This is a genomic window from Streptomyces sp. NPDC001381 (genome assembly GCF_042895685.1).
GTDB lineage: Bacteria > Actinomycetota > Actinomycetes > Streptomycetales > Streptomycetaceae > Streptomyces.
The window spans coordinates 697,128-809,249 of the sequence record NZ_JBIAWO010000004.1; the positions used below are offsets into that span (position 1 = coordinate 697,128).

The 112,122-nt window shown below is 71.4% G+C and carries 104 protein-coding genes, 2 tRNA genes and 1 pseudogene (2 of these 107 running past the window's edge); 67 read left to right on the plus strand and 40 right to left on the minus strand.

All coding sequences use genetic code 11. The features are described from left to right. Window positions 1-364: the 5' portion of an STAS domain-containing protein gene (locus tag ACFY2L_RS21800; protein WP_390659305.1), read on the minus strand. It extends 14 nt beyond the left edge of the window; the window shows 364 of its 378 coding nt (coding positions 1-364); the start codon lies at window positions 362-364; its stop codon lies beyond the left edge, outside the window. A 258-nt stretch (window positions 365-622) separates the two neighbouring features. On the opposite strand from ACFY2L_RS21800, the gene ACFY2L_RS21805 reads away from it, so the two are divergent. From ACFY2L_RS21805 to ACFY2L_RS21815, 3 genes are all read left to right on the plus strand, one after another. Continuing rightward, window positions 623-1,036, plus strand: a complete 414-nt coding sequence (locus ACFY2L_RS21805; protein ID WP_390659306.1) for a peptidase — start codon at window positions 623-625, stop codon at window positions 1,034-1,036. 91 nt (window positions 1,037-1,127) lie between these two features. Continuing rightward, window positions 1,128-1,847 (plus strand): response regulator transcription factor, encoded by a 720-nt coding sequence (locus ACFY2L_RS21810; RefSeq protein ID WP_390659307.1) that lies wholly within the window; start codon window positions 1,128-1,130, stop codon window positions 1,845-1,847. Then, window positions 1,844-3,343: a sensor histidine kinase gene (locus ACFY2L_RS21815; RefSeq protein ID WP_390823105.1), complete on the plus strand. Its 1,500-nt coding sequence runs from the start codon at window positions 1,844-1,846 to the stop codon at window positions 3,341-3,343. Before ACFY2L_RS21810 ends, ACFY2L_RS21815 begins: the two co-directional genes overlap by 4 nt. Window positions 3,344-3,377: 34 nt before the next feature. Here ACFY2L_RS21815 and ACFY2L_RS21820 read toward each other — a convergent pair whose 3' ends face one another. From ACFY2L_RS21820 to ACFY2L_RS21840, 5 genes are all read right to left on the minus strand, one after another. Continuing rightward, entirely contained in the window at window positions 3,378-3,866 is a 489-nt protein-coding gene (locus ACFY2L_RS21820; protein WP_390659309.1) for an inorganic diphosphatase, read from the minus strand. Window positions 3,867-3,933: 67 nt separating this feature from the next. Further along, window positions 3,934-4,431, minus strand: coding sequence for a hypothetical protein (locus tag ACFY2L_RS21825; RefSeq protein WP_390659310.1), 498 nt, complete (start codon window positions 4,429-4,431; stop codon window positions 3,934-3,936). Window positions 4,432-4,627: 196 nt separating this feature from the next. Next, on the minus strand, window positions 4,628-5,389 hold the full coding sequence (locus ACFY2L_RS21830; RefSeq protein WP_390659311.1) for a ZIP family metal transporter: 762 nt from the start codon (window positions 5,387-5,389) through the stop codon (window positions 4,628-4,630). 163 nt (window positions 5,390-5,552) lie between these two features. Then, a complete protein-coding gene (locus ACFY2L_RS21835) occupies window positions 5,553-6,596 on the minus strand; it encodes a fatty acid desaturase family protein (RefSeq protein WP_390823106.1) in 1,044 nt (347 codons plus the stop codon). A 254-nt stretch (window positions 6,597-6,850) separates the two neighbouring features. Continuing rightward, window positions 6,851-7,645, minus strand: a complete 795-nt coding sequence (locus ACFY2L_RS21840) for a hypothetical protein (RefSeq protein ID WP_390823109.1) — start codon at window positions 7,643-7,645, stop codon at window positions 6,851-6,853. A gap of 97 nt (window positions 7,646-7,742) precedes the next feature. Between ACFY2L_RS21840 and ACFY2L_RS21845 the strand changes: the two genes are divergently transcribed. The 6 genes from ACFY2L_RS21845 to ACFY2L_RS21870 all read left to right on the plus strand — a co-directional run bounded on the left by ACFY2L_RS21845 (window position 7,743) and on the right by ACFY2L_RS21870 (window position 10,458). Beyond that, window positions 7,743-8,174 carry an Asp23/Gls24 family envelope stress response protein gene (locus ACFY2L_RS21845; RefSeq protein WP_390659314.1) on the plus strand — a complete coding sequence of 144 codons (432 nt, stop codon included), beginning with the start codon at window positions 7,743-7,745 and terminating at the stop codon, window positions 8,172-8,174. A gap of 37 nt (window positions 8,175-8,211) precedes the next feature. After that, window positions 8,212-8,439, plus strand: a complete 228-nt coding sequence (locus ACFY2L_RS21850; RefSeq protein ID WP_390659315.1) for a hypothetical protein — start codon at window positions 8,212-8,214, stop codon at window positions 8,437-8,439. Then, window positions 8,436-8,882, plus strand: coding sequence for an Asp23/Gls24 family envelope stress response protein (locus tag ACFY2L_RS21855; protein ID WP_390823110.1), 447 nt, complete (start codon window positions 8,436-8,438; stop codon window positions 8,880-8,882). Before ACFY2L_RS21850 ends, ACFY2L_RS21855 begins: the two co-directional genes overlap by 4 nt. Then, the gene (locus tag ACFY2L_RS21860) at window positions 8,879-9,619 is read left to right on the plus strand and encodes a DUF6286 domain-containing protein (protein WP_390823111.1); all 741 of its coding nucleotides are present in this window, start codon (window positions 8,879-8,881) and stop codon (window positions 9,617-9,619) included. The genes ACFY2L_RS21855 and ACFY2L_RS21860 overlap by 4 nt, the downstream gene beginning before the upstream one ends. Window positions 9,620-9,629: 10 nt before the next feature. Beyond that, window positions 9,630-10,223, plus strand: coding sequence for an alkaline shock response membrane anchor protein AmaP (gene amaP, locus ACFY2L_RS21865; protein WP_390659318.1), 594 nt, complete (start codon window positions 9,630-9,632; stop codon window positions 10,221-10,223). Between the two features lie 64 nt (window positions 10,224-10,287). Continuing rightward, complete coding sequence (locus ACFY2L_RS21870) at window positions 10,288-10,458, plus strand: hypothetical protein (RefSeq protein ID WP_390659319.1); 171 nt, start codon at window positions 10,288-10,290, stop codon at window positions 10,456-10,458. A 307-nt stretch (window positions 10,459-10,765) separates the two neighbouring features. Here the strand turns inward: ACFY2L_RS21870 and ACFY2L_RS21875 are convergent, their stop codons facing one another. Continuing rightward, on the minus strand, window positions 10,766-11,038 hold the full coding sequence (locus ACFY2L_RS21875; protein ID WP_390659320.1) for a hypothetical protein: 273 nt from the start codon (window positions 11,036-11,038) through the stop codon (window positions 10,766-10,768). A 12-nt stretch (window positions 11,039-11,050) separates the two neighbouring features. Beyond that, window positions 11,051-11,341, minus strand: coding sequence for a hypothetical protein (locus tag ACFY2L_RS21880; protein WP_390659499.1), 291 nt, complete (start codon window positions 11,339-11,341; stop codon window positions 11,051-11,053). Between the two features lie 578 nt (window positions 11,342-11,919). Between ACFY2L_RS21880 and ACFY2L_RS21885 the strand changes: the two genes are divergently transcribed. The 4 genes from ACFY2L_RS21885 to ACFY2L_RS21900 all read left to right on the plus strand — a co-directional run bounded on the left by ACFY2L_RS21885 (window position 11,920) and on the right by ACFY2L_RS21900 (window position 13,851). Beyond that, window positions 11,920-12,621, plus strand: a complete 702-nt coding sequence (locus ACFY2L_RS21885) for a DUF5994 family protein (RefSeq protein WP_390823112.1) — start codon at window positions 11,920-11,922, stop codon at window positions 12,619-12,621. After that, on the plus strand, window positions 12,606-12,770 hold the full coding sequence (locus ACFY2L_RS21890) for a hypothetical protein (protein ID WP_390659322.1): 165 nt from the start codon (window positions 12,606-12,608) through the stop codon (window positions 12,768-12,770). Before ACFY2L_RS21885 ends, ACFY2L_RS21890 begins: the two co-directional genes overlap by 16 nt. Window positions 12,771-12,776: 6 nt before the next feature. Further along, complete coding sequence (locus ACFY2L_RS21895) at window positions 12,777-13,277, plus strand: DUF5994 family protein (RefSeq protein ID WP_390659323.1); 501 nt, start codon at window positions 12,777-12,779, stop codon at window positions 13,275-13,277. Window positions 13,278-13,416: 139 nt separating this feature from the next. Continuing rightward, a complete protein-coding gene (locus tag ACFY2L_RS21900; RefSeq protein ID WP_390823113.1) occupies window positions 13,417-13,851 on the plus strand; it encodes an STAS domain-containing protein in 435 nt (144 codons plus the stop codon). A gap of 148 nt (window positions 13,852-13,999) precedes the next feature. On the opposite strand, the gene ACFY2L_RS21905 is transcribed toward ACFY2L_RS21900, so the two are convergent. The 3 genes from ACFY2L_RS21905 to ACFY2L_RS21915 all read right to left on the minus strand — a co-directional run bounded on the left by ACFY2L_RS21905 (window position 14,000) and on the right by ACFY2L_RS21915 (window position 15,973). Beyond that, window positions 14,000-14,073 (minus strand) — tRNA-Pro (locus ACFY2L_RS21905). A gap of 42 nt (window positions 14,074-14,115) precedes the next feature. After that, window positions 14,116-14,901 (minus strand): Pr6Pr family membrane protein, encoded by a 786-nt coding sequence (locus ACFY2L_RS21910; RefSeq protein WP_390823114.1) that lies wholly within the window; start codon window positions 14,899-14,901, stop codon window positions 14,116-14,118. Window positions 14,902-15,046: 145 nt separating this feature from the next. Next, a complete protein-coding gene (locus tag ACFY2L_RS21915; protein ID WP_390659333.1) occupies window positions 15,047-15,973 on the minus strand; it encodes a metallophosphoesterase in 927 nt (308 codons plus the stop codon). A gap of 119 nt (window positions 15,974-16,092) precedes the next feature. Here ACFY2L_RS21915 and ACFY2L_RS21920 point away from each other — a divergent pair, with 119 nt between their 5' ends. Beyond that, entirely contained in the window at window positions 16,093-16,557 is a 465-nt protein-coding gene (locus ACFY2L_RS21920) for a GatB/YqeY domain-containing protein (RefSeq protein WP_390823115.1), read from the plus strand. Between the two features lie 141 nt (window positions 16,558-16,698). On the opposite strand, the gene ACFY2L_RS21925 is transcribed toward ACFY2L_RS21920, so the two are convergent. Next, a complete protein-coding gene (locus ACFY2L_RS21925) occupies window positions 16,699-18,981 on the minus strand; it encodes a transglycosylase domain-containing protein (RefSeq protein ID WP_390823116.1) in 2,283 nt (760 codons plus the stop codon). Between the two features lie 407 nt (window positions 18,982-19,388). Between ACFY2L_RS21925 and wblA the strand changes: the two genes are divergently transcribed. Next, window positions 19,389-19,727, plus strand: coding sequence for a transcriptional regulator WblA (wblA, locus tag ACFY2L_RS21930; protein ID WP_390659500.1), 339 nt, complete (start codon window positions 19,389-19,391; stop codon window positions 19,725-19,727). Window positions 19,728-19,741: 14 nt separating this feature from the next. Here the strand turns inward: wblA and ACFY2L_RS21935 are convergent, their stop codons facing one another. After that, window positions 19,742-21,091 carry an ArsA family ATPase gene (locus tag ACFY2L_RS21935; RefSeq protein ID WP_390823117.1) on the minus strand — a complete coding sequence of 450 codons (1,350 nt, stop codon included), beginning with the start codon at window positions 21,089-21,091 and terminating at the stop codon, window positions 19,742-19,744. Between the two features lie 10 nt (window positions 21,092-21,101). Then, window positions 21,102-22,079 carry an ArsA-related P-loop ATPase gene (locus ACFY2L_RS21940; RefSeq protein ID WP_390659337.1) on the minus strand — a complete coding sequence of 326 codons (978 nt, stop codon included), beginning with the start codon at window positions 22,077-22,079 and terminating at the stop codon, window positions 21,102-21,104. A gap of 221 nt (window positions 22,080-22,300) precedes the next feature. Here ACFY2L_RS21940 and ACFY2L_RS21945 point away from each other — a divergent pair, with 221 nt between their 5' ends. The 4 genes from ACFY2L_RS21945 to ACFY2L_RS21960 are packed head-to-tail and all read left to right on the plus strand — an operon-like array spanning window position 22,301 to window position 24,683. Beyond that, complete coding sequence (locus ACFY2L_RS21945; protein WP_003967454.1) at window positions 22,301-22,459, plus strand: DUF4177 domain-containing protein; 159 nt, start codon at window positions 22,301-22,303, stop codon at window positions 22,457-22,459. After that, the gene (locus tag ACFY2L_RS21950) at window positions 22,456-22,920 is read left to right on the plus strand and encodes a RidA family protein (RefSeq protein WP_390659338.1); all 465 of its coding nucleotides are present in this window, start codon (window positions 22,456-22,458) and stop codon (window positions 22,918-22,920) included. Before ACFY2L_RS21945 ends, ACFY2L_RS21950 begins: the two co-directional genes overlap by 4 nt. Window positions 22,921-22,980: 60 nt before the next feature. Beyond that, a complete protein-coding gene (locus ACFY2L_RS21955; RefSeq protein WP_390659339.1) occupies window positions 22,981-23,856 on the plus strand; it encodes an NUDIX hydrolase in 876 nt (291 codons plus the stop codon). Next, window positions 23,853-24,683 (plus strand): MBL fold metallo-hydrolase, encoded by an 831-nt coding sequence (locus ACFY2L_RS21960; RefSeq protein ID WP_390823118.1) that lies wholly within the window; start codon window positions 23,853-23,855, stop codon window positions 24,681-24,683. The genes ACFY2L_RS21955 and ACFY2L_RS21960 overlap by 4 nt, the downstream gene beginning before the upstream one ends. Window positions 24,684-25,284: 601 nt before the next feature. Here the strand turns inward: ACFY2L_RS21960 and ACFY2L_RS21965 are convergent. Next, window positions 25,285-25,959 carry a Crp/Fnr family transcriptional regulator gene (locus tag ACFY2L_RS21965; protein ID WP_029382547.1) on the minus strand — a complete coding sequence of 225 codons (675 nt, stop codon included), beginning with the start codon at window positions 25,957-25,959 and terminating at the stop codon, window positions 25,285-25,287. Window positions 25,960-26,278: 319 nt separating this feature from the next. Between ACFY2L_RS21965 and nth the strand changes: the two genes are divergently transcribed. From nth to ACFY2L_RS21980, 3 genes are all read left to right on the plus strand, one after another. Further along, window positions 26,279-27,238 (plus strand): endonuclease III, encoded by a 960-nt coding sequence (gene nth / locus ACFY2L_RS21970; protein ID WP_390659341.1) that lies wholly within the window; start codon window positions 26,279-26,281, stop codon window positions 27,236-27,238. Between the two features lie 84 nt (window positions 27,239-27,322). Beyond that, entirely contained in the window at window positions 27,323-28,093 is a 771-nt protein-coding gene (locus ACFY2L_RS21975) for an NUDIX hydrolase (RefSeq protein WP_390823119.1), read from the plus strand. A 94-nt stretch (window positions 28,094-28,187) separates the two neighbouring features. Beyond that, complete coding sequence (locus ACFY2L_RS21980) at window positions 28,188-29,387, plus strand: MarP family serine protease (RefSeq protein ID WP_390659343.1); 1,200 nt, start codon at window positions 28,188-28,190, stop codon at window positions 29,385-29,387. A 48-nt stretch (window positions 29,388-29,435) separates the two neighbouring features. On the opposite strand, the gene ACFY2L_RS21985 is transcribed toward ACFY2L_RS21980, so the two are convergent. From ACFY2L_RS21985 to ACFY2L_RS22010, 6 genes are all read right to left on the minus strand, one after another. After that, window positions 29,436-29,618 (minus strand): hypothetical protein, encoded by a 183-nt coding sequence (locus ACFY2L_RS21985; protein ID WP_390659345.1) that lies wholly within the window; start codon window positions 29,616-29,618, stop codon window positions 29,436-29,438. A 127-nt stretch (window positions 29,619-29,745) separates the two neighbouring features. Further along, window positions 29,746-30,696 (minus strand): alpha/beta fold hydrolase, encoded by a 951-nt coding sequence (locus ACFY2L_RS21990; RefSeq protein WP_390823120.1) that lies wholly within the window; start codon window positions 30,694-30,696, stop codon window positions 29,746-29,748. Continuing rightward, a complete protein-coding gene (locus ACFY2L_RS21995) occupies window positions 30,693-31,181 on the minus strand; it encodes a phage holin family protein (RefSeq protein WP_390659348.1) in 489 nt (162 codons plus the stop codon). The genes ACFY2L_RS21990 and ACFY2L_RS21995 overlap by 4 nt, the downstream gene beginning before the upstream one ends. A gap of 70 nt (window positions 31,182-31,251) precedes the next feature. Then, a complete protein-coding gene (gene nhaA, locus ACFY2L_RS22000) occupies window positions 31,252-32,802 on the minus strand; it encodes a Na+/H+ antiporter NhaA (RefSeq protein WP_390659349.1) in 1,551 nt (516 codons plus the stop codon). A gap of 192 nt (window positions 32,803-32,994) precedes the next feature. Next, on the minus strand, window positions 32,995-34,950 hold the full coding sequence (acs, locus tag ACFY2L_RS22005; protein WP_390823121.1) for an acetate--CoA ligase: 1,956 nt from the start codon (window positions 34,948-34,950) through the stop codon (window positions 32,995-32,997). Window positions 34,951-35,233: 283 nt separating this feature from the next. Beyond that, entirely contained in the window at window positions 35,234-37,996 is a 2,763-nt protein-coding gene (locus tag ACFY2L_RS22010) for a SulP family inorganic anion transporter (RefSeq protein WP_390823122.1), read from the minus strand. A 337-nt stretch (window positions 37,997-38,333) separates the two neighbouring features. Between ACFY2L_RS22010 and ACFY2L_RS22015 the strand changes: the two genes are divergently transcribed. Continuing rightward, a complete protein-coding gene (locus ACFY2L_RS22015; protein WP_390823123.1) occupies window positions 38,334-39,599 on the plus strand; it encodes a hypothetical protein in 1,266 nt (421 codons plus the stop codon). Between the two features lie 48 nt (window positions 39,600-39,647). Here the strand turns inward: ACFY2L_RS22015 and ACFY2L_RS22020 are convergent, their stop codons facing one another. Further along, window positions 39,648-40,628, minus strand: a complete 981-nt coding sequence (locus ACFY2L_RS22020) for an ATP-binding protein (RefSeq protein ID WP_390823124.1) — start codon at window positions 40,626-40,628, stop codon at window positions 39,648-39,650. 101 nt (window positions 40,629-40,729) lie between these two features. On the opposite strand from ACFY2L_RS22020, the gene ACFY2L_RS22025 reads away from it, so the two are divergent. Then, entirely contained in the window at window positions 40,730-41,554 is an 825-nt protein-coding gene (locus tag ACFY2L_RS22025; RefSeq protein WP_390823125.1) for an oxidoreductase, read from the plus strand. Window positions 41,555-41,899: 345 nt separating this feature from the next. On the opposite strand, the gene ACFY2L_RS22030 is transcribed toward ACFY2L_RS22025, so the two are convergent. Next, window positions 41,900-42,733: an HAD family hydrolase gene (locus ACFY2L_RS22030; RefSeq protein ID WP_390659355.1), complete on the minus strand. Its 834-nt coding sequence runs from the start codon at window positions 42,731-42,733 to the stop codon at window positions 41,900-41,902. Between the two features lie 581 nt (window positions 42,734-43,314). Between ACFY2L_RS22030 and ssd the strand changes: the two genes are divergently transcribed. From ssd to ACFY2L_RS22065, 7 genes and pseudogenes are all read left to right on the plus strand, one after another. Then, on the plus strand, window positions 43,315-44,418 hold the full coding sequence (gene ssd / locus ACFY2L_RS22035) for a septum site-determining protein Ssd (protein WP_390823126.1): 1,104 nt from the start codon (window positions 43,315-43,317) through the stop codon (window positions 44,416-44,418). Window positions 44,419-44,716: 298 nt separating this feature from the next. Further along, a complete protein-coding gene (locus ACFY2L_RS22040) occupies window positions 44,717-45,928 on the plus strand; it encodes a TadA family conjugal transfer-associated ATPase (RefSeq protein WP_390823127.1) in 1,212 nt (403 codons plus the stop codon). Further along, a complete protein-coding gene (locus ACFY2L_RS22045) occupies window positions 45,921-46,781 on the plus strand; it encodes a type II secretion system F family protein (RefSeq protein WP_390823205.1) in 861 nt (286 codons plus the stop codon). The genes ACFY2L_RS22040 and ACFY2L_RS22045 overlap by 8 nt, the downstream gene beginning before the upstream one ends. 45 nt (window positions 46,782-46,826) lie before the next feature. After that, window positions 46,827-47,618, plus strand: coding sequence for a type II secretion system F family protein (locus ACFY2L_RS22050; RefSeq protein WP_390823128.1), 792 nt, complete (start codon window positions 46,827-46,829; stop codon window positions 47,616-47,618). 90 nt (window positions 47,619-47,708) lie between these two features. Further along, a complete protein-coding gene (locus ACFY2L_RS22055; RefSeq protein WP_390659363.1) occupies window positions 47,709-47,918 on the plus strand; it encodes a DUF4244 domain-containing protein in 210 nt (69 codons plus the stop codon). Window positions 47,919-47,949: 31 nt separating this feature from the next. Next, entirely contained in the window at window positions 47,950-48,369 is a 420-nt protein-coding gene (locus ACFY2L_RS22060) for a TadE family type IV pilus minor pilin (protein WP_390823129.1), read from the plus strand. After that, window positions 48,366-48,752: pseudogene (locus ACFY2L_RS22065) on the plus strand (Rv3654c family TadE-like protein); the annotation flags it as partial. The gene ACFY2L_RS22060 and the pseudogene ACFY2L_RS22065, both read left to right, overlap by 4 nt. Here the strand turns inward: ACFY2L_RS22065 and ACFY2L_RS22070 are convergent. Continuing rightward, entirely contained in the window at window positions 48,703-51,348 is a 2,646-nt protein-coding gene (locus tag ACFY2L_RS22070) for a DEAD/DEAH box helicase (RefSeq protein ID WP_390823130.1), read from the minus strand. The pseudogene ACFY2L_RS22065 and the gene ACFY2L_RS22070 sit on opposite strands and share 50 nt — an antisense overlap. A gap of 80 nt (window positions 51,349-51,428) precedes the next feature. Between ACFY2L_RS22070 and bldG the strand changes: the two genes are divergently transcribed. The 11 genes from bldG (at window position 51,429) to ACFY2L_RS22125 (ending at window position 68,256) form a co-directional block, all read left to right on the plus strand. Beyond that, window positions 51,429-51,770: an anti-sigma factor antagonist BldG gene (gene bldG, locus ACFY2L_RS22075; RefSeq protein WP_352346343.1), complete on the plus strand. Its 342-nt coding sequence runs from the start codon at window positions 51,429-51,431 to the stop codon at window positions 51,768-51,770. Between the two features lie 108 nt (window positions 51,771-51,878). Further along, the gene (locus ACFY2L_RS22080) at window positions 51,879-52,310 is read left to right on the plus strand and encodes an ATP-binding protein (protein ID WP_390659365.1); all 432 of its coding nucleotides are present in this window, start codon (window positions 51,879-51,881) and stop codon (window positions 52,308-52,310) included. 320 nt (window positions 52,311-52,630) lie between these two features. After that, the gene (locus ACFY2L_RS22085) at window positions 52,631-55,036 is read left to right on the plus strand and encodes a sodium-translocating pyrophosphatase (RefSeq protein ID WP_390823131.1); all 2,406 of its coding nucleotides are present in this window, start codon (window positions 52,631-52,633) and stop codon (window positions 55,034-55,036) included. Window positions 55,037-55,229: 193 nt separating this feature from the next. Then, window positions 55,230-55,829 (plus strand): small secreted protein, encoded by a 600-nt coding sequence (locus tag ACFY2L_RS22090; RefSeq protein ID WP_390659367.1) that lies wholly within the window; start codon window positions 55,230-55,232, stop codon window positions 55,827-55,829. A 398-nt stretch (window positions 55,830-56,227) separates the two neighbouring features. Beyond that, entirely contained in the window at window positions 56,228-57,748 is a 1,521-nt protein-coding gene (locus ACFY2L_RS22095) for a methyltransferase (protein WP_390823132.1), read from the plus strand. 441 nt (window positions 57,749-58,189) lie between these two features. Then, window positions 58,190-58,387 (plus strand): hypothetical protein, encoded by a 198-nt coding sequence (locus ACFY2L_RS22100; protein WP_390659369.1) that lies wholly within the window; start codon window positions 58,190-58,192, stop codon window positions 58,385-58,387. A 303-nt stretch (window positions 58,388-58,690) separates the two neighbouring features. After that, entirely contained in the window at window positions 58,691-61,525 is a 2,835-nt protein-coding gene (topA, locus tag ACFY2L_RS22105; RefSeq protein WP_390659370.1) for a type I DNA topoisomerase, read from the plus strand. 130 nt (window positions 61,526-61,655) lie between these two features. Continuing rightward, entirely contained in the window at window positions 61,656-65,027 is a 3,372-nt protein-coding gene (tmk, locus tag ACFY2L_RS22110) for a dTMP kinase (RefSeq protein ID WP_390823133.1), read from the plus strand. 106 nt (window positions 65,028-65,133) lie between these two features. Next, complete coding sequence (locus ACFY2L_RS22115) at window positions 65,134-66,339, plus strand: DNA polymerase III subunit delta' (RefSeq protein WP_390659372.1); 1,206 nt, start codon at window positions 65,134-65,136, stop codon at window positions 66,337-66,339. A gap of 149 nt (window positions 66,340-66,488) precedes the next feature. Further along, complete coding sequence (locus tag ACFY2L_RS22120) at window positions 66,489-68,072, plus strand: alpha/beta hydrolase (protein WP_390823134.1); 1,584 nt, start codon at window positions 66,489-66,491, stop codon at window positions 68,070-68,072. A 107-nt stretch (window positions 68,073-68,179) separates the two neighbouring features. Continuing rightward, window positions 68,180-68,256 (plus strand) — tRNA-Thr (locus tag ACFY2L_RS22125). 148 nt (window positions 68,257-68,404) lie between these two features. Here ACFY2L_RS22125 and ACFY2L_RS22130 read toward each other — a convergent pair. The 4 genes from ACFY2L_RS22130 to ACFY2L_RS22145 form a co-directional block, all read right to left on the minus strand. Further along, window positions 68,405-68,650 (minus strand): hypothetical protein, encoded by a 246-nt coding sequence (locus ACFY2L_RS22130; RefSeq protein ID WP_390823135.1) that lies wholly within the window; start codon window positions 68,648-68,650, stop codon window positions 68,405-68,407. A gap of 7 nt (window positions 68,651-68,657) precedes the next feature. Next, the gene (locus ACFY2L_RS22135) at window positions 68,658-69,116 is read right to left on the minus strand and encodes a hypothetical protein (protein WP_390659375.1); all 459 of its coding nucleotides are present in this window, start codon (window positions 69,114-69,116) and stop codon (window positions 68,658-68,660) included. 335 nt (window positions 69,117-69,451) lie between these two features. Continuing rightward, complete coding sequence (locus ACFY2L_RS22140; RefSeq protein WP_390823136.1) at window positions 69,452-70,138, minus strand: hypothetical protein; 687 nt, start codon at window positions 70,136-70,138, stop codon at window positions 69,452-69,454. Between the two features lie 151 nt (window positions 70,139-70,289). Next, window positions 70,290-73,769 carry a DNRLRE domain-containing protein gene (locus tag ACFY2L_RS22145; protein ID WP_390823137.1) on the minus strand — a complete coding sequence of 1,160 codons (3,480 nt, stop codon included), beginning with the start codon at window positions 73,767-73,769 and terminating at the stop codon, window positions 70,290-70,292. 397 nt (window positions 73,770-74,166) lie between these two features. On the opposite strand from ACFY2L_RS22145, the gene ACFY2L_RS22150 reads away from it, so the two are divergent. The 9 genes from ACFY2L_RS22150 to ACFY2L_RS22190 all read left to right on the plus strand — a co-directional run bounded on the left by ACFY2L_RS22150 (window position 74,167) and on the right by ACFY2L_RS22190 (window position 86,731). Next, on the plus strand, window positions 74,167-82,404 hold the full coding sequence (locus ACFY2L_RS22150; protein ID WP_390823206.1) for a ricin-type beta-trefoil lectin domain protein: 8,238 nt from the start codon (window positions 74,167-74,169) through the stop codon (window positions 82,402-82,404). Between the two features lie 38 nt (window positions 82,405-82,442). Beyond that, the gene (locus ACFY2L_RS22155) at window positions 82,443-82,910 is read left to right on the plus strand and encodes a hypothetical protein (protein ID WP_390823138.1); all 468 of its coding nucleotides are present in this window, start codon (window positions 82,443-82,445) and stop codon (window positions 82,908-82,910) included. A 67-nt stretch (window positions 82,911-82,977) separates the two neighbouring features. Then, window positions 82,978-83,865 carry a Hint domain-containing protein gene (locus ACFY2L_RS22160; protein WP_390823139.1) on the plus strand — a complete coding sequence of 296 codons (888 nt, stop codon included), beginning with the start codon at window positions 82,978-82,980 and terminating at the stop codon, window positions 83,863-83,865. Then, window positions 83,862-84,152: a hypothetical protein gene (locus ACFY2L_RS22165; protein WP_390823140.1), complete on the plus strand. Its 291-nt coding sequence runs from the start codon at window positions 83,862-83,864 to the stop codon at window positions 84,150-84,152. The genes ACFY2L_RS22160 and ACFY2L_RS22165 overlap by 4 nt, the downstream gene beginning before the upstream one ends. A 189-nt stretch (window positions 84,153-84,341) precedes the next feature. Next, complete coding sequence (locus ACFY2L_RS22170; protein WP_390823141.1) at window positions 84,342-84,797, plus strand: hypothetical protein; 456 nt, start codon at window positions 84,342-84,344, stop codon at window positions 84,795-84,797. Between the two features lie 65 nt (window positions 84,798-84,862). Then, window positions 84,863-85,348 (plus strand): SUKH-4 family immunity protein, encoded by a 486-nt coding sequence (locus ACFY2L_RS22175; protein WP_390823142.1) that lies wholly within the window; start codon window positions 84,863-84,865, stop codon window positions 85,346-85,348. A gap of 18 nt (window positions 85,349-85,366) precedes the next feature. Further along, entirely contained in the window at window positions 85,367-85,585 is a 219-nt protein-coding gene (locus tag ACFY2L_RS22180) for a hypothetical protein (RefSeq protein WP_390659381.1), read from the plus strand. Window positions 85,586-85,634: 49 nt separating this feature from the next. Then, a complete protein-coding gene (locus tag ACFY2L_RS22185) occupies window positions 85,635-85,970 on the plus strand; it encodes a DddA-like double-stranded DNA deaminase toxin (RefSeq protein WP_390823143.1) in 336 nt (111 codons plus the stop codon). 77 nt (window positions 85,971-86,047) lie between these two features. Beyond that, window positions 86,048-86,731 (plus strand): hypothetical protein, encoded by a 684-nt coding sequence (locus ACFY2L_RS22190; protein WP_390823144.1) that lies wholly within the window; start codon window positions 86,048-86,050, stop codon window positions 86,729-86,731. Window positions 86,732-87,072: 341 nt separating this feature from the next. Here ACFY2L_RS22190 and ACFY2L_RS22195 read toward each other — a convergent pair whose 3' ends face one another. Next, window positions 87,073-87,306, minus strand: a complete 234-nt coding sequence (locus ACFY2L_RS22195) for a DUF397 domain-containing protein (protein ID WP_390823145.1) — start codon at window positions 87,304-87,306, stop codon at window positions 87,073-87,075. Window positions 87,307-87,314: 8 nt separating this feature from the next. Next, window positions 87,315-88,166, minus strand: coding sequence for a helix-turn-helix domain-containing protein (locus ACFY2L_RS22200; RefSeq protein WP_390823146.1), 852 nt, complete (start codon window positions 88,164-88,166; stop codon window positions 87,315-87,317). Window positions 88,167-88,363: 197 nt separating this feature from the next. Between ACFY2L_RS22200 and ACFY2L_RS22205 the strand changes: the two genes are divergently transcribed. Next, window positions 88,364-88,783, plus strand: a complete 420-nt coding sequence (locus tag ACFY2L_RS22205; protein WP_390823147.1) for an ATP-binding protein — start codon at window positions 88,364-88,366, stop codon at window positions 88,781-88,783. Next, entirely contained in the window at window positions 88,784-89,704 is a 921-nt protein-coding gene (locus ACFY2L_RS22210; RefSeq protein ID WP_390823148.1) for a hypothetical protein, read from the plus strand. It abuts the gene before it with no gap. Window positions 89,705-89,766: 62 nt separating this feature from the next. On the opposite strand, the gene ACFY2L_RS22215 is transcribed toward ACFY2L_RS22210, so the two are convergent. Beyond that, window positions 89,767-90,552 carry a hypothetical protein gene (locus ACFY2L_RS22215; protein WP_390823149.1) on the minus strand — a complete coding sequence of 262 codons (786 nt, stop codon included), beginning with the start codon at window positions 90,550-90,552 and terminating at the stop codon, window positions 89,767-89,769. 111 nt (window positions 90,553-90,663) lie between these two features. Here ACFY2L_RS22215 and ACFY2L_RS22220 point away from each other — a divergent pair, with 111 nt between their 5' ends. The 3 genes from ACFY2L_RS22220 to ACFY2L_RS22230 all read left to right on the plus strand — a co-directional run bounded on the left by ACFY2L_RS22220 (window position 90,664) and on the right by ACFY2L_RS22230 (window position 95,667). Next, window positions 90,664-91,080, plus strand: a complete 417-nt coding sequence (locus tag ACFY2L_RS22220) for a DUF3052 domain-containing protein (RefSeq protein WP_390823150.1) — start codon at window positions 90,664-90,666, stop codon at window positions 91,078-91,080. Window positions 91,081-91,199: 119 nt separating this feature from the next. Further along, the gene (locus ACFY2L_RS22225) at window positions 91,200-92,093 is read left to right on the plus strand and encodes a glycosyltransferase family 2 protein (protein ID WP_390659503.1); all 894 of its coding nucleotides are present in this window, start codon (window positions 91,200-91,202) and stop codon (window positions 92,091-92,093) included. A 439-nt stretch (window positions 92,094-92,532) separates the two neighbouring features. Continuing rightward, window positions 92,533-95,667: a BTAD domain-containing putative transcriptional regulator gene (locus ACFY2L_RS22230; RefSeq protein WP_390823207.1), complete on the plus strand. Its 3,135-nt coding sequence runs from the start codon at window positions 92,533-92,535 to the stop codon at window positions 95,665-95,667. On the opposite strand, the gene ACFY2L_RS22235 is transcribed toward ACFY2L_RS22230, so the two are convergent. After that, window positions 95,668-97,383 (minus strand): bifunctional 3'-5' exonuclease/DNA polymerase, encoded by a 1,716-nt coding sequence (locus tag ACFY2L_RS22235; protein WP_390823151.1) that lies wholly within the window; start codon window positions 97,381-97,383, stop codon window positions 95,668-95,670. 36 nt (window positions 97,384-97,419) lie between these two features. Then, the gene (locus ACFY2L_RS22240) at window positions 97,420-98,154 is read right to left on the minus strand and encodes a Clp protease N-terminal domain-containing protein (protein ID WP_390823152.1); all 735 of its coding nucleotides are present in this window, start codon (window positions 98,152-98,154) and stop codon (window positions 97,420-97,422) included. 79 nt (window positions 98,155-98,233) lie between these two features. On the opposite strand from ACFY2L_RS22240, the gene ACFY2L_RS22245 reads away from it, so the two are divergent. Beyond that, window positions 98,234-99,364, plus strand: a complete 1,131-nt coding sequence (locus ACFY2L_RS22245) for a DUF2786 domain-containing protein (protein WP_390823153.1) — start codon at window positions 98,234-98,236, stop codon at window positions 99,362-99,364. A 31-nt stretch (window positions 99,365-99,395) separates the two neighbouring features. On the opposite strand, the gene ACFY2L_RS22250 is transcribed toward ACFY2L_RS22245, so the two are convergent. From ACFY2L_RS22250 to rpmB, 4 genes are all read right to left on the minus strand, one after another. After that, complete coding sequence (locus tag ACFY2L_RS22250) at window positions 99,396-99,932, minus strand: DUF4232 domain-containing protein (protein WP_390659393.1); 537 nt, start codon at window positions 99,930-99,932, stop codon at window positions 99,396-99,398. A 750-nt stretch (window positions 99,933-100,682) separates the two neighbouring features. Continuing rightward, complete coding sequence (locus ACFY2L_RS22255) at window positions 100,683-101,207, minus strand: hypothetical protein (RefSeq protein WP_390823154.1); 525 nt, start codon at window positions 101,205-101,207, stop codon at window positions 100,683-100,685. Between the two features lie 108 nt (window positions 101,208-101,315). Then, on the minus strand, window positions 101,316-101,621 hold the full coding sequence (rpsN, locus tag ACFY2L_RS22260; protein ID WP_390659395.1) for a 30S ribosomal protein S14: 306 nt from the start codon (window positions 101,619-101,621) through the stop codon (window positions 101,316-101,318). Beyond that, complete coding sequence (rpmB, locus tag ACFY2L_RS22265; protein WP_390659396.1) at window positions 101,621-101,857, minus strand: 50S ribosomal protein L28; 237 nt, start codon at window positions 101,855-101,857, stop codon at window positions 101,621-101,623. Before rpmB ends, rpsN begins: the two co-directional genes overlap by 1 nt. Window positions 101,858-101,919: 62 nt before the next feature. Here rpmB and rpmG point away from each other — a divergent pair, with 62 nt between their 5' ends. The 5 genes from rpmG to ACFY2L_RS22290 all read left to right on the plus strand — a co-directional run bounded on the left by rpmG (window position 101,920) and on the right by ACFY2L_RS22290 (window position 104,610). Continuing rightward, the gene (gene rpmG / locus ACFY2L_RS22270; protein ID WP_390659397.1) at window positions 101,920-102,084 is read left to right on the plus strand and encodes a 50S ribosomal protein L33; all 165 of its coding nucleotides are present in this window, start codon (window positions 101,920-101,922) and stop codon (window positions 102,082-102,084) included. A gap of 2 nt (window positions 102,085-102,086) precedes the next feature. Next, on the plus strand, window positions 102,087-102,341 hold the full coding sequence (locus ACFY2L_RS22275; RefSeq protein ID WP_390659398.1) for a type B 50S ribosomal protein L31: 255 nt from the start codon (window positions 102,087-102,089) through the stop codon (window positions 102,339-102,341). Then, complete coding sequence (locus ACFY2L_RS22280) at window positions 102,338-103,555, plus strand: CobW family GTP-binding protein (protein ID WP_390823155.1); 1,218 nt, start codon at window positions 102,338-102,340, stop codon at window positions 103,553-103,555. The genes ACFY2L_RS22275 and ACFY2L_RS22280 overlap by 4 nt, the downstream gene beginning before the upstream one ends. 5 nt (window positions 103,556-103,560) lie before the next feature. Beyond that, window positions 103,561-103,794: a 30S ribosomal protein S18 gene (gene rpsR / locus ACFY2L_RS22285; protein WP_390659400.1), complete on the plus strand. Its 234-nt coding sequence runs from the start codon at window positions 103,561-103,563 to the stop codon at window positions 103,792-103,794. Between the two features lie 597 nt (window positions 103,795-104,391). Beyond that, a complete protein-coding gene (locus ACFY2L_RS22290; RefSeq protein ID WP_052183895.1) occupies window positions 104,392-104,610 on the plus strand; it encodes a DUF397 domain-containing protein in 219 nt (72 codons plus the stop codon). A 90-nt stretch (window positions 104,611-104,700) separates the two neighbouring features. Here ACFY2L_RS22290 and ACFY2L_RS22295 read toward each other — a convergent pair whose 3' ends face one another. Beyond that, on the minus strand, window positions 104,701-105,180 hold the full coding sequence (locus ACFY2L_RS22295) for an ATP-binding protein (protein WP_390659401.1): 480 nt from the start codon (window positions 105,178-105,180) through the stop codon (window positions 104,701-104,703). 374 nt (window positions 105,181-105,554) lie between these two features. Between ACFY2L_RS22295 and ACFY2L_RS22300 the strand changes: the two genes are divergently transcribed. The 3 genes from ACFY2L_RS22300 (at window position 105,555) to ACFY2L_RS22310 (ending at window position 108,680) form a co-directional block, all read left to right on the plus strand. Beyond that, complete coding sequence (locus tag ACFY2L_RS22300) at window positions 105,555-106,379, plus strand: helix-turn-helix domain-containing protein (RefSeq protein ID WP_390659505.1); 825 nt, start codon at window positions 105,555-105,557, stop codon at window positions 106,377-106,379. Window positions 106,380-106,549: 170 nt separating this feature from the next. Beyond that, on the plus strand, window positions 106,550-108,010 hold the full coding sequence (locus tag ACFY2L_RS22305; protein WP_390659402.1) for an aldehyde dehydrogenase family protein: 1,461 nt from the start codon (window positions 106,550-106,552) through the stop codon (window positions 108,008-108,010). A 28-nt stretch (window positions 108,011-108,038) separates the two neighbouring features. Beyond that, window positions 108,039-108,680 (plus strand): PadR family transcriptional regulator, encoded by a 642-nt coding sequence (locus ACFY2L_RS22310; RefSeq protein ID WP_390823156.1) that lies wholly within the window; start codon window positions 108,039-108,041, stop codon window positions 108,678-108,680. 43 nt (window positions 108,681-108,723) lie between these two features. Here ACFY2L_RS22310 and ACFY2L_RS22315 read toward each other — a convergent pair whose 3' ends face one another. Further along, entirely contained in the window at window positions 108,724-110,124 is a 1,401-nt protein-coding gene (locus tag ACFY2L_RS22315) for a glutamate decarboxylase (protein ID WP_390823157.1), read from the minus strand. 306 nt (window positions 110,125-110,430) lie between these two features. On the opposite strand from ACFY2L_RS22315, the gene ACFY2L_RS22320 reads away from it, so the two are divergent. Beyond that, complete coding sequence (locus ACFY2L_RS22320) at window positions 110,431-111,189, plus strand: MerR family transcriptional regulator (protein ID WP_390823158.1); 759 nt, start codon at window positions 110,431-110,433, stop codon at window positions 111,187-111,189. 19 nt (window positions 111,190-111,208) lie between these two features. Here ACFY2L_RS22320 and ACFY2L_RS22325 read toward each other — a convergent pair whose 3' ends face one another. Further along, complete coding sequence (locus ACFY2L_RS22325; RefSeq protein WP_390659406.1) at window positions 111,209-111,574, minus strand: YbjQ family protein; 366 nt, start codon at window positions 111,572-111,574, stop codon at window positions 111,209-111,211. Window positions 111,575-111,713: 139 nt separating this feature from the next. Between ACFY2L_RS22325 and ACFY2L_RS22330 the strand changes: the two genes are divergently transcribed. Further along, window positions 111,714-112,122, plus strand: the 5' end (the start) of a protein-coding gene (locus tag ACFY2L_RS22330; protein WP_390823159.1) for a DedA family protein. 476 nt of this gene lie beyond the right edge of the window; the window shows 409 of its 885 coding nt (coding positions 1-409); its start codon is at window positions 111,714-111,716; its stop codon lies beyond the right edge, outside the window.

Consider the following 112,122-nt stretch of genomic DNA (forward strand, 5'->3'; position numbering starts at 1 on the left):
CGTCCGCGACGGTTTCCCGCACGTCCAGGACGGTGTCGGCTCCGGTGACCTCCAGGACGCGCCTGAGCTGGGGTGCGGGAGCGGCCACGCGCAGGGTCGTGACCTGGTGGACGCGCAGCAACAGGTTCAGCAGCGTGGAGTCCGCGAAGGTGATCCCGGCGGCGTCCAGCACCACGCGGGGGTGCTCCTCGGCGGCTGTCCGCAGGGCGTCGGCGAGCGGGCCCAGGGAATGCATGTCGTAGGCACCTCGCGCCTCGACCACCCAGGCCGCGCCCAGAGCGTACTGCGTCACACCCGCCGGCTCCCGCTCGCGCCCGTTGAGCCGGGCGGACGGCTCGGGCCCATTGCTGTCGACCGGACTCATGTCCGGGAGTATGCCCCGACGGGGCGTCCGAGGTGCAGTACGCCTCAGCTCCGGGGAAAGCCTTTGCGCCGAGTCAGGGGCGAGCGGCGCACACGCCGTCCACGGCGCGAGTGGCGAAAGATTGGCCGCCTGCTGGTCTGCCGCTGTCGGTTCTCTGGCCTTGCTCTGTCACGCGTCTCCCTAAGGTCGTCGACGTCCCCCGGAGGACCGGCGGCGAACCGCCCCGGCCCCCGCTCCCCGAAGCTCTGGAGACGTCTGATGCGTGCACTGCCCCGTCGTGCCCTGGCCGCCGCCGCTCCCGCCGCCGTCCTGATGTTCGCCCTGGTCGCCTGCGGCGGTGGTGCCGACTCCGACGCCGGCGGCTCGACGGCCGCGGACAGCGGGCGGTCGGCGCGGAGCGCGGGCGGCGCGCAGGCCGAGGGCGAGGCCGGAGAGGAAGCCGGTGAGAAGAAGGAGCCGCCGCTGACCGGCGAGGTCAAGGAGAAGGCCGAGGCGGCGGCGCTCGCCGCGTACCCCGGGACGGTCCTGAAGTCCGAGGAGGACGTGGAGAAGCCCGGCATGTACGCGGTGGAGATCAAGAAGGCGGACGGCTCGACCGTCGAGGTCTACCTCGACACGTCGTACAAGGTCACCGACACGAAGGAGGAGGGCACGGAGGAGGACGAGGGCTGATCCCGCGGGACGGTGAAGCGCCCCCGGCCAGGTCCCGCGAGTTCCCGTGAACGGTTCAAGCGCCCCCGCGCAGCTGTGCGAGCCTGTCGCCATGCGCCTGCTCCTGATCGAAGACGACGACCGGATCGCGGGACCCCTCACGGAGGGGCTGGGCCGCTACGGCTTCACCGTGGACCGGGTGCGCACCGGCGCCGCCGGACTCGCCGGCGACGGCTCCGCCGACCTGGTCCTGCTGGACCTCGGGCTGCCGGACATGGACGGCCTCGACGTGTGCCGCAGCCTGCGCGCCCGCTCGCCCGTCCCGATCATCATGATCACCGCGCGAGGCGAGGAGGCCGACCGGGTGGCGGGCCTGGAACTCGGAGCGGACGACTACCTGGCGAAGCCGTTCGGCGTACGGGAGTTGGTGGCCCGCATCCGCGCGGTCACCCGCCGGACCGGCGCCCTCCCGACGGTGCCGCCGGCCCCGGCCACCGCCCCGCCCGCGGCGGCCGCCCCCCAGCGGCTGGGCTCGCTGGAGGTCGACCGCCGGACCCGGCAGGTCCGGGTCGAGGGCGGGGAGATCGCCCTGACCCCCAGGGAGTTCGACCTGCTCGCCTACCTCGCCCAGGACCCGGGGGCGGTGCACTCCCGGCAGCAGATCATGGACGCGGTGTGGGACCCGCACTTCTTCGGCCCCACCAAGACCCTCGACGCCCATGTCGCCTCCCTGCGCCGCAAGCTCGGCGACGCGGGCTGGATCACCACCGCGCGCGGCGTCGGCTTCCGCCTCACGGTGCCGGGGGATCCGCCACCGGGAGCCACCTCATGACCCGTCGTCTGCTGCTCAGTTACCTGGGCCTGGCCCTGCTCGTGCTGGCCGGGCTGGAGATCCCGCTGGGCTGGATCTACGCCCGCGGGGAGACCGCCCGCTTCTCGCAGAGCGCCGAACGGGACGCGTCGATGCTGGCCGAGCTGGCCGAGGAGGACATCGAGGAGGGCAAGACCTCCGAACTGCCCGCCCTGGTCGGCGAGTACGCCGCCGAGTCGGGAAGCCGCGTGATCGTGGTCGACCGCACCGGCATCGTCCTCGCGGACTCCGCCTACTCCGCCGACGCCGCAGATTCCGCGGACGCGGCCGATTCCGCGGGCGCCGACGCCGCCGACGCCGTCGGCACCGCGGGCGCCGCGGCCCACCGCCCCGGGACCGACCTCTCCCGCGAGCCGGACATCGCCGCCGCCCTGCGCAACCGGACCACCGTCACCATCCGCACCGACGCCGACGGCGGCGAGGTGCTCTCCGCCACCCTGCCCGGCTCCTCCGGCACCACGGTCCGGGGCGCGCTGCGGCTGACGTACCCGATGACCGTGGTCACCGACCGGGTGCACCGCATCTGGCTCGCCCTCGCGCTGGCCGGCGCCTGCGTCCTGGCCGTGGTGGCGCTGGTCGCCTTCACGCTCGCCCGCTGGATCACCCGCCCCCTGCGCACTCTGGAACGGGCCACCGCCCAGCTCGCCGACGGCCACCTCGCCCACCCGCCCGACGCCACCACCGGGCCGCCCGAACTACGCCGTCTGGCAAGCTCCTTCACCCGGACCGCCACCCGGCTGCAGCACCTGCTCAAGGCCCAGCACGCCTTCGCCTCCGAAGCCTCCCACCAGCTCAAGACCCCACTGACCGCGCTGCGGCTGCGCCTCGAGAACTTCGAGCCCTACCTCGACCCGCGCGCCCATGCCAGCCTGGACGAGACCATCGACGAGGTCGAACGCCTCGGCCGTATGGTTCAGGGACTGCTCGCCCTCGCCCGGCTGGAGAACACGGCGACCACCGCCGAGCCGGTCGACCTGGACGCCGTGCTCGCCGAGCGGGTCACCATGTGGGAGCCGCTCGCCGCCGAGCAGTACGTCGCGCTCGCGGTCACCGGCGCACCCCCCGGCCCGGTGTGGGCGATTCCCGGCGCTCTCGAACAGATCATCGACAACCTCGTCGCCAACGCCCTGCGTGTCTCCCCGCCCGGCTCCACCCTCACCCTGCACCGGACTCCCGGCGCCGAACTCCATGTGATCGACCAGGGCCCGGGCATGACGGAGACCGACCGTGAGCGTGCCTTCGACCGCTTCTGGCGCGCCTCCGACTCCCCCCACGACGGCACCGGTCTCGGCCTGCCCATCGTCCGCCACCTGGTGCACGCGTCCGGCGGCGACGTCACCCTGCGGCCGGCCCCCGGCACCGGGCTGGACGCGGCCGTCCGCCTGCGGCCGGTCGACGCGGGGCGCGCACCGGGCGCGAAGGGGCCACTCCGCGCCGCGCGGGCGCCCGCGCGGTGAGGCGTCACGCGGTGCAGCGTCACGCGGTGAGGCGTCAATGCGGGCCTTCCACGGCGCGTCGGCGGGAGGCCTCGATCTCCGCGTACGCCTGCTCGCGGCCCTCCCAGTGCGAGCCCTCGACCGACTTGCCCGGCTCCAGATCCTTGTAGACCTCGAAGAAGTGGGTGATCTCCAGCCGGTCGAAGGAGGGGATGTCCCCGATGTCCTGCGCGGTCGCCCAGCGCGGGTCGTGGGCGGGCACGCAGAGGATCTTCTCGTCCGGGCCGTGCTCGTCCTTCATCACGAACATGCCGACGGCCCGGCACTCGATGATGCAGCCGGGAAAGGTCGGCTCGCCGGTCAGGACGAGGGCGTCCAGGGGGTCGCCGTCGCCGCCGAGCGTGTGGTCGATGTAGCCGTAGTCGGCCGGGTACTTGGTCGAGGTGAACAGCAGCCGGTCCAGCCGGATGCGGTGCAGTTCGTGGTCCATCTCGTACTTGTTGCGGGATCCCTGGGGGATCTCCACGATCACGTCGAACTCCATGACGCCCTCCTCGCCTCCTCGCCGCCCTGGCCGCCGCACCCGGACCGCCGCCCCGGCTCCGCCGCCGTCACGGCGCCTCCTCCCGCGCTCCCAGTTCCTCGCGCAGGCGCCGCAGCTCGTCCGCCGGCCGCCCCAGACCGTTCAGCTGCAGCCGGGCCGCCTCCGTGCGGGCGTCGGGGTGCACGGTGAAAGCCAGGTCCGCCGCCTGGCGCACCATCCACTGGGCGTAGGACACCAAGCGCTCGGCGTACGCCCGGGCCCGCACGAGGTCGGGTTCGGTGAGCTGGGTCTCCCGCAGCCGGGCCCGCAGCCGCAGGAGGGCCGAGCCGACGTCGCCGCAGTCCCGGGCGGCCCGTCCGGAGACGGGCCCTGGCTCCCCGCACGCGGCCACCGCCGCGTCGGCGGGCCGCTGGGCGGCCACCGCCTCGTCCAGCACCGCGAGCAGCGCCCGCAGCTGTGCCGGACGCGACGGACGGGGCGGAGCGGGCCGGGCCCGACGGCGGGCGAGCAGCAGCACGACCTGCCGCCGCCGGACGGCGCCTTCACCGGGCGAGGACACGGGCATGGTTCCTCCTGGCCGGCACGGCCGGACCGGGGTCCTGGCCGGCACGGCTGGGCCGGGGACCGTCGGCGGAGGCGTCCGCGGTCGCGGCGAGCCCCGCCACCGGCGCGCCCTGAACGGCAGTGCGCCCTTCCAGTGTGCGCCTCCCCCGATCCCGGGGCAGCCTCCCCGTGGCCTCGCATACCGCCCCCGGTCCCGATCAGCTGTGGGAGAGGGCGAAGGACACCAGGAAGCCGCTGACGGTGATCAGTCCCATGGCCAGGTGCGTGTCCTCGAACGCCTCGGGGATCATCGTGTCGGCGATCATGGCGAGGATCGCCCCGGCGGCGACCGCGGTCACTCCGGCGATCACGGCGGGGGAGAAGGTGCCCACCACCGTGTACCCGAGGACGGCCGACACCGTGCTCGCGGCGGCGATGGCGCCCCAGACGCCGAAGACGTACGCGGCGCCGCGGTGCGCCTTCTTCATCCCGGCCGAACTGGACAGCCCCTCAGGGACGTTGCTGATGAACACCGCTGCCACGGTCACCAGGCTGACCGTGCCGCCGTCGAGGAGACTCACCCCGATGACAGCGGACTCCGGCACGCCGTCGAGCAGGGCGCCCAACGCGAGCGCCGTCCCGGACCCGCTCTGCTCGCCCTCCGACGGCTGCGCCCGCTCCCGGTGATGACCGGAGCGCTTGCGATGGCGGGCGCCCCGGCGGGCCAGCCACACGTTGCCCACGGTGTAGGCGACCGCACCGCCGAGGGTTCCGACGGCCGCCGGACCGAGACCCGCCTGGTCGTACGCCTCTCCCAGCAGCTCGTAGGAGACCGCGGACAGCAGCACCCCGGCACCGAAGGCCATCACGGTCGCGATCACCTTCTGGGGCACCCGCAGCCCGTATCCCAGCGCGGCGCCGATCAGCAGCGCCGACCCGGCGAGCAGTCCCCACAGCGCAGCCTGCACCACTTCACTCATGGCGACCCTTCTACCCGCACCTGGTCGTCGTCCGCTGCGGCGGCCCGGTCACGCGTGCGCCCGCCGGGGCGCGGCGCCGTTCCCGACGGCCGCCCGGCGCGCCGACGGAGCGTCAGGCGCGTCCCGGGTGGGGCGCCGGGCCCTCGGAGGTCACATCCGGTCCCTAGGCGGCGGCGCGGGCCTGCCTGAGGGGCGCCCCGGCCCGGTGGAGGCTGGCGAGGGCCTGCCGGTAGGAGCTGATCAGCCCGGTCTCCGCGTAGTCCAGACCCAGTTCCTCGCAGTGGCGCCGGACGACGGTCCGGGCCCTGCGCAGGTTGGGGCTGGGCATGCTGGGGAACAGGTGATGCTCGATCTGGTGGTTCAGCCCGCCGAGCGCCAGGTCGGTGAACCGGCCGCCGCGCACATTGCGTGAGGTGAGCACCTGGCGGCGGAGGAAGTCCGGGCGGTCGTCGCCCGTCAGGATCGGCATGCCCTTGTGGTTGGGGGCGAAGAGGGAGCCGAGGTAGACGCCGAACAGGCCCTGGTGGACGGCGACGAAGGCGACCGCCATACCGGGCGGCAGCAGCCAGAACACGGCGGCCAGGTAGACCGCGAACTGCGCGAACAGCAGGGTGCCGTCGAGCGCGCGGTGCTTGAGCGAGCGGTTGGCCAGCGCCCTCACGCTCGACACGTGCAGGTTGAAGCCCTCCAGCGTGAGGAGCGGGAAGAACAGGAACGCCTGCCGACGGCCGAGCAGGCGGGGGAGGCCCTTGGCGGCCCGGGCCTGGTCCTGGGACCAGACCAGCAGGTTGGGGTCGAGGTCGGGGTCGAGTTCCTCGTGGTTGGGGTTGGCGTGGTGGCGGGTGTGTTTGTCCTGCCACCAGCCGTAGCCCATCCCGACACCGGCACCGGCGATCCGTCCCGACACCTCGCTGGCCCGGCGCCGGCGGAACACCTGGCGATGGGCCGCGTCATGGGCGAGCAGCGCGACCTGGCCGAAGACGACGGCCAGGAAGGCGGCGACGGCCAGCGTCCACCAGCTGTCGCCGACGAGCGCGACGGCGGCCCATCCGCAGACGTAGAGCCCGACCACCACGGTGATCCGCACTGCGTAGTAGCCGGGACGACGCCCCATCAGGCCGGCATCGGCGATCTTTCTCGACAGCCGGGCGAAGTCGCTGCCGGACGTCCGCGAGGGCGGGGGGCGGACCGTGGTTTCTCTGGTCATGACGGCGGAACTCTCTTCGAAGGGCAGATGGCTCGGCGCCGCCGCGTGATCCGCTGAGGCCGGGCCGTGGTGGGCGTGCGCTTCCGCCCCTGCGAGATGCGCATCGCGCGACCGCGGAGCAAGGACGACGTCTGCATCGTCGGCCGGCGGCAGCGCAGGCCCTTCATCCGCAGGCGAGTTCCCCGAACGGCAGGTCTCACACGGATACAGGACAGGGCCGGTGGAGCGTCCGCGCGGCAGGGACGGAACCGGGCTCAGCTCGCCGGGCTGCCGGTGACGGCCGGCCGGTCCGCGGTCTCGGTGATCAGGACGGCGGCGGTGACCGGGCCCGGGGCGCCGGCGGTGGCCGCGGCGGCCACGGCGGCCCGGACGGCGCGGGCGACGTCCAGGGGATGGTGTCCGGGGGCGACTCCGAGCTGCACCTCGATGTGCCGCCCGGGCGGCTCGTCGTGGTCCTCCACCTTGACCGGGCGGCTGCCCAGCACGGCGGTGAGGCGGGCGACCCCCGGAACACCCGCCGCGACGTGGGCCAGCTCCCCGGCGAGCCCCCGCCGGGATCCCGTGCCGGTCGCCGGGGCTGAGCCTCGCGCGGCTTCGGCATCGGCCGTGGGCCTCCCGAGCCCGGCCGCGCTCCGCGACGCCCCGCCCGGCTCCGGGCCCTGATGGAGATCCGTGACGCGCAGGTCGGCTGCCACGGTGGCCAGGCCGAGCCGTTCGGCGGCGGCGCCGAGCAGCGCGTGCCTCACCTCGAGGGCGGTCTCGGGCAGCGGTCGCCCGAAGGAAGCCGAGAAGGCGGCGTCGATCCTGAGCGGGCCGGGCGGCAGCGCGCCGGCCGGCGGACGGACGGCAGGCTCGGACACCGGCTCGAGCGGGGCCGCCCCGACGCGCAGAGACTCCATCCGGACACCGGGAATCCCTGCGACGGCGTGCCCGAGAACCCGGACGGCCGCTTCCTCGGTGATCCATGTCCCGTCGTCGGGCCCACCGAGCGGCAGAAACCGGCCCAGGGCGAGCTGGTGCCGCACTGCCTGCGTCAACGCGTCGGTCACCGGCTCACTCTCTTTCGCCAAATCGGACAAAATGCCTAAAGCAAATATAATATTAATAAATGGTGCATGGTGGGCTTCTTGAGGAAGGAAACGCTCGATGACTGAGATCACCGGCGTGAAGCGTGACAGTCCGCCTGGTTCTCGCGGCCGGACGACCGTTGCCGATGTGGTGGTGGAGAAGATCGCCGGAATGGCGGCACGGGACGTGCTCGGCGTCCATGCCCTGGGCAGCGGATTCGCGCGCTCGATGGGGTCCGTGCGGGAGCGGATGCCCGGCGCCGGCAGCGGAAAGTCCGTCACCCGCGGGGTCAGTGTCGAGGTCGGAGAGCTTCAGGCGGCCATCGATCTGGAGCTCGTCGTCGACTACGGCGTCTCGATCACGGACGTGGCCGCCGCGGTGCGGGAGAACGTGATCTCCGCGGTGGAGCGGATGGCGGGCCGGGACGTCGTGGAAGTCAACATCACGGTCAGCGACGTGAAGCTGCCCGACGAGGAGGACGAAGGCGAGGAGCGGCAGCGGATCCAGTAGCCGGGGCGAAGCAGCCGCTTGAGCGAAGGAGCGCGTGATGAGCAGGGCCGTGGTGGGCTTGATGGCCGGAATGGCGCTGGGTTTCGCCGCGTATTTCGGTGACTTCTGGGCTTTCCTGCTGGTACTGGGGCTCGGCGCCGTCGGGTACTTGGTCGGGCGGTTCATCGAAGGTGACTACGCACCGGGCGACTTCGTCCGCCGCCGGGACTCGCAGGAGCGGTACCAGGACGACCGGCGACGGCCTCGGGGAGCCTGGTGGCAGTGACCGGGGAAGCCGGCCCGCGTCCCGGTGTCCCCGGCGGGGAGCGCGGTGCGACCGCCGTCGCCGACCGGGTCGTGGCGAAGATCGCCGCCCAGGTGGCGCGCGAGGTACTGGGCCGGTTCACCGAGTCGGTGAGGCACGTACCACCCGGCCGCAGGACACCCCGCGTGAACACATCCGTGCGGCGGGCACCGGAGCGGAACACCGCCGGACCGGACGGCGAGTCCGCCGCCGGACCGCGGGTGGTGCTCGGCGAGGCACGCCTGCGCATCACCGTCGAACTCGGCTATCCGTCCGACATCGGGGCGCAGTGCGCCGCGGTGCGCCGGGAGGTCACCGAACGGCTCAGGACCCTGGCCGGCATGCAGGTGTCCGACCTCGCGGTGTCGGTCGGGAGACTGCACACGGTGTATGCGCGGCACACGGACCGGGAGAGGGTGCGATGAGCTCGAACACCAGGCGGCAGCCTACCGGTGACAGCCACCTCCCCTCCGATTCCGAACAGGCACCTCCGCCCGCCGACGGCACCTCGGAGACGGGTGAGGGGACGGCGGGCGAGGGGGCGGGGGCGACGGGGGAGACCGGTGGACCTGGGGCGACGGGGGAGAGCGGTGGACCCGGTCGGCCCGCACGCCGTTTCTGGTCGACCCGGCGGATTCCCGCGCTCGTGGTGGCCCTGCTGTCCGCCGCGGCCACGGGACTGCTCCTGTACGACGTGATCGCGGTGCGGGCAGGCGCTTCCGCGATGCGCTGGCGACGGCGGCTCGCCGAGGAACTGGCCACACGGCCACTGGACGACGTCTGGATGATCGTCGGGGCGGTGGTGGCGATGGTCCTCGGCCTGTGGCTCTTCCTTCTGGCGGTGACACCCGGACTGCGCAGGCTGCTGCCCATGCGGGAGCCCACCGGCATTCCCGCGACCGAGCAGGTCCGCGCCGGGCTTTACCGCCGCGCGGCCGCCCTGGTGCTGCGCGACAGGGCCATGCAGGTGCCCGGCGTCCAGTCGGCACAGGTCGCCGTCGGCCGCCGGAAGGTCAAGGTCCGGGCATGGGCGCATTTCCGCGATCTCGACGAGATCCGCTCGGACCTGGACACCACGCTGGAGGACGCCGTGACGTCCCTGCGCCTCGCCCGTCGACCCACGCTCGCCGTCAGCGTCCGGCGCCCGAAGAAGAAGGGCTGAGGTGATCCATATGCTCAAGACGGTGAACCGGGTGCTGCTGGGGCTGATCGGCCTCGGACTGTTCGTCCTGGGCGGCGGCGTCCTGCTGGGCGGGCTGGATCTGCAGCGCCGTTGGGATTTCGGCATGCCGGGCTGGTGGCCCTTCCGCGGACCGGACGACGTCGTGCTGGGCGCCGAGGGACGCACCCGGTGGCGGGACGAGGGCTGGTGGTGGCCGACCGTCATCGCGGTGCTCGCCGTACTGCTGGTCCTGCTGCTGTGGTGGCTCCTCGCGCAACGCAGACACCGCCTGGACCGGGTCCTCGTCGACAGCGGAGACGGCGCGGCGGCCCGACTCGACGGCCGCACCCTGGAGGACGCCATCGAGGAAGAGGCGCAGGCCCTGGACGGAGTCGCGCGGGCTCATGTCCGGCTGACGGGCCGCCGTACCGCTCCGACCGCACGCGTGCGGCTGTTGCTGGAACCTCACGCGGACCCGGCGCGCACTCTCGGGCGGCTGAGCGGGGAAACCCTCGCACACGCACGGGACTCGGCCGGCCTCGACCGCCTCCCGTCGAAGGTCCGGCTCCGGGAAGTCCGCCACCGCGCCCACCGCACCGCCTGAGACGGCCCCGCCGTCGTGGACAGGCCCCGCAGATCCCACGCGGTCCTTCCCGGGAGGCGTCCGTATGGTCCTCTTCCTGATCCTGCTCGGCGCGGGAATCGCTCTGATCGCCATCGGCGCGGCCGTCGACGGCTTGCTCTTCCTGGCGTCCGCCGGCGTACTGCTCCTCGTCGCCGATCTGCTCTACCTGGCGGCCCGCTCCATGTGGGGCTCCCCCCGGCGCCCGGTTCGCTGAGTCGGCCCGGCCCGGCGGGCGGGTGTCCGTCGGGCCGGGCCGGGCCGGCGGGCGGTTGTCCGTCGGCCGTAGCACCGCAGCGGCCGTTGTCCGCAGCACCACAACGACCCCGGCGTATACACACCGGGGTCGCCCTTCCGGACCGGCCGCACGTGAGAGTGTGCCGACCCATTTCTCATGGTATGCCCCGTACGGGCTTCAGGCATCAGGCCGGTGCGGCCTGCGCAGCCGCAGCTCGGGCGCCCGTGCGCACGGCGGTCCTCGAACTGTTCGCGTCCGCACGGCCGGGGAAGCGCCCGGCCCGACATCAGCCGCGTTCTTCCTCCGCGCTCTCCATGAGCCGGATCCCCTGGTGCGTCAGCGTGACCATCGCGGGGGTGTTCCCCTGCTCCCAGTCGACCGCGACCAGTCCCTCGCCTGCCAAGTATGCGCAGGCGGCAGCGAGATCCTGCTGGGGGATCCGGAGGTCGTCGCGCAGCCTCGGGCCGGTGACGCCCAGGAGCCGATTGCCCTCCGTGGCCTCGTACAGGGCCTTCAGGATCGCCTCGCGGTAGTGCTTCCGCTCGCGCAGCGTGGCCATGGCGACACCGCGTCAGATCTCGTCCGTGTGCGTACGGCCGTTTCCGGAGGACCGACTGGTGATCAGCCAGGAGCGCGCGGGCTCCGCCGCCCGGGCGGTGTCCACCGTGAGGTGGAGACGGGTTCCGCCGGCCGCCGTGCCGACGGGATAGCTGCGCTGCTCGGTCGAGGCGAAGCAGCGCCGCAGAACCTCGGCGACCTGACGGGCCGCCTCGGGGGAGGCGGCGACGAGACGCACGTCGACGTTCCCGGCGAAGGGCAGTTCCGGTGACTCCTCGGGGTGACGCCTTCCCTGGCTGCCCACCGCGTCCACGGGGACACCGGCGGACTCCTCCGGGAAGCCGGCCGGCTCGGGGTCCTCGACACGGGGCGAGGCGGCGGTGGCCGGCGTGACGGTGGGCGAGGCGGCAGTGGCCGGCGCGGAGGGCTTCTCCGCTCGTCGGCCCTTCGTGCGCAGTCGCCCGATTCCCGGCAGCGCGTCGCCGTAGCGGTAGGCTCCGATCCTGGCGTCGTGCAGCGCGTTGAGCCGCCGGATCAGGACGATTCCCAGGGCGATCACGGCGATGATCACCGCCGCGGTGATGACGGTTTCCACGTCCTCGCCTCCCTCAAGCGGAGCGCACGACGCCGACCGCGTTGGTTACCGAGAACGACACCGGCATCTGATCGGGTGTACGAAATGCTCCCGGTATGTCGACCCTACTCCGCTCGGAGGTCCCGGGGGCGGGACGCACCGGCCCCGGCGCGGAGCCCGTTCGCCCGGTCCGAGGAGTACGCTGAAATCACCGAGGATATTTCGCGCACCGGCTTCCACGCTCGTGTCGTTTTCGGCGATTGAATATGCCGGGCCGGTTGCGGCCGGCCCGGGGCAGGGTTCGCGTCATGACTGCGACCATCTTCCCCTTGCCGACATTCGAAGACCGGCTGTCGTCATCCTCTTCCCCCTCCTCTTCCTCTTCTTCCGCGCTCCGCCTGTCGTTGGCGCCCGCGGGTCCCGCGCCGGCCCTGCTGGACGGCGCATGGTGGCCCCGCTCCCGTGATCTCGCGGCGGAACTCCCCCTCCTGACAGCGGTATTGGACCCGCTGTGGGGGCGGATCACCCGGGTCACGGTGAATCCCACCCACTGGCCTGTCGTTCCGCGCAAGGTGCCCGTCGCCGGGCACGTGGTGAACGTGGGCTGGTTCCTGGCCGAGCAGGATCCGCATGAAATCCTGCTGCTCTCCTATCACTTGGGCCGCTGGAACCTGCTGGTGGTCCCGCCGGGGACGGACCCCGACACGGCCGCCCGGCTGATGGCCGCCGCGAGCGACCCGCTGGGCACGTCGACGGCGAGCCAGTTGATGGACGAGGCGGCGCGCCGGCAGCGGATGTCCGGGGGCGAGCGGGCCGTGGAGGAGGCCGCCGAGCGGGCCGTGAAGGAGGTCTGGGACTCCGAAGGCGGACATGGGGCCCGCGATCCGGCCGCACGGCCCAAGACCCCGCCCGTCCCGGCCGAGGGCGGAGATCGCACCGCCGCACCCGCCGCACCCGCCGCGGCCCCGGATCGGCCGAAGGGGATGCGAGCATCATGGCGACCTTCGTGACCGTGGTCGTGCCCCTGGCGATGATCGTTCTGGGTGTGCTTCTCATCCACCTGCTCAACAGGCAGCACGGTGAACACCGCGCAGCCTTCCACCCCGGCCGCTCCCGGGCGGCCGTGCGGGGACGCCGCACCCGGAAGGAAGCGGGGTGAGTCCTCGTGATCCCCGTCAGGCTTCTGGCCGACACCAGCAGGGAGCCGATCCTCCCGGGCACCGCGGTCCTGCGGATGGAGACGACGCCCAAGCGCACGGGGACGTTCGACGGCGCGTGGTGGCCGAGGTCACGTGACCTCGAGGGCCAGTTGTCCGGACTGCTCACCGCGCTGACCGCCCGGCTGGGCCCTCTCGCCCGTGTCGGTCTCGACGCGAGCGCCTGGGACGAGCGGCCGGGCCATCTGGTCGTCGACGGCCGGACCGTCCGCATCGACTGGTCGGCCGAGGGTGACGACACGATGATCGTCACCCGGGGTGAACGGGACCACTTCCTGTTCCTGGTGATCCCGCCGCAGACGGCTCCCGCGCGCGCCCGCGCCGCGATGGCCATGGCGGTACGGGACGACAACAACGCCTCGGCCCAGCAGATCTTCGCCGCCACCGGCGTCACCCGCGCCGGCCGGAGGCGCGTACTGCCCGGCGGTCCCGGCCGGCAGTCCCGCTGACCGCACGACGCGCAGCCCCGGGCCGGAGGCCGCGTTCAGCACCGCGTACGGGAACTCGCCGGGCCGGAAAGGGAGTTCACCCCGTCCGCCACCGCACCCGCGCACCCCCGCCCCACCTCATGCGTCGGACCGAGGAGCCATGGCCCTTCCCCAGCTGAACGTGTACCGGTACGACCGTGCCACCCGCGCTCTGATCACCCTCGTGGGAGAGATCGACCTGACCACGGCGCCGCTGGTGAGCGAGGCGCTGGCCGCGTGTCTGCGCGACGGCGTCCGCAGGATCGACATCGACCTCACAGCGGTCACCTTCTGCGACGCCAGCGGCCTGAACGCCTTCCTCCGCGCATCCCGGCTCGCCACGGACGCCGACAGTTCCTTGAGGCTGCACCACCCGTCCCCGTGCATGGCCCGCGTCATCGAGATCACCGGCACCGGCTTCCTGCTCCACTCGCTCCCTTCCACCACCGCGCGATCACGCCGTACCCCCGTTCCCACGAACGGCGCGCCGCGACCCCACCAGGGCGAGAACAGCCGCCACAAGGTGACGCAGCCAAGCCGACCGCTCGACACCTGACGGCCACCACCGCCTCGTCCACGACGTCGGCGAGGCGCTTCACGGCGTGCCGGAATCCGCGCCCGCAGCCCTTGCGGTTGCCCTGCACCGCTGCTGTACGCACGACAGAGGCCCATTCGCAATCAAGCGAATGGGCCTCTGACCTGTGTCGGGGTGGCGGGATTTGAACCCACGACCTCTTCGTCCCGAACGAAGCGCGCTGCCAAGCTGCGCTACACCCCGATGTCGCTGCTTGTCCTGCTTGTCGCGGCGACGTCGTTTACTTTAGCCCACTGGTGGCTGGAGACGAAATCCGGTTTTGGCGCGGTGGCGGGGCGGGGCGGGGCGGACGTGGTCGAGGGCGACGAGGAGGACGGCGAGGGCGTAACAGGCGAGGCCGAGGAGGAGGGCGTTGGTCAGGGTGTGCTGGAAGCCGTGGGCCTCGGCGTCCAGGGCGGGGTAGAGGTAGCGGCCGGGGGCGCCGGGGGTGATCGACTCGGCTCGGGTGAGGAGGAACAGCAGGTAGGCCGAGGGGTAGAGCATCCAGGTGGCCGTCTGGCGCAGGCGCAGGCGGGCGGGTGGGGTGAGGAGAAGCCAGTCGAGGACGGCGGCCGCCGGGGTCACCGTGTGCAGGAGGTGGCTGGTCACCGCTGCCCAGCCGGTGGGGGAGGCCGTCGCGCTCGTCAGCGAGAACGGGGGCGTCGCGTCCGCCAGGAGCAGGTGGTACGTGAGGCCGGTGATCGTGACGTAGAGCAGCGCGGCACCGGTCAGGAGGGAGGGGAGGGGTTCGCGGGCCGACCAGGCGCGGCGGGCGGAGAGGAACGTGACCAGGGCCAGCAGCAGGTTGCTCTGGACCGAGAAGTGGCTCAGCACCCGCAGCGGGCCGCCGGCCAGCAGCGCGAGTGTCACGCCCGTGGCCGCCGTGGCGGCGAGCAGCAGGCGCAGGACCGCGGCCAGGGGGCGGCGTGCGGGGTTCACCACCGCGGAGGCGAGGACGAAGGAGGGCAGGAGCGCGTGGGTCCGCGGGATCGGGGGCAGATCCGGGATGTCCCTGGGTATCGGCGCGGTCATGCCCTCACGGTAGGCAAGTGGGGTGAAAGGGGCGATGCGGGTGAGCCGTGCGGGTGGGCTGTGCGGGGCCGGGGAAGATCGGGAGGGGCGGGGTCCGTGGCGTCGCGCTTGCCCGATTTCCCGGCCCCCCCACGTACGTCCGTGACTAGTCCCTGCCGACCAGCGTCAGCAGCGTGACCTCCGGCGGGCAGGCGAACCTCACCGGTGTGTACCGGTTGGTTCCGCAGCCCGCCGACACGTGGAGGTAGGAGGTGCGCCCCTCCGCCGTGTGCGTCGAGAGGCCCTTCACGCGGTCCGTGTCGAGGTCGCAGTTGGTGACGAGGGCGCCGTAGAAGGGGATGCAGAGCTGGCCGCCGTGGGTGTGGCCGGCCAGGATCAGGGGGTAGTCGTCCGCCGTGTACGCGTCCAGGACGCGCAGGTACGGGGCGTGCACGACGCCCATGGAGAAGTCGGCGGAGGCCGAGGGGCCGCCGGCCACCTGGGCGTACCGGTCCCGCTTGATGTGGGGGTCGTCCAGGCCCGTCAGCTCCACCGACATGCCGTCGATCTTCAGGATGCCCCGCGTGTTGGTGAGGTTCAGCCAGCCCGCCGCGTCGAAACCGTCCCGCAGGTCCTCCCAGGGGTTGTGGACGACGCCGACCACGGGCGGGTTGCCGTTCAGGCCGTGGCGGCCCTGGACCTTCTCCATCAGGTAACGGGCGGGGTTGCGCGGCCTGGGGCCGTAGTAGTCGTTGGAGCCGAAGACGTACGCGCCCGGGAACTCCATCAGGGGGCCCAGCGCGTCCAGGGTCTCCGGCACGCCCTCCGGGTCGGAGAGGTTGTCGCCCGTGTTGATCACGAAGTCGGGCCGCAGGCCGGCCAGCGAGCGCAGCCAACGCTGCTTCTTGCGCTGGCCGCCGACCATGTGGATGTCGGAGACCTGCAACACGCGCAAGGGGCGCATACCGGAGGGGAGCACGGGGACCGTCACCCGTCGGAGGCGGAAGGAGCGGGCCTCGAAACCCGCCGCATAGGCCAGACCGGCGGCGCCAGCCGCCGCGATGGACAGGGGTACTCCGTATCGCGCGCGCATACCTCCATCGTGTCAGATCCCGCCGGTTCCCCTTGCCGCGCGGCCCCTTGAGGGTTCCTCGCCCACCGCCCCCTAAATGAGCGGGCGTCGGGCCCGCCACACCTGCGACAATCACCTGCATGACCACGCTCAAGTCGAAGCTGCAGGAAGACCTCAACGCCGCGATCAAGGAGCGCGACGAGCTCCGCTCCTCGACGCTCCGGCTGACGCTCGCCGCGATCACCAAGGAGGAGGTCGCGGGCAAGGAGAAGCGCGAGCTCTCCGACGACGAGGTGCAGAAGGTGATCACCCGTGAGGCGAAGAAGCGCCGGGAGGCGGCCGAGGCCTTCGCGCAGGGTGGTCGCGCCGAGTCCGCCGAGCGGGAGAAGGCGGAGGGCGAGGTGCTCGCCACGTACCTGCCGAAGCAGCTCAGCGACGACGAGCTGAACGACATCGTCGCTCAGGCCGTCGCGGAGGCGAAGGCGGCCGGCGCGGAGGGGCCGCGGGCCATGGGCGCCGTCATGAAGATCGTCAACCCGAAGGTGGCGGGGCAGGCCGAGGGCGGCCGCGTCGCCGCGGTGGTCAAGAAGCTCCTCGCGGGCTGACCGGCCCCGGCGTCAACCGCCCCGCTCGCCGCCCAGCGAAACGGCCCCCGTCTCCCCGTACCCGCTCACTCCGCGGTACGAGGGGACAGGGGCCGTTCGCCGTCTCAGTGGGCCGGTGTCGCGCCGGCCGGGGCGCGGGGCTCAGCCGCGTCCGCCTCCGTTGCCGTTCCCGTTGCTCTGCCCCTGGAACAGGTTCTCCCAGCCGCCCGTCGAGGTGTCGCCGCCGGTCGAGGAGCCGCCGTCGGTCGTGCCGCCGGTGAGCAGGCCGCCGATGAAGCCGTCGTTGTTGCCGTTGTTGTTGTCGTCGTTTCCGTTGTCGTTTCCGTTGTCGTCGTCGCCCTTGCCCGGGTTGTTGCTCGGGATGGAGACGAGGTTGAAGCTCGGCGCCTCCTTGCCCTCGAGGGCGCCGGTCATGGCGTCGCGCCAGATCGGGCCGGGGGTGTCACCGCCGTAGACCTGGGCGTGGTAGACGCCGCCGATGCTGATGTTGGTCATCTTGACCTTCTGGGTGGCGCTGCCGACCCACACGGCGCCCGAGAGGTTCGGGGTGTAGCCGACGAACCAGGCGTTCTTGCGCTCGTCCGTCGTACCCGTCTTACCGGCGTTCGCGCGGCCCGACAGACCGGCCTGCTGGCCGGTACCGGAGTCGACCACACCGCTCAGCAGGGTGTTGATGGTGTCCGCGGTCTTCTCGCTCATCGCACGCGAGCAGGTCGACTTCGGGACCTCCAGCGACTTCTTCTTGCCGTTCGCGGTCTGGGTGATCGACTCGATGGCGATCGGGGTGCAGTACATGCCGCGGCTGGCGAATGCGGCGTAGGCGCTCGCCATGGTCAGGGGGGAGAGGCCGGTGGAGCCGAGGGTCATGGACGAGGGGACCTCGGGGACCTTGTCGCCGTTGCCCTGGACCACGCCGAGGGAGTCGGTCATCTTCACCACGGGGCACATGCCGATGTCGGCGAGCATCTGCACGAAGTAGGTGTTGACCGACTTGGCCATGGCCGTCTTCAGGTCGTACGGGCCCTTCTCGGACTCGCTCTCGTTCTCCAGCTTGTAGTTGCCGTCGTTGACCCACGCCTTGCCGCTGCAGGTCTGGACCGTCGCCGGGTACTGCATCTCGTACGGCGCGGGGTACATCTGGTTGGCCGGGCGGCCCTCCTCGATCGCGGCCGCGGCCACGAACGGCTTGAACGTCGAACCCGTCGGGAAACCGAAGTTCGAGCCGCCCATGGAGGCGTTGACCGAGTAGTTGTACTCGGTCTCGTTCTTGCCGTAGCCGTACGGCTTCGACTGGCCCATCGCGAGGATCTTGCCGGTGCCCGGCTCGACGAGCGTGGAGGCCGCGGCGACCTTGTCCGACTTGTAGACATGGTCCTTCAGCGAGGCCTGGACGGACTGCTGCGCCTGCGGGTCGAGCGTCGTCCGGATGGTCAGGCCGCCCTGGTTCCAGAGCTTGGCCCGCGCTTCCTTGGTCTTGCCGAAGACCGGGTCGCTGAGGAAGGCGCGCTCGACGTACTTGCAGAAGAAGCTGGCGCCCTGGACGGCGGTGATGCAGCCGTTCTTCGGCTGGGTGACCTTCAGACCCAGCGGGGCCTTCTGCGCCTTGGCCGCCTCGGCCTCGGAGATGTCGCCGACCTCGGCCATGCGCTGCAGGACGGTGTTACGGCGCCGGGTGGCCTCGGTCTCGTCGTTGACCGGGTCGTAGCGGCTCGGGGACTGGACGATGCCGGCCAGCAGGGCCGCCTGGGGCAGGGTGAGGTCCTTGGCGTGGGTGGAGAAGTAGCGCTGGGAGGCCGCCTCGACGCCGTAGGCCTGCTCGCCGAAGAACGTGATGTTCAGGTAGTTCTCGAGGATCTTCTTCTTGCCCAGTTCCTCCTCGACCTGGATCGCGTACTTCAGCTCCTTGATCTTGCGGCCGATGGTCTGCTGGGTGGCCTGCGCGACCTTCGTCGGGTCGTCGCCGGCCTCCTCCACGAAGACGTTCTTCACGTACTGCTGGGTGAGCGTCGAGGCGCCCTGGGCGACCCCGCTGCTCTGCACGTTCTTGTTGAGGGCGCGCAGGACGCCCTTCAGATCGATCGCGCCGTGCTGGTAGAAGCGCGAGTCCTCGATCGCGACGATCGCCTTCTGCATGTACGGCGAGATGTTCTTCAGGTCGACCACCGTGCGGTCACGGGAGTAGACCGTCGCGATCTGGGAGCCCTTGGCGTCGAGGATCGTGGTGCGCTGGCTCAGCGGCGGGGTCTTCAGGTTGGCCGGGAGCTCGTCGAACGACTCCACCGACCCCTTGGCCGCCAGGCCCAGCGCGCCGAACGCGGGCAGCGCGATGCCCGCCAGCACGGCTCCCGAGAGCACACTGACACCGAGGAACTTGGCGGCCTGCTGCGTGGCGGACAGGCCACCGCCCGAGCGCTTGTTTGGCATGAGGGCAGCCTACGTTCTCATTCGCCGGACACGCGTATAGGCCTTGGCCTAAGCTGCTCTCAACTGTCACAGCGGCAGGGCCACGTATCAATACGTCCGGCGACCCCGAATCGTTCCGGAGGTTCCCCGACTTTTTTGGTGGGGGCGTGCCCGAATCCGCCTTGTGTGTCATCCGGCGTCCGTTGTGACCCAACAGAACTGTCCTCTTTGCCGGGATAGTCATGTATGTCGCAGGCTCACTCCCCCGGGTGATCTGCCGCTTACCCATAGTCCGTTCGGGCCATTCAAGATTGGGCCCGAAGGGGGTGTTGCGCTGTGCCCACCTTCCGTAACGTCCTCAACTGGCGGCGGTGAATATGCCGCTGCCGCCGTGGGGGAGCCTCGATTCGGGAGAGGACGGCGCCGGTATGGGCTGGGTAACCGACTGGAGTGCGCAGGCTGCCTGCCGCACTACCGATCCGGATGAACTGTTCGTTCAGGGAGCAGCGCAGAACAGGGCCAAGGCGGTGTGCACCGGATGCCCGGTACGCACCGAATGCCTGGCCGACGCGCTCGACAACCGCGTCGAGTTCGGCGTGTGGGGAGGCATGACGGAGCGCGAGCGCCGCGCCCTGCTGCGCAGGCGGCCGACCGTCACCTCGTGGCGCCGGCTGCTCGAGACCGCACGCTCGGAGTACGAGCGCGGCGCGGGCATCGTGTCGCTCGACGACGACCAGATGTACGAGAACTACGCGGCCGTGAGCTGAGGCGAACCCCTCGCTCAGCTGTCGGCGGCCTCGGGCAGCTCCGGCCGGTTGGCCGCGAGCCGGCTGCCGATGTCCCGCAGTCCCGCGAGGTCATGTACGTCGCCGGGCAGTGCCGCCACTTCGGCCACCGCCACCTCCGGGTGGAGGGCGGTGAAGCGGTCACGCGTGCGCTGCTCGCGGGAGAGCAGGTGCATGCGCTCGGCGTGCAGCCTCAGCAGGCCCGCGGTCAGCTGATCGGCACTGTGGGACCCGGGCCCCGGATCGGGTACGGGAGATTCTGAACTGGCGTACGTGTCGGGAGAGTTACGAAGTCCAGCTTTCCCGCCGCCCTGATCCACAATGCGGGGCTCTTCAAGATTTTCCGCCGCGGGGGAATCGGCAGCGGCGTCGGCGATCCCGTCGGCCAGGTCGAGGTTCTCCGCGGCGGCGAGCGCCCGCTCGGCGGACAGCTGGGCCGCACCGCTGCCATGGACCCGGTTGAGCACCAGGCCGGCCAGCGGCATGTCCTCCGCGGCCAGCCGCTCCACGAAGTAGGCGGCCTCCCGCAACGCGTCCCGCTCGGGTGCCGCCACCACCAGGAAGGCCGTACCGGGCGCCTGGAGCAGCTTGTACGTGGCGTCCGCGCGCGTGCGGAACCCGCCGAACATCGAGTCCATCGCCGCCACGAACGTCTGCACGTCCTTCAGCAGCTGTCCGCCCAGCAGCTTGCCGAGCGCGCCGGTCATCATCGACATCCCGACGTTCAGGAACTTCATGCCCGCGCGGCCGCCGACCTTGGCGGGCGCGAGCAGGACGCGGATCAGCTTTCCGTCCAGGAACGAACCGAGCCGCTTCGGCGCGTCCAGGAAGTCCAGCGCCGACCGGGACGGCGGGGTGTCGACGACGATCAGGTCCCACTCGTCCCTGGCGCGCAGCTGGCCCAGCTTCTCCATCGCCATGTACTCCTGCGTGCCGGCGAAGCCCGCGGACAGCGACTGGTAGAAGGGGTTCGCCAGGATCGCGGCCGCCCGCCCGGGGTCGGCGTGCCCTTCGACGATCTCGTCGAAGGTGCGCTTCATGTCGAGCATCATCGCGTGCAACTCGCCGTCGCCCTCGACGCCCTTCACCCGGCGCGGGGTGTTGTCGAGCGAGTCGATGCCCATGGACTGCGCGAGCCGGCGCGCCGGGTCGATGGTGAGGACCACGACCTTGCGGCCCCGCTCGGCGGCCCTGAGCCCCAGCGCCGCCGCCGTCGTCGTCTTGCCGACCCCGCCCGAACCGCAGCACACCACGATGCGGGTCGCCGGGTCGTCGAGCAGCGGATCGAGGTCGAGCACACGCGCGGGGGAGAGCCGGTGCTGCGGCTGGCCCTGGTCCCGACTCATACGGTCCCCCTCATGCGATCCCCTGCTTCCGCAGCTCGGTGGCGAGTTCGTACAGACCCGCCAGGTCCATTCCCTCGGCGAGCAGTGGCAGTTCGTGCAACGGCAGGTCCAGCTCGCCCAGGACCGCGCGCTGCTCATGCTCCAGCGTGTGCCGCTCGGCGTACTCCTCGGCCTGCTGCAGGAGCGGGTCGACCAGTCGCTCGGCGTGCCCGCCGCGCCGGGCCCCGCCCAGCCCGGCCGCGGACAGCGACCGCGCGATGGAGGAACGTGTCACGGTTCGTACGAGTTCCAGCCCGTCCGCGTCCAACACCTCCGGGCGCACCATGTTGACGATGACCCGGCCCACCGGCAGCTTCGCCGCCCGCAGTTCGGCGAGGCCGTCCGCGGTCTCCTGGACCGGCATCTCCTCGAGCAGCGTCACCAGGTGCACGGCCGTCTCCGGGGACTTCAGCACCCGCATCACGGCCTGCGCCTGATTGTGTATAGGGCCGATCTTGGCGAGGCCCGCGACCTCGTCGTTGACGTTCAGGAAACGGGTGACGCGCCCGGTGGGGGGTGCGTCCATGACCACGTAGTCGTATACGAACCGCCCGTTCTTGTCCTTGCGCCGGACCGCCTCGCACGCCTTGCCGGTGAGGAGCACGTCCCTCAGGCCCGGCGCGATGGTGGTGGCGAAATCGATCGCGCCCAGCTTCTTCAGGGCCCGTCCGGCGCCCCCCAGCTTGTAGAACATCTGGAGGTAGTCCAGAAGGGCCAGTTCGGGATCGATGGCGAGGGCGTACACCTCCCCACCGCCCGGCGCGACGGCGATCTTGCGTTCCTCATAGGGCAACGCCTCTGTCTCGAAGAGCTGCGCGATGCCCTGCCGGCCCTCCACCTCGACGAGAAGCGTCCGCTTCCCTGCCGTGGCGAGGGCCAGCGCGAGGGCCGCGGCGACCGTCGTCTTTCCGGTCCCGCCCTTACCGCTGACGACCTGGAGCCTGCTCACGTCTTCGAGCGTAACCAGTCCGCGCCCGGGGCAACCGGGAGGCTGTGGACAACGGGGGCCGGTATCGGCCACTTGGCCTGTGGACGACCGGGTGCGCAACCGGCCCTCGGCCTGTGGACGACCGGGTGCGCGGCCTGCCGCACGGCCCGTGGTGGACCGGGTGTGCAACCGGCCACATGGCCTGCGAAGGCCCCCCGGGCAACAGCGGATACAGTCGCCCCATGACCAAGTGGGAATACGCAACCGTGCCGCTGCTCGTCCACGCCACGAAGCAGATTCTGGACACCTGGGGCGAGGACGGCTGGGAGCTCGTCCAGGTCGTGCCCGGGCCGAACAACCCCGAGCAGCTCGTGGCCTACCTGAAGCGGGAGAAGGCGTGAGCGCGGTCGAGGCGAGGCTCGCCGAGCTCGGCCTGACCCTGCCGGCCGTGGTGCCGCCGCTCGCGGCCTACCAGCCCGCCGTGCAGTCCGGGCCGTACGTGTTCACGGCCGGCCAGCTGCCCATGGTGGACGGCAAGCTGCCGGTCACCGGCAAGGTCGGCGCGGAGGTCACCCCCGAGGAGGCCAAGGAGCTGGCCCGCACCTGCGCCCTGAACGCCCTGGCCGCCGTGAAGTCGGTCGCGGGCGATCTGGACCGCGTCGCGCGCGTGGTGAAGGTCGTCGGCTTCGTCGCGTCCGCCACGGACTTCACCGGCCAGCCGGCCGTCCTCAACGGCGCGAGCGAACTGCTCGGCGAGGTCCTCGGCGACAAGGGCGTGCACGCGCGCAGCGCGGTGGGTGTCGCGGTGCTGCCGCTGGACGCCCCGGTCGAGGTCGAGATCCAGGTCGAGCTGGTGCCGTAGCGCCACACTGGCCTCGGGCACCTCTCGAACATTCGCTCACCAGGGGATAGCCTCGCGCCCATGGCGAATGGGCAGTGGTTTCCCTCGGACTGGCCGGAACGCATCCGCGCGCTCGCGGACGGGACGCTGACACCCGTCACCCCCAAGCGCGCGGCCACCGTCATGCTCCTGAAGGACACCGACGGCGGCCCGGCCGTCCACATGCTGCGCAGACGCGCCTCCATGGCCTTCGCCGGAGGCGCGTACGCCTATCCCGGCGGCGGCGTCGACCCGCGGGACGACGACCGCCTGGTGCGCTGGGCGGGCCCCACGCGCGCGTGGTGGGCCGAGCGGCTCGGCGTCGACGAGGCGGAAGCCCAGGCGATCGTCTGCGCGGCCGTACGGGAGACGTACGAGGAGGCCGGTGTCCTGCTCGCCGGGCCGGCCCCGGACTCGGTCGTCGGCGACACGACCGGCGCCGACTGGGAGGCGGACCGTGCGGCCGTGGCCGCCCGCGAGCTGTCCTTCGCGGAGTTCCTCGACCGCCGCGGCCTGGTCCTGCGCTCCGACCTGCTCGGCGCCTGGACGCGCTGGATCACCCCGGAGTTCGAGCCCCGCCGCTACGACACCTGGTTCTTCGTGGCCGCCCTCCCCGAGGGCCAGCGCACCCGCAACGCCTCCACGGAGGCCGACCGCACCGTGTGGATCCGCCCGCCGGAGGCCGCCGACGGGTACGACCAGGGCGAGCTGACGATGATGCCGCCCACCATCGCGACCCTGCGCCAGCTGATCCCGTACGCCACGGCCGCCGACGCGCTCACCGCGGCGCGCGGCCGCGACCTGACCCCGGTCCTGGCCGAGGCCCGTCTGGCGGACGGCGAGATCGTGCTGTCCTGGCCGGGTCACGGCGAGTTCACCAAGCACATTCCGATCGGCGCAGGCGGAGGCCCCGCATGACGGACGCAGCAGCCCTCCCCGGCCAGCCCCGCGGCAGCGTGCTGTCCGGTCCGGCCACCCCGCGCGCGGTGAACGTCCTCGCGCCCAACGCCTCCGCGATGACCCTGGACGGCACCAACACCTGGATCGTCTCCGAGCCCGACTCCGAGCTGGCGGTCGTGATCGACCCGGGCCCGCTCGACGACGGTCATCTGCGGACCGTCGTCGAGACCGCCGAGCAGGCCGGCAAGCGCGTCGCCCTGACCCTGCTGACCCACGGCCACCCCGACCACGCCGAGGGCGCCGTCCGCTTCGCCGGGCTGACCGGCACCAAGGTGCGGGCCCTGGACCCGGCGCTGCGACTGGGCGACGAGGGCCTGGGCGCCGGTGACGTGATCACCCTGGGCGGGCTGGAGCTGCGGGTCGTGCCGACGCCGGGCCACACCGCCGACTCGCTCTGCTTCCACCTCCCGGCCGACCGGGCGGTGCTGACCGGCGACACCGTCCTGGGCCGGGGTACGACGGTCGTGGCACACCCGGACGGGCGGCTGGGCGTCTATCTGGACTCCCTGCGGCGGCTGAGGTCCCTCACGGTCGACGACGGCGTCCACACGGTCCTCCCGGGCCACGGGCCGGTCCTGGAGGACGCCCAGGGCGCCGTGGAGTTCTACCTCGCCCACCGGGCCCACCGGCTCGCCCAGGTCGAGACGGCCGTGGAGAACGGCTACGGCAGCCCCGCCGAGGTCGTCGCCCACGTCTACGCCGACGTCGACCGCTCCCTGTGGCCGGCGGCGGAGCTCTCGGTACGGGCGCAGATGGAGTACCTGGAGGAGCACGGGCTGATCTAGGGGGTGTTTCGAAGGTCCCGCACAGCACCCGCGGCGCCCGGCACGCACGAACACCGCGGGCACCGCACGGGACCTTCGAAACACCCCCTAGGGCCCGCCGCGAAAGCGGCGTCTGCCGGAGACGGACGACCTGGGGTCCGCCTCGTCGGCGTACTCGCCCTGCTCCTGCCGCGCCGTCGCGAGCGGATCACGGCGGTGGCCGACGTGGAGGAGGCCCGGCAACCCCTCGTACGGTCGAGGCACCGCGTCCCGGACAGTCGCTCAGCAGCCGCGTACGGCCGTGCAGCGGCATCCCGCCGCCGTCGGCGCCTCGTACCCGGCGGTCAGCAGGTCCGGGTCGCCGCGACCCACGCGCGCGGTGTCGCGCGGAATCGACCCGTGGAGGCACGGGCGGACGTGCGCGCTGGACGGCCGTGCGGGCTCCGCGGAGCCCCGGCACCCGGTCCCGGGCGCCCGCGAGGACGGGCCGGGAGGGTGTGCGGCACGCGCGCCGGAGAGCCGACGCGGGCGATGCGGCCCTCGGGGCCGGGACCTCGGAGAGGAACCGTTTCCGCCGTGGGGCCGGAAGAGTGGGCCTGGGGGCGCGCGGCCCCCGGTGCCGTCAGCGGGACCGCTTGGCGAGCCGCTCCACGTCCAGCAGGATGACCGCCCGCGCCTCCAGGCGAAGCCACCCGCGCTGTGCGAAGTCGGCGAGCGCCTTGTTGACCGTCTCGCGCGACGCGCCGACGAGCTGTGCCAGCTCCTCCTGCGTCAGGTCGTGGACGACGTGGATGCCTTCCTCGGACTGCACGCCGAAGCGGCGGGAGAGGTCCAGCAGGGCGCGCGCCACCCGGCCAGGGACGTCCGAGAACACCAGGTCGGACATCGCGTCGTTGGTCTTGCGCAGGCGCCGGGCGACGGCGCGCAGGAGCGCGGCGGCCACCTCGGGGCGTGCGTTCAGCCAGGGCTGGAGGTCGCCGTGGCCGAGGCCGAGGAGCTTGACCTCGGTGAGGGCGGTGGCCGTCGCCGTACGCGGGCCCGGGTCGAAGAGCGACAGCTCGCCGATGAGCTCACCGGGGCCCACCACGGCCAGCATGTTCTCGCGGCCGTCGGGGGAGGTGCGGTGGAGCTTGACCTTGCCCTCGGTGACGACGTAGAGCCGGTCGCCCGGGTCGCCCTCGTGGAACAGGGAGTCGCCACGGGCGAGCGTCACCTCACTCATGGAGGCGCGCAGCTCCGCGGCCTGCTCGTCGTCGAGAGCCGCGAAGAGCGGGTTGCGCCGCAGAACGTCGTCCACGAGTTCTCTCCTTGTCGACCTGCTCAGGGGATCTTGTCCCCCGCTTACCAGGGGACCGTGTTCCCCATTTTGCCGGACGGTCCAAACAGTGTGATCTGTCACAAGGATGCCGCACACATGTCCCGGGGTAAGCGGCAGGGGTCCAATTGGACGCCGATCTTCGGGGTCCGGGGCGGATGTCGGTGCCGGGCTTTAGGCTGGCCGGGTGTCCAAATCGCCGGTGAGAGCACAGGCCAAGGGGGCTGGGCGGGTGGTTGTACGTCGCGATTCCGCTGTGGGCGAACAGGACCCCGGTGGTGGTAGGAAAACGGCAAAAGTGATGAAAAAGACCGACGGCGATAAACCGGTCGCAAAGCCGGCCGCAAAGCCCGCGTCGAAGGCTTCCGGGCGACCCGCGGCGAAGGCGGCGGCGAAACCGGACGGGAAGTCCACCGCGAAGCCGGCGGCGCAGGTCTCCGCGAAGCCCGACGCGAAGTCGTCCGCGAAGCCCGCCGCGGTCAGGAAGCCCGAGTCGCGCACCGCGCTCGTCCGCCGGGCCCGCCGCATCGACCGCGAGCTCGCCGAGGTCTACCCCTACGCCCATCCCGAGCTGGACTTCGAGAACCCCTTCCAGCTCCTGGTCGCCACGGTCCTGTCCGCCCAGACCACCGACCTCAGGGTCAACCAGACGACCCCCGCCCTCTTCGCCAAGTACCCCACCCCCGAGGACCTGGCCGCGGCCAACCCGGAGGAGGTCGAGGAGATCCTCCGCCCGTGCGGATTCTTCCGCGCCAAGACCCGGTCGGTCATAGGACTGTCCAAGGCCCTGGCCGAGGAGTTCGACGGCGAGGTCCCCGGCCGGCTGGAGGATCTGGTCAAGCTGCCCGGCGTCGGCCGCAAGACCGCCTTCGTCGTGCTGGGCAACGCCTTCGGGCGCCCCGGCATCACCGCGGACACGCACTTCATGCGGCTCGTACGCCGCTGGCAGTGGACCGAGGAGACCGACCCCGACAAGATCGAGGCGGCGATCGGCGCGCTCTTCCCCAAGAGCGCCTGGACGGACCTCTCCCACCATGTCATCTGGCACGGCCGCCGCATCTGCCACGCCCGCAAGCCCGCCTGCGGCGCCTGCCCCATCGCCCCGCTCTGCCCGGCGTACGGCGAGGGCGAGACGGACCCGGAGAAGGCGAAGAAGCTCCTGAAGTACGAGAAGGGCGGCTTCCCCGGCCAGCGGCTGAACCCGCCGCAGGCCTACCTGGACGCGGGCGGCCGGCCGGCCCCGCCGCTGGGGGCCGGATGAGGGAACGGCGACGCGGGCACGGCCGGCGGAACGATCTACGGGTCCTCACGCGTTGGACCAGGCGGAACGGGGGGTGGTGCGGTGATGACACGGGTGAGTGACGCGGCGAGCGGTACAGCGGGTGACACGGCGGGTGACCGGGCGGGCGGCCCCCACGGAGCTCGGGGCGGGCCGGGCGGGCCGGGTGCTCCCGTGCCGCTGGCCAAGGACGGCCTGCCCGCCTGGCTCGACCCGGTGGCGCACGCCGTGGAGACGGTCCAGCCGCGCCAGCTCAGCCGTTTCCTGCCGCCGGAGGACGGCGGCGGACGGCAGTCGGCGGTCCTCGTGCTGTTCGGCGAGGGCGGGAGAGGCCCCGAGCTGCTGCTCATGGAGCGCGCCGGATCCCTGCGCTCGCACGCGGGACAGCCCTCCTTCCCGGGCGGCGCCCTCGACCCGGAGGACGGCGATCCGCAGGGCGACGGGCCGCTGCGGGCCGCCCTGCGCGAGGCCGAGGAGGAGACCGGGCTCGACCCCGCCGGGGTCCAGCTCTTCGGCGTCCTGCCCAAGCTGTACATCCCGGTCAGCGGTTTCGTCGTGACGCCCGTCCTGGGCTGGTGGCGCGAACCGAGCCCGGTGGGAGTCGTCGACCCCAACGAGACGGCGCGGGTCTTCACCGTCCCCGTGGCCGATCTCACGGACCCGGCCAACCGCGCCACCACCGTCCACCCCAGCGGCCACCGAGGTCCGGCATTCCTGGTCGAATCCGCCCTCGTATGGGGCTTCACGGCCGGCATCATCGACCGACTGCTCCACTTCGCGGGCTGGGAGCGCCCCTGGGACCGGGAGAAGCAGGTCCCGCTCGACTGGCGGTCATGACAGGGTGAACCCCGTGCTGTGTCAATCCGGGGGACGGCCCCCGGACCCCCGGCCGCGCTGCTGGGACCGGAGTGAATAGGCGAGGCCTGAGTCAGTGAACGTGCTGGACATCCTGTTGCTGGTCGCGGCCGTCTGGTTCGCGGTGGTCGGCTTCCGTCAGGGCTTCGTCGTCGGCATCCTGTCGGTGATCGGCTTCCTGGGCGGCGGTCTGGTCGCCGTCTACCTGCTGCCGGTGATCTGGGACTGGCTCACGGACAACTCCGAGGTGAGCACGTCGGCAGCCGTCGTCGCGGTCGTCGTCGTGATCGTCTGCGCCTCGGTCGGGCAGGCCCTGACCACCCATCTCGGCAACAAACTGCGCCGGCACATCACCTGGTCCCCGGCCCGCGCCCTGGACGCGACGGGCGGCGCGCTGGTGAACGTCGTGGCCATGCTGCTGGTGGCCTGGCTGATCGGGTCCGCGCTGGCCGGCACCACCCTGCCGACCCTCGGCAAGGAGGTCCGCAACTCCACGGTGCTGCAGGGGGTGTCCCGGGCGCTGCCCGCCCAGGCCGACACCTGGTTCGCCGACTTCTCCTCCGTCCTCGCGCAGAACGGCTTCCCGCAGGTCTTCAGCCCGTTCGCCAACGAGCCGATCACCGACGTCCAGCCGCCCGACCCGGCCCTCGCCGACAGTGCCGTGGCCACCCGCGCGCAGCGCTCCATCGTCAAGGTGATGGGTACCGCCGAGAGTTGCGGCAAGGTCCTGGAGGGCACCGGCTTCGTCTTCGGCGAGCGCCGCGTCATGACCAACGCGCACGTGGTGGGCGGCGTCGACGAGCCCACCGTGCAGATCGGCGGCGAGGGCCGCAAGTACGACGCCACCGTCGTGCTGTACGACTGGAAGCGCGACATCGCCGTGCTCGACGTGCCCGACCTGGACGCGCCCGCGCTGCGCTTCAGCACCACCGACGCGACCAGCGGCGCCGACGCGATCGTCGCGGGCTTCCCGGAGAACGGGTCGTACGACGTCCGTGCCGCGCGGGTGCGGGGCCGCATCACGGCCAACGGCCCGGACATCTACCACCGCGGCACCGTGCGCCGTGACGTGTACTCGCTTTTCGCGACCGTCCGGCAGGGCAACTCCGGCGGCCCCCTGCTCACGCCCGACGGCCGGGTGTACGGCGTGGTCTTCGCGAAGTCGCTCGACGACGCCGACACCGGATACGCGCTCACCGCGGACGAGATCCAGCGGGACGTCCTCGAGGGACGTACCGCCGGTCAGCAGGTGGACAGCGACAGCTGCGCCCTCTAGGGCCTGTTGCGACAGCGGGGCGACAGGCCCTGGACGGGACGCGGGGCGTCAGCCTCGCGGGTGACGCAGGCGTACCGAGACCCAGCGGGCCCGGCGGCGCAGGATGCGCGGAATGCCCACGCGGAGGTCGGAGCCCGGCAGCTGCGGGTCGGTGCCTCGTTGGTGGGAGCTCAGCCCGCCGAACGTGCGGCGGTTGCGTGCTGCGTCACTGTAGTCGTGCGTCCAGCCCATACCCCGACGTCTGCCCCTGCCCCAAGGTCGATAACCGCCTGGAGGCCCGCCAATTGGCCTATGCGCCGGGCAATTGGCTGTTCGTCGTACAGGCGTTTCACTCCGGATACCGGGCGCGACCCCTTGGTCACCGATCGGGTTCCGGATCTTTCAGCCAATTGACCAGTTCGGTGGAGAAAGCGACCGGATCCTCCTCGTGCGGGAAGTGACCCAGGCCGTCGAACAGACGCCACCGGTACGGCGCCTCCACGTACTCGCCGGAGCCGGCCGCGCTGCGGGTGCGCATCACCGGATCGAGGGAGCCGTGCAGATGGAGCGTGGGGACGCGCACGGGCCGCTTCATGCGCCGGTAGAACTGGACGCCGTCCGGCCGGGCCAGCGAACGCACCAGCCACCGGTAAGGCTCCACCGAGCAGTGCGCGGTGGAGGGGATGCACATGGCGCGCCGGTACGTCTCCAGCGCGTCGTCCTCCGGCAGGCGTGGCCCGGACCACTCCCGGATCAGCCGGGCCACCAGCTCGCCGTCGTCGGCGGTGAGCTGCCGCTCGGGGATCCACGGCCGCTGGAAACCCCAGATGTGGGAACTCGCGGCCGACTGCCGCACGTCGGCGAGCATCGCCGAGCGCCAGCGCCGGGGGTGCGGCATCGAGGCCACCGCGAGCCGGCGGACCAGCTTCGGGCGCATCACGGCCGCCGTCCACGCGAGGTAGCCGCCCAGGTCGTGGCCGACGAGCGCGGCGTCCGGCTCGCCGAGGGAGCGGATCACACCGGTGATGTCGAGGGCGAGGTTGGCCGGGTCGTAGCCCCGGGGCGTACGGTCGCTGCCGCCCACGCCCCGCAGGTCCATGGCGACGGCCCTGAAGCCCGCGTCGGCGAGGGCGCCCAGCTGGTGCCGCCAGGTCCACCAGAACTGCGGGAAGCCGTGGACGAGCATGACCAGCGGCCCGTCACCGGCCTCCGCGATGTGGAAGCGGGCGCCGTTCGCGGCCACCTCGCGGTGGGTCACCTTGGTGCCGCAGGCGAAGTCCGGGCGTACGACCGAGGTGTGTTGCGCCGATGGGGTGGCGGGGTCCGTCATGACGACGAGCGTGCCACAGCCTCGATGGCTTCGGGGACACGGTCCTGCGTCAGCTCCGGCCGGGGGTGCGGCTTGGCCTTCTGCAGGACGCCCGCGCTCTCCTTCATCGACGCGGCCACCTTCTGCGGGCCCTGGCTCTTCTTGGCCTTCTTCGCGAAGGCCGTGCCGATCAGCACGAGGAGGAGCGCGACGAGCACGTTCGCCGCGAAGGACAGCAGGAAGCAGATCGCGAGGTTCCAGTCGCTCCAGGTCCGAATGCCGTACGCCAGGGCGAAGTTCAGCATCGGCAGGGAGAACAGCAGGACGGCGCCGGCCACCGTGAACGCTCCGCCGCTCGCCGCGCCGCGCTTGACGTCCTGCTTGAGCTGCGCCTTCGCCAGCGCGATCTCGTCGTGCACCAGCGCCGACAACTCGGTGGTGGCCGAGGCGAACAGCTGGCCGATGCTGCGTTCGGCGCCGACCGGGCTGCCGTCGGGTGCGCTCATCGCGGTCTCCCTCTTCTGCTGCTCTGTGTTGCTGGTCTGTGTTCGGCTTCTTTTGTACCGTCCCGTCAGATCATGCCGGACGGTCGCCGTCCTCGCCTGCCCCGCCCGGTACTTCGGCCGCCATGGGAGGCGCGGATCCCCTCTTCACGGCCTTCTCACCGCTTCCCTCCACAGCCTCGTCCGCACCCGTCTCCCCGCCCCCGGCCCCGCCGCCGTCCTCGTCCCCGTCCGCCTCTCCGGCTGTGGCCCGGGTGATCTCCTCGGCGATCCGGCGGTGCTCGGCGGCCTTGCGGTCGTAGATCTCGGCCATGCGGAGGTGGTACGCCGGGTCGTCCTCCTCGTAGACGTCCGGGATGCCGTCGCTGTCCTCGTCGCGCTCCTCGGCCTCGTAGATCCGGCGATACTTGGCGTTGCGCAGCTTCAGCAGCACCGTCGCTAGGGTCGCCGCGATCAACGAACCGGTCAGGACGGCGGCCTTGACCTCGTCGGTCAGGGCCGCGTCGCCTTCGAAGGCCAGTTCGCCGATCAGCAGGGAGACCGTGAAGCCGATGCCGGCCAGCGAGGCGACGGCGAGGACGTCCGCCCAGGCCAGGTCCTCGCTGAGCGAGGCCCGGGTGAAGCGCGCGGTCAGCCAGGTCCCGCCGAAGATGCCGATCGTCTTGCCCACGACGAGCCCGAGGACGACCCCGAGGGTCTCGGGCCTGGTGAACACCTCGCCCAGCGCACCGCCCGAGATCGACACCCCGGCGCTGAACAGCGCGAACAGCGGCACGGCGAGGCCCGCGGAGAGGGGGCGCACCAGGTGCTCGATGCGCTCGCCGGGGGAGTGTTCCTCCCCTTCACGGGTGGTGCAGCGCAGCATCAGGCCCATGGCGACGCCGGCGATGGTCGCGTGGACGCCGCTGTTGTACATCAGCGCCCAGATGACCAGCGCGAGCGGCACGTACACGTACCAGCCGCGCACGCCCCTGCGCAGCAGCACCCAGAAGACGGCGAGGCCGGCGACCGCGCCGCCGAGCGCGGCGAAGTCGATGGTGTGCGTGAAGAACACGGCGATGATCAGGATCGCGAAGAGGTCGTCGACGACGGCGAGCGTGAGCAGGAAGGCGCGCAGGGCGCTCGGCAGCGACGTACCGATGACGGCGAGCACGGCGAGCGCGAAGGCGATGTCGGTGGCGGTGGGCACGGCCCAGCCGCCCGGATCACCGCCGCCGGTGAGGGTGGTGAGCGTGTAGACCAGAGCCGGTACGGCCATCCCGCACAGCGCGGCCACCACGGGCAGCGCGGCGGCCTTCGGGTCTTTCAGATCCCCGGCGACCAGCTCGCGCTTGAGTTCGATGCCGGCGACGAAGAAGAAGACCGCGAGGAGGCCGTCGGCCGCCCAGTGCTCGACCGAGAGGTTCAGCCCGAGGGCCGCGGGGCCCAGGTGGAAGTCGCTGACGCTCTCGTAGCTCTCGTGCAGCGCGGGGATGTTCGCCCAGATCAGCGCGGCCACCGCGGCGACGAGCAGCAGCACACCGCCGACGGTCTCGGTCCGCAGCGCGTCCGCGACGAAGGTCCGCTCGGGGAGGGAGAGACGGTCGAAGACCTTGCGGGCGGCGGTGGAGCGGGGCGCGGTCACGGGGAGACCTCCGGTTGGCGGGCAGCACTGAGCACATGCCGACCAGACTTCCCGGCGCACCTTGTTTTCCTTAGTTTACCTAAGATGCGCGGAAAAGGATCCGGTGATCCCCACGGTAGGGGCGAAACGGGCACCCGGCGCACTGTCGCCGGGTGCCCTCGCGGAACTGGTCCTCAGTCCGCGCTCGCCGTCCTAGTCCTCGCTCGGCGTCGCCGGAAGCTTCGCCTGGATGAGGTCCATGACCGTGGAGTCGGTCAGGGTGGTCACGTCGCCGAGCTCACGGTTCTCCGCGATGTCCCGCAGCAGCCGGCGCATGATCTTGCCCGAGCGGGTCTTGGGCAGCTCGGTCACCGGGTGGATCTGCTTGGGCTTGGCGATCGGTCCCAGTGTCGTGCCCACGTGGTTGCGCAGCTCGGAGACCAGGTCCTCGGACTCGGCGGCGGTGCCGCGCAGGATCACGAACGCGACGATCGCCTGTCCGGTCGTCTCGTCGGCGGCGCCGACCACGGCCGCCTCGGCGACCGACGGGTGCGACACCAGCGCCGACTCCACCTCGGTGGTGGAGATGTTGTGCCCCGACACGAGCATCACGTCGTCGACGCGCCCGAGGAGCCAGACGTCCCCGTCGTCGTCCTTCTTCGCGCCGTCGCCGGCGAAGTACTTGCCCTCGAACCGCGACCAGTAGGTGTCGAGGAACCGCTGGTCGTCGCCCCAGATGGTGCGCAGCATCGACGGCCACGGCTCGGTCAGGACCAGATAACCGCCGCCGCCGTTGGGCACCTCGTTCGCCTCGTCGTCGACGACGGTCGCGGAGATACCGGGCAGCGGTCGCTGCGCCGACCCCGGCTTGGTCTCGGTGACGCCCGGCAGCGGCGAGATCATCATCGCGCCGGTCTCGGTCTGCCACCAGGTGTCGACGACGGGGGTCCGGTCGGCACCGATGTGCTTGCGGTACCAGATCCACGCCTCGGGGTTGATGGGCTCACCCACCGACCCCAGCACCCGCAGGCTGCTGAGATCGAACTTCGCGGGGATGTCGTCGCCCCACTTCATGAACGTCCGGATCGCGGTCGGCGCCGTGTACAGGATCGTGACCCCGTACTTCTGGACGATCTCCCAGAAGCGGCCCTGGTGCGGGGTGTCGGGCGTGCCCTCGTACATGACCTGCGTCGCGCCGTTCGCCAGCGGCCCGTAGACGATGTACGAGTGCCCGGTGACCCAGCCGACGTCGGCGGTGCACCAGTACACGTCGGTCTCCGGCTTGAGGTCGAAGACCGCGTGGTGGGTGTACGCGGCCTGCGTGAGGTAGCCGCCCGAGGTGTGCAGGATGCCCTTCGGCTTACCCGTCGTACCGGACGTGTAGAGGATGAACAGCGGGTGCTCGGCGTCGAAGGCCTCGGGCGTGTGCTCGGCCCGCTGCCGCTCCACGATCTCGTGCCACCACACGTCCCGCTCGTCGTTCCACGCGACCTCCTGGCCGGTGCGGCGGACCACCAGCACGTGCTCGACGTTGTCCACGCGCGTGACGGCGTCGTCGACGGCCGGCTTCAGCGCGGACGGCTTGCCGCGCCGGTACCCGCCGTCGGAGGTGATCACGACCTTGGCGTCGGCGTCCTGGATCCGGGTGGCCAGGGCGTCCGCCGAGAAGCCGCCGAAGACGACGGAGTGCGCCGCGCCGATCCGGGCGCACGCCAGCATCGCGATCGCCGTCTCCGGGATCATCGGCATGTAGACCGCGACCCGGTCGCCCTTCCGGACGCCCAGCTCCAGCAGCGCGTTGGCGGCCTTCGACACCTCGTCCTTGAGCTCGGCGTAGGTGATGGCGCGGCCGTCGCCCGGCTCACCCTCGAAGTGGATCGCGACCCGGTCGCCGTGTCCGGCCTCCACGTGCCGGTCCACGCAGTTGTACGCCACATTGAGCCGGCCGTCCTTGAACCACTTCGCGAACGGCGGGTTCGACCAGTCCAGCGTCTCCGTCGGCTCCTTGGCCCAGGTCAGCCTGCGGGCCTGCTCGGCCCAGAAGCCGAGCCTGTCAGCCTTGGCCTGTTCGTACACCTCCGCCGTGACATTGGCATGTGCGGCCAGGTCGGCGGGCGGTGCGAACCTGCGCTCTTCCTTGAGCAGGTTGGCCAGGCTCTCGTTGCTCACGACATCTCCCTCTCGAAGGGTGTCCGTTGTGTCCCAGGCCACAGCTCATCAGAACCGGGGGGCCGGTGACAAGGGTCGACGGAAAATTGGTTTAGACCTGTCCCGGGTTCGGGTGGGCCGGGTTCATCCGTACCCACGGACCGGGACCGGGCGGAGTTCAGCCGGTGTAACGCCTTTCACACGCTTTGCCCCAGGGGAGCTCACCGGCTCGGCCCGGGGGTCGGCCTTGGCAGGGGGTGGTGCCCGCCCGGAGAGGGAGCGGGCGGGCGCCACCCGTCACCGTTCACGCCGTCAGGTGCGCCACCCCCACGTGATCGAACAGCTCGTCGCCGCCTCCTCCGGTGAGCAGGTACGTCTGTGCCTCGCCCACGTGGAAGTACAGCCCGTGCAGCTCCAGCGCCCCGGCCCGCAGGGCTCGCGCCACCGACACGTGGGCGCGCAGATGATCCAACTGCTGGACCACGTTGGTCAGACAGAGCTGCTCGACCGCGTCCGCCGGAGCCCGCCCGGCCAGCCGGGGCCAGGGGTGGCTGCCGTCGGCCATCCGCTCCAGGCTCGGCAGCCCGTGCCGCAGCCACCGCTTCAGCGGGGTCTGCTCACCGCCGGGCTCGGAGCCGAGCAGCGCCTGCATGGCTCCGCACCCGGAGTGCCCGCACACGGTGATGGACCGCACCTTCAGCACGTCCACCGCGTACTCGATCGCGGCCCCCACCGAGTCGTCCCCGCTCTCCTCGCCCGGCGGCGGCACCAGGTTGCCCACGTTCCGCACCACGAACAGGTCGCCCGGACCGCTGGAGGTGATCATCGAGGTGACCAGCCGGGAGTCGGCGCAGGTGAGGAAGAGCTGGGTGGGGCGCTGCCCCTCCCGGGCCAGCCGTGCCAGCTCCCCTCGTACCAGGGGGGCGGTGTTCCGCTGGAACGCGCTGATACCGCGGACCAGTTGATGACTGCCGGGCTCCTGGGGAGTGCTGGGCTCCTGGGAGTCGAGGGGTGAGCTGCCGGGGGCCGTGCCGCCGGGGGCCGTGCCGTCGGGGGTGAGGGGCCCGGGGCCGGTGGAGGTGGGGGCGGGGGAGCCGGGGTCGGCGGATGCGGGGGCGGTGGATGTCGCGGTGGTGGATGTGGTGGATGTCGCGGTGGTGGATGGGGGAGTGCTCGGGTGAGGTTCGGGTTCGGTGGACGAGGGCTGATCAGCCGCCCCGGTCCGGCCGGTCGTTCCCGCGGAGAGTTCCGCGGGGTGTCCGCCGGGAACGGTGCCGGGAGCACCCACCGGCTCCTCTGCCGCGGGCCCGCCGGGGGAGACGCCGGACGCGGGCGCGGAGCGCGGGACCTCGCACTGGTGGTTGCGCCAGGGCGTCCAGGGCCGGCAGCGGCAGTCGGCCAACGGGGTTCCGGCTCCGGGGGCGGCCGGGGCGGGCGGCTCAGTTCCTGCGGTCCCGGTCCCGGTCCCGGCACCGGCACCGGCGGCGGCCGGGGTGATGGTCCCCGTGCCGAGCCGACGACCGGTCAGCTCGACGCTCCCGCCCTGCGCGGTGTGCGTCTTCTGCCAGTCCTGCAGGGCCTCGTAGGCCGCGTGGTCCATGAAGGAACCGTCCAGCTCGACCACGGCAGGGCTTCCGTGGGGCACGAGATGCAGGGCTCGGCTGAGCCGCGGCACCGCGAGGAACGTCAACTGGCCGCGCACCTGGATGTGATGGACCCCTTCCCGCTCGTCATGCGTGATGCGGGTGTGGGCGAGGCGGTTGAGGGCGACGGCGACCGCCACGGCGATCCCCAGGATCACGCCCTGGAGGACGTTGAGGAAGACCACGGCGAGGGTGGTGGCGGCGTACACCAGCACCTCTCGGTGGCGCGTCACCGTGCGGATGTGGTGCAGGGACACCATCTGGATGCCGACGGCCATCACCAGGGCGGCGAGGGAGGCGAGCGGGATGAGCTCCAGGATCGGGACCATCAGCAGCGCGGCGACCACTACGAGAACGCCGTGCAGCATCGTGGAGTTCCGGCTCACGGCGCCGGCGTGGACATTCGCCGAACTGCGCACGGCCACCCCCGCCACCGGCAGTCCGCCGAGTGAGCCGGAGACGATGTTGGCGGCTCCCTGACCGAGCAGCTCGCGGTCGAGGTCGGAGCGGCCGACACGCGGGGCGCGGGTGGCGGGAGAGGCGACGAGGCCGGGCCGGGAGGCGATCAGCTTGTCGACGGCGACCGCGCCGAGCAGCGACTGCACGCTGCACACCAGCGTGATGGTGAGGACGGCGGCGGCGACGCCGAGCGCCGGGCCCTCGGGCAGTCCCGCCAGGGCATGGCTGCGCCAGGAGGGCAGGTCGACCTTGGGGAGGGTGAGGCCCGCGAGGGACGCGGTGGCCGTGGCCCCGGCGACGGCGACGAGGGGTGCGGGCATCGTGCGCAGCAGCCGGCCCGTACGGCCGGGGATGCGCGGCCAGATCAGCAGCAGGCTGAGGGTCAGCACGCTCACCGCGACGGCCGCCGGCTGCAGCCCCGCCAACTGGGCGGGCAGCGCGCGGAGGTTGTCGAGGACGGAGCTCTGCGGGGTGCCGCCGAGGACGATGTGCAGCTGGGCGACGGCGATGGTGACGCCGATGCCGGCGAGCATGCCGTGCACGATGGCGGGGCTGACGGCGAGCGCGGTGCGTGCCACACGCAGACAGCCGAGGCCGAGTTGGGCGACTCCGGCGAGGACGGTGACGGCACAGGTGGTCCGCCAGCCGTAGCGCTGGATGAGGTCGGCGGTGACCACGGTCAGTCCGGCGGCGGGGCCGCTGACCTGGAGCGGGGAGCCGCCGAGCCGGCCGACGACGATCCCGCCCACCGCGGCGGCGACGAGGCCGGCCTGGAGGGGGGCTCCGGTGGCCAGGGCGATGCCCAGGGACAGGGGGAGGGCGATCAGGAAGACCGCGATCGAGGCGGACACGTCGGCGCCCGCGATGCGGAAGCGGCGGCGCGGTCCTGGTGGGGGGCTGTGGGGCGGATGGACGCGCTTCGGGCGCGTCGAGTCGGACGTACGAGTGGGGACGCAGGCTGACATGTTCCCGTCTCCTCCGGGGCAGCGCGGTCGCGGAACTGGTGGTCCCCCGTCGAGGACGGGGGCGGTCGCGGCCGTGGGTGACGGCGTACAGCGGCGGGATGAAAGATCAACGCTCGGTAAAGCGATCGTAATGCAGAGTAAAGGGCGGGCGTGGACTTATGTGGCAAATAGGGCAATGAATCACCCTCACGTGTGATGTGGCCATTTCATCGGCTTGTCGTACTAATTCCTTCTCCGTCCCATGCGACCTTGACCGCGCTGCCGGCTCGCCCCGGCACGCCACCGACAGGACGCCCTCGTCGGCGTGGGCCGAGAGAAGGAAGAAGGTGGGCGGAACATGGCCGCCACCCAGAGGATCGCCGCGGGCGCCGTGGTCGCCGCGACGGTCGCCGCATCGCTCGCCGGTTGTACGACGGGAACCGACGGTTCGAAGAGGGGAGCGCCCGCTCCGCAGAAAGGCGCCCCGGCGCCGAAGAGCGCGGTCCGCCTGATCGGCGACGGCTCCACCGCGTACACCGGACCACAGCCGCACCTGCCGAGACCGGAGCGCATGAAGCCGGGTCAGAAGCCCCCGCAGTTCGTGGTGTTCTCCTGGGACGGGGCCGGCGAGGACAGCCAGAAGCTGTTCTCCCACTTCCGCAAGGTCTCGAAGGCCAACCACGCGACCATGACGTACTTCCTCAGCGGTGTGTACATGCTGCCGGAGGAGAAGGCCGACCTGTACAAGCCGCCCCAGCACTCGCCGGGCCGCTCCGACATCGGCTTCAACGACGAGCAGGGCATCGCCGACACCGTGAAGCAGCTGCGTCTGGCGTGGCTGGAGGGCAACGAGATCGGCACCCACTTCAACGGCCACTTCTGCGGGAGGAACGGCGGCGTCGGCGAGTGGTCGGTCGAGGAGTGGAAGGACGAGATCGCCCAGGCCAAGCAGTTCGTGAGGACCTGGAAGACCAACACCGGCATGCAGGAGGCGGCCCCGCTGCCCTTCGACTACGACAAGGAGCTGATCGGCGCCCGCACCCCCTGCCTCGAAGGCCGGAAGAACTTCATGCGGGCCGCCCGCGAGCTGGGCTTCCGCTACGACACCAGCGGGGTCAACAACCAGCTCTGGCCCCGCAAGAGAACGGGCCTGTGGGACCTGTCGATGCAGCTCGTGCCCTTCCCCGGCCACACGTTCGAGCAGCTCACCATGGACTACAACTTCATGGTCAACCAGTCCGGCACCAGGACCCAGGGCAACCCCGACAAGTACGCGTTCTGGGGCGACCAGATGCGCGAGGGCCTGCTCCAGGGCTTCCGTCGTGCCTACGACGGCAACCGCGCCCCGCTGATCATCGGCAACCACTTCGAGTCCTGGAACGGCGGCACGTACATGCGCGCCGTCGAGCAGGTCGTCGAGACCGTCTGCAACAAGCCGGACGTGCGCTGCGTGTCCTTCCGGCAGCTCGCCGACTGGCTGGACGCCCAGGACCCGGACACCCTGGCCAGGCTGCGCTCGCTGGGGGTCGGCGAGTCTCCCCGGCAGGGCTGGGCGTCCTTCCTGTCCGGTCGCCCCGCCCCGGCCCCGAAGGGCGTGCCCGGCGCTCCGGCCGCCCGGCGGTAGACCTCGCTCGTCCGGGGCCCCGCCGGTGGCACACCGCGGGCGCGGGCCCTAGACGGCGGCCGTGACGCTTTCGCCGAGGACGAAGTGGGGGTCGACCTGTGCGGCCAGGTCGGCCCCGGTGCGTTCGTTGCCCCAGGACTGGGCGTTCTTCAGGTGGAAGTGCACCATCTGACGCGTGTAGCGCTCCCAGTCACGCCGCTCGTAGGCGGCGTCGACGGTCGTCCGCAGCAGGCTCAGGGCCTCACGGTTGGACTCCTCCAGGAGGTCGAACCGGGGCGGCCGGCCCTTCTCCATGGCGCGCACCCAGTCCGAGTGCCCGACCGTGACGAGCAGGTCGTCGCCGACCTCGGCGCGGAGGAAGTCGACGTCGTCCTGACCCTGCACCTTGTTGCCGACGACTTTCAGCTCGACGCCGAAGTCGCGGGCGTACTCCTTGTACTGGCGATGGACGGAGACCCCCTTCCGGGTCGGCTCGGCGACGAGGAACGTCATGTCGAAGCGGGTGAACATGCCGGAGGCGAAGGAGTCCGAGCCCGCCGTCATGTCGACCACGACGTACTCGTCACGGCCGTCCACCAGGTGGTTCAGGCACAGCTCCACGGCTCCGGTCTTGGAGTGGTAGCAGGCGACCCCGAGGTCGGCGTCCGTGAAGGGGCCGGTGACCATCAAACGGATCGCGCCCCCGTCGAGTTCCACGGGCCGGGCGCAGGCGTCGTACACCGGATTGTGCTCGCGGACCCGCAGCAGCCGGGAGCCCTCGCCGGGCGGCGTCGTCTTGATCATCGTCTCGGCGGACCCGATGCGCGGGTTGGAGCCGCGCAGGTAGTCCTTGATCATCGGCAGGTGCTCGCCCATCGCGGGCAGTCCGGCCGCCTCCGCCTCGTCGAGGCCGAGCGCGGGCCCCAGGTGCTGGTTGATGTCCGCGTCCACGGCGATCACGGGGGCGCCGAGGGCTGCGAGGTGACGGATGAACAGGGAGGACAGGGTGGTCTTGCCGCTGCCGCCCTTCCCGACGAAAGCAATTTTCATGTTCACCAAGCGTAGTGCCGCGATGGCTGTACGTGGCGGCGGTGCGTGAAGAAGACCACTCCATCGAGGGGTGTGGGCCGTGGTTGCGTAATGTCGTACTCATGAGTACGACAGGCGCGTCCGCCGATCCGCTCGCGGCCCTGGGCTCGCTGCCCGGTGTGGCCGAGTCCGTGGAGTCCGTGCGCAAGGCCGTGGACCGGGTCTACGGGCACCGTGTCATGCGGCGCCGCAGCACCGAGATCACCTCCGAGGCCGCCCTGCGCGGCGCCCGCGGGTCCGCGGCGCTGTCCGGCGCGGACTGGGCCCTGGAGGAGGTGCGCCGGCGCAGCGACTTCGGCGTCGACGACGAGGCGCGGGTCATGGGGGCCGCGCTGCGGCTGACCGCGGAGGCGGGGCAGCTGCTCTCCATCTGGCGGCAGTCACCGCTGCGGGTGCTGGCGCGGCTGCACCTGGTGGCGGCGGCCGACGGCGGCGACGAGGTCGGACGGCCGCGGCAGGCCGGGGAAGCGGTCGACGAGCCGCTGATCGAGCTGCCGCTGCCCGGCGCGGACGAGCTGGCCGGCCGGCTGGAGGGACTGGCCCAGCTGATCATCGCGGGGAGTTCGGCACCCGCCCTGGTGACGGCCGCCGTCGTCCATGGCGAGCTTCTCGCCCTGCGCCCCTTCACCTCGCACAACGGCCTGGTGGCGCGCGCCGCCGAGCGGATCGTCCTGATCGGCAGCGGCCTCGACCCCAAGTCCGTCTGCCCGGCCGAGGTGGGCCACGCCGAACTGGGCCGGGCCGCCTACCTGGCCGCTCTGGAGGGCTATGTCTCCGGCACTCCGGAGGGCATGGCGGCCTGGATCGCCCACTGCGGCAGGGCGGTCGAGCTGGGCGCCCGCGAGTCGACGGCGGTGTGCGAGGCGCTGCAGCGCGGCGCGGCGTAACGGACGAAAAGTCCCCGTACACGGGTTGCGGCGGTACGAGTAATTCGTACCGCCGCTGGCATGCTCACCGGGTTACCAAGCGTCCTCGATATATTGCCCATCAGGCGGGGATCTTTGCCCGTCACCTGGTGCGGCTGGCCCGTAATCGACGGGTCGACGTCGCGTGGGTGCTCGATGTTCATGCATCGGTCCGTGGGGCCAATTGCGTTATTAAGGTGATCCTTTCGGATGTCCTTGGTCTCGCGGGCCGTTGAGTCCTTTCTACTCCAGGACCATGGCAAGCGGAAGGGTTGCCGCCGGTTCTTTACTTTTGCTGCCAAACAGGCTTCAAACGGTCGCGGCGGCTCAAGCGGTCGCCGCACGGCGACGGCTCGCGTACCAGACCAGTCCCGCGGTGGCGGCCGCCGCGCCTATGGCCGCGGCCGCGACGAGAGCCGGACGGGGCGGAACCGAGAACGACGGGATGCGCTGCTTGAGCCGTACGGGCCGGTGGAAGTCGAGAATCGGCCACCCCCGTGCGACGGCCTCGCGCCGCAGGGTCCGGTCCGGGTTCACGGCGTGCGGATGGCCCACCGCCTGCAGCATCGGCAGATCGGTCGCCGAGTCGCTGTAGGCGTAGCAGCGCTCCAGGTCGTACCCCTCCGAAGCGGCCAGCTCCTTGATCGCCTCCGCTTTCGTCGGGCCGTAGGCGTAGTACTCCACCTCGCCGGTGAAACACCCGTCCTCGCCCACCACCATCCGGGTGGCCACCACTCGGTCCGCCCCGAGCAGTTCGCCGATCGGCTCGACCACCTCGGCGCCCGACGTGGACACGATCACGACGTCCCGGCCGGCCGTGTGGTGCTCCTCGATGAGGGAGGCGGCCTCGTCGTAGATGAGCGGGTCGATCAGGGCGTGAAGGGTCTCGGCGACGATCTCCTTCACCTGTTGGACGTTCCAGCCGCGCACCATCCCTGACAGGTACTCGCGGGTCCGTTCCATCTGGTCGTGGTCCATACCGCCGACGAGGAAGACGAACTGGGCATATGCGGTCCGCAAGGCGGCCCTGCGGTTGATCAGCCCGCCTTGGTAGAAGGACTTGCTGAAGGTGAGCGTGCTCGACTTCGCAATGACCGTCTTGTCCAGGTCAAAGAAGGCCGCTGTGCGGGGCAAGGAGTGGTTTTCCACAACCAAGAGCATAGGGGCAGCCCATTCGGCGTAAGGTGGGCGCGTGGGTTTGCCTGAGAGGGCTCTCGGGTACACCATGGAAGTCACGGATCGTTCGCGACCGTGCTAACCCGGTCCGGCTCCTCCCCCCCCGAGTCGGCCGTGGAGACGACCCCCGCTCTCCCCCCCGGCGGGGGTCGTCGCATGTCCGGGTGGGTTTTCCCGTTCTGTACGCGGTTGTACCGCGCGTTCGAGGCGGCTGAGGCCGCCTCTTCGGCATGTCCGCGTTCCGTCACGGTGGGTAGTCGTCGGACTGCTCTGCGGAAGTCGCACAGGAGATGGTTCAAGCGTCACCGGTTTGGGTGATGGCGATATTCACAACCGCCTGGCTGTCCACAGTTTTCCACCAAGATCCACAAGATTTCCCGGTTCGCCGCACCGTGATTCCGACGCGTTCGCTCGGGCCGAGTTCATGACCGGTTCCGTTTGCCGGGTGCGCGCGGCCGGTTTCTGTCGGCCGTTCATATGGAGACCGGGTCTTCCGGTTCTTCGCACGCAGGGGAATCGCGGGCCGTGAGGGCTGCGCGATCCACAGTCAAAGGGGGACGAAGACCATGGCAGGAGCAGTGACCCACGACCCGCCGCCCGCCGCTTCCGGCCGGCAGGGCAGGCCGCTGATCGTGACGGAGGACACGAACCTCCTCGACGACCTGCTGCGCCTGTGCGCCGCCGCCGGTGCCACGCCGGAGGTGCACCCCTCGGTGCCCGCGCGCCGGGGCAGCTGGGAGGCGGCGCCGCTCGTCCTGGTCGGTGACGACGCGGCGCGCCGGATGCGCGGGGCCGTCCGCAGACGCGGGGTGGTCCTCGTCGGGCGCGACCAGGACGACTCCGGGGTGTGGCAGCGCGCCGTCGAGATCGGCGCCGACCATGTCCTGGTGCTGCCCGACGGCGAACAGTGGCTGGTCGACCGCATCGCCGACGTGGCCGAGGGCGTCGGCCGGCCCGCGCTCACCGTCGGCGTCATCGGGGGCCGCGGCGGCGCCGGAGCGTCCACGCTCGCGTGCGCCCTCGCCGTCACCTCCGCGCGTGAGGGGTTGCGCACCCTCCTGGTGGACGCCGATCCGCTGGGCGGCGGACTCGACGTACTGCTGGGCGGAGAGGCGACGGAAGGGCTGCGCTGGCCGGCGTTCGCCGCCTCACGCGGGCGGGTCGGCGGCGGTGCCCTGGAGGAGTCGCTGCCCGAACTGCACTCGCTGCGGGTGCTCAGCTGGGACCGCGGCGACTGCGTCGCCGTCCCGCCGCAGGCCGTGCGCGCGGTGCTCGCCGCGGCCCGGCGCCGGGGCGGCACCGTCGTCGTCGACCTGCCGCGCCGCATCGACGACGGGGTCGCCGAGGCCCTCGCCCAGGTCGACCTGGGGCTTCTCGTGGTCCCCGCCGAACTGCGCGCCGTCGCGGCGGCCGGCCGGGTGGCCTCCGCCGCCGGCATGGTCCTGCGCGACCTCAGGGTGGCGGTACGGGGACCGTACGCACCCGGCCTCGACGACCGCGAGGTGGCCAGGCTGCTCCGGCTGCCCCTGGCCGGCGAGGTGCCGGTGGAACAGGGCCTGCTGCGGCCGGACGGCGGAAAGGCGCCACCGGGTGCCGCCGCGCGCGGGCCCCTCGCCCGCTTCTGCAAACAGTTCTGGGAGCGTGCGCTGACCGAGGTGGGTGCGCCGTGAGGGCGCTGCCGGGGTTCGGGCGGGGTGTGCGGACGCTGTCCGGGGCTCCAGGGGCTGGGGGCGAGCGGGGTGCTGACCGAGGCGGGTGCGCCGTGAGGGCGCTGCCCGGGTTCGGGCGGGGTGTGGGCACGCTGTCCGGGGCTCCAGGGGCTGGGGGCGAGCGGGGTGCTGACCGAGGCGGGTGCGCCGTGAGGGCACTGCCCGGGTTCGGGCGGAGTGTGGGCACGCTGCCCGGGGCTCCAGGGGCGGACGGCGAGCGGGTGAAGGGGACCGTGCGGCGGACCGGGGCAGGTGGGTCATGAGTACGGCACCGGCGCTGGAAGGGGCGCTGCTGGACGGCGTACGGCAGTGGCTCGCGGCGAGGGGGGCCGAGCCGACGCCCGCCCGCGTGGCGCAGGCGCTGCGGGAGCAGGGGCGGGTGCTCGGGGACGCGGAGGTCCTCGGCGCGGCCGAACAGCTGCGGTCCGAGCTGATCGGCAGCGGGCCGCTGGAACCCCTGCTCGCCGACCCGTCGGTGACCGACGTGCTGGTGTCGGCGCCGGACCGGGTCTGGGTCGACCGGGGCGGCGGCCTCGAGCTGTCCGCCGTCTCCTTCCCGGACGCTGCGGCCGTACGACGTCTCGCGCAGCGCCTGGCGGCGGTGGCCGGGCGGCGACTGGACGACGCCCGGCCCTGGGCCGACGCCCGGCTGCCCGACGGGACGCGGCTGCACGCGGTGCTGCCCCCGGTCGCCGTCGGCTGCACCTGTCTGTCCCTGCGGGTGGTACGGCCGCGGGCCTTCACCCTCGAGGAACTGGTGGCCGCGGGCACGGTGCCGCCGGGCGGGGACGCGGTACTGCGAGCCCTGCTCAGGGCGCGGCTTTCCTTCCTGGTCAGCGGCGGTACGGGCAGTGGCAAGACGACCCTGCTGAGCGCGTTGCTCGGCCTGGTCGGGCCGGGGGAGCGGATCGTTCTCGCCGAGGACTCGGCGGAGCTGCGGCCGGATCACCCGCATGTCGTCCGTCTGGAGACCAGACCCGCCAATCAGGAGGGCGCCGGGCTCGTCACGCTCGAGGACCTGGTGCGGCAGGCCCTGCGGATGCGGCCGGACCGGCTGGTCGTGGGCGAGGTGCGCGGGCCGGAGGTGGTCCATCTGCTGGGCGCGCTCAACACGGGCCACGAGGGCGGCTGCGGGACCGTTCACGCCAACGCGGCCGCGGACGTCCCCGCCCGGCTGGAGGCGCTCGGCACGGCGGCCGGACTCGACCGGGCCGCGCTGCACAGCCAGTTGGCTGCCGCCCTCTCGGTGGTCCTGCACCTCGTCCGCGACCCGGCCGGGCGGCGGCGGATCGCGGAGGTGCACGTCCTGGAGCGGGACCCCTCGGGCCTGGTGCGGACGGTCCCGGCGCTGCGGTGGCAGCCGGACGCGTTCGCGCGGGAGCGGGGTTGGGAGCGGCTTCGGGAACTGCTGCGAAGTCACGGGAACCGAACAGGTGAAGGGCACGGGGAGCGCGATGTACGCGATGGGTGAGGTGCCGTCGGCGGCGGCTGCCGTCTGCGCGGGAGCGGCGGCATGGCTGCTGGGCGGGCCGTACTCCGGGGCCCGGCGGGCGCGGCTGCTGCTCGCCGGAGGCGGGGTGGTGGGAAGCGGGCCGCCGGCATGGGAGGACCTGGCCCTCGGACTGCGCAGGATCCGAGGGCGGTGGCGGGCCGAGTGGTGGGCGCCCGTCGTCGGGCTGGTCCTGGCGGTCGCGGGAGTTTCGGTGCTGCCGCTCGTCGCGGGGGCGGCCGGCGTGCCGCTGCTGCGCCGGATGCGGCGGGCCGCGGAGGCCCGGCGTGCCGGGGAACGCCGGGGAGACGCCGTGATCGCGCTGTGCGCGGCGCTCGCGGGCGAAGTGCGGGCGGGCAGGCAGCCCGGAGAGGCGTTGCGGTGCGCCGCGCGGGACTCCGGAGGGCTGGGCGAGGCGCAGGCGGCGGTGCTGGCGGCCGCACGGTTCGGCGGGGACGTGCCAAAGGCGCTCGCGGGCGCCGCGCGGCAGCCCGGAGCCGGCGGCCTGCTGGGACTCGCGGCGTGCTGGCGGGTGGCCGTGGACCAGGGAGCGGGCCTCGCGGTCGGACTCGACCGTCTGGAAGGGGCGTTGCGTGCCGAGCGCGACCAACGAGCCGATTTGCGTGCTCAGTTGGCGGGAGCGCGCGCCACCGCGGTGATGCTGGCCGGCCTGCCGGTGCTGGGCCTCCTCCTGGGCGCCGCGCTCGGCGCCGACCCGCTGCACGTGCTGCTGCACACCGGGGCGGGGCTGGGCTGCCTGCTCGTCGGCGGGCTGCTGGAGGGCGTGGGGGTGTGGTGGGCGCTGCGGATCGTGCGGAGCGCGGAGGCGGCGTGAGGTGCCGTGAGGCGACGTGTGGTGGCTGACGAGGAGGGAGGCGTCATGGGCGCGGAAGTTGTCCACAGGCTGGGGGTGACCGTGGGGATCGTCCTGGTCCTCGCGGGGCTCACGGGGTGGCTGGAGAGGGTGCGGAGCCTGCGCAGGGTGCGCCGCCGGGTGGCCGGGCTGGTGGGGCAGGGACGGGCACGGGCGCGGGGCGCCCCGCACGCGGGGCTGCGGGAGGCCGTGCGCACGTGGCTTCCGGTCGGGGCGGTGGTGGGTGCCGGCTGGGTGGTGATCGGCGGCGTCACGGGGGTCGTGGTCGGGGCCATCGGGGCGGTGGGCCTGTGGCGGTGGCACAGCCGGCAGCGGGCGGCGGGAGCCGTGCGCGAGGCCGACGCGCGGCTCGCCGCGGGGCAACTCCCGCTCGCAGCGGACCTGCTGGCCGCGTGCATCGCGGCGGGCGCCGGCCCGGCGGTCGCGGCGCAGGCAGTGGGCGAGGCGCTGGGCGGCCCGGTGGGGGAGGGGCTGGCGCGCGGTGCCGCGGAGGTGCGGCTGGGCGGCGAACCGGCCACGGCATGGCGGGGGTTGGCCGACGTGCCGGGCGCGGCGGCCCTGGCGCGGCTGCTGGAACGGGCCGATGTGACGGGGATCCCGGCGGCCGGACCGGCGGCCCGGCTCGCCGGGGACACCCGCGCCGACTGGACCCGTGCGGCGACGGCACGGGCGCGGCGCGCGGCCGTCGCGATCGCCGCGCCGGTGGGGCTGTGCTTCCTGCCCGCCTTCGTCGCGATCGGCGTCCTGCCGGTCGTCATCGGGCTCGCGGGCGGAGTGATGGGAGGAGGCGGGCGATGAGAGGGGGTTGAGCGGGGACGGCGCCGTATGGCCGGACGACTCGGATCGAGCGATGAGAGAGCAACGGGACCGAACCTCACGGGGGTTGAGATGTACAAGCTGGTACGGGCACGGGTGGGTGCCCTGGTCTGCGGGATGCGGGGCGCCCGGAGGGACGCCGGAATGGTGACCTCCGAGTACACGATGGGGATCGTGGCGGCCGTGGCGTTCGCGGTGATCCTCTACCAGGTGGTGACGGGCGACGCCGTCACCGCGGAGCTGCAGGACATCGTGAAGCGGGCGCTCAGTGCGGGGATGTGAGCGGCGGCGGCTCCGCGGGGACCGGGGCTTCGTGACGGCGGAGTCGGCCGTGGTGCTGCCGGTTCTGGTGGCGTTCGTGATGGCGCTGGTGTGGGGGCTGCTCGCGGTGGCCGCCCGGATCCAGTGCGTGGACGCGGCCAGGACCGGCGCCCGGGCGGCGGCACGGCAGGACCCGACGGCGGTGGTCGTGGAGCTGGCCCGCGCGGCGGCCCCGCGCGGGGCGCGGGTGACGGTCGGCAGGGAGGGCGACCAGGTACGCGTGGTGGTCGTCGCGAAGCCGCCGCTGCTGCGCGGGCTGCCGTTCGAGGTGCGGGAGGAGGCCGTGGCGGTGGCGGAGGAGACCGTGGGGGCGGCGGAGGCCGGTCCTGCTGTGGCCGCCGCCCCGGGGGCGGCGGAGGAGGCCGTGGAGGCCCCTGGGAGGCCGGCGGACGGTGTGGGGGGTGGGCCATGAGCGTGGCCGGTGCGGTCGGAGGGTGGCTGCGCCGAAGGGGCGACCGGGGCTCGGCCACCGTCTGGAGTCTCGGTGCGATCGCCGTGCTGTGCGTGGTGTTCGGTGTCGTCCTCGCCCTGGGGCAGGCCGTGGTGGTCCGCCACCGTGCCGCAGGGGGCGCCGACCTCGCGGCGCTCGCGGCGGCGGACCACTGGGCGGACGGCGAGGAGCAGGCCTGCGCCCGGGCGGGCCGGGTGGCTCGGGCACAGGGCACGCGGCTGGTGCGATGCGCCCTCCTGGGAGAGATCTCGGACGTGACGGCGGCGTCCGGGCAGGGCCCCTTCACGGCCGAGGTCAGGGCACGGGCGGGCCCTCCGGGGCCGGTATCGCAGCCTCCGGCCCCGCTTCCGCCTCCGGGGCCCGGACCGCACTCGTCGGCTCCGCTTCCGCCTCCGGGACCCGGGTCGGCCCCGCTTCCGCCCCCGGGGCCCGGACCGCACCCGTCGGCCCCGCTTCCGCCCCCGACACCGCCTCGTCCCCCGGAGTCCCCTCCTCCGGCGCCCCCCGGAGCAGTTCCGTGAGGAGCCGCACCGCCCCCCGCTTGTGCAGTGGGTCGTTGCCGTTGCCGCACTTGGGGGACTGGATGCAGGACGGGCAGCCGGCGTCGCACTCGCAGGAGGCGATGGCCTCGCGGGTGGCGGTGAGCCAGGCGCGGGCGGTGTGGAAGGCGCGCTCGGCGAAGCCCGCGCCGCCGGGATGGCCGTCGTAGACGAAGACGGTCGGCAGGAGCGTGTCGGGGTGCAGCGGGACCGACACGCCGCCGATGTCCCAGCGGTCGCAGGTCGCGAAGAGGGGCAGCAGGCCGATCGAGGCGTGCTCGGCCGCGTGCAGGGCGCCGCCGAGGATCTCCGGGTTGATCCGGGCGGAGTCCAGCTGGTCCTCGGTGACCGTCCACCACACCGCGCGGGTGCGCAGCGTACGAGGAGGGAGGTCGAGTTTCGACTCGCCCAGTACTTCACCGGTGATGACACGCCGGCGCAGGAAGGAGACGACCTGGTTGGTGACTTCCACGGAGCCGTAGCACAGGCGGCCCTGGCCCCAGGGGACTTCGACGTCCGTCTCCAGGACGGAGATCGACGTCGTGTCGCGGGCCACCGTCGAGTACGGCGGACTGGCCTCCTCGACCAGGGCGACCGAGTCCTCCAGGTCCAGGGAGCGGACGAGATACGTACGGCCCTGGTGGAGGTGGACGGCGCCCTCGTGGACGGTGGTGTGGGCGGCACCCGCGTCCACCGTGCCGAGCAGCCGGCCCGTGCCCTCCTCGACGATCTGCACTGGCCGGCCGCCCTCGCCGCGGATGTCGGTGAGGTCGGCGGCCCGTTCGCGGCGTGTCCAGTGCCAGGCCTTCGTCCGGCGGCGCAGCAGCCGCGCGGCCTCCAGCTGGGGGAGCAGCGCCTCGGCCTCCGGGCCGAACAGCGGCAGGTCCTCGTCCGTCAGGGGGAGTTCGGCGGCCGCCGCGCACAGGTGCGGGGCGAGGACGTAGGGGTTGTCGGGGTCGAGGACCGTCGACTCCACGGGGCGGTCGAACAGCGCCTCCGGGTGGTGGACCAGGAAGGTGTCCAGCGGGTCGTCGCGGGCGACCAGCACCGCCAGCGCGCCCTGTCCGGACCGCCCGGCCCGGCCGGCCTGCTGCCACAGCGACGCGCGGGTGCCCGGGTAGCCGGCGATCAGGACGGCGTCGAGGCCGGAGACGTCGATGCCGAGTTCCAGGGCGGTCGTCGCGGCGAGGCCCAGGAGTTCCCCGGAGTGGAGGGCCTGTTCCAGGGCGCGGCGTTCCTCGGGCAGGTAGCCGCCCCGGTACGCCGCGACACGCCGGGCGAGGGAGCGGTCGACCTCAGCCAGCCGCTCCTGGGCGATCACCGAGATCAGCTCGGCGCCACGCCGGGAGCGGACGAAGGCGACCGTGCGCACGCCCTGGACGGCGAGGTCGGTGAGCAGGTCCGCGGTCTCGGCGGTGGCGGTCCGCCGGACGGGGGCGCCCTTCTCGCCCTGCAGCTCGGTGAGCGGGGGCTCCCAGAGAGCGAACACCAGTTCACCGCGGGGCGAGGCGTCGTCGGCGACCTCCACCACCGGCAGACCGGTGAGACGGCCGGCGGCGACCGCGGGTTCGGCGGCCGTCGCGGAGGCCAGCAGGAAGACGGGGGAGGCGCCGTAGCGGGCGCACAGGCGGCGCAGCCGGCGCAGGACCTGGGCGACGTGCGAGCCGAAGACGCCGCGATAGGTGTGGCACTCGTCGATGACGACGTACTTCAGCGACTTCAGGAAGGAGGACCAGCGGGGGTGGGAGGGGAGGATGCCGCGGTGCAGCATGTCCGGGTTGGTCAGGACGTAGTTGGCGTACTGCCGGATCCACTCGCGTTCCTCGAACGGCGTATCGCCGTCGTACACGGCTGGGCGTACGGCGTTGCCCAGGGGATGTGAAAGTTCTTTCACAGAGCGGCACTGGTCGGCGGCGAGGGCCTTGGTGGGGGCGAGGTAGAGCGCGGTCGCGCCCCGGCCGTTCGGGGCTTCGGAACCGTCCAGAAGGGTGGACAGCACGGGCACGAGGTACGCCAGCGACTTGCCGGAGGCCGTCCCCGTGGCGACGACCACCGAGTCGCCGTCCAGGGCGTGCTCGGCGGCGAGGGCCTGGTGGGCCCAGGGGTGCTCGACACCGCACGCCTGGACCGCCGCGATCACCTCCGGGCGAATCCGGTCAGGCCAGACGGCATGGCGGCCCGCTCGCGGGGGCAAGTGCTCCGTATGAGTGATGCGCGACGCACGGCTCGGGCCCGGGGCGAGCCGGTCCAGGAGCGCGCCCGGCGACAGGCGCGGAGCGGGCTGTGCCGAGGATCGATCGGATCGGTGATTCTTGGCCATCGGCACCGAGTGTGTCACCGGCGTGACGGACAATGGAGCCAAGGCGTCGTGCACGCCTGCCGGTAAGTGATTGAATGCCATCGCGGCTGGCGAACCGTCCAGGGGGCTCTGCCGAGGTGTCCCGAGGGGCGACCGCTCGATAGCAAGGTGCTGGAGGATCCGTGGACCTGTCCCTGTCGACCGAGACCGTCGGCGATCGCACGATCGTCAAGGTCGGTGGCGAAATCGACGTATATACCGCGCCCAAGCTGCGCGAGCAGCTGGTCGAGCTGGTGAACGACGGGAATTTCCACCTCGTCGTGGACATGGAGGGCGTGGACTTCCTCGACTCCACCGGGCTCGGCGTGCTGGTCGGCGGCCTGAAGCGAGTGCGTGCCCATGAGGGCTCGCTGCGCCTGGTCTGCAACCAGGAGCGCATTCTGAAGATCTTCCGCATCACCGGTCTGACCAAGGTGTTCCCCATTCACACCTCGGTCGAGGAAGCTGTCCAGGCCACCGACTGACTCACCCGTCCGGGTCCGGTGGTCCGGACGGCCCAGTTGAACACCGGGGGACCGGGCTTTCGGCAGCCCGGCCCCCCGACAGCACGCCCGTAGTTCCGAGGGGGACGTATGGCCACCGTTGAACTCCGCTTCAGCGCGCTGCCCGAGCATGTCAGGACCGCCCGACTGGTGGCGGCAGCGGTGGCGCGCAGGGCCGGAGTGGACGAGGCCGTCCTCGACGAGGTGCGGCTCGCCGTGGGCGAGGCCTGCACGCGAGCCGTCGGCCTTCACCAGATCGGCGGCATCACCGCTCCGGTGAGGGTGGCGCTGATCGAGGAGGAGAAGCAGTTCTCCATCGAGGTCGGCGACGAGGCGCCGCGCTCCGCCCCGGGCGACCGGGTGCCCGGCTCCGGCGCGGACGACGTGGAGGCTGAGGAGGACGAGATGGGTCTCGCGGTCATCAGCGGCCTCGTCGACGACGTGGAGGTCACCGCCGGCGAGCACGGCGGGCTGATCCGCATGACCTGGCCGAGGACACCGGCGGCGGCGACGCCTGCCTGAGTCCGGCCGCGCGAGACTGACCCGAAGGGCCCTACTCCGGTGGGGCCCTTCGGCATGTGCGCAGGTCTGCGCCCGCGCTTACAGTGGATCCAAGATTCATCACTCGGTGTTCCCGGGGAGTGAATCTTGACAAGTGAATCTTGTGCGGGAATTTCGTGAACCAATTCACGATCACTTTCGATCACCGGCGTGAATCAATTCACGATCTCTGGCGGATGTATTCGGTAGCGAATTCTGTATACCGCGCACTGTTTTGATCAGGTTCCGGTACCTACAATCCGTCCACATCTTGAGCTCAGCCCAAGCGTCAAGGAGGACGAATGGCGGGGCTTTCTACCCCTCATCGGTTGGACCACCCCACAACCTTCGCGGCCGCAGTGCTGACCGACGGCAACCGCCTGCTCGTGGTGGTCATCGCGGTCGTCGCACTGGCTGCGCTCGTGGTCGCGGGTGCCCTGCTGCGCCAGGTGCTCGCGGCCGGCGAGGGTACCGACAGCATGAAGAAGATCGCGGCCGCGGTCCAGGAAGGTGCCAACGCCTATCTGACCAGGCAGTTGCGCACGCTCAGCGTATTCGCCGTCCTGGTGTTCTTCCTGCTCATGCTGCTGCCCGCGGACGACTGGAATCAACGCGCCGGACGATCGGTGTTCTTCCTGGTCGGTGCGGCATTCTCGGCAGCCACCGGATATATCGGCATGTGGCTCGCCGTGCGCAGCAATGTGCGGGTCGCCGCAGCGGCTCGCGAAGCCACTCCGGCGGCGGGTGAACCGGAAAAGGATCTCACCGCCGTCTCGCACAAAGCGATGAAGATCGCGTTCCGTACGGGCGGCGTCGTCGGCATGTTCACGGTGGGGCTCGGCCTGTTCGGCGCCTCCTGCGTGGTGCTGGTGTACGCGGCCGACGCGCCGAAGGTGCTGGAGGGATTCGGTCTCGGCGCGGCGCTCATCGCGATGTTCATGAGGGTCGGCGGCGGCATCTTCACCAAGGCCGCCGACGTCGGCGCCGACCTGGTCGGCAAGGTCGAACAGGGCATTCCGGAGGACGATCCGCGCAATGCCGCGACCATCGCGGACAACGTGGGCGACAACGTCGGCGACTGCGCGGGCATGGCGGCCGACCTCTTCGAGTCGTACGCCGTGACCCTGGTCGCCGCGCTGATCCTCGGCAAGGTGGCCTTCGGTGACTCCGGGCTGGCGTTCCCGCTGCTCGTGCCCGCGATCGGCGTGCTCACGGCCATGGTGGGCATCTTCGCCGTCGCCCCGCGCCGGACGGACCGCAGCGGCATGTCCGCGATCAACCGCGGCTTCTTCATCTCCGCGGTGATCTCGCTGGTGCTGGTGGCGGTCGCCGTCTTCGTCTATCTGCCGGGGAAGTACTCCGACCTCGACGGGGTGACCGACGCGGCCATCCGGGGCAAGGACGGCGACCCGCGCATCCTCGCCCTCGTCGCGGTGGCGATCGGCATCCTCCTGGCCGCCGTCATCCAGCAGCTGACCGGGTACTTCACCGAGACCAGCCGCCGCCCGGTCCGGGACATCGGCAAGTCGTCCCTGACGGGCCCGGCCACGGTCGTGCTGGCCGGCATCTCCGTCGGCCTCGAATCGGCCGTCTACACCGCCCTGCTGATCGGGCTCGGTGTGTACGGCGCGTTCCTGCTCGGCGGTACGTCGATCATGCTGGCGCTGTTCGCGGTCGCGCTGGCCGGCACCGGCCTGCTCACCACCGTCGGCGTGATCGTCGCCATGGACACCTTCGGCCCGGTCTCCGACAACGCCCAGGGCATCGCGGAGATGTCCGGCGACGTCGAGGGCGCGGGCGCGCAGGTGCTCACCAACCTCGACGCGGTCGGCAACACCACCAAGGCGATCACCAAGGGCATCGCCATCGCTACGGCGGTCCTGGCGGCGTCGGCGCTCTTCGGGTCGTACCGTGACGCGATCACGACCGGCGCGGAGGACGTCGGCGAGAAGCTCTCCGGGGCGGGCGCGCCGATGAGTCTGATGATGGACATCTCGCAGCCCAACAACCTGGTCGGCCTCATCGCGGGCGCGGCGGTCGTCTTCCTCTTCTCGGGGCTGGCGATCAACGCGGTCTCGCGGTCGGCGGGTTCGGTGGTGTTCGAGGTGCGGCGGCAGTTCCGCGAGCACCCCGGGATCATGGACTACAGCGAGAAGCCGGAGTACGGCAAGGTCGTCGACATCTGCACCCGGGACGCCCTGCGCGAGCTGGCCACGCCCGGTCTGCTCGCCGTCATGGCCCCGATCTTCGTCGGGTTCACGCTCGGCGTGGGCGCGCTCGGCGCGTTTCTCGCGGGCGCGATCGGCGCGGGCACGCTGATGGCGGTCTTCCTCGCCAACTCCGGTGGTGCGTGGGACAACGCCAAGAAGCTCGTCGAGGACGGCCACCACGGCGGCAAGGGCAGTGAGGCCCACGCGGCCACGGTGATCGGCGACACCGTCGGCGATCCCTTCAAGGACACCGCCGGTCCCGCGATCAACCCGCTGCTCAAGGTCATGAACCTGGTCGCGCTGCTGATCGCGCCCGCCGTGATCAACTTCAGTTACGGCGACGACAAGAACATCGGCGTACGGATCATGATCTCGGTGCTCGCCCTCGTGGTGATCGTCGGCGCGGTGTACGTCTCCAAGCGTCGCGGCATCGCGATGGGTGACGAGAACAACGCCGATGCGTCGTCCAAGTCGGCCGATCCCGCGGTGGTTTCGTAGGCCGGCCGCCGGGGCCCAGCTCAAAGGGCGGGCGGGCGAAGCGTGTTGACGCGTCGCCCGCCCGCTGTGCCGCGTGTGTGCCGCCGCCGTGAGGCTTCTCTCTCTTGGTGCAAATGGCTTCAAAGGGCCATGGAGTGGACATTCGGCCTGGGGTCGGTGCCCCATGGGCGTGTATGTTCCGGGGCCGAGAGCCATGGAAGGGACCAAACCGGTGAACAAGAAGCTCGCGGCCGCACTGTCCGGCGGTGCGGTACTGGTACTGGCGCTGTCCGGATGCAGCAGCGACGACGGCAACAAGGAGCTCGACGCCTGGGCCAAGAAGGTCTGTGACGCGCTGCCGGCACAGGACGCGAAGGTCGACGCGGCCAACGCCGCGATCAAGCAGGCCGCCACCGACAACAACGCCCCGGCGAACGTCCAGAAGACCGACTCGCAGGCATTCCAGGACATGTCCGACGCCTACGCGGCGCTCGCCCAGGCCGTCCAGAAGGCCGGCACGCCGCCCGGGGTCGAGGGCGGCGCGAAGAAGCAGAAGGACGCCGTCGCGGCGCTCAACACGCTCTCCACCTCCTACGCGGACCTCAAGAAGAAGGTCGACGCGCTGGACACCAAGGACCAGGCGAAGTTCGCCGACGGCCTGGCGGAGATTGCCACCCAGCTCGGCACGCTCAGCAAGACCGGCAACACCGCGCTGAAGAACCTGGAGCAGGGCGACGTCAAGGGCGCGATGGCCAAGCAGGACAGCTGCAAGAAGGTCGCCGCGTCGGCTTCGGCCCGCGCGACGACCAGCTGAGCACGCAGCGGCGGCGGGCCGCCCGCACCCGAGCAGTGGCGTTGCCCGCGCCGTCCGCCGTGGCGGCCGCTGCGGTGGCACGGGTGCGGGTGGTCCGGGGCCGGTCGCGCCGTTCCCCGCGCCCCTTGGGGGCCGGGGCTGCGCCCCGGGCCCGTCGGCCGTGGTTCTGCCCTGCCGGCCCAGCAGCGGTCTGGGGTCAGGACGTGCTGACTCCTGAGGTCCGGTAGCGGCGCTGCCCGCTGTGGCGGCCGCTGCGGTCGCACGGGTGCGGGTGGTCCGGGGCCGGTCGCGCCGTTCCCCGCGCCCCTTGGGGGCCTGGAGCTGCGCCCCGGGGTCCTTTCCGGTCGGGAACGGGTCGTGGGGCCGCGCGGGGGCGGGGGAGTGGGGACAATGGGGGCGTGAGTGACGCCACCCTGTCCCCCCTGCCCTCCGCCGACCGCCCCGACGTGGCCGCCCGGCTGCGCGAGGCCCTGCTCGCGGCCTCCTTCACCGCCGACGGCCTGCTCGACCTGCTCGGCGCCCCCGCCTACGCGGCCCTGGCCCGCAGCGAGACCGTGCCCGCCCTCCGGGCGACCCGCGGGGACACCCCGCTGGAGGCGCTCGTCCGGCTCTTCCTGCTCCAGCAGCCCGTGCCGCACGCGCGTGTGGCGGAGTTGCTCCCCGTGCACGCGTGCGTGGAGAGCGGCTGGCTGGCCCTGGTCGGCGCAGACGAGGTGGCCGCGACCGTGGACGTACGCCCGTACGGCGGACCGGACGGCGAGGACTGGTTCATCGTGTCCGACCTGGGGTGCGCGGTCGGCGGCGCCGGCGGCATCGGCAGCCGGAACGAGGGCGTCGTGCTCGGGGTCGGCGGTGCCTCCACGACGCTCGCCGGGATCACCGTCCGTACACCCGTCTCCTCCGCCCTCGACCTCGGCACCGGCTCCGGGATCCAGGCACTGCACGCCGCGCAGCACGCCACGCGCGTGACGGCCACCGACCTCAACCCGCGCGCCCTGCACGTCACCGCGCTCACCCTCGCCCTGTCCGGCGCCCCGGCCGCGGAGCTGCGCGAGGGCTCTCTCTTCGAGCCCCTGCGCGACGACGAACGGTACGACCTGATCGTGTCCAACCCGCCGTTCGTGATCTCGCCGGCCGCCCGGCTGACGTACCGGGACGGCGGGATGGGCGGGGACGATCTGTGCCGCTCGCTCGTTCAGGGGGCGGGGGAACGCCTGAACGAGGGCGGGTTCGCGCAGTTCCTCGCCAACTGGCAGCACGTGGAAGGGGAGGACTGGCAGGACCGGCTCAGGTCGTGGGTGCCGCGCGGCTGCGACGCGTGGATCGTGCAGCGCGAGGTGCAGGACATCACGCAGTACGCCGAGTTGTGGCTCAGGGACGCCGGCGACCACCGGGGCGACCGGGCCGAGTACCAGGCGCGGTACGACGCGTGGCTGGACGAGTTCGAGGCGCGCAAGGTGAAGGCCGTCGGCTTCGGCTGGATCACCCTGCGCAGGACGGCGTCCGCCGAGCCCGTCATCACCGTGGAGGAGTGGCCGCACCCGGTCGAGCAGCCGCTGGGCGACACGGTCCGCGCGCACTTCGAGCGGCTCGACTACCTGCGCGCGCGTGACGACGCGGCCCTGCTCGCCGCGCACTTCAGGCTGGCCGGCGAGATCGTCCAGGAGCAGGTCGGCATGCCCGGCGCCGAGGACCCGGAGCACGTCGTGCTGCGCCAGCACCGCGGGATGCGCCGCGCCACGGCGGTGGACACGGTCGGCGCGGGCTTCGCGGGGGTGTGCGACGGCTCGCTGAGCGCCGGCCGCATCCTGGACGCCATCGCTCAGCTGGTCGGGGACGACCCGGTGATGCTGCGCGACCGCACACCCGCCCAGATCCGGCTTCTGGTGGAGCAGGGATTCCTGGAACCGGCGGAGTGAACCCGCCCGCCGTCCATCCCGGGCTGTAACGCTCCTCACGGAATACGCCCTTCCGCACACAGATCAAGTGATCGGAACCGTTCAGGCTTCCGGCGAATTTGAGCGACAAGCGGGCGTCGGCAACTCCGCCGGGTTCGGTACGGCGGATTCACCAAGATCGGATCGTGTATACGGTCGGCCGCGCCGGTCGCACGAAGACGTCCGGAAAAACACCCACGCCCGTTCGGTGTGAGGCGCGTCGCAGCCCCGTCGGTCCGCGCGAGGCGGCGAGGCGGACGGCCGGTTCGTCCGTCCGCGCCCCCGGCCGTGTGCCCCCGCGGCGGCCCGCCGCCCCCGCCCGTAGGCCTGTCGTTCACCTCGGGTTCGCCGCGGCGCCGCCCGCGCGTGTCAGCCTCCCGAGGGCGAGGGACACGCAGGTGGAAGACAGGGGCGGGGACGATCATGGAGAGCGGGCCGGCGATCTTCGCTGGGATGGTGTTCGCCCTGTTCGGAGGCGTGCTGCTGGCGTGGACGGCGGTCCGTGTGCGGCACCGTGAACCCGTCGCCCAGGGGGTGGACCCGCTCGCGTCGGCGACCCTCGCGGCCCTCACCGCGGTCGTCGCGCTCGCCGTCGGAACGTGGTGCTTCACCCGCCTCTGAATCCGTCTCCGGGCCGGTCCCCGAACCGGCCGTGGAGGATCTTGCCGGGCCCCTGTTTGAACCGCGTGAGCAGGGTCATGCCGGTAAAGGAGAGGACGCGTTCCGGTCCGGCGGAAAAAGACCGGTCGGCACTCCGGGCGGCAGGAATGGCGGTAGTCGGGTTACCGTTCGAGTGGCCGTTGCGGGCTTTTCCCGTTTGACACGGGGGCGGGATGTACCGTCACACTCCGCAGCGTCACCATGACCCGACCCCGGGAGCAAGGCCTGGGGAGGCCCCAGCGTCGACCGGAGAGAAGAGCGAAGTTGTCCCCGACCAGCGAGACCGCACAGGGCGGCCGCCGACTCGTCATCGTCGAGTCGCCTGCCAAGGCGAAGACGATCAAGGGCTATCTCGGCCCCGGATACGTCGTCGAGGCGAGCGTCGGGCACATCCGCGACCTCCCCAACGGCGCCGCCGAGGTGCCCGAGAAGTACACCGGCGAGGTCCGCCGCCTCGGCGTGGACGTCGAGCACGACTTCGAGCCGATCTATGTCGTCAACGCCGACAAAAGGGCCCAGGTCAAGAAGCTCAAGGACCTGCTGAAGGACTCCGACGAGCTCTACCTCGCCACCGATGAGGACCGGGAGGGCGAGGCGATCGCCTGGCACCTCCAGGAAGTGCTCAAGCCCAAGGTCCCGGTCAAGCGGATGGTCTTCCACGAGATCACCAAGTCCGCGATCCAGGCCGCCGTGGCCAACCCGCGCCAGCTCAACCAGAGGCTCGTCGACGCCCAGGAGACCCGCCGCATCCTCGACCGCCTCTACGGCTACGAGGTCTCGCCGGTCCTGTGGAAGAAGGTCATGCCGCGCCTGTCGGCCGGCCGTGTCCAGTCCGTGGCGACCCGGCTCGTCGTCGAGCGGGAACGCGAGCGCATCGCGTTCCGTTCCGCCGAGTACTGGGACCTCACGGGCACCTTCGCGACCGGCCGGGCCGGCGACCCCAGCGACCCGTCGTCCCTGGTCGCCCGCCTCCAGACCGTCGACGGCAGGCGGGTCGCGCAGGGCCGCGACTTCGACTCCCTGGGCCAGATCAAGAGCCCGAACACCCTCCACCTCGACGAGGCGAACGCCCGCGCCCTCGCCGCCGCCCTGGAGAACACCCGCTTCTCCGTGCGGTCCGTTGAGTCCAAGCCGTACCGCCGCTCGCCGTACGCCCCGTTCCGTACGACGACGCTGCAGCAGGAGGCCAGCCGCAAGCTCGGCTTCGGCGCGAAGGCCACCATGCAGGTCGCGCAGAAGCTGTACGAGAACGGCTACATCACGTACATGCGTACGGACTCCACGACGCTGAGCGACACCGCCGTCGCCGCGGCCCGTGCCCAGGTCACGCAGCTGTACGGCGCCGACTACCTGCCGCCCCAGCCGCGCACCTACGCCGGCAAGGTCAAGAACGCGCAGGAGGCGCACGAGGCGATCCGCCCCTCGGGTGATCGTTTCCGCACGCCCGCCGAGACCGGCCTCACCGGCGACCAGTTCAGGCTCTACGAGCTGATCTGGAAGCGGACCGTCGCCTCCCAGATGAAGGACGCGACCGGCAACAGCGTGACCGTCAAGATCGGCGGCGCCGCCGCCGACGGCCGGGACGTCGAGTTCAGCGCCTCCGGCAAGACGATCACCTTCCACGGCTTCCTGAAGGCCTACGTCGAGGGCGCCGACGACCCGAACGCCGAGCTGGACGACCGCGAGCGCCGGCTGCCCCAGGTGAGCGAGGGCGACGCCCTCAGCGCCGAGGAGATCACGGTCGACGGGCACGCCACCAAGCCCCCGGCCCGCTACACCGAGGCCAGCCTGGTCAAGGAGCTCGAAGAGCGCGAGATCGGCCGCCCGTCGACGTACGCGTCGATCATCGGCACCATCCTGGACCGCGGCTACGTGTTCAAGAAGGGCACGGCCCTGGTGCCGTCCTTCCTGTCCTTCGCCGTGGTCAACCTCCTGGAGAAGCACTTCGGGCGGCTCGTCGACTACGACTTCACCGCCAAGATGGAGGACGACCTCGACCGCATCGCGCGAGGCGAGGCGCAGTCCGTGCCGTGGCTCAAGCGGTTCTACTTCGGCGAGGGCACGGTCGCGGGCGGCGCCGCCGACGCCGGCAACGGCGACGGGGACCACCTCGGCGGCCTCAAGGAACTCGTCACCGACCTGGGCGCGATCGACGCACGCGAGGTGTCGTCGTTCCCCGTGGGCAACGACATCGTGCTGCGGGTCGGCCGCTACGGCCCGTACATCGAGCGCGGCGAGAAGGACGCGGAGGGTCACCAGCGCGCCGACATCCCCGAGGACCTGGCGCCCGACGAGCTCTCCGTCGAACTGGCCGAGGAACTGCTCGCCAAGCCGAGCGGGGACTACGAACTGGGCACCGACCCGGTCAGCGGCCACCAGATCATCGCCAAGGACGGCCGCTACGGCCCCTACGTCACCGAGGTGCTTCCCGAGGGCACCCCGAAGACCGGCAAGAACGCCGTCAAGCCGCGGACGGCCTCGCTGTTCAAGTCGATGTCGCTGGACACCGTCACGCTGGAGGACGCCCTCCGGCTGATGTCCCTGCCGCGGGTCGTCGGCACCGACGCCGAGGGCCAGGAGATCACCGCGCAGAACGGGCGCTACGGGCCGTACCTGAAGAAGGGCACGGACTCGCGCTCGCTGCAGTCGGAGGACCAGCTCTTCACGATCACCCTCGAAGAGGCGCTGGAGATCTACTCCCAGCCCAAGCAGCGCGGCCGCGCCGCCGCGAAGCCGCCGCTGAAGGAGCTCGGCCAGGACCCGGTCAGCGGGAAGCCGGTCGTCGTCAAGGACGGCCGCTTCGGGGCGTACGTCACCGACGGGGAGACCAACGCGACCCTGCGCTCCGGCGACAGCGTCGAGACGATCACCCCGGAGCGCGGCTACGAGCTGCTCGCCGAGAAGAGGGCGAAGGGCCCCGTCAAGAAGACGGCGAAGAAGGCGCCCGCGAAGAAGACCACGGCCAAGAAGGCGGCCCCGGCGAAGAAGACGGCCGCCAAGAAGACCGCGGCGAAGAAGACCACGACGGCGGCCGCGAAGAAGACCGCCGCGAAGAAGACGACGGCCGCGCGGTCGGCGTCGGAGGACAGCACCGGCTGACGGGCCGTCGGCCACGCTTTCCCCACCGCGGCTTCACGAAACGAACGCCCCGGCATCACTTTGGTGTCGGGGTGGTCGTACGTGCGGACGGGCGCTCTTGACCGTCAGTCGCTGCCGATAGGCTGAAAGCATGACGCGAGCCGAGCAGCCAACGGCCCACCACCCGGCACCGGACGACGCCCTGGTGGCGGACTCCCGCGAGCGCGCCGTCCGCGCCCTGTTGCGCGAGCCGCAGCTGAAGCGGTTGTGGAGCGCGCAGTTGGTGGGCGGTGTCGGAGACGCCCTCGCCCTCCTGGTGTTCGTCCTCCTCGCCCTCCAGGCGGCCATCGCCGAGGGCTCCTTCGGGGGCGGCTACCGGGGCGTGGCGTTCGCGGTGGCGACCGTCTTCGCGGTGCGGATCCTGGCCACGCTCCTCTTCGGCGCGGTCCTCCTGGGCCCGCTGACCTCGCTCACCTCCCCGGAAGGCCCGCTCGACCGCCGCTGGACCATGGTCGGCGCGGACGGGGTGCGCGCCGCCCTGCTGCTCGTCGCGCCCCTGTGGATCGACTGGACGCCCGACGACGCGCTCGCCTTCCTGCTGGTCACCGTCTTCGTGACCGGTGTCGCCGAGCGCCTGTGGACCGTCGCCCGGGAGAGCGCCGCCCCCGCCCTGCTGCCCGCCCCGCCGCTGGAGGGCGCGACGGTGCGGCCCCTGCCGGACCACATGGACGCCCTGCGCCGGCTGTCGCTGCGCACGGGCTTCGCGGCGATCCCGCTGGGCGCCGCCACCCTGATCGTCGCGGCCCTGGCCAACAATCTCCTGGGCACCGGGATCGACTGGTTCGACCAGCACCAGGCGGCCCTCGCCTCGTACGTCGCGGGAGGGCTCTTCGCCGGATCCCTGTCCGTCGTGGCCTTCCTGGAACTGCCGGCGGTGCGCACCCCGCGTCCGCGGTCCCCGCTGGAGGGGCTGCGCCGTCCGAAGACCGCGACGGGCGTCGACGCAGGCCGTACCGGCGCGATCCCGCTGCTGGTCCTCGCCTGCGCGGCTGTCGCCGCGTCGATCGCCGCCGCCGTCGCCGTCGCGGTGCTGCACGCCAAGGACCTGGGCGGCGGCCCGGTGCTGTACGGCCTGCTGGTGCTCGCGCTGACCGGCGGCGTCGCCGTCGGCGTCCGTACGGCGCCCAGGGTGCTCGTGTCGCTGTCGCGGCGCCGGCTGCTCGCGCTCGCGATCGCCTTCACCGGCGTGGCCCTGCTGGCCGCCGGACTGGACCCCGACGTCACCAGCGTGCTGCTGATCACGGGGCTGGCCGGCGTCGGCGCGGGCATCGCCGCGAACACCGGGCACGCGCTGCTCGACCAGGAGACCGAGGACAGCCGCCGCACGCGCACGACGGAACACCTGCACGCGGTGGTGCGCGTCGCCGTGGCCCTGGCCGCGCTGGGCGCCCCCCTGCTCGCGGCGCTGATCGGGCCGCACCGCCTGGAGAACGGCAGGTTCGTGTTCGCGCACGGCGGTGCCGCGTTCACGCTGATGCTGGTCGGCGCGCTGCTGCTGCCGGTGGCCGCACTGGTCCTGGCCAAGGTCGACGACCGCTCCGGCGTCCCCCTGCGCCTCGACCTGCGGGACGCGCTCCTCGGGGGCGACGACCCGGCGGTCGCGCCGGCCGCGAACGGCTTCTTCATCGCCCTGGAGGGCGGCGACGGCGCCGGCAAGTCCACCCAGGCCGAGGCGCTCGCCGAGTGGATCCGCGCCAAGGGCCACGAGGTCGTCCTCACGCGCGAGCCCGGGGCCACGCCCGTCGGCAAGCGGCTGCGCTCGATCCTGCTGGACGTGTCCTCCGCGGGCCTGTCGCACCGGGCGGAAGCACTGCTGTACGCGGCGGACCGCGCGGAGCACGTCGACACGGTCGTCCGGCCCGCCCTGGAGCGCGGCGCCGTCGTGATCACCGACCGGTACGTCGACTCCTCCGTCGCCTACCAGGGCGCCGGCCGCGACCTGTCCCCGACCGAGATCGCCCGGATCTCGCGCTGGGCGACGAACGGCCTGGTGCCGCACCTGACGGTGCTGCTGGACGTCTCCCCCGAGACCGCCCGCGAGCGCTTCACCGAGGCGCCGGACCGCCTGGAGTCGGAGCCCGCCGAGTTCCACACGCGTGTGCGCTCCGGTTTCCTCACCCTGGCCGCCGCCGACCCCGGCCGCTACCTGGTGGTCGACGCGGGCCAGGAGCCCGAGGCCGTCACCGCCGTCGTACGCCACCGGCTCGACCGGATGCTGCCGCTGTCCGAGGCCGAGATCAAGGCCCAGGAGGAGGCGCGCCGCAAGGCCGAGGAGGAGGCCCGGCGCAAGGCCGAGGAAGAGGCCGCCCGCAAGGCCGAGGAGGAGCGCGTGGAGCGCGAGCGCCAGGAGCAGCTCGCCAAGCTGCGCGCCGAGGAGGAGGAGCGCAAGCGGCGCGAGCTGGAGGAGGCGCAGCGGCGCGAGGCCGAGCGCCAGGCCGAGGAGGCCCGTCTGCGCGCCGAGGAGGCACGCAGGCGTGCGGAGGAGGAGCGGCAGCGGCTGCTCGCCGAGGAGAAGGCCCGCGCCGAGGAGGAGGCCCGCCGCAAGGCGGAGGAGGAACGGCGCAAGGCCGAGGAGGAGCGGCGCCGCAAGCTGGCAGAGGAGGAGGCACGCAGGCGCGCCGAGGCCGAGGCGGCGCGCCTGGAGGAACAGCGCAGGGCCGAGGCGGCGCGTATGGAGAAGCAGCGCAAGGCGGAGGAGGCGCTGCTGCGGGCCGAGGAGGCGCGGCGCGCGGCCGAGCAGGCCGCCGCGGCGGCGCAGGTCGGCCCCCGGCCGAAGCCGTCCGCCGCGGCCCCGGCGGCCGCGCCGGACGCGGCGACCGTCCCGACGCCCGTGGTCACGCCGACGAACGCGTCGGGCGGGCCGGTGGAGGAGACGGCGGTCCTGCCCCGGGTGCCGATGGGCAAGAAGCCGGTCGAGGAGACCACCCCGCTGCCCCGGGTGCGCATGGACAAGGACCCGGAGGAGCCCTCCCGGTCGTCCGGGCGGGGGGCCGGGGCGTCCGCGAAGGGGGCCGACGCCGAGGTGACGGCGGAGCTGCCCCAGCCGCCGGCGCCGCCCGCCGCAGCGGCCGACGAGACGGCCGTACTGCCGCCCGTGGGTTCCTCGGGAGCCGCTGACGAGACCGCGGTGCTGCCGCCGGTGCGGGACGAGGGCGCCGTGGACGAGACGGCCGTACTGCCGCCGGTGCGCCAGGGCGGTCCCGCGGACCGGGTGCCGCCGGGCTACTTCCGCGACGAGCGCCGGGGCGCGGGTCCGGACGGCTCCGAGGACCGTACGCGCGAGCTGCCGCAGGTCGACGAGGAGGGCACGCCCCGGCAGCGGCCGCGGCCGGACTGGGCCGAGGAGACTCCGCTGGACGACCTGCCGTCGCTCGCGGACGAACTGCTCGGACCGCACCGGGACGACGACGGGAGCGACGACGAGGACCGGGGCGGCGGTCGCGGCCGGGGACGGCGGCGCTGAGCTCACGGGGGTCACGCGGCCGCTTCGGCCGGTGGCCCCCGTTGTCAGTGGCCGCCCGCACAATGGAACCGGCAGCACGCGACGTGACGGAAGGGCGGCGTGACCCATGACCGTGTGGGACGACCTCGTCGGGCAGGAGAAGGTGAGTGAGCAGCTGGCCGCTGCCGCCCGGGACGCCGACGCGCTCGTCACCGCGGCCACGTCCGACGCCCCGCCGCCCGAGGCGTCGAAGATGACCCACGCCTGGCTCTTCACGGGCCCGCCCGGCGCGGGCCGCATCCAGGTGGCGCGGGCGTTCGCCGCCGCGCTGCAGTGCGTGAGCCCGGACCGGGCGCTCGGCGGCGCCCCCGGCTGCGGCTTCTGCGACGGCTGCCACACGGCGCTCATCGGCACCCACGCCGACGTCACCACCGTCGCCGCCGTGGGCACCCAGATCCTCGCCGAGGACATGCGCGACACGGTCCGCAAGTCGTACACCTCGCCGGCCACCGGCCGCTGGCAGGTCATCCTCGTCGAGGACGCCGAGCGGCTGAACGAGAAGTCCGCCAACGCCGTCCTCAAGGCCGTCGAGGAGCCCGCCCCGCGGACGGTCTGGCTGCTGTGCGCGCCCTCCCTGGAGGACGTGCTGCCCACCATCCGCTCCCGCTGCCGCCACCTGAACCTGCGCACGCCGTCCGTCGACGCCGTCGCCGACATGCTGGTACGGCGCGAGGGCATCGAACCCGCCGTCGCTGCGGCCGCCGCCCGGGCCACGCAGGGACACGTCGACCGGGCCCGCCGCCTGGCCACCGACCCGGCCGCCCGTGAGCGGCGCGCCGCGGTCCTCAAGCTGCCCCTCCGGATCGACGACGTCGGCGGCTGTCTGAAGGCGGCCCAGGAACTGGTGGACGCGGCGGCGGAGGACGCCAAGGTGCTCGCCGAGGAGCGGGACGGCAAGGAGACCGAGGAGCTGAAGGCGGCGCTGGGCGCGGCCCAGGGCGGCCGCATGCCCCGCGGCACGGCCGGGGTGATGAAGGACCTGGAGGACAAGCAGAAGCGCCGCCGCACCCGCACACAGCGCGACAGCCTCGACCTCGCGCTCACCGACCTCACGGCTTTCTACCGCGACGTCCTCGCCCTCCAGCTCGGCTCCCGTGTCGCGATCGCCAACGCCGACGCCGAGGACACCCTGGAGCGCCTCGCCCGCGGCAGCAGCCCGGAGTCCACCCTGCGGCGCATCGAGGCCATCGGCGCGTGCAGAGAGGCCCTCGACCGCAATGTGGCTCCGCTGCTGGCGGTGGAGGCGATGACGATGGCGCTGAGAGCGGGCTGACGGGCGCCCGGAGGCAGGGCTGCCGGGCCGGGAACCGGGCAGACGCAGGAGAGCGGGTGAGCGTCGCCCGGGGGTTGACGGTGTAGCTCATCCGTGGCTGTTCGCACACGGACGGCACTCGTCCCGTAGCTCAGAGTTAGGCTCGCTGGATGTACACCAGGCCCTTCCCCGGCAGGCCCCGACCCGGCGTCGCCCTCCGCGCCCTCGCCCTCCCCCTCGCCGCACTGCTGGCCCTCTCCGCCTGCTCCTCCGGGAGCGCGACGAGTTCCCCCGGCTCGGCGGCGCGGGCGGAACTGGCCGCGCTGCCGAAGGCGACCCCGTCGGCGCTGGCGCCGTACTACGGGCAGAAGCTGACCTGGCGCTCCTGCGGTGTCCCCGGCTTCGAATGCGCCACGATGAAGGCGCCGCTGGACTACGCCCACCCGGGCGCCGGTGACGTCCGGCTCGCCGTCTCCCGCAAGAAGGCGACGGGGCCGGGCAAGCGGCTCGGGTCGCTCCTGGTGAACCCGGGCGGCCCGGGCGCCTCGGCGGTCGGCTACCTCCAGGCCTACGCCGGTGTCGGCTACCCGGCCCAGGTCCGCGCCCGGTACGACATGGTCGCCGTCGACCCGCGGGGCGTGGCCCGCAGCGAACCCGTGGAGTGCCTCGACGGCCGCGCCATGGACGCGTACACGCAGACCGACACGACCCCCGACGACCGGCGGGAGACGGGCGAACTCGTCGACACCTTCAAGGAGTTCGCGGAGGCCTGCGGCGCGCACACGCCCAAGCTGCTCCGTCATGTGTCCACCGTCGAGGCAGCCCGTGACATGGACATCCTGCGGGCGGCGCTGGGGGACCGGCGGCTGTCGTACGTGGGGGCGTCGTACGGGACGCTGCTCGGGGCGACGTACGCGGGTCTGTTCCCGAAGCGGGTGGGCCGGCTGGTCCTGGACGGCGCGCTGGACCCGTCGCTGTCCGCCCGCCGGCTGAACCTGGAGCAGACGGGGGGCTTCGAGACGGCGTTCCGGTCCTTCGCGAAGGACTGCGTACGACGGCGGGACTGCCCCCTGGGCACCAAGGTGAACGAGGTCGGGCCCCGCCTCAAGGCGTTCTTCACCAGGCTGGACCAGCACCCGATCCCCACCGGCGACGCCGACGGCCGCAAGCTCGGCGAGGCCCTCGCCACGACCGGCGTGATCGCGGCGATGTACGACGAGAGCACCTGGGAGCAACTGCGGGAGGCGCTGACTGCGGCGATCAAGGACAAGGACGGCGCCGGACTGCTCGCCCTGTCCGACAGCTACTACGAGCGCGATCCCGACGGCCGCTACGCGAACCTGATGTCGGCCAACGCGGCCGTGAACTGCCTGGACCTCCCGCCCGCCTTCGCCACGCCCGAACAGGTGGAGAAGGCCCTCCCGTCCTTCGAGAAGGCGTCCCCGGTCTTCGGCGAGGGCCTCGCCTGGGCCGCGCTGAACTGCGCGTACTGGCCGGTGAAGCCCGCGGGCGAGCCGCACCGCATCGAGGCGAAGGGCGCCGCCCCGATCGTCGTCGTCGGCACCACCCGCGACCCGGCCACCCCGTACCGCTGGGCCCGCTCCCTGAGCCGCCAGCTCGCCTCCGCCCGCCTCCTCACCTACGTCGGCGACGGCCACACCGCCTACGGCCGCGGCAGCAGCTGCATCGACTCCACGATCAACGCCTACCTCCTCCACGGAACGCCCCCGGCGGCGAAGAAGCGCTGCTCATAGCCCCGCCCCCACCCCCGCAGCGGCTCCCTCCGGGGGTGGTACGGAGCACCCCCGGAAACTGTGTAGACTTACCGACGTTGCTGATCGCACCATGGTGCGGACGGCGCGCCGCCTTAGCTCAGATGGCCAGAGCAACGCACTCGTAATGCGTAGGTCTCGGGTTCGAATCCCGAAGGCGGCTCCACTTCAACCCCAGGTCGGGCTTCTGACCTGGGGTTTTATGCTGCCTGTGCTGCCTGGGCGACTGGGGCTGCGAGAGCGGGCGAGCCGGCGCACCGAACAACGCGTCGGAGGGGCTCGGTGGAGCCTCGTGCCTGGCTCCACCGAGGCGATCACATGCGTTCGGCCTTCTCCTTCGCCGTTCTCGTGATCCAGGACTGGCAGCCCCATCGAGCAAGTCCGCCCACAGCGAAGGACACGAGAATTGCTCCCCAGTCAATGACATGTGGCAGTCCGGGGAAGAAGGCGAAGAAGGCGAACGAGGCTACGAGGCCCACGAGGAACGCGGCGATCCCGGCCTGGCGTCGCCGTGATTTCAATGCCTGGCTCGGAGTCGGTTCCTTTTGCGGCTCGATCATGAACAACTCACTTCGTGATGTGGTGACACCGACTCACGCGTCGCACTCCGTTGACGTGGAGGTGGGCGCACGCCTTGCCATAACGAGGCAGTGTCTGGGGAGAGTTGTTCCGCATCGGATCGATCTTGCATTCGCTGTGCGTCACGCCACGCGATGTCCGATAGGACCGGTTGTTGGTGTCGGCGTAGGTGAAGTCGATACGCCAGTTGCAGAATCCGCTGCTCATCGCCCCGACGAAGGCACAGTCGACTCCGGCGTTCTGGTATGTGATCTTCCTGCCACTCCCTCGGATGACATGTGTGAACATACAGCCCGTCGGAACCTTCATCGTCACACCACCCACGCTGTACTCAAAGGTGCGCACGGGAGTCGACCCGATCGCACCGGCTTGCGCACCGGTCGGCGTAGTGAGGACGAGTGCTCCTGCGACGGCCAGAGCCGTGGTGAAGCGCGCGACGTACTGCATGACCAAGACAGTCCCCTTCTGGTGATCTCCCGATGAGCACCTTGGGGATCCACGCTCGGTAGCGGGCGGTTACAGGGTTCAGTGTCGATTCACTGCCATGTGTGATCAGAGAACGACCGGCTGACCAGGAGAAACGTTCATGATGGCCTGGATGTGCAGTGCAGTTCGCAGATTCCCTGTCCCGGAAGTGACAGATCTGGTGATGACGCGGATGTCCTCGGCCACGGCGGCGGCGAGCCATCCGGTGGGTTCGGATGTGCGGCGTGCGAGCTTGGCAGGCTTTCGCAGTCCAGGACGGGGGTGCCGCTCACGCGACGTCTGCCGAGCCGGCCGCGTCACCGCGCAGGAGGGCTCCCTCGGCATCGACTGCGGCTTGGTCGGCCGAGCCGCACTCGGGTTTGGTGCCCTCGATGAGTTCGCGCAGCCGGTCGCGGGGGGCTTGCGCGGTGCAGGATGTCGCGCTCCCGGGCGGTCCGGGTGTCGAGTGAGTCCTCGTGGTCGATGACGATGGGGGCATCGGCAGGCCGGGCGCGCACCTGAGTTCCGTAGGCGTCGGTCGCCTTCACCAGGGCAGCGTCCTGGTGTGCGGCGGGCCAGCTCTGGATCAGGTAGGACTCCACGACGTCGTCCACGAGTATCTGGTCGACGGCCCGGTCCCTGCCACGGGCATGCACCCGCAGCCGGTACGGGCCCGGCCCCCGGGATGCCAGGGAGGGCAGATCCGCGGGGTCGTCCATGAAATGAGTCACCAGTACCTCCCCGGAAGGGGAGTGGAACGAGATCTCAGCGATCTCGTCCCAGTCCGCAGCCACGTCGGGGCGCTCGCAGTGCACCTCGACAGTGACCTCGACGCTGTCGGTGTGCATCCCCGTCGTGACCTCGATGGCTCCGCCGGAGGCTGACACCAGCCCGTTGTGGGTGCCGTCGAGGTCGTCGGTCAGCGGCCCCTGTGGGCTTGTGATCTGGAAGTGGTGGTACTGGGCATCTACGAGAGTGGTCCCCGCAGGGGCCGACTCATGCACGTCTGCTGCCTTCCCGATCTCTCGTCGCGGGCCTGCTGATCCATACGAGGAGGCGGTCCCCTTCGACACGAGCGCAGGAGCGGAGGCCCTTCTGCGCGGCTCCCGTTCCGGGGACCGGGAGCCGCGCAGCCTGTGTTTCGGTGGGCCGGGGTCAGCCCAGGCGTTTGACCGTGTCCCAGCCGGACGATCTCAGCGTGGTCGGGGAGCTGATGGTGGTGGCGCCGCCCTTGTAGAGGAGCAGGGCTCCGGCCGCGTTGGTCGTCCAGATGTCGGGCACGCCGTCGCCGGTGGCGTCGGGGGTGCCGTAGATCAGCGGGTAGGCGGCGTAGGTGAAGGTGCCGGAGGCGTAGGTGTCGTCGCCGTCCAGGCTCGCCGCGGACGTGCCCAGGCTGGCGAGGACCGTGCCCTCCCCGTCGCTGTCGAGGATGCCCTTGCGCAGGACGAGGTTGCCGGCCGAGGTGCGGTACGTCATGTCGGCCGCGCCGTCCGCGTTGTAGTCGGCGATGGCGACGAAGTCCCGCTCCTGGTCGCCCCAGGCGGAGGAGGTCATCTTGGTGGCCGTGCTGAACGTGCCGCCGCTGTAGCCGCTGAGGATCCACAGCTCGTTGCCCGCCGCCCCGCCGGCCACGAACAGCTCGGGCTGGCCGTCGCCGGTGATGTCGCCCGCCGACTTGATCTCCGAGAAGGTGGAGGGGGCGGGGGCGTTGGCGGGCAGGCGTACCTCGATGCGCTTGCTGACGTCGATCGCGCCGTAGCCGTCGCCGGGGTAGAGGAACAGGCGGCCGTCGGGGGTGCGCACCATCCAGTCGGTGACGCCGTCGCCGGGGGCGAAGTCGCCGTTGTGGGTGACCAGGGCGTAGGTGCTCGCGCCGTCCCAGATGTGCGGGGCGGTGCCGCCGTCCTTGATCAGCGTGCCCTTGTTGTGGGTGCCGAAGGCGCTGGACACCCAATCGCCGTTCTGGGACACCGAGTCGATCCAGAGGTTTCCGGCGGCGGTGACATGGGCGAAGTCGGCGTCGCCGTCCCCGTTCAGGTCTCCGGGGCCGTCCGCGGTGGAGCGCGGCTGGACGTAGAAGAAGTACTTGCGGGCGTTGGGAGAGGGGTTGCCCGCCGAGTCGACGGACTTGACGTACAGGGTGTTGGGGCCGGCGGCCGGGGGCTTGATGCCGGTGATGGTGGCCGTCTTGATGGCCGTGGTGCAGGACTTGGTGGGGCCGCCCGAGGTGCCCTGTGAGCCGCCGGCGCAGGCATAGCCGGCGTAGTCGGTGGCGTTGATGGACCAGATGAACTTCACGATGTCCGTCTCGGAGGACGAGCCGACCGCGAAGGTGAAGCTGCCGCTGTTGCCGAAGGGCTTCGCGGACCAGACGTCCGGCTCGCTGTCGCCGTCGTCGTCACCCGGGAAGTCGGTCGAGACGACGGGGGCGGGGGAGTCGGGCAGGTCGGTGTCGTAGGTGAAGCGGCAGACGCCGTCACCGCCGGTGGGTGCCCAGCCGCTGCTCACCTTGGCGTCCCAGCCACGCACCCGCCAGGAGTAGGTGATGCCGTTGGACAGGTACGACCTGATGGAGACTCCGCCGGCCTCGCCGTCGTCCACGGTCTTGGTGAAGGTCCTCTTCGTGGTGTCGGACTTGCCGGTCTGCCAGAGCTCGAACTCCAGCTTGGCCAGGTCGTTGTCCGGGTCGGTGGCCTTGGCGCTGATGGTGATGGTGTCCGCCTTGCCGAGCTTGATGTACGGCGAGGCGCTGGTGTCGCAGGAGCCGGGGCTCATGGTGACGGACGTCGGCGTGTTCGGCTTCCGGTTGTACGTGATCGCCAGCGACGGGGAGCCGTCGCCCTCGGCCTTGAACTTCTTCCAGGAGTACGTGTCCGTCTCCAGGCTGCTGGAGGAACCCGTGGGCGCGGAGGACGAAGTCGAGGCCACCAGGCCCACGTTGAAGCTGGTCAGGCCGTCGTCGGCGGCGTCCTGGGCGAGCGAGGTGACGGTGAAGTTGACGTAGGCGTCGGGGCAGGAGCTGTTGGACTTCCAGCCGTAGGCGAAGGACTTGGAGGTGATCTTCCGCTTCCAGTCGGGCTGGCGGTTCCAGGTGGTCTTGGAGCCGAAGTCGCCCGTGCGCCACAGCTGGACCGTGCGCTTGCTGCACGACCAGGAGTGGGTCTCCAGGACCTTCAGGGTGGCGCTGGAGACGTCCGCGCCCTTGATGGAGTTCTTCAGCTTCATGCGGAAGAACGAGCGTGCCGTGCCCCAGGTCTCCCGCTCGAAGCCGACGCGCGCTTCCTTGGTGTCCTCGTTGTAGTTGGCGCCGTCGTAGAAGCTCGACCCCGGGTAACGCTTGTAGACCGTGGTCCAGTTGGCGCGGATGCCGGTTGTGGAGGGGTCGAGGAACAGCGGGTAGGTCAGGTCATCGGTGTCCGCGAGGTAGGCGCCCGGCGGGGTGATGGTGAGCACGCCGTCCTCGAAGGCGGCGGCGGCGTTCGCCGCGTGGGCGCCCTCGCCGGGGCCGTTCACGGCGGGCAGGGCGAGGGTGTCGCTCGCGGCGGCGGGCACTCCGTAGGCGGCCTGGTCGGCGCCCGGCTCGGTGGTCCGCGGCGTGTCCGGGTTCTCGCCCGGCACCTCGTCGGCCGGGATGTCGTCGGGGTTGTCGCGCGCGGGAGCCTCCTCCACGACCTCCGGGTCCTCGTTGGTGCCGGTCGCGGCCTCGGCCTGGGTGTCGCTCGCCGCGGTGTCCGTGTCGTGGGTGCCCGCGGAGTCCCACAGGAAGGGCGTGGGCGAGACGGCGATCTCGTCGCCCGCGCTGTCCTTGGCCATCAGCACGTCGGTGGCGGGGTCGAGGGTGAAGGAGAGCGTGGCGGAGGTGACGCGGTAGCGCGGCGGGTCGGCGGCCAGCTTCTCGGCGGCCTCGGGGGTGTGCACGATCAGGACGTGGGTGAACCCGGTGTCCCGTGCGGACAGCATCAGGTCGACGCCGGGCAGGACGCCCTCGTACAGGGCGCGGTTGTCCTCGACGACCGGCTCGGGCAGGGTGCCGGGCCACTCGAAGCGGATGTCGTGGTTCTCGGCGGTCATGGTCAGCAGCGGGGTCCACGAGGTCGCGTCGGCGGCCTGCCGGGCGGTTCCGCCGGCCGTGCCGGTGCGGAACACCGCCGACCGGACGGCCGTCCCGGACGAGCCTGTTGCCGCCTTGCGGGCGGTGCCGCCGCCCTTCCGGCCTGCTGAGAACGTCACCGGATAGGGGCTGTTGACGGTGTGCCAGCCCTTGTCGTCCTGGCGCAGACTGGTGTCGATCTTCGCCCATTTCCCCTGGGCGTTCCTGGCCCGCACGGGGGCGACGGACGCCGTGTAGGTGAACGTTCCGTCGGGGTTGGCGTAGGTGGTGGAGAACTCGTCGGTGAGCGCGGCGACTTCGACCTTCTTGCCGCTCTTGCGCGCCCGGAGCTGGGCCTCGTCCTCGTCGACCGGCTTCGCGGCGCGCTTGGCCCCCGCGTCGGCTGGGTCCGGGCCGTCGTCGCGCAGGGCGAGCGCCGCGGCGCCGCCGGCCAGCACCGCCAGCGCGACGGCGGCGGCCAGGGCACGCCGAACACGCCGTCCGGCGGGGCGACTTGGTTCCGTGGCGGTGTCGAGGTCGCTCAAGGGCCCTTCTCCAACAGGCTGGGCCGCGGTGCGGCGTCGCCGCTGCGGCGTGGCTCTTCCGGGGTGCCCTCGGGCTTGGTGACAAGCCGTTACGAGCGCGCGACGCGTCGGATTGGGCGGTTGGAGTATGAACAGCTCTTCCCGGCCAGATCAACACCTCTCCCGCGCACCACAGTTGGTGAGGTCCGCGCAAAGAGTCCTGGAAGACTTCTGGTGCGATTTTTTGCCGTTCTTTGTCTTGCTTTGATCAGTGACATAGCTAACACAGATTCAGCACACCTTGACGTGGATCTTCACGGTGTCTTTATTTCGTGCTCAGTCTGTAAGTCATTGATCACCATGCGCCATCGGTCCGAGCGTTCCTGATGGTTTGTGACGGGGAAGGGTCGATTTGGCCGTGCGTACGGTGCTGTCGTGGTCAGGAAGGGGCTCACTGGCGAGAACGCCGCGTGAGCGACTGGTCCGTCGCAGAACTCGGGCCGGTGTCATCGCCGGTCTGTTCCTCGCCCTCAACGTCACCCTGCTGCCCAGCGCCGTGGCGTTCGGCCCCGACGACCCGCGCACCCCGGTGGACCTCGCCGAGCTGCAGGAGACGGACGCCGTCCCGGTCGACGACGACCTGACCGACAAGCTCGAGGAGCTCTCCGGCTCCGCCGCGACCGAACCGCAGCAGAAGTACACCCCGGCGGCGGTCGCCGAGGTGCCCGCGGCCTCCGGCACCAAGGCCGTCGACAACCTGACCGCGGGCGGTACGACCGAGGTCGCCAAGTCGGCCGACGGCGCCCTGAGCATCGGCGTCGGCGCCCCCGACGGCGCCACCTCCGCGCAGGTCGACGCCCTCGAAGGCCAGTGGAGCGTGGCCGCCGCGTCCGAGGACGAGGCCGTGGCGGACGGCGCCCAGGGCTTCATGCTCGCGGTCGACGCGCCCGACACCGCCACCGGTGACGCGGTCGTCTCCATCGACGCCACCAAGCTCGCCGAGACCTACAGCGCCCAGTGGCTCGACCGGCTCTCCTTCACCCTCATGCCGGCCTGCTACACGACGACGCCCGACCTGGAGGAGTGCTCCACCGGGATCCCGGTGACCACCGACGTCGAGCGCACCGGCGACACCGTCACCGTGCCGCTGGACGCCGGCGACTCCTCGGGCTCCGAGGCGGACTCCGGTGAGGACGGCGCGACCGACGAGGTCGTGGGCTCCACCGACACCACCGCTCAGGTCCCCGAGACCCTGGTCAACGTCACCCTGGACACCGCCGATCTGCAGGCGGTCTCCACCGCCGCCGCCTCCACCGCCAACAGTGCGGTGAGCAGCGGCGACGACTCCGCGGTGAGCTCGGCGGTGTGGCACGCGGACAGCGCGGCCGACGCCGTGCGGCAGATCGCCGACTCCTCCGGCGGCGGACTGCTCGTCGGCAGCTCCTACGGCGCGGGCGCCGGCGGTGACTTCTCCGCCAGCCCGATCGTCTCGGCGGGCTCCTGGACGGCCGGCGGCTCCTCCGGCGCCTTCTCCTACTCGTACACGATGGCCGCCCCGCAGGTCCCGGCAGGACCGGCGCCCAACGTCACCCTCAGCTACAACTCGCAGACGTCGGACGGCCGTACGTCCTCCACCAACAACCAGGTCTCCTGGGTCGGTGAGGGCTGGGACTACAACCCCGGCTCCATCACCCGCACCTTCGTGGGCTGCGCCGCCGACACCGCCAACGCCAACAACAAGGACCACTTCACCGGCGACCAGTGCTGGGGTTCGTACAACGCGGTGCTCTCCCTCAACGGGACCACCACCGAGCTGGTGCGCGACGACACCACCAAGGAGTGGAAGGGCGCCCGCGGCGAGAACATGCGGGTCGAGCTGCTGGACGCGGCCGACTACAAGGCCCTCACCGGTATCGACGGCTCCCACAACGGTGACAACAACGGCGAGTTCTGGCGCGTCACCACCGACGACGGCACCCAGTACTACTTCGGCCTCAACCGCCTGCCCGGCTGGTCGTCCGGCAAGGCCGAGACCAACTCGGTGCTGAACGTGCCGGTGGCCGGCAACCACGACAGCGACCCCTGCTACCAGACCAAGTTCGCGGACTCCTTCTGCGACCAGGGCTGGCGCTTCCAGCTCGACTACGTCGTGGACACCACCGGCAACGCGATGTCGCTGTGGTGGGAGAAGGAGAAGAACGCCTACGCGCGCAACATGAAGGAGGCCAAGGCGGTCGAGTACGACCGCGCCGGCTGGCTCTCCCACATCGACTACGGTCAGCGCGCCACCACCCTCTACTCCGAAGAGCCGCTCGGCCGGGTGAAGTTCACCGCCCGCGAGCGCTGCTTCGAGGACCCCGCCCTGAACGTGGCGTGCTCGAACACCAACTTCGACTCCAAGCAGTCCGACCAGACCCGGCCCTGGTTCGACACCCCCGCCGACCTCGCCTGCGCCACCGGCAAGAAGTGCACCACGTACGCACCCACCTTCTGGTCGCGCAAGCGCCTCGCCTCGGTCGACGCCTGCACCCAGCGCGAGCAGGGCGTGAGGCTGACCGAGTACACCTCGGACGCCGACGGCAACGAGACCGGCCAGCGCAACGCCTGTGGTCTGGACGGCGACTCGGCGACCACGACCCTGCTGTCCAAGGTGGACACCTGGAGTCTGAAGCAGTCCTTCCCGTGGAACCTGACCGGTGAGTACACCGCGCTCTGGCTGGAGTCCATCACCCGCACCGGCTACGCCGTGGACGGCTCCACCGACCGCCTGAACCCGGTCTCCTTCGGCCACAACGAGACCGCCCTGCCCAACCGGGTCAGGAACGGCTCCTCCGACACCAACCCGCTGTTCGCCCGGCTGCGCATCCAGGACGTGGTCTCCGAGTACGGCGGCCGCACCCACGTCGACTACAAGGCCCCCGAGGGCAAGTGCCTCACGGGCGCCGACCGCCCCACGATCGACAGGAACCACTCCCTCTGCTACCCGGCGTACTGGCACGCAGACGGGGAGCTGGAGGACAAGCGGATCTCCTGGTTCCACAAGTATGTCGTTGCCAAGATCACCGAGTTCCCGCGTCTGGCCGACGCGCAGGACATCGTGACGACGTACACGTACGAGACGGACGACGACGCCGTCGACGGCGCGCTGTGGGCCAAGAGCCAGTCGGAGTTCTCCCGCCCGAAGAAGCGCACCTGGGACGACTTCCGCGGCTTCCCCCTCGTCACCACGACCACCGGCAGCACGGACGCGGTGGGCGGCAGCGTGGCCTCCAAGTCGGTCACCCGCTACTTCCGCGGCATGAACGACGACGTCCTCGCCGACGACACCCCGGAGAAGGCGTCCGACGACGTCAAGCGGTCCGTCGTGACGACCGACGTCACCGGCGCGACCCTGGCGACCGACCGCAAGGCGTACGCCGGCATGGTCGCCGAGTCGCTGACCTACCCGGACGCCTCCGCGGACACCGCCACCGGCTGGGTCGCCCGCACGGTCAACTTCCCGGACACCCCGGTCCGCCTGGCCACCCGCAACCGCACCGACGGGCCGGACGTGGTCTCCGAGCGCGTGACGCTCGGCAAGACGTCGACCATCTCCAAGGCGTCGGGCAAGGCCGCGGACCAGCTGACGCTGCACACGGTCACCTCGGAGACCGACTACGACCCCACGTACGGTCTGCCGACGAAGGTCCGCGAGTACGGCGACACGGCCGTCACCGGCGACGAGTCGTGCACCGCGACCTCGTACGTGGACAACACCTCGGGCACGAACTACCTGGTCGGCCTGGTCGCCCGTACCGTCACGACCACCGGCACCAGCACCTGCTCCACCGACCTGTCCAGTGCCACGGGCTCCACGCTGGTCAGCGCCTCGCGCATGTTCTACGACGGGGCGACCTCGTCCACCGCCACGCCCAGCAAGGGCCTGGTGACCAGGACGGAGGCGCCGACCGGCGCGGGCACCGGCTGGGAGACCACGAACCCCGAGTCGCGCACCGAGTACGACTCCACCGGCCGGGTCACGAAGGTCACCGACCCGACCGGTGTGTACAACACGACGACCTACACCCCGTCGAGCGGGCAGGTCTACTCGATCGAGACGGTCACCGGCAACAAGGTCGTCGACGGCGCCGTCGTCGCCGGCTTCACCGACACCACGACCCTGGAGCCCGGCCGCGGCACCACGATCAAGTCGACGGACGCCAACGGCCGCGTCGAGACGTACGAGTACGACCCGCTGGGCCGTGCCGTCGCCGCCTGGGACGCCACCCAGTCCGCCACGGACGACCCGACGGTCAAGTACACGTACAACATCGACCCGAAGCAGCCGGTGTCGGTGGTGACGCAGTCCCTCTCCGACAACCCGAGCACCGCCGCGGGCGACGGAACGTACAAGTCCTCCACCACGATCTACGACGGCCTCGGCCGCGAGCGCCAGACGCAGACCCCCGCGGTCAACGGCGGCCGCCTGATCACCGACACGCTCCACAACAGCGCCGGCCAGGTCCGCTACACCCGCAACGCCTACTACATGGAGGGCGACCCGGGCACCGACCTCGTGGTCCCCGCCTCGGAGTCCCTCGTCCCCAACGCGACCTCGTACACGTACGACGGTCTGGGCCGGGTCCTGACGGTCACGCCGGTGCACTCCTCGTACCCGCAGACGGGTGAGTCGTTCACCAACGCGGGCAAGACGGTGACCACCACCGACCGCCGCACCCGCTACGAGTACGCCCTCGACTACACGGTAGTCCGCCAGCCCAAGGGCACCCCGGCGTCCCGGGTGTGGACGGACGCGCTGGGCCGCACGACCCGCCAGGACACCTTCAGCGACACCTCGCTGAGCGAGGCGGGCGCGATCACCACGACGTACGAGTACGACCTGCGCGGCGACATGGTGACCTCCACCGATGACGTCGGCCACACGAGGACGTGGAAGTACGACGCGCTGGGCCGGGTGACGGACACGACCGACCCGGACACGGGCGCGACGCACACCGACTACGACGCGTACGGCCGTGTGGACAAGGCGACCGACGCCCGCGGCCAGACGGTCTCGTACTCCTACGAGCGCCTGAACCGTGTGGAGCAGGTCAAGGTCACCCCGAAGGGCGCAACGACCTCCACCCTCGCGCAGACGTACGCGTACGACGGCGCGACCGGCGGCAAGGGCCAGCTCTCCTCGGCGACCCGCTACACCGACGGCAAGGCGTACACCACGACGATCGGCGGCTACACGGCCGACTACCAGCCGACCGACATGACGACGGCGCTGCCGCCGGGGTCCACCGCGGGCCTGACGGCCGACGGTTTCGCCACCCAGTACAAGTACACGTACAAGTACAACGCCGACGGCCAGTTGGAGACGTACACGACTCCGGCGGCCGGCGGCCTGGACGCCGAGGACGTCATCACCCGCTACAACGCGGCGGGTCTGCCGACCTCGGTCTCCGGCAAGGACTGGTACACCTCCGAGGCGTCCTACTCGCCCTACGGCCAGGTGCTGCGCTCCACCATCGGTGAGCAGGGCCACCGCCTGTGGCAGGAGAACACGTTCAACGAGTCCACCGGTGAGCTGCTGACCAGCAGGCTCATCCGGGAGTCCGCGACGGACACGGCGGTCGTCCCGGGCAGCGAGGTCAGCAAGCGCTCGTACACCTACGACGCGTCGGGCAACGTCCTCTCGGTCGCGGACCGGATGGGCACGACGACCGACCAGCAGTGCTTCAAGTACGACACGCTCGGTCAGCTGAAGGAGGCATGGACGACGCCGGGCGGCGGCGCCTGTGTGGCCTCCGGCAAGACGACGGCCGAGCCGGTCTACTCCGACAACACGGTCAACGTCTCCTCCAACAACGACGGTTACTGGCAGTCCTACGACTACGACGTCCTGGGCAACCGCACCACGAAGACCGTCTACAAGGCCGACCCGACCTTCACCTCCGGCACGCGCGTCACCACGGGCGACGTCGTCACCTCCTACAAGTACGGCACCAGCGACACCGCCAAGAACGACCAGCCGCACACCCTCACCTCCTCCACCACGTCCTCGACGACGGCGGCGGGCGCGGCGGTCACCACCCGCTCCACCCAGACCTACGACGCCGCGGGCGAGATGGAGACCCGCTCCACCGGCGGCGACACGGCCCAGACCATGACCTGGACCTGGGACGGCAAGGTCGAGTCGGTCACCGGCTTCGGCGCGGACGGCTCCGGGGCCTGGATCGGCGTCGGCGACCTGTGCATGGACCTGTCGGGCGGCACCACGACGGTCGGCACGGCCATCCAGATCTACGTCTGCAACGGCAACAAGTCCCAGCAGTTCCGCCTCAAGGCCTCCGACACCAACAGCGACGGCACGGTCGAGGACGGCACGATCGGCCAGCTCATGGTCGGCGGGCGCTGTGTCCAGCCGAACGGCACGGCGGCCGGCGCGGCAGCCCTGATCCAGGCCTGTGACAACGCGGTCGCGGCGCAGCGCTGGCAGACCCTGAGCACGGGGCAGGTCAAGTGGATGGGGAACGCCTCGGCGAACCTGTGCCTGGCGGCCCCGGCGTCCACGGTCAGCACCGACCTCACCCTGGCCGCCTGCAACTCCACCGTGGCGGGCCAGCTGTGGAAGCCCGCGTCGAAGACGACGTACGTCTACGACGCGATGGGCAACCGCCTGCTGGAGCGCACCAGCGCGGGTGCGGTGCTGAACCTGCCCGACACCAAGGTCTCCCTGACCACGGCCGGCAAGGTCCGCTACGTCGAGCGCACGTACGCCGGCATCGGCGGCCCGTCGGTGACCCGCTTCCGCGAGGGCACCAACAACACGGCCGGTGTCAGCGAGCACGTCTACGCCCAGGCCACCGACCTCAACGGCACCCCGCTGGCGGAGGTCCGCCTCGACGGCGGCATGCAGGTCCGCGCCCAGAAGAAGGACCCCTGGGGCGAGGACCGGGGCGTGAGCATGCCGATGCGCACGAAGACCGCGTTCCACACCGGCGACGACGACGTCGAAACGGGCCTGGTCCACATGGGCGCCCGCGAGTACGACCCCGGAACGGGCCGCTTCATCACCGCCGACCCCGTCCTGGACGAGAGCGACCCGCTCCAGGCGAACGGCTACTCGTACGCCAACAACAACCCGGTGACGCACTCGGACCCGTCGGGTCTGACGTCCTCCGCCTCCAGCTTCGACGCCTCGATTGCCGCACTGGACGCGAAGATCGCCGAGTACCAGAAGACCCTGAACCGCTCCATCGGCGACGTGATCCTGGCGACCGGCTGGGCCGTGTTCAAGGAGTTCATCGGCTGGAACGACGTCGTCGGCTGCTTCACCCAGGGCGACCTGTGGGCCTGCGGCAGCCTGTTGATGGACGCCATCCCGTGGACCAGCGTCTTCTCCAAGGGCAAGAAGATGTGGCGCGCCTTCAAGGGCACCATGAGCGCGGTCAAGGCGTTCAAGGCGGCCAAGCGCGCGGCCGAGATCGGCATGAAGGCGGCGAAGGCGGCCAAGGCAGCGCTGATCAAGGCGAAGAAGGCGGCGGAAGCGGCTGCGGCGGAGGCCAAACGCAAGGCGAGAGAGGCCGCGAAACGCGCCGCGGAGGCGGTGAAGAAGAAGGCGCATACGGGCTCGAAGGGCGCCCGGGGCAACCCGGTCCAGGTCAAGGCCCGTGCGCAGGCCCAGTCCAAGGGCTCGAAGGGCGGCGGCAAGGCTGAGGAGAAGTCCGGCGGGTCGCGCAACGGGTCCGGCAAGGAGGACTCTGATTCGAGCGGCGGTAGCGACGGAGATGGCACCAGCGCCGACGCCTGCACCGTCAACAGCTTCACGCCTGAGACCCGTGTCCTGATGGCCGACGGCTCCACCAAGGCGATCAAGGATGTCAAAGCCGGCGACAAGGTGATCGCGACAGACCCTGAAACCGGTGAGACCGAGGCGGAGACGGTCAACGCGGAGATCAAGGGGCAGGGACTCAAGCACCTGGTCAAGGTCACCGTCGACGTCGACGGCAAGAAGGGCACGAAGACCGCCGAGGTCACGGCGACGGACGGCCACCCGTTCTGGGTTCCTGAACTGCGCACCTGGATCCAGGCAACTGATCTCCAGGCCGGCGAGTGGCTCCGGACGGGTGCCGGCACCCGTGTCCAGATCACTGCGATCAAGCGCTGGACGGCGGCGTACGCCACTGTCCACAACCTCACTGTCAGCCGTCTGCACACGTACTACGTGCTGGCCGGTGCCACGTCTCTCCTTGTCCACAACTGCAAGACCGATGCGGAACTGCAAGCGGACGCGGAGGCCATTCACAAGACCTGGAAGGACAGGTACGGAGAGCGTTCCTTCAACGGGACTACTGTGACTACGGCCGAGCTCGACGGCGAACTGGTCTACGCGGTGAACCGAGGCAAGATCAATCCGGATGCGGCCGCGCTGGCGGAGTCCCTCGGTTACCGGAGGGTCTACGGCAAGCGGTTCACCGGGCCCAATCAGACGGACGCGGAGCAGATCCTGCTCAACGCGGTCGACATGGGCGAAGTGGGCTCGACGGGGCGTATGGCCACGTCGCGGGTGCCATGTGGGACGCGACGGCAGAATTGTGGTGGAAGAATCGGCAGTGCCTTGTACCAGACGATCCGAGTCGTGGGTAAGTGGGGAGTCGGTACCGGTTAGCGAGCGGGAGGTTCGTCGTGTACCTGTGGGATCGTGAAATGCGCTCGGTGCAGGCTGAGTTGCAGAACATCCAGCCCACCCGTCGGCTGGCCACAGCCCTCAAAGTGATGGACTGGACGCTCGACGCCATGGGGCCGATCGAGACGGTCGAGATCCGGGAGTACCTCAATGAGGGGCTCAGGCTGGGGCACGAGGATCTTCGTGCGGGCCGGGAGAAGATCGTGCTGCCGGAGGAGATGCTTGATCAGTACGAGGAACTCGACGAGATCGCGGAGGAATATGGAACGTCGCAGATGCTCTCGGCGCTTCTCGCATGCAGCGACGCGCCTGAAGGGCTGAGCGGGCAAGTCCTGTACGGCGTGCTGAACTTCTGCTACGAGGCAGTGCTCGACCGCGAGGACATCCCGGTCTACAGCCTCGAGGCGGAGCTGGCGAACGCCCGGTGTCGTGAAGTCATCGAGTTTCAGAAGCAGGCTGTCGCTGATGCCCTCAGTGGTGCCAACTGACGGCGTCGAAGGGGCGTCACCCGCTCTCGGGCGCCTTGGTTCAGGGCGCTGAGGCAGGGGTGGTGCCGTGCCCGGCGCACGAGCCATTGCGTTAGTACGATCCTGCCGGCGGCTCGCGCAACGGTTCGGGCAAGGAGGACTCGGGCGGCGGGGCGGCGCCAGTTGCCCGATCAACAACAGCTTCACTCCCGACACCAAGGTCCTGATGGCCGATGGCTCCACCAAGGCCATCAAGGACGTCAAGGCGGGCGACAAGGTCCTGGCGACCGACCCGGAAACGGGCGAGACCACGGTGGAGACGGTCACCGCAGAGATCAAGGGCAAGGGCGTCAAGCACCTTGCCCAGGTCACCGCGACTGACGGCCACCCCTTCTGGGCCCCGGAGCTCGCCGAGTGGATCGACGCGACCGACCTCAAGTCGGGCGGGTGGCTGCGCACCAGCGCCGGCACTCTGGTCCAGATCACGGCGGTCGAGCGGTGGACGGCGCTCGACGCGACGGTCCACAACCTCACCGTCAGCATGCTGCACACGTACTACGTGCTGGCGGGGGCATCTCCGGTCCTCGTCCACAACTGCGGTGACGCCGAAAGTACCGCGAACTGGGTCGAGGAAGGCGGCGATCTGAGCCAACAGAGGTACGGCATGCCGAGTAACGCCTACGAGTTCCAGTCGGGGACCTCGGGAGCACGTTCCGCGGTTGATAGCAGAAGAGCCCTCGCGCCGCCGTTGGAGATGCCGGCTGCGGACGGCTCGGTCGTCACTGCCAAGTTCGACGGCGTTGACGGAATTGAGATCATCGACCGCAAGACCAACCCGCGATTCACGGAAAAGGCGGTTGACCTGGCGCGGCGGCAGGCCGCGAAAGCCGCCTATCATGGCCTGACGCCTGTCTACGAGGTGCCGAACGCGACGGCGCTCGCTGCGATGAACAGGTTTATGCAGTACGCCAAGTGAGCGCATCGTCGTCAGGATTGGGCAGTGATATGAACCCGGAACCCCTGGTCAGGGCCATGCTGGTGGCCATGATGCTGCTGGAGGAGTGCGGGCCCGACGAGGTGGATCCCGATACTGCGGTGCGCGGTCTGGAGCACATGGGGTACGAGCTCCTTCAGTACACCGACAGCGAACGCGAAGAGTTCAGGGAGCTACTCGAGCGGATGGCTTCGTCCGAAGGCGACGCACACATGGCGGAATTCATCCGTGGGATTCCCTTTGCGATGGGATTGACCGAGGAGCAGTGAGCCCTGTACCCGCCTCAGGTCTCGGCCTGGGGCGCGGTGCACCAGGGGGAGTTCGGCGGACTGCCGGAGGTTGACGCGCATACGCGCCGTGAAGAAGGCTCCGGGAGTCTCCAGGGGTGCGGTAGATGTGCTCAGTGGACGACCTCGCGGCGATTGAAGGTGGACCACGAGGGTGCCTCGGAGGCGCAAATGGTGATTGATCTTGATCCCCCGCGGGGGATGGGCGACCTGGTGATCGGTATGCCCATCGAGGATGCTGAGCGAATCCTGCGCGAGATCCCGGGATTCGTGCCGCCGGCCCCGGGGGAGGTCAGGAACAAAGGCTTTGCGCATTATGAGTCGGAGTTGTCGATCTCTCTGGACTTCGATCCGCGCGGAGTGGTGCGCGCAATCGAGCTTTTCCGACCCGAAGGGGACGTGCAGGTCGTGTTTCGTGGCCTGTCCTTGTTCGAAGAGCCTGCCGATGTCGTTATTTCGCGACTCTCCGAGATTTTCCGGGTCGAGATCGAGGACGAGGAGCTGAACGTCACGGCCCCTGATGTCTTCATCGGGCTCTGGAGGAGTGTGACGCCCGAGGGTTCCGGCGGCGAAGAGGGGTATTACTTCGAGTCGGCCCTGATCGCCGCCCCCGGCTATGGGGCATAGGCGGTCCCCCGCTGCGTCGACCGCGCTACCGGCGCCGTCCCGTACGCGTTCACCGAGTCCCACGCATGGCACGACTCAAGAAAGCGTCAGGGAACACCATGTCCCTTGAGCATGTAAGGAAGGCCATCGCCCGCGAGTTCCTCGTATCCGGTGGCCTGCTGTCATCCGCCTCTGCCCTCTTCACCGTGGCTGAGCCCGAGGTCTCCGAACCCGAGCGGATCGGAGGCCGTGACGTCGTACGGATCGGTGACGACGGGGAGGGCGACGGGAGGTATTTCGTCGACTGCGCGACGGGAGCCGTCCTGTACGTCGAGGCGTACGCCTCCACCGAGTTCCATGTGAGCGATTCGCCGCAGAGCTTCGTGCGGTGCCTGGAGGAGTTCGAGAGGGCGACGTCCGGCGCATCCGGGGATGCCGACCCCGACGAGTGGACCGAGATCGCCGAGTCACTGGAACGGGCCATCATGGCGATAGACCCTTCCGCGCTCCGTGAAGACCCTGGGTTCTGGCACTCGCTCCTGTTTGATGTGGCGAACGGTGATTACGCGTAGGCGAGAAGGAACCAAGGCATGGGGGAACGTCTCGGCCAGGGAGATCTCGCTGCGGCCATGAGAGAAGCCGCGACGCTGCGCGCATGCGACATCGGATCTGTGTCCCCGACTCCGGACGGTGCCGTGGTCGAGACGACACGGGGTTTCGTGCCGGTCGGTTCCGGGGGCGGTGAGGGCCTGCTGCGGTTGAGCGTCGGTATTCCGGACTTTCTCCTGGGCGATCGGCTCAACGGATGATCTCGGACTGCTGGTCGAGGCGGTCGACGACTTCGACGAGCCGGGTGGGATGTCGGGCCACCTCGTCCTCGACGACGGGCAGCGCTTCAACCTCTCGTCCGGTAAGACGTTGGAGGGTGGGTGCCGCAACTGCCTTCCGGATCACGTGGCGCCTCCGGGTACGACACCTGAGAACTTCCACCATCTTGAGAACCAAAGTTCCGCCATCATGCGGCGCAACCCCGGCGTGAACGCCACGCTGTATCTCACCGGCACTTACGGAGCATGCAAGTATTGCCGGCCCGCCATGCGAGCCATGCTTCCAGAAGGCGGGCGATTGCTGGTGATCTGGCGAAATGAAGCCGGAGTCATCAAGAACAGGATGTTCATCGGCGGCGCTGACTGATCTCAGCTTCAGAAGCCCCCGGACGGTTTCCTCCGGTCGGGGGCTTCGGCTTTTGTCGCTCGTGACATAATGACGGCGTGTTCGACCCCGTGGATATCGACCTTCCGGATTTCCTGACCCGATGGCACGGTGAGCCGGTGCCGTCGGGGCAGGGGCTGCCGCCCGATGTTTCCAGTCTTCCCGAGCCGCTTCGGGAGTGGCATGTTCTCGCGTCTCGCTGGAGGAAGCTGCGTTTCGGCGCCAACCGGATGATCAAGCCTTCCCTGATCCAATTCGATCAGGGCAAAGCAGTGTTCATGAGGGATGCAACAGGCGACTGGGCCTGGGCCTTTGGTGAAGAAAATCCGGATCTGGTGTACGAAGGGGAGCCGGGCGGTGAGTGGCATAGCGTTCCCGAGCGCCTCGCTGAATTCCTTGTCCACGCGACGGTGATTGAGACGATTGCGCTGGTCGAAGCGAGTCTGCTCGGGGACCAGGTGCCCGACGAAGAACTGCCTGGGATTCTCGCTCCCATGCAGGAGGTCGGCTTCGGTGAATGGAGGTGGCCGCGGACCGGTTACCGCATCTTCATGACTGATTCTCTGATCGCAAGCGTGGGTCCGGCGGTGGAGCCCCGTTCTCCCTGGTTGAACAGGAGTGGATATTCTTCCGTGCGTATCTCAGGCACCAGTCCATCGGCTCTCGAATATTTGCATTCCGCCACCAGCGTGAAGTGGCTCGACTTCGGATTCGACGAAGAGGACATGGACGAAGACGAGTAAGGCGGCTTTCCCGTCCGTGGTTGCCTTTGATTCCACTGAGTTCGCCCACCGGCTCGCCCGTCTGCTCGTATGACGAGGCAGCGCATTCAGCCGGCGACCGCCTGCAGGGGCAGTTCGATGCAGGACGCCCTGCCACAGCCGACCCTTCCCGCCTCGGTGAAGTCAGCCGGCTGTGGGTTCAGGTCCGGGCTGCGGACGGTGAGACGTTCGGCCATGGGATCGCGACCCGGCTCCTGAATGACCTGGCTCGACTGGCTCGTGGCAGCGGTCGGCGGGGCCGCTGTCTGTACTGCTGGACGGCGTAGGGCACCAAGTCGATACGGCCGGACGTGAAGGGTGCGCTACTGCGATCTCGGCGTCGAGTTCGGCCGACCATCGGGCATACGGCTGTTTCCTGTTGTGCGTATGCCGGCCAGGAGGTTCGCGAGGGCGGTGGGGGTGGTGGTGAGGATCGTGGCGGGGGTTTCGGATTCGCGGAGGTGGAGGGCGGTGGGGGTGGCGGCGAGTTCGAGGCAGTTGTTGCCGTCGGAGCCGCCGGAGTAGGACGACTTCTGCCAGTGATTGGGGGTGGTCACAGCACGCCTCACCATTCCTTCGCCAGCCTGCTCATGAAGTCTCGCGACCGTTCGGGATCCAGTGACTCCGCCTCCAGCTTACGGAAGAGCGTTCGAAGGGCGCCGAGCTGAGCTTCGGAGTCGATTAGCGCCGTACCTTCGGGCCCGTCCCGCTGCGCGGAGTCGAGCTTGGGCACGGCACCACCCGCAAGCATCATGGTGTTCCAGGCTCCTGCGAAGCCGTCCCGGTCGAAGGGGATCACCCGGACCGTGACGTGGTCAGCCTCGGACAGGGCCAGGATGTGGGTCAGTTGGGCCCGGGCGGCTGCCCGGTCGCCGACTCTGATGCGCAGCGCCGCTTCGTGGATCACCGCCTCGTACGGGACCGGCTCCGGTCGATCCAGGACGACCCTGCGCCTCATCCTGTGCTCGACCCGCAATTCCAGGTCCTCGGCCGGTAGTTCGGGAACTCGATACGCGAACACCGAGCGGGCGTAGTCCTCTGTCTGTAGCAGCCCCGGGACGTGCAGGCACTCCACGTCCGCTCGGTAGGTGGCGTGGTGCTCCAACTCGGCGAGATCCAGGAACGCCGACGGCAGTCGGCCCCGGTACTCCTCCCACCAGCCGCGTGTCCGGTCGGTCGCCATTGCCACCAGGGCGTCGATGAATACCTCGTCCATGCAGGCGTAGTGCGCGGCCAGGCTCCGCAACCGCTTCTCGCTCACGCCCGACTGGCCGTATTCGATCTGGTTGATCTGGGTGGAGCTCACCCCGAGCAGGGCCGCCGCCTCCCGCGCCTTGAGGCCGGCCGCTTCGCGAAGCCTGCGCAGCTCAACCGCCAAGCGCACCTGGCGCGCCGTCGGTTCGGGCCTCAAGCCCATTGGTCACTCCTCCCAACGCACCCATGAGTGCCACTCGTTCGGGGTCAGATTACGCGATCGGCTTGCTTGACCTGGAAATCCAGGTCTACCGTCGGTGACGCGAACATCACGCAACGGAAGCGCACCGCTCCGTCCTGCCATGACGGCTGCGGCACTGCCACCGCCTCCCCCGCCCTTCACTCGCACGGAGCTGCCCCATGCCCGAAACCGCCCCCACTCCCGACTCCTGGGAGTACTCCCTCTACATCCCCACCGACCCGAGATCGGTTACGGTCGCCCGCCGCACCCTCCGCCTGATCCTTGCCCTCCATGGTCTGGCCCACCTCACCGAGACCGCCGAACTCCTCGCCTCCGAGCTGGTCTCCAACGCCGTACTGCACACCAAGGGCCCCGTCTGCCTGCGCATCCGCCACCGCGACGGCGTCCTGCAGATCGGAGCCTGGGACGCCGACCCCGCGCCTCCCGAACCCCCGAGTGACTTCAGCGAACTCGCAGACGCCGAGAGCGGGCGCGGCTTCGCCCTCGTACGCGCATGCTCCGACCTGTGGGGATGGCAACCCCTCTCCCGGCTGGGGCTGCCCGGCAAGCTGGTCTGGTGCGAACTGGGAGCCGCGTAAATGGTCAGCTCGTCGCACGAGGCGCTGCACCGCATCTTCCAGAAGGACCCCGCGCTCCTCACCCGGGCCCTCCAGCAGGTACTGCACATCCCCTTCCCCGAGCCCCGTGACTTCGCGGCCATGAACGTCGACCTCACCGAGATCGAGCCCGTCGAGCGCCGCGTCGACACGCTGCTGCGGGCCGAGACCGACGAGGGAACCTACCTCCTCGTCGTCGAGTCGCAGGGCAAGCCGGACGAGCGCAAACGCAGCAGCGGGCCCTACTATCTCAGCTACCTCCACGAGAAGTACCGCAGCGAGCCCGTCCTCATCGTCGTCACCCAGAGCAGGGCCACGGCCCGCTGGGCGGCCGAGCCCATCCACCTCGGCGTGCACGGCATGCCCTCGCTGACGGTCCGGCCGTTCGTCCTCGGGCCGGAGAACGTGCCGCTGATCGCGACCGAGCGGGAGGCCAGACAGGATCCACCCCTTGCGGTGCTCTCGGCCATGACACACGGCCGTGGGCGGCAGGCCCCGGCGATACTGGAACCGCTGGAAGCCGCCCTGCGGACCCTGGACCGCGACACCGCCGTGGTGCTCGCACAGTTCGTCGACTCGTGCCTGGCGGACGTCCAGGCCCGGCAGATGTGGAGGGACATGATGACGGCGATGCAGTACTTCTGGCGCCACCCGTGGGCCGAGGAAGGCCGGGAAGAGGGGCGAGAAGAGGGGCGGGAGGAAGGTCGGATCCAGGAGCGGGCCGAGATGACCCTGAACATCCTGCGCTGGCGCGGCATCGACGTCCCCGACGAGGCACGCGCCCGCGTGGAGGCCTGCACCGACCTGGACCAGCTCACCACATGGTCCCAGCGCGCCGTCCACGCCACCACCGCCGACGACCTCTTCGCCGCCGGAGAAGGCGACCAGGGCCTGTCCGGCTGATCGCATCGCCGACACGGGCGGTTCCAGCGGTATCCACGGCCTCGCTCTCGGCCGACGCGCGCTCACCCGGAGACCGGACCCCCACCCCCGCTCGCCGCCCCGCCGCTCAGATCGTCCGACCGCAGCAACCGCAGGAACGCCTTCACCCCCGCGATGATCTCCTGATTGTCGGTCAGTCGGTTCACCGTGGACTCGAATTCGCGCCCCAGCGCCGCCATCCGACGGTCCGTGCCCTCGGCACGCTCGTGCGTGCTCAGGGCCAGCGCGTCCACGGTGCGCCGCAGTTCCGCGAGGGCCTTGTACTGTTCCTCCGCCTTCTCCTCCAGAACCCGCGTCCCCGCCTCGGCGCGGTCCAGTCGGGTCCGCAGCTCCACGACGTCGTCCCGCGGGTACTTCACCTCCTTCAGAAGGGTGCCCAGGCGGCGCCGGAGCTGGGCGAAGTAGGCGCCGGCCGGGCGGAAGAAGGTGCTCAGGAGGAAGAACGCGGCGAACCAGTAGCCCGTGAACTCACCCGTCGCCCAGGTGATCGCCACCACGACCGCCGCCGTCACCACGTGACCCGCGACCGCCGCCCGGAGCATCGCGCGGGCGATCCGCGCGGCCTCGGCGTCCCTGGCCTCGGAGATCTTCATCCCCTTCTCCCGGCTCACCGTGATCTCGGCGAGCACGGCATGCGCCCGGAAGTACAGGTTCCAGGGCACGGTGAGCAGCAGCATCAGCCACAGCAGGCTCAGCACGCCCGCCCCGACCGCGAACACCACCGCCGGCGGCGCCCCCGCCACGTACGCGAAGACCAGCGCCGCGGCCGCTGCCACGACGGCCGCCACCGCCCCCAGGAATCTGCCCATGCCCCCGCCTCCCACCGGTCCATCAGCACGTTCATCGTCCCCGCGCCGGTGGCGCTTGGCATGAGTAGGCGTACTCAGGCCGCTCGTCCGGGGCGGCGTTACGGTGGGATCGTGAGCGGCTACTCCGGCACCCCCCTCGCCAAGAAGCTCGGTGTCAAGCCGGGACACCGGCTCAGGTTCCTGCACGCGCCGACCGGGTGGGCCGTGCCCGACCTCCCCGACGCCGTCGACCTCGCCCCCGGCGGGCCCCGCGACGCCGATCTCACCGTCGCCTTCTACCACTCGTACGCCGAGCTCGCCGCCGAATCCCCGACCCTCGTGCACGACCTCGCCGACCACGCCATGCTCTGGATCGCCTGGCCCAGGAAAGCCGCCGGCCACCTCAGTGACATCACCGAGAACGGCCTCCGCGACCTCTTCCTCCCCCTCGGTGTCGTCGATGTGAAGGTCGCGGCGCTGGGGGAGGACTGGTCGGGGCTGAAGTTCGTACGGTGGCGGGAAAATCGCCGTAAAAGCGGCGCAAAGTGAACCGGTGTTCGGGCAACCTCCGTATCTAGGGCAACATCTTGGTGAACGACGGGCGTCGCGCCACGGGAGCGCGGGTGAGTGTCGCCGTCGGCCGGACGGAGTGAGGGGCGTTGAGGGACGTGGTGGAGCCGAGGATCGCCGTCGCCGTGGTGACCATGGGCAACCGGCCCGCCGAGGTCGACGCCCTGCTGGAGTCGGTCGCCAAGCAGGATCTGGCCCCCGCCCGCATCGTGATCGTCGGCAACGGCTGTGAGCTTCCCGAGTTCGCCGAGCGTCTCTCCCTGCCGGGCGAGGTCACCACCATCGACGTCGAGGAGAACCTCGGCTGCCCCGGCGGCCGCAACGTCGCCCTCGCCCGGCTGCGGGAGTTCGGGGACGTCGACGTCGTCGTCGAACTGGACGACGACGGACTGCTGGTCGACGCCGACGTGCTGCGCCGCGTGCGTGACCTGTACGCCGCCGACCCTCGACTCGGCATCGTCGGCTTCCGCATCGCCGACGAGACCGGCGAGACCCAGCGCCGGCACGTGCCGCGCGTCGGCGCCTCCGACCCGATGGAGGGCGGGTACGTCACCGGCTTCCTCGGCGGCGGACACGCGCTCAGCATGGCCATGCTCGCCGAGACCGGCGACTGGCCCGCCGAGTTCTTCTTCGCGCACGAGGAGACCGACCTGGCCTGGCGTGCCACCGACGCCGGCTGGAAGATCCTCTACGCGCCCGAGCTGCTGCTCCAGCACCCCAAGACCTCGCCCGCCCGGCACGCCATCTACTACCGCGTCACCGCCCGCAACCGCGTCTGGCTGGTCCGGCGCAACCTGCCCCTGCCGCTCATCCCGGTCCATCTCGGGGTGTGGATCGCCGTCACGCTGCTGCGCACACGGTCGCTCGGCGGGCTCAAGGCCTGGTTCGGCGGGTTCGCGGAGGGGGTGCGGGGACCGGCCGGTCCCCGGCGGCCCATGCGATGGCGGACGGTATGGCGGCTGACCCGACTCGGCCGCCCACCCGTCATCTGACCTGACCGGCTGACCGGCTGACCGGCTGTTGTCCGGCTGTCCCTCGTCCGCTGCCCGGCCGGTTGTGCGTCGTCCGGCCGGCTCCCCGCCGTGTAGCCGGCTGTCCGCCGTCCGGCCGGCTTCCCGCCGTGTGGCCGGCCTGCCGTCGTCCGGCCTGCTGTCCGCCGTACGGCCGACACGCGTAGATACAGGGCGCGAGCCCCGGTCGTTCACCTCCGCCGACCGGGGCCCGACACGCCCCCGGACCCGGCCGCGGCGGCGGCACTCCCCCGAGTTGCGCGTTCACACGCGCGCGCCGTCGGGCCGGTTCCGATGATGTGATCACATCAGGTTGGACCAACGGATCGCTAACATATTGCCAACGGGTGCCGCTGTCGCCGCTGGTCACATGGCCTGAAGCGACTGTTTGCACAGAGACGGAAAGGCGGCGGTAGACGTGATGCGGCAGGACGAGCTGCGGTTCGGACTGCTCGGGCCGCCGGTCCTCTTCTTCCCCGGCGAGCCGTACACAACCATCCGCAGCCCCAAGATCCGCACCCTCCTCGCCGTCCTCCTCCTCGACGCCGGCCGGATCGTGCCCGTCGAGTCGCTGAAGGAGGCGCTGTGGGGCGGCGCGCCGCCGGCCTCCGCGCAAGCCTCGCTGCACAACCACGTCACCCGGCTGCGCCGGCTCCTCGACGACCCGGAGCGGCTGCGGGCGGTGCCGCCCGGCTACCAACTCCGCGTCGAGCAGGGCGAGCTCGACGTCCATGTCTTCGAGCGGCACGTCGCCACCGCGCGCGGGGCGCACGCCGCCCGCAACTGGGAGCGCGTCGTCGCCGAGTGCGCTGCCGCGCTCGCGCTGTGGCGCGGCACCCCGCTCAGCGGGCTCCCCGCCGACCTGGGCGGCTACGCCCTCGTACGGCGGCTGCGGGAGGCCCGGCTGCTCCTGCTGGAGTGGCGCTACGACGCCGAACTCGCCCTCGGCGGCGGCCGGCCGGACCGGATCGTCCCGGAACTGACCGCGCTGGCCGCCGAGTATCCGCTGCGCGAGGCGTACCACCGTCAGCTGATGCTCGCCCTGCACCACACCGGCCGCCAGGCCGAGGCCCTCGCCGTCCACCGCGATCTGCGCACCCGTCTCGTCGAGGAACTCGGCGTCGAACCGGGACCGGCGGTCCGCGAGGCCCATGTGGAGGTGCTGCGGGGAGGCGCGGAGGGAGCGGCCGACGCGGAGCGGCCGGGCAGTGGTGACCGTAGTACCGACGGCGGTGAGGGCGGCAGCCAGGACGGCGGTGAGGACGGCGGTGAGGGCTGCATCGAGCCCCCCGGAGGCTCCCAGCCCCCTGGAGGCTCCCAGCCCCCCGGAGCCTCCCACCCCTCCTCCGCCCCCCTGGGTTCGCCCGCCGCCGCCCGCAGCCCGGCCCAACTTCCCCCGCCGCCCGCGCACTTCACCGGCCGCGACGGCATCCTCCGCCGGCTCGTCGGCCTTCTCGCGGCACCCCCACCGCAGGGCTCCACCCCGCTCGCCGTCATCAGCGGCATGGCCGGCGTCGGCAAGAGCGCCCTCGCCCTCCAGGTGGCCCACACCCTGAGGGAACGTTTCACCAGCGGTCAGCTCTATCTCAACCTGCACGGCGCCACCCCCGGCATGACGCCCCTCCCCGCCGCCCAGGCGCTCGCCGCCCTCCTGCGCGACCTCGGCACCGAACCCCGGCACATCCCCGAACACCCGGATGCGGCGGCCGCGTTGCTGCGCACCCTGCTCGCGCCCACCCGCACCCTCCTCGTCCTGGACGACGCCGCGAGCGCCGCCCAGATCCGCCCCCTGCTGCCGGCCGGTCCCGGCTGCGCGGTGATCGTCACCAGCCGGTCCCCGCTCACCGCCCTCGACGGCGTCCACCGCTTTCCGCTCGCGCCCCTGTCGGGCGAGGACAGCGCCACCCTGCTGCGCGCGCTGTCCGGCCGTGACGACCCCGAGGACCCCGAGGGCGACGGCGGCCTCGACGGTCTGGACGCGCACCACCCGCTCATCGGGCTCACCGGGCGCCTGCCGCTCGCGCTGCGGGTCGTCGCCGCCCGCCTGGCCGCCCGCCGGGCCCTCACCCCGGACACCCTCGCCCGGCAACTGGCCGCCACCCAGGGCAGGTTGCACCACCTCGAATACGACGACCTGAGCGTGCGCCGCTCCCTCGCCGTCGCCCACGACGCCCTCGCCGCCTCCGCCCGCGAGGCCGACCAGGACGCGGCCCTCGCCCTGCGCCGCATCGGCGCCCTCGACCTGCCCGCGTACGGTGTGCCCCTGCTGGCCCGCCTCACCGGCACCGACGAGCGCCGCGCCGAGGCCGCTCTGGACCGGCTCGTCGACGTGGCCCTGCTGGAGGAGAGCGCCTACGGCCGGTACGCGCCCCACGACCTCGTACGGGACTTCGCGCGCGAACTCGCGGGGAGCGACGGGCGGTCCGGCGCGGTCAGGCGCGACGCCCTCCACTGGTACGCCGCCGTCGCCGAACGCACCCTCACCGCCATCATCGAACCCGGGCTCGACCAGGACGACCGCCGGCGTCCCACCAGCGCCCAGCCTCCCGCCCACGCCGCACACCTCGCGGCCGCGCCCGAATTCCCCGGGCCCGAGGAGGCCTTCGCCTGGGCGGACACCGAACTGGAGAACGTCGTCGCCCTAGTGGAGGACGCCGGCGAAGACGCCGAGGCCGGCCTCGTCTCCACTCTCCTGCGCCTGCTCTTCCCCTACCTCCAGCGCCGGGGCCGGGTCGCCGAGATGGAGGTGCTCGGGCGGGCCGCGCTGCGCGCGGCGCGGCGGCTCGGGGACGAGGCGGCGGAGGCGTACGCGCTCGGCGACCTCGCGGGCCTGCACTTCCTGACCGGCCGCCAGCAGGAGGCGCTGGTCCTCAACGACCGTGCCCTGGAGGTCTGGAGCCGGCTCGGCCGGCTCTCCTGGGTCCGCCGCTGCCTCAACAACCGGGGGCTGCTGCTGGAGAGCCTCGGCCGGTACGAGGAGTCCGGCGAGGCCCTGCGCCGGAGCCTGGAGTACTCGCGCCGGCTGAACGACCCGCACGGGGAGGCCGTCACCCACAGCCACCTCGGCAACCTCTACGAGCACACCGACCCGCGCGCCGCCATCGAGCAGCACCGCCGCTCCCTGGCCCTCGGGGACCGGATCGGCGCCGTGATCGTGCAGCACTCGGCGCACTGCAACATCGGCTACGCCCATCTCACCCTCGGCGAACCGGCCGCCGCCCTGCCGCACTTCGAGGAGAGTCTGCGCATTCTCGGCGGACACGGCGACTGGCACGGCGAGTCGCAGACCCGGCTGGGGCTGGTCCGCGCCCTGCGCCTGCTGGGCCGTACCGGACCGGCCGCGGCGGAGTGCGCCGAACTGCTGCGCCGCGCCGACGCCCGCGCCGACCGCTACACGGGCGGGCTCGCCCGCCACCAGCACGGTCTCCTGCTGCGCGAGCAGGGGCGTACGGACCAGGCCCGCGCGCAGTGGCGGGCGGCCCTCGATGCGCTGGACGGCACGGACGAGCAGGCGGTCGTGGCCGAACTCGCGGCACTGCTCGACGGGCTGGGGTGATCACTTCGCGTCGGCATAGCACTCCACCACCGCCGTCGTGAACGGAAACCGCACCGGGGTCTCCCCGAACGTCAGCCGCCCCGCCAGGCCGGCCGCCTCCCGGATCGCGGCGACGACGGTCTCCGCCTCCTCCTCGGGGCAGTGCACGATCACCTCGTCGTGCTGGAAGAAGACCAGTTCGGCCGCCATGTCCGCACAGGTGCGCCGCAGTGCGGCGAGCAGCAGCAGCGCCCAGTCGGCGGCGCTGCCCTGGACGACGAAGTTGCGGGCGAAACGGCCCCGCGCGCGGGCGTCGGAGGAGGCGTAACCGGGCACCCAGTGCCGGCCGTCCTCCGCTTCCTCGCGCTCGGCCGGACCGGCGGGGCCGACCGGGATGCCCGCCTCCTCCGTCCCGGCGTCGTCGGCGCCGGCCGCCGGTGGGCAGGTCCGCCCCAGCCAGGTCCGGACGAGCCGGCCCTCCTCGCCCGCCCTGGCCGCCTCGTCCACGTACGCCACCGCGCGCGGGAAGCGGCGGCGGAGAGCGGCGAGGTTCTTCAGGCCGTCCCCGGAGGTCTGGCCGTAGACCGCGCCGAGGACGGCGAGCTTCGCCTGGTCGCGGTCGCCGGAGAAGGCGCGGTCGGAGACGGACTGGTACAGGTCCGTCTCCTGGCCTGCCACCTCCATCAGACCGGGGTCGCGGGAGATCGCCGCCAGGACGCGCGGCTCCATCTGGTCGGCGTCGGCGACCACCAGCCGCCAGCCGGGGTCGGCGACCACGGCCCGCCGGATGACCTTGGGGATCTGCAGGGCGCCCCCGCCGTTGGTGACCCAGCGGCCGGTGACCGTGCCGTGCGCCAGGAACTCGGGGCGGAAGCGGCCCTCGCGCACCCAGTCCTGCAGCCAGGACCAGCCGTGGGCGACCCAGATGCGGTACAGCTTCTTGTACTCGATCAGCGGTTTGACGGCCGGGTGGTCGATCGACTGCAGCTCCCAGCGGCGGGTCGACTTCACCCGGATCCCGGCCCGGGCGAACGCCTTGATCACGTCGGCGGGCAGGTCGGGGCGGACCCGGCGCCCGAAGGCCGCGGAGACCTCGTCGGCCAGCTCGGCCAGCCGGCGCGGCTCGCCCCCGCCCGCGTACCGCTCGCCGAGCAGGTCCCGCAGCACCGCGCGGTGCACCTCCGCGCTCCACGGCAGTCCCGAGCGGTTCATCTCGGCGGCCACCAGCATCCCCGCCGACTCGGCCGCCGTCAGCAGCCGCATCCGGTCCGGGTGCTCGGCCCGCGCATGCCGCCGCTGCTGCTCGGCGTAGACCTCGGCGAGGTCGGTGAGCGGCAGGGGGGCGGACTGGACGGACCGCGGTTCGAAGAGCGAGGACTGGGCGCCGGGCGCGGCGGAGCGCTGCGGCGGGTCCGGCGGTACGGGTCCGCCGCGCAGCCGGGCCAGGGCGGCTGCGGCCGAGCGGGGTTCTCCGTACCGCCCCTCGTGGCCCAGGAGGAGGGTCTCGGCGTCCTCGACGTCGTAGCACCGCTCCACCCGCACCCCCGTGGCGAGCAGCCGCGGATACACCTCGGCCGTGGAGCGCCAGACCCAGCGGGTGACGCCGGGCCGCTCGCGCACCGCCCGCGCCAGGTCCGCCTCCCTCAGCACCGGGCCGGCGGGCAGCCCGTCCGGACCGAGGGGGGCGAGCTCGGCGCCGCCGTCCTCGGCCGGGGCGAGGGCCCACCGGTCGGTCATGGTTGCGAGTGTCGCAGGAGGGTCTGACAACGGCCCTCAGCTCTGCTCGTCGAACGTCACCTTGATCTTGTCGAGGGCCGCGAGCAGGTACTCCTCGGCGGCCGGCTTGGTGAGGCCGAGGCCCGACAGCACGCCCTCGCCGTTCTCGAACTCCAGCAGGGCGAGCAGGATGTGCTCGGTGCCGATGTAGTTGTGGCCGAGGCGGAGCGCCTCGCGGAAGGTGAGTTCCAGGACCTTCTTGGCGTCGGAGCCGTACGGGACGAGCTCGGGGGCGTCCTCGGCGGCGGCGGGCAGTGCGGCGCCGGCGGCCTGGCGCACGTCGTCCAGGAGGACGCCCTGCGCGGTGATCGCCTTGGCGGCCAGGCCCTCCGGTTCGGCCAGCAGGCCGAGGGCGAGGTGTTCGGGGCGGCCCTCGGTGTTGCCGGCGGCGACGGCCTCGTTGTGGGCGGCCATCACGACGTTGCGGGCGCGCGGGGTGTAGCGGCTGAAGCCCTGGCTCGGATCGAGGTCGGCCGACTCCTTGGGCACGAACCGCTTCTGCGCGGCCTGCCGCGTGACGCCCATGCTCCTGCCGATGTCCGTCCAGGAGGCGCCGGAGCGGCGGGCCTGGTCGACGAAGTGCCCGATCAGATGGTCGGCCACCTCGCCGAGGTGATCGGCGGCGATCACCGCGTCCTGGAGCTGGTCGAGGGGTTCGGGGTGAACCTTCTTGATGGCCGCGATGAGTTCGTCGAGCCGTACGGATGACGGGAGGGAAGGGTTCGTCGCCATGTGTCAACCGTAGGTTGACACCCTAGGGCTGTCAACCTCGGGTTGTCAGTGGCGTACGCGCGCGTGTCACCATCGACCGGTGAGCAACACCAGCAGCACCCCCGACGCCGCCGTCGAACGCGCCCTGCGGACCGCCCTCCACGACACCGCCGACACCGCCCTCGACACCGGCGCCTCCCTCCTCGCCGCCGACCCCTCGGCGGACGACGAACTCGCCCGGCGCGGAACGGAGTTCGTGGCGGCGGCCTGGCGGCGCGGCTGGCAGCCCGCCGACGTCGTACGGCTCGTGCGGCGCGAACTGGACGAGGTCCACGTTCGCCTGCTGACCGCGCTGATCCGCGCGCAGGCGCCGGACGACAGGGCGCGCGGCCCCCGCTGGAGGGCCCAGCTGGCCGAACTGCCCGACGGGGCCCCGCCCCGCACCGACCGCTTCTCGCACGCCACCGCGGTGCTGGAGCTCTACCGCCTGCTGCTGCGCCTGCCCGCCCTCGAACCCCTCGACGAGTCACGGCCGGGGCCGGGCCGCCGCTCCGGCTCGCCCATGCTCACGCGGATCCGCGCACTGCTCGCCAAGGCGGAGGCGACCGGGTATCCCGAGGAGGCGGAGGCGCTCACCGCGAAGGCGCAGGAGCTGATGGCCCGGCACAGCGTCGACGAGGCGCTGCTCGACGCCCAGGCCCCGGACCCGGACGCGCCCGGCGCCTGCCGGATCGGTGTGGAACCGCCGTACGAGCAGGCCAAGGCGGTGCTGCTGGACGCGGTCGCGGACGCCAACCACTGCCGGGCGGTCTGGAACGAACCCTTCGGTTTCTCCACGGTCGTCGGGTTCGAGGCCGACCTGGAGACGGTGGAGCTGCTCTACACCTCGCTCCTGGTGCAGGCGCAGTCGGCGCTGGCGAAGGCGGAGGCCGCCCAGCGCGCCGGCGGACGCAAGCGGACCAAGACCTTCCGGCAGTCCTTCCTCGCCGCCTACGCGCACCGTATCGGCGGCCGCCTCGGCGAGGTCGCGGCCGCCGCCGGAACCCAGGTGAGCGACGACCTGCTGCCCGTCCTCGCCACCCGGGAGGTCGCGGTCACGGCGGCCACCGACCGGATGTTCCCGGACACGGTCACCACCCGGCTGCGCGGGATCACCGACGAGGCGGGCTGGACCGAGGGCGCCGAGGCCGCCGACCGGGCCCAGGTCGGCTCGCGGCCCCGGCTGCCGTGACCCCGGCCGCCATAGCCTCGCGGCCGCGGGGTCAGTCGCCGGCCTGCTGGAAGGCCGTCACCGACGCATCCGGCACGTTCCCGCTCTTCAGCGCCACCTCGCCGTAGGACCAGGGGAAGCTCTCCGTCTTGTCGGACCCCGGCAGGCCGTACTCCACCGTCTTGACGGCGAGGCCGTCGCCGCCGTCGCCCCGCACATAGGTGATCGTGAAGGTGAAGGTGCCCTGCTCGGGGACGGTCAGCTTCTGCGCCTCGGCACCGGCGGCCTTCTCCACGGTCGCGGAGGCCTTGCCGGCGTGGAGGTCGACGGCGGGGAAGCCGTCCAGGGTGCACTCGGCGCCCTTGTTGGTGAGCGTGACGGTGACGTTGCCGGTGTCCCCGGCGGCGGGGGCGGCGTCGACCGGGCCGACCTCCTGGCTCAGCTCGCCGAAGGCGCAGGCGGAACCGGCGGCCTTGTCGGCGGCCTTGCTCCCGGTGTCGCCGGAGCCGCCGTCGTCGCCGCCGGAGGAGCAGGCGGTGAGGAGCAGGGCCGAGGCGAGGGCGGTGACGGTGATCGGAACGGCGCGCATGAAGGTCCCCTGAGGTTCGTGACGGTGCTCGAAGGATCATCACGCACGCGTGCGCCGCCCCCTCGCGCGCCCCCGCCCACAGCACCACGCGCCCCAACGGCCCACCCCCGCGCCCCGACGCCGTCACCACACTCCCGTCGGCACCCCGCCAGCGGCACGGCTTGGCGGCGCGCGGCCAGCACCATGCTCCCGGCGGCACGGCTCCGGCGACACGCTCCCCAGTGGCCACGCCCCTGGGCCACGGTCCGGCGCCACGCCCTCAGCGGGCACGCCGCCAGCGGCATGGCTCCAGCAACACGCTCCCCAGGGGTCACGCTCCAGGGCCCACGGCTCCGGCGCCACGCCCTCAGCGGGCACGCCCCGGCGGCACGTCCCTGCGGCGGGGCTCCGGCGTCCCGCTCCCTGCGACACCTCGTCAGCGGCACGTCCCCGCGGCGCGGCTCCAGCGGCACGCTCCAGGACCCACGGCTCCGGCGCCACGCCCTCAGCGGGCACGCCCCGGCGGCACGTCCCTGCGGCGGGGCTCCGGCGTCCCGCTCCCTGCGGCACCCCGCCAGCGGCACGGCTCCGGCGCCACACCCCCAGCGGTCAGGCCCCCAGCGGCACGGTCCCCGCCGCACGGCTCCAGCGGCACCCTCCCCGCCGCACGGCTCCGGCGTGACGCCCTCAGCGGGCGCGCCTCGGCGCCCCCGCTCCGGCCCTGGCCCCGCCACCCCCGCCCCGCGACTCCCGCCCCGGGTGCGGAGAGCCCTACCCCGCTGTCGGCAGGCCCGAAGGCAGTTGGCCGCCCTCGGTCTTGGTGTACGTCTCCTTGCCGGCCGCGCCGGTCCAGGTGACCGTCAGCGAGTCGCCGTCGACGGAGTCGACCATGCCGGTCGTACGGGCCTTCGAGCCGGTCGGGCACTTGAGGTAGATCATCTCCATGCCCGCCTGCTTGCCGGCGGTCCCGCTGCACACGGTCCCGCCGGTGGCGAAGAGGGCGGCCTGCTCGCCGTTGATGATCAGCGCCACGGTCTTGCCGTCCGCCGTGGTCAGCCAGCTGCCCTCCAGCTCGCTCGCGGCCGACGCGGTGGCCCCGCCCGAGTCGCCGCTCGCGCCGCCGGTGTCCGCGGTCGCCGTCCCGGCGGAGACGGACGGTGCGGCCGTGGTGTCGTCGTCGCCCCCGTCGCCCGCTCCGCACCCGGTGAGCGTGAGCGCGCCGGCCAGCGCCGCGGCCGCGGCCACGGCCCGCACCGGCCGACGGGACGTGCCGCGCGTGTAGATCGCCGTAGTCACTGCAAGCTCCCAGGGTGTAGCCGGACGGGACGGACCGGCAGCAAGCTACCAGCCCGCCTCGCCGCCACCCTGGGCGCGGCCTGTGACCTGACAGGACGGGCCTGTGAGCTACCAGGACGACTTCCGCACCCCCGGCAGACATCCGGCGTGCGCCAGCTCCCGGACCCCCACCCGGGACAGCCCGAACGCCCGGAAGTATCCGCGCGGCCGCCCGTCCACCTGGTCCCGGTTGCGTACGCGCGTGGCGCTCGCGTCCCTCGGCTGCCGGCTCAGCTCCCGCTGGGCGGCGAGCCGTTCGGCCTGCGTCGACGAGGGCCGCCGGACGATCTCCTTCAGCTCGGCCCGCCGCTCGGCGTACCGCGCGACGACCTCCCGCCGCTTCTCGTTCTTCGCGATCTTGCTCTTCTTCGCCATCAGACGCGCACCCCTCGGGCCCGGATCCGCGCCACGGCGGCCTCGACGCCGATCGCGTCCACGGTCCTGATCCCCTTCGTGCTCAGGCGCAGTCGTACGTACCGGCCCTCGCTCGGCAGCCAGTAGCGCTTGGACTGCACGTTCGGGTCGAAGCGGCGGGAGGTCCGCCGGTGGGAGTGGGAGACACGGTTGCCGAAGCCGGGCCGGGCGCCGGTCAGCATGCAGTGCGCGGACATGGGTGACGTACCTCTCTCGGACCACTATCGCTAATGGGATTCATTTTCAGTAACATAGCAGCATGGCACGCAACGAACTCCGCCCGGTCGTCAGGCTCCGGTCCACGGCGGGGACCGGCTTCACGTACGTCACCCGCAAGAACCGCCGCAACGACCCGGACCGTATGACCCTCCGGAAGTACGACCCGGTCGCCGGCCGCCACGTCGAGTTCCGAGAGGAGCGCTGACCATGCGCGAGGGAATCCACCCGGCCTACGGTCCGGTCGTCTTCCGTGACCGTGCCGCGCACCACGCCTTCCTGACCCGCTCGACCATGACGAGCGAGAAGACCATCGAATGGGAGGACGGCCGCACCTACCCGGTGGTGGACGTCGAGATCTCGAACGTCAGCCACCCCTTCTACACCGGCACCGCCCGCGTCATGGACACCGCCGGCCGCGTCGAGCGCTTCGAGCGCCGGTACGGGAAGCGGGGCGGGGCGTGAGCCTGTCTGTGGTGATCGTCGGCGGGCTGCACGCCGACGCCCGCCGGGCGACGGTGGCGCACCTGCTCGCCGACGTCCCCGGCAGCGTCGCACTCCACCACGACCTGGCCGCGGCCGTGGCCGGCACGGTCGTACGGACCGTCCGCGACGCGCGCGGAGTCCTCTCCGCCGGCGAGGCGCCCCTGGTCAACGACTGCGCCTGCTGCGCCCTGCGCGAGGACCTGGTCCCCGAGCTGCGCCGCCTCGCCGACGACGGCACCACCCGGCTCGCGGTCGTCGAGCTCTGGGACTCCGTGGAGCCGAAGGCCATGGCCGAGGTGGTCGTGGCCGGCGGCCTCACCGTCACCGGCGTGATCACCGCCGTCGATCCGGCGCTGCTGCTGCCCTGCCTCGGCAACGGCGACGACCTCGCGGACGTGGGTCTCGCCGCGGCCGCCACCGACCGGCGCACCGTCGCCGACACCTTCGCGCGCCAGCTGGAGTACGCCCCCGTGCTGGCCGTCGTCGACTCCGGGGAGGCCGACGACGAGGACCGCGAGCTGCTCGCCCAGCTCCATCCGACGGCCCGCCGGGTCCGGCTGCCCGCCGGGCGCCCCGGGGCGCCCGTGGCCGGGTCGGCCCGGCCGGCGGAGGGCGCTCCGACCGATGCATCGGCACGTGCATATGCACGCGGCACTTCCGAGCTGGCGGCCGCCGCCCTGGCCGGCTTCGACGCCGAGGCGGCCGCGGCCGCCCAGCACCCCGCCTGCGCGCTGCTCCCCGCCGAGGCCGACGCCCACGGCGTCTCCACCCTCGTCTGGCACCGGACCCGCCCCTTCCACCCGGAGCGGCTGTACGCGGCGCTGGAGAACCTGACCTGCGCCGCCGCCCGCAGCCGGGGCCGGTTCTGGCTCGCCGACAGGCCCGAGGTGCTGCTCCACTGGGACGCCGCGGGCGGTGCGCTGTGCGTGGAGTCGGCGGGCCCCTGGCTGGCCTCCCTCCCGGACGCGGCCTGGGACATGGTCCCGCCGGTGCGCCGCGCCGCCGCGGCGCTGGACTGGCACCCCGAACACGGCGACTGCTGCCAGCACCTGGTCTTCACGTCCCCGGCCCTCGACCGCGACGGGCTCGAACGGCTCCTCGAGTCCTGCCTGCTCACCGATGCCGAGTACGCCGCGGGCCGCGAGGCCTGGAAGCGGCTGCCGCCCGCCTTCGACACCCTCCTGGAGGTCTGACCCCCGTGCCCCGCAAGACCGACCGCAAGCCCGCCGCGTCCCGCCCCAACCCCCTCGACCAGGCGGGCGTCACCTACATCGACTACAAGGACACCGACCTGCTGCGGAAGTTCGTCTCCGACCGGGGCAAGATCCGCAGCCGCAGGGTCACCCGGGTCTCCGCCCAGCAGCAGCGCCTGCTGTCCCGGGCGATCAAGAACGCCCGCGAGATGGCCCTGCTGCCCTACGGCAGCCGCTGAGCCGACGGCCTCGGCGGCCGTACGAGCGGATCCGGCCTCGGCGTCCAGCCGGACCGGACACCGTCCTTTCCGCCCCCGGACGAACGGCCGACGCCGGCCGCCCGTCGCCGACCACCCCGATTCGCCCCCGCGTACGATCCCCACGGTCGTACACGGGGGCGAGTCTTTGTCATGCCCGGTCCGATTGGTCAGGACCTGTTCACGCATCCGATGGCGGGAGTCACGGAACCCCCACGTCCGGAGTCACGTCCACCGGGGGGAGCGGACGGCGGGCTTCCGTCTTCCTGGACTGCCCTGAAACGGAGGTGAACGGTCTGTCGGTGCGGTGCCGGCGGAACACGACGGCCATGCCGTGCGTCTGTTCCTGTGCAGGAGTAGTTCGATCCCGGACTACTTTCCGGCGGGTAAAGCGGGCGTCAAAGCTGTAACCGCACCACCACCCCACGTGCACGTGCATCTGCTCATGCAACTGCACATGAACGGGGTTATGATCCGGGACAGTTGACCAACGGCACCAATGGCCACACGAGCCAGTGCACCACCAGGGAGCGACCTGTGGACCACCACGTTGACGGGGGGCACGACGTGTACAACGGCATGACGGCCACACAGCTGTACGGGGTTGCCTGGCAGAAGAGCCGGCACAGCAATTCGCAGGGATCCTGCGTGGAGTTCGCGCGACTGCCCGGCGGGGACGTGGCGGTGCGCAACTCGCGCTTCCCCGACGGTCCCGCGCTCGTCTACACCCGGGCGGAGATCGAGGCGATGCTGCTCGGCATCAAGGACGGCGAGTTCGACCACCTGATCGCGAGCTGACGCGGTCGCCGGCTCCGCGTGTCGGGTGTTTCCCGGCAAAAAGTCCTACAACGCGCGTAGAACCGCGGCACCAAAGAGTGCCGCGGTTCGTCATTCGGCGGGTGTGTGCAGCCGGAACAGCGCCCAGACCACCTTGCCGCCGAGGCTGCCCGAGAGCGGGTGCCAGCCCCAGCCGTCGGTGAAGGAGTCGACGAGGAACAGGCCGCGGCCCGACTCCGCCGAGAAGTCCTCCTCCTCGCGGGGCAGGGGGCTGTCATGACTGGGGTCGCGCACCGCGCACACCAGCCGTTCGGTCCACCGCACCAGATGCAGTCGCACCGCCGGATTCGGGTCCGCCGGGAGCGCGGCGGTGTCGGACAGTCCGTGCCGCAGGGCGTTGGTCACCAGTTCCGAGACGACCAGACACACGTCGTCGAGACGATCGCCCACGTCCCACTGGCCGAGGGTTCTCCTGGTGAACTGCCGGGCCTCGCGCACCGCTTCGAGGCGGGCGGGCAGGGCGCAGGACGCGGCGTTGGACACGGCCGCGGGATCAAGCGGCGGAAGGCCCTGCCGTAACGGCTCGAGCATGGTCGATCCATTCGTCCCCATGCGAGGCACTCCCGGGATTCGCGGTCGTTGCGATGCAGCGGTGGCGCGGGACCATGGTTTCGGATGCGCACGGCGGATGCAAGGGCAGATGCACGTGCACGTGACCGAAATGGACCTGCCCGTACCGCTTCTTGGCCATTTTTTCCGCCATCTTCTCGCCGTTCAGAGGCCGTTCCCTTGCTTTCTCCTCACCCTTCCCTTGCGGCTTTCCATGCGTATCCTTTGGCTTCTTTCCATCTCTGTAATCGGACGAGTACTGCTCGGAGTGTTTTAGTGGCAGACTGCGGAACCTGTGGACGGTTGGGGAGGCTGGCAAGGTGAGCGCGGGAGAGCCCGGATCGGTGGTGCGGCGGATGCTGCTCGGCTCGCAACTACGGCGGCTGCGTGAGGCCCGCGGGATCACGCGGGAAGCGGCGGGCTATCACATCCGGGCGTCCGAGTCGAAGATCAGCCGGATGGAGCTGGGCCGGGTCAGCTTCAAGACCCGGGACGTGGAGGACCTGCTGACGCTGTACGGCATCACGGACGACACCGAGCGCCAGGCGCTGGTCGGACTCGCCCGCGAGGCCAACGTGGCGGGCTGGTGGCACAGTTACTCGGACGTGCTGCCCAACTGGTTCCCCACCTACGTCGGGCTTGAGGGCGCGGCCTCACTGATCCGCGTCTACGAGGTGCAGTTCGTGCACGGCCTGCTGCAGACCGAGGCGTACGCCCACGCGGTCGTCGCCCGCGGCATGAAGGGCGCCGGCGCGGCGGACATCGACCGGCGTGTGGCACTGCGCCTGGAGCGGCAGAAGTACCTCGTCGACGAGAACGCCCCGGACTTCCACATCGTCCTCGACGAGGCCGCCCTGCGCCGGCCCTACGGCGACCGCGAGGTGATGCGCGGGCAGCTGCAGCACCTGATCGAGATCTCCGAGCGGCCCAACGTACGCCTGCAGATCATGCCGTTCAGCTTCGGCGGGCACTCCGGCGAGTCCGGCTCCTTCACCATCCTGAGCTTCCCGGACGCCGACCTTCAGGACGTCGTCTACCTGGAGCAGCTCACCAGCGCCCTCTACCTGGACAAGCGTGAGGACGTCGGCCAGTACGAACAGGCGCTGAAGGAGCTCCAGCAGGACAGTCCCGGGCCCGACGAGAGCCGGGACCTGCTGCGCGGACTGCTCCAGCTGTCGTAGCCCTCCCGCGGTCACCTGCGCTTCCGGCCGGGTCTCAGGGGCTCTTCCCCTGGAGACGCCCCGGATCTCCACCAACTCCCTTGAAACACACGTACGATGACGTGTGATCAGATCGTGATGCATCGCACGTCTGTTTTGACTGCCACCGCAGCAGGGGATCGAGGGATCACATGTCGTCCTACTTCACGGACCTGGCCCAGCAGTACATCGACGGTAAGTGGCGTCCAGGGACGGGGTCCTGGGACATCATCGACTTCAACCCCTACGACGGCGAGAAGCTCGCGTCGATCACCATAGCCACGGTCGACGAGGTCGACGAGGCCTACCGCGCCGCCGCCCGCGCCCAGAAGGAGTGGGCCGCGACCAACGCCTACGCCCGCCGCTCGGTGTTCGAGAAGGTGCTGCGGCTGGTCGAGGAGCGCGAGGCCGAGATCAGCGAGCTCCTCGTCGCCGAGGCCGGCGGCACCCTGGGCAAGGCCGCCTTCGAGCTCCACCTCGCCAAGGAGTTCCTGCGCGAGTCGGTCCATCTGGCGCTGCGCCCCGAGGGCCGGATCGTCCCCTCGCCGATCGACGGCAAGGAGAACCGCGTCTACCGCGAACCGGTCGGCGTGGTCGGGGTGATCAGCCCCTTCAACGTGCCCTTCCTGCTGTCGCTGAAGTCCGTGGCCCCCGCGCTGGCCCTCGGCAACGGCGTGGTGCTCAAGCCGCACCAGAACACCCCGATCGCCGGCGGCACGGTGATCGCCAAGCTCTTCGAGGACGCCGGGCTGCCCCCGGGCCTGCTGAACGTCGTCGTCACCGACATCGCCGAGATCGGTGACGCCTTCCTGGAGCACCCCGTCCCGCGCGTGATCTCCTTCACCGGCTCGGACAAGGTCGGCCGGCACGTCGCCACCGTCGCCGCCTCGCACTTCAAGCGGTCGATCATCGAACTCGGCGGCAACAGCGCCTTCGTCGTCCTCGACGACGCCGACATCGACTACGCGGTGGACGCGGCCGTCTTCAGCCGCTTCGTCCACCAGGGCCAGGTGTGCATGGCCGCCAACCGCGTCCTGGTCGACCGCTCGGTCGCCGACGAGTTCACCGAGAAGTTCGTCGCCAAGGTGAAGACCCTGAAGGCCGGCGACCCGCGCGACCCGCAGACCCTCATCGGCCCGGTGATCAACTCCCAGCAGGCCGAGGCGGTGTCCGGCGCGGTCGAGCAGGCGATCTCCGAGGGCGCCACCGCACTGGTCCACGGCACGACCACCGACAACCTCGTGGAGCCGTCCGTCCTCGCCGGGCTCCCCCTCGACTCCGCCCTGCTCCAGCAGGAGGTCTTCGGGCCCGTCGTCTTCATCAACACCTTCGACGGCGAGGAGGAGGCGGTCCGCATCGCCAACGACACGCCGTACGGCCTCAGCGGCGCCGTCCACACCGCCGACATCGAGCGGGGCGTCGCCTTCGCCAAGCGGATCGTCACCGGGATGATCCACGTCAACGACGCCACCGTCCACGACGAGCCGATCGTCCCCTTCGGCGGCGAGAAGAACTCCGGCGTCGGCCGCCTCAACGGGGAGACCACCCTGGAGGCCTTCACCACCACCAAGTGGATCTCGGTCCAGCACGGCCGCAGCGGCTTCCCGTTCTGAGGTCACCCGAAGGTCATAGCCTGGGCCCATGTCAGCGATCCGTCTGCTCGTGCTCGGCGCGGTGCGCCAGCACGGGCGGGCCCACGGCTACCAGGTCCGCGGCGACCTCGAGTACTGGGGCGCCCACGAGTGGTCCAACGCCAAGCCGGGGTCGATCTACCACGCCCTGAGGCAGCTGACGAAGCAGGGGATGCTGCACGAGCACGAGACGGCCCCCTCCACCGCCGGGGGCCCGCCGCGCACCGAGTACGAGATCACCGAGGCGGGCACCGGGGAGTACTTCCGCCTGCTGCGCGAGGCGCTGACCTCCTACGACCAGCGCACGGACGTGAAGTCGGCGGCCATCGGATTCATGGTCGACCTGCCCCGGGCCGAGGCCGTGACCCTGCTGAAGGAACGGATCCGGCGCATCGAGGAGTGGCGCTCCACCGTCACCGGGCACTACGTCCCCGAGGGCGGCCCGGAGCAGCTGGGCCACATCGGCGAGATCATGAACCTGTGGGTCCACACGGCCGACGCGGAGGCGGAGTGGACCCGGGGGCTGATCGCACGCGTCGAGGGCGGCGCGTACACCTTCGCGGGGGAGGGCGAGCCGTTCGTCGGCGTCCTGGCGGAGGGCGAGGAGAACCCGTACGCGACGGGGGAGCGGCACCCGGGGGACGACCGCTGAGACCGTCCCCGCGCGGCCCCGGCGGGCCTCTCCGCAACACCCCCTAGTGGTGGAAGCTGGTCGCGGCCGACTTGTTCCGGTTCAGCGGTCCCTGCTGCTGGCGCAGCTCCGGCAGCAGCCGGGTGAGGTCCTCCACGAACAGGTCCGCGAGGTCCTCCGAGAAGCCGTTGCGGCACACCACCCTGAGGACGGAGAGGTCCTCCCGGTTCGGCGGGAAGGTGTACGCGGGCAGCAGCCAGCCGCTCTCCCGCATCCGCCGCGAGACGTCGAAGACGTCGTACGACGTCACGTCCGGTGCCGTCGTGAAGGCGAAGACGGGCAGCTGGTCGCCCCGGGTGAGCAGCCGGAAGTCGCCGAGGGTCTCCACCCGGTCGGCGATGCCCCGGGCCACGTCCCGGGTGGTCTGCTGGACGGCCCGGTAGCCCTCGCGGCCCAGCCGCACCAGCGTGTAGTACTGGGCGACGACCTGGGCGCCGGGCCGGGAGAAGTTCAGCGCGAAGGTCGGCATGTCGCCGCCGAGGTAGTTGACCCGGAAGACCAGCTCCTCGGGCAGCGCCTCCTTGTCGCGCCACAGCGCCCAGCCGACGCCGGGGTAGACCAGGCCGTACTTGTGCCCGGAGGTGTTGATCGACGCCACGCGCGGGAGGCGGAAGTCCCACACCAGGTCCTCGTCGAGGAAGGGCGCGATCATCGCGCCGGACGCGCCGTCGACGTGCACCGGGACGTCGAGGCCGGTGCGCTCCTGGAGCGCGTCCAGGGCGGCGCAGAGGTCCGCGATCGGCTCGTAGGATCCGTCGAAGGTGGAGCCGAGGATGCCGACGACCCCGATGGTGTTCTCGTCGCACAGGTCGGCGGCGGCCTGCGGGTCCAGGTGGTAGCGCTCGCCCTCCATCGGGACCAGGCGGGCCTCCACCTCCCAGAAGTTGCAGAACTTCTCCCAGCACACCTGGACGTTGACGCCCATGACCAGGTTCGGGCGCGCCCCCGCAGCCGGATTCCGCTTGCTCCAGCGGCGCTTGAGCGCCATCCCGGCCAGCATGCACGCCTCGCTGGAGCCGGTCGTCGAACAGCCGACGGCCGCGGACGGATCCGGCGCGTTCCACAGGTCGGCGAGCATCGCCACGCAGCGCCGCTCCAGCTCGGCGGTGCGCGGGTACTCGTCCTTGTCGATCATGTTCTTGTCGCGGCACTCCGCCATCAGCACCCCGGCCTGCGGCTCCATCCAGGTGGTGACGAAGGTGGCCAGGTTCAGCCGTGCGTTGCCGTCCAGCATCAGCTCGTCGTGCACCAGCTGATACGCCGTCGACGGTGACATCGGGGTGTCGGGCAGGCGGTGCTTGGGCGGCGCCTCGGTCATACCGCCGACCGGATTGGCCTCACCGTAGAAGGGATTCAGGGAGAGCGGGCGCTCGTCGGGCTTCTCGGGACCTCTGTGCAACGCCATGGGTGTGCCTCCTGCAGGATCGAACGAGTGTCGGCGGACCCGAGTTCCGGCCGTACGCGCCTGTCGGCCTCGGCGGCTGCCGTGCGGTGTCCTGTGCCACGGGCTCACCATAAGCGGGCAAAACGGACACGACATCCGGACGGGCGAGTGCCTGGCACAGGGCTCGCCGCGGGGCCCGTGGCAGGGGTCGTGGTCCGGGCCGGTGCGGGGGCCCGTGGCGCGGGCCCGGGTACGGGCTTGCACCTCACGCGGCGTGAGGACGCACCGTGGAAGGCGTACGGACCCTTACCGGAAGGAGCGGAGAAGGTGAGCTACTCCGTAGGACAGGTCGCCGCGTTCGCCGGGGTCACGGTGCGCACCCTGCACCACTACGACGAGATCGGCCTGCTCGTCCCCGGCGGCCGCAGCCACGCGGGCCACCGGCGCTACGAGGACGCCGACCTCGACCGGCTGCAGCAGATCCTGTTCTACCGCGAGCTCGGCTTCCCGCTCGACGAGGTCGCCGCCCTGCTCGACGACCCCGCGGCGGACCCGCGCGAGCACCTGCGCCGCCAGCACGAACTGCTGACCGCCCGGATCGAGAAGCTGCAGAAGATGGCCGCGGCCGTGGAACACGCGATGGAGGCACGCACGATGGGCATCGATCTCACGCCCGAGGAGAGGTTCGAGGTCTTCGGTGACAAGGACCCCGAGCAGTACGCGGAGGAGGCGGAGGCCCGCTGGGGCGGCACCGAGCAGTACGCCGAATCGCAGCGCCGCGCCGCCCGCTACACCAAGGACGACTGGAAACGCCTCCAGGCCGAGGCCGACGCCTGGGGCGAGCGGTACGCCGCCCTGGTGGCCGCCGGCGAGCCGCCGGCCGGGGAGGCGGCCATGGACCTGGCGGAGGAGCACCGGCGGCACATCAGCAGGTGGTTCTACGAGTGCCCCTACGAGATGCACCGCTGCCTGGGGGAGATGTACGTCTCCGACGAGCGCTTCAAGGCGTTCTACGACTCCATGCGGCCCGGCCTCGCCGAGCACCTCAGGGAGGCCATCCTGGCGAACGCGGACCGCCGGGGCTGACGCACGGTCCGGCCCGGGGTCACTCCCGGGCCAGGACCACCGCGGTGCCGTACGCGCACACCTCGGTGCCCACGTCCGCCGCCTCCGTCACGTCGAAGCGGAACATCAGTACGCCGTTCGCGCCCCGCGCGCGTGCCTGCTCGACGAGCCGTTCCATGGCCTGGTTGCGGGTCTCCACCAGTGTCTTCGTCAGCCCCTTGAGCTCTCCGCCGATCATCGACTTCAGACCCGCGCCGATCTGGCTGCCCAGATGCCGTGAGCGCACGGTCAGCCCGAAGACCTCGCCGATGACCTGCTGCACCCGGTATCCGGGAGCGTCGTTCGTGGTGACGACCAGTACGTCCGGCTGGGGCCCCTGGCCACCACCGAAATCATCGATGCCCATGTGCACAGCTTTGACCGAGGAGGGGCACAGTGCATCCTGGGGGAAGCCTTGGGAACCTGGTCCCGCGGCACCGCGTTGATAGCTTGGGGCGGTCTTCTTCGCCGCACCGACCGCCTTCACCCCTCAGGAGCCCGGAACCGTGACGACTCTTGCCCTCGGACCGAGCTGGCTGGACCCCAACTACCTGCTCGACACGTTCGGCATCTGGGGCCTGCTGCTCATCGTCTTCGCGGAGTCCGGCCTGCTCATCGGGTTCTTCCTGCCCGGTGACTCCCTGCTGTTCACCGCCGGCCTGCTGATCACCTCGAACCAGCTGGACTTCCCGCTGTGGGCCGCGGTCGCCCTGATCTGCGTCGCCGCGATCCTCGGCGACCAGGCGGGTTACATGTTCGGCAAGAAGGTGGGCCCGTCCCTCTTCAGCCGCCCGGACTCCCGCCTCTTCAAGCAGGAGAACGTCACCAAGGCCCACGAGTTCTTCGAGAAGTACGGCCCGAAGTCCCTGGTCCTGGCCCGCTTCGTGCCCATCGTGCGCACCTTCACGCCGATCA

Excerpts from the sequence above, each read along its gene's own strand:
- ACFY2L_RS21805 (WP_390659306.1), top strand. The coding sequence starts at position 623 with ATGCGTGCACTGCCCCGTCGTGCCCTGGCCGCCGCCGCTCCCGCCGCC.
- ACFY2L_RS21810 (WP_390659307.1), top strand. The coding sequence starts at position 1,128 with ATGCGCCTGCTCCTGATCGAAGACGACGACCGGATCGCGGGACCCCTC.
- ACFY2L_RS21815 (WP_390823105.1), top strand. The coding sequence starts at position 1,844 with ATGACCCGTCGTCTGCTGCTCAGTTACCTGGGCCTGGCCCTGCTCGTG.
- ACFY2L_RS21820 (WP_390659309.1), bottom strand. The coding sequence starts at position 3,866 with ATGGAGTTCGACGTGATCGTGGAGATCCCCCAGGGATCCCGCAACAAG.
- ACFY2L_RS21825 (WP_390659310.1), bottom strand. The coding sequence starts at position 4,431 with ATGCCCGTGTCCTCGCCCGGTGAAGGCGCCGTCCGGCGGCGGCAGGTC.
- ACFY2L_RS21830 (WP_390659311.1), bottom strand. The coding sequence starts at position 5,389 with ATGAGTGAAGTGGTGCAGGCTGCGCTGTGGGGACTGCTCGCCGGGTCG.
- ACFY2L_RS21835 (WP_390823106.1), bottom strand. The coding sequence starts at position 6,596 with ATGACCAGAGAAACCACGGTCCGCCCCCCGCCCTCGCGGACGTCCGGC.
- ACFY2L_RS21845 (WP_390659314.1), top strand. The coding sequence starts at position 7,743 with ATGACTGAGATCACCGGCGTGAAGCGTGACAGTCCGCCTGGTTCTCGC.
- ACFY2L_RS21850 (WP_390659315.1), top strand. The coding sequence starts at position 8,212 with ATGAGCAGGGCCGTGGTGGGCTTGATGGCCGGAATGGCGCTGGGTTTC.
- ACFY2L_RS21860 (WP_390823111.1), top strand. The coding sequence starts at position 8,879 with ATGAGCTCGAACACCAGGCGGCAGCCTACCGGTGACAGCCACCTCCCC.
- amaP (WP_390659318.1), top strand. The coding sequence starts at position 9,630 with ATGCTCAAGACGGTGAACCGGGTGCTGCTGGGGCTGATCGGCCTCGGA.
- ACFY2L_RS21870 (WP_390659319.1), top strand. The coding sequence starts at position 10,288 with ATGGTCCTCTTCCTGATCCTGCTCGGCGCGGGAATCGCTCTGATCGCC.
- ACFY2L_RS21875 (WP_390659320.1), bottom strand. The coding sequence starts at position 11,038 with ATGGCCACGCTGCGCGAGCGGAAGCACTACCGCGAGGCGATCCTGAAG.
- ACFY2L_RS21885 (WP_390823112.1), top strand. The coding sequence starts at position 11,920 with ATGACTGCGACCATCTTCCCCTTGCCGACATTCGAAGACCGGCTGTCG.
- ACFY2L_RS21890 (WP_390659322.1), top strand. The coding sequence starts at position 12,606 with ATGGCGACCTTCGTGACCGTGGTCGTGCCCCTGGCGATGATCGTTCTG.
- ACFY2L_RS21900 (WP_390823113.1), top strand. The coding sequence starts at position 13,417 with ATGGCCCTTCCCCAGCTGAACGTGTACCGGTACGACCGTGCCACCCGC.
- ACFY2L_RS21910 (WP_390823114.1), bottom strand. The coding sequence starts at position 14,901 with ATGACCGCGCCGATACCCAGGGACATCCCGGATCTGCCCCCGATCCCG.
- ACFY2L_RS21915 (WP_390659333.1), bottom strand. The coding sequence starts at position 15,973 with ATGCGCGCGCGATACGGAGTACCCCTGTCCATCGCGGCGGCTGGCGCC.
- ACFY2L_RS21920 (WP_390823115.1), top strand. The coding sequence starts at position 16,093 with ATGACCACGCTCAAGTCGAAGCTGCAGGAAGACCTCAACGCCGCGATC.
- ACFY2L_RS21925 (WP_390823116.1), bottom strand. The coding sequence starts at position 18,981 with ATGCCAAACAAGCGCTCGGGCGGTGGCCTGTCCGCCACGCAGCAGGCC.
- wblA (WP_390659500.1), top strand. The coding sequence starts at position 19,389 with ATGGGCTGGGTAACCGACTGGAGTGCGCAGGCTGCCTGCCGCACTACC.
- ACFY2L_RS21935 (WP_390823117.1), bottom strand. The coding sequence starts at position 21,091 with ATGAGTCGGGACCAGGGCCAGCCGCAGCACCGGCTCTCCCCCGCGCGT.
- ACFY2L_RS21945 (WP_003967454.1), top strand. The coding sequence starts at position 22,301 with ATGACCAAGTGGGAATACGCAACCGTGCCGCTGCTCGTCCACGCCACG.
- ACFY2L_RS21955 (WP_390659339.1), top strand. The coding sequence starts at position 22,981 with ATGGCGAATGGGCAGTGGTTTCCCTCGGACTGGCCGGAACGCATCCGC.
- ACFY2L_RS21960 (WP_390823118.1), top strand. The coding sequence starts at position 23,853 with ATGACGGACGCAGCAGCCCTCCCCGGCCAGCCCCGCGGCAGCGTGCTG.
- nth (WP_390659341.1), top strand. The coding sequence starts at position 26,279 with ATGAAAAAGACCGACGGCGATAAACCGGTCGCAAAGCCGGCCGCAAAG.
- ACFY2L_RS21975 (WP_390823119.1), top strand. The coding sequence starts at position 27,323 with ATGACACGGGTGAGTGACGCGGCGAGCGGTACAGCGGGTGACACGGCG.
- ACFY2L_RS21985 (WP_390659345.1), bottom strand. The coding sequence starts at position 29,618 with ATGGGCTGGACGCACGACTACAGTGACGCAGCACGCAACCGCCGCACG.
- ACFY2L_RS21990 (WP_390823120.1), bottom strand. The coding sequence starts at position 30,696 with ATGACGGACCCCGCCACCCCATCGGCGCAACACACCTCGGTCGTACGC.
- ACFY2L_RS21995 (WP_390659348.1), bottom strand. The coding sequence starts at position 31,181 with ATGAGCGCACCCGACGGCAGCCCGGTCGGCGCCGAACGCAGCATCGGC.
- ACFY2L_RS22010 (WP_390823122.1), bottom strand. The coding sequence starts at position 37,996 with ATGTCAGCCTGCGTCCCCACTCGTACGTCCGACTCGACGCGCCCGAAG.
- ACFY2L_RS22015 (WP_390823123.1), top strand. The coding sequence starts at position 38,334 with ATGGCCGCCACCCAGAGGATCGCCGCGGGCGCCGTGGTCGCCGCGACG.
- ACFY2L_RS22020 (WP_390823124.1), bottom strand. The coding sequence starts at position 40,628 with ATGAAAATTGCTTTCGTCGGGAAGGGCGGCAGCGGCAAGACCACCCTG.
- ACFY2L_RS22025 (WP_390823125.1), top strand. The coding sequence starts at position 40,730 with ATGAGTACGACAGGCGCGTCCGCCGATCCGCTCGCGGCCCTGGGCTCG.
- ACFY2L_RS22030 (WP_390659355.1), bottom strand. The coding sequence starts at position 42,733 with ATGCTCTTGGTTGTGGAAAACCACTCCTTGCCCCGCACAGCGGCCTTC.
- ssd (WP_390823126.1), top strand. The coding sequence starts at position 43,315 with ATGGCAGGAGCAGTGACCCACGACCCGCCGCCCGCCGCTTCCGGCCGG.
- ACFY2L_RS22040 (WP_390823127.1), top strand. The coding sequence starts at position 44,717 with ATGAGTACGGCACCGGCGCTGGAAGGGGCGCTGCTGGACGGCGTACGG.
- ACFY2L_RS22045 (WP_390823205.1), top strand. The coding sequence starts at position 45,921 with ATGGGTGAGGTGCCGTCGGCGGCGGCTGCCGTCTGCGCGGGAGCGGCG.
- ACFY2L_RS22050 (WP_390823128.1), top strand. The coding sequence starts at position 46,827 with ATGGGCGCGGAAGTTGTCCACAGGCTGGGGGTGACCGTGGGGATCGTC.
- ACFY2L_RS22055 (WP_390659363.1), top strand. The coding sequence starts at position 47,709 with ATGTACAAGCTGGTACGGGCACGGGTGGGTGCCCTGGTCTGCGGGATG.
- ACFY2L_RS22070 (WP_390823130.1), bottom strand. The coding sequence starts at position 51,348 with ATGGCATTCAATCACTTACCGGCAGGCGTGCACGACGCCTTGGCTCCA.
- ACFY2L_RS22080 (WP_390659365.1), top strand. The coding sequence starts at position 51,879 with ATGGCCACCGTTGAACTCCGCTTCAGCGCGCTGCCCGAGCATGTCAGG.
- ACFY2L_RS22085 (WP_390823131.1), top strand. The coding sequence starts at position 52,631 with ATGGCGGGGCTTTCTACCCCTCATCGGTTGGACCACCCCACAACCTTC.
- ACFY2L_RS22090 (WP_390659367.1), top strand. The coding sequence starts at position 55,230 with ATGGAAGGGACCAAACCGGTGAACAAGAAGCTCGCGGCCGCACTGTCC.
- ACFY2L_RS22100 (WP_390659369.1), top strand. The coding sequence starts at position 58,190 with ATGGAGAGCGGGCCGGCGATCTTCGCTGGGATGGTGTTCGCCCTGTTC.
- tmk (WP_390823133.1), top strand. The coding sequence starts at position 61,656 with ATGACGCGAGCCGAGCAGCCAACGGCCCACCACCCGGCACCGGACGAC.
- ACFY2L_RS22115 (WP_390659372.1), top strand. The coding sequence starts at position 65,134 with ATGACCGTGTGGGACGACCTCGTCGGGCAGGAGAAGGTGAGTGAGCAG.
- ACFY2L_RS22120 (WP_390823134.1), top strand. The coding sequence starts at position 66,489 with ATGTACACCAGGCCCTTCCCCGGCAGGCCCCGACCCGGCGTCGCCCTC.
- ACFY2L_RS22130 (WP_390823135.1), bottom strand. The coding sequence starts at position 68,650 with ATGATCGAGCCGCAAAAGGAACCGACTCCGAGCCAGGCATTGAAATCA.
- ACFY2L_RS22135 (WP_390659375.1), bottom strand. The coding sequence starts at position 69,116 with ATGCAGTACGTCGCGCGCTTCACCACGGCTCTGGCCGTCGCAGGAGCA.
- ACFY2L_RS22155 (WP_390823138.1), top strand. The coding sequence starts at position 82,443 with ATGCGCTCGGTGCAGGCTGAGTTGCAGAACATCCAGCCCACCCGTCGG.
- ACFY2L_RS22170 (WP_390823141.1), top strand. The coding sequence starts at position 84,342 with ATGGTGATTGATCTTGATCCCCCGCGGGGGATGGGCGACCTGGTGATC.
- ACFY2L_RS22175 (WP_390823142.1), top strand. The coding sequence starts at position 84,863 with ATGGCACGACTCAAGAAAGCGTCAGGGAACACCATGTCCCTTGAGCAT.
- ACFY2L_RS22180 (WP_390659381.1), top strand. The coding sequence starts at position 85,367 with ATGGGGGAACGTCTCGGCCAGGGAGATCTCGCTGCGGCCATGAGAGAA.
- ACFY2L_RS22185 (WP_390823143.1), top strand. The coding sequence starts at position 85,635 with ATGTCGGGCCACCTCGTCCTCGACGACGGGCAGCGCTTCAACCTCTCG.
- ACFY2L_RS22200 (WP_390823146.1), bottom strand. The coding sequence starts at position 88,166 with ATGGGCTTGAGGCCCGAACCGACGGCGCGCCAGGTGCGCTTGGCGGTT.
- ACFY2L_RS22205 (WP_390823147.1), top strand. The coding sequence starts at position 88,364 with ATGCCCGAAACCGCCCCCACTCCCGACTCCTGGGAGTACTCCCTCTAC.
- ACFY2L_RS22210 (WP_390823148.1), top strand. The coding sequence starts at position 88,784 with ATGGTCAGCTCGTCGCACGAGGCGCTGCACCGCATCTTCCAGAAGGAC.
- ACFY2L_RS22215 (WP_390823149.1), bottom strand. The coding sequence starts at position 90,552 with ATGGGCAGATTCCTGGGGGCGGTGGCGGCCGTCGTGGCAGCGGCCGCG.
- ACFY2L_RS22230 (WP_390823207.1), top strand. The coding sequence starts at position 92,533 with ATGCGGCAGGACGAGCTGCGGTTCGGACTGCTCGGGCCGCCGGTCCTC.
- ACFY2L_RS22235 (WP_390823151.1), bottom strand. The coding sequence starts at position 97,383 with ATGACCGACCGGTGGGCCCTCGCCCCGGCCGAGGACGGCGGCGCCGAG.
- ACFY2L_RS22240 (WP_390823152.1), bottom strand. The coding sequence starts at position 98,154 with ATGGCGACGAACCCTTCCCTCCCGTCATCCGTACGGCTCGACGAACTC.
- ACFY2L_RS22250 (WP_390659393.1), bottom strand. The coding sequence starts at position 99,932 with ATGCGCGCCGTTCCGATCACCGTCACCGCCCTCGCCTCGGCCCTGCTC.
- rpsN (WP_390659395.1), bottom strand. The coding sequence starts at position 101,621 with ATGGCGAAGAAGAGCAAGATCGCGAAGAACGAGAAGCGGCGGGAGGTC.
- rpmB (WP_390659396.1), bottom strand. The coding sequence starts at position 101,857 with ATGTCCGCGCACTGCATGCTGACCGGCGCCCGGCCCGGCTTCGGCAAC.
- rpmG (WP_390659397.1), top strand. The coding sequence starts at position 101,920 with ATGGCACGCAACGAACTCCGCCCGGTCGTCAGGCTCCGGTCCACGGCG.
- ACFY2L_RS22275 (WP_390659398.1), top strand. The coding sequence starts at position 102,087 with ATGCGCGAGGGAATCCACCCGGCCTACGGTCCGGTCGTCTTCCGTGAC.
- ACFY2L_RS22290 (WP_052183895.1), top strand. The coding sequence starts at position 104,392 with ATGACGGCCACACAGCTGTACGGGGTTGCCTGGCAGAAGAGCCGGCAC.
- ACFY2L_RS22295 (WP_390659401.1), bottom strand. The coding sequence starts at position 105,180 with ATGCTCGAGCCGTTACGGCAGGGCCTTCCGCCGCTTGATCCCGCGGCC.
- ACFY2L_RS22300 (WP_390659505.1), top strand. The coding sequence starts at position 105,555 with ATGCTGCTCGGCTCGCAACTACGGCGGCTGCGTGAGGCCCGCGGGATC.
- ACFY2L_RS22305 (WP_390659402.1), top strand. The coding sequence starts at position 106,550 with ATGTCGTCCTACTTCACGGACCTGGCCCAGCAGTACATCGACGGTAAG.
- ACFY2L_RS22310 (WP_390823156.1), top strand. The coding sequence starts at position 108,039 with ATGTCAGCGATCCGTCTGCTCGTGCTCGGCGCGGTGCGCCAGCACGGG.
- ACFY2L_RS22315 (WP_390823157.1), bottom strand. The coding sequence starts at position 110,124 with ATGGCGTTGCACAGAGGTCCCGAGAAGCCCGACGAGCGCCCGCTCTCC.
- ACFY2L_RS22325 (WP_390659406.1), bottom strand. The coding sequence starts at position 111,574 with ATGGGCATCGATGATTTCGGTGGTGGCCAGGGGCCCCAGCCGGACGTA.